82 protein-coding genes, 1 tRNA gene and 3 pseudogenes (1 of these 86 cut by a window edge) are annotated in these 92182 nt (G+C 72.2%); 41 read left to right on the plus strand and 45 right to left on the minus strand.

What is annotated here, in order from left to right; all coding sequences use genetic code 11:
- The 7 genes from KUM39_RS05065 to KUM39_RS05095 form a co-directional block, all read left to right on the plus strand.
- Window positions 1–84, plus strand: the 3' portion of a protein-coding gene (locus KUM39_RS05065; protein ID WP_217784152.1) for a hypothetical protein. The gene continues 378 nt to the left of window position 1, outside the view; the window shows 84 of its 462 coding nt (coding positions 379–462); its start codon lies off the left edge, out of view; it ends in the stop codon at window positions 82–84.
- Between the two features lie 423 nt (window positions 85–507).
- Window positions 508–1743 (plus strand): SCO2321 family membrane protein, encoded by a 1236-nt coding sequence (locus KUM39_RS05070; RefSeq protein WP_217784153.1) that lies wholly within the window; start codon window positions 508–510, stop codon window positions 1741–1743.
- A 122-nt stretch (window positions 1744–1865) separates the two neighbouring features.
- Window positions 1866–2537, plus strand: a complete 672-nt coding sequence (locus KUM39_RS05075) for an SCO2322 family protein (protein ID WP_217784154.1) — start codon at window positions 1866–1868, stop codon at window positions 2535–2537.
- Window positions 2530–3819 carry a CbiQ family ECF transporter T component gene (locus tag KUM39_RS05080; protein WP_504740060.1) on the plus strand — a complete coding sequence of 430 codons (1290 nt, stop codon included), beginning with the start codon at window positions 2530–2532 and terminating at the stop codon, window positions 3817–3819. The genes KUM39_RS05075 and KUM39_RS05080 overlap by 8 nt, the downstream gene beginning before the upstream one ends.
- Window positions 3820–3922: 103 nt before the next feature.
- Window positions 3923–5842: an ABC transporter ATP-binding protein gene (locus KUM39_RS05085; RefSeq protein WP_217784155.1), complete on the plus strand. Its 1920-nt coding sequence runs from the start codon at window positions 3923–3925 to the stop codon at window positions 5840–5842.
- A 140-nt stretch (window positions 5843–5982) separates the two neighbouring features.
- Complete coding sequence (locus KUM39_RS05090; protein ID WP_217784237.1) at window positions 5983–6942, plus strand: ECF transporter S component; 960 nt, start codon at window positions 5983–5985, stop codon at window positions 6940–6942.
- 342 nt (window positions 6943–7284) lie between these two features.
- Complete coding sequence (locus KUM39_RS05095) at window positions 7285–7698, plus strand: aggregation-promoting factor C-terminal-like domain-containing protein (protein WP_217784156.1); 414 nt, start codon at window positions 7285–7287, stop codon at window positions 7696–7698.
- A gap of 131 nt (window positions 7699–7829) precedes the next feature.
- On the opposite strand, the gene KUM39_RS05100 is transcribed toward KUM39_RS05095, so the two are convergent.
- On the minus strand, window positions 7830–9980 hold the full coding sequence (locus KUM39_RS05100) for a bifunctional glycosyltransferase 87/phosphatase PAP2 family protein (protein ID WP_217784157.1): 2151 nt from the start codon (window positions 9978–9980) through the stop codon (window positions 7830–7832).
- Window positions 9981–10480: 500 nt separating this feature from the next.
- On the opposite strand from KUM39_RS05100, the gene KUM39_RS05105 reads away from it, so the two are divergent.
- Complete coding sequence (locus KUM39_RS05105) at window positions 10481–11857, plus strand: MFS transporter (RefSeq protein ID WP_217784158.1); 1377 nt, start codon at window positions 10481–10483, stop codon at window positions 11855–11857.
- A 96-nt stretch (window positions 11858–11953) separates the two neighbouring features.
- On the opposite strand, the gene KUM39_RS05110 is transcribed toward KUM39_RS05105, so the two are convergent.
- Entirely contained in the window at window positions 11954–12577 is a 624-nt protein-coding gene (locus KUM39_RS05110) for a 3'-5' exonuclease (protein WP_217784159.1), read from the minus strand.
- Window positions 12578–12912: 335 nt separating this feature from the next.
- On the opposite strand from KUM39_RS05110, the gene KUM39_RS05115 reads away from it, so the two are divergent.
- Complete coding sequence (locus KUM39_RS05115) at window positions 12913–13584, plus strand: O-methyltransferase (RefSeq protein ID WP_217784160.1); 672 nt, start codon at window positions 12913–12915, stop codon at window positions 13582–13584.
- 83 nt (window positions 13585–13667) lie between these two features.
- Here the strand turns inward: KUM39_RS05115 and KUM39_RS05120 are convergent, their stop codons facing one another.
- Window positions 13668–14060: an FHA domain-containing protein gene (locus KUM39_RS05120; RefSeq protein ID WP_217784161.1), complete on the minus strand. Its 393-nt coding sequence runs from the start codon at window positions 14058–14060 to the stop codon at window positions 13668–13670.
- Window positions 14061–14178: 118 nt separating this feature from the next.
- On the opposite strand from KUM39_RS05120, the gene KUM39_RS05125 reads away from it, so the two are divergent.
- The gene (locus tag KUM39_RS05125; RefSeq protein ID WP_217784162.1) at window positions 14179–14625 is read left to right on the plus strand and encodes a DnaJ family domain-containing protein; all 447 of its coding nucleotides are present in this window, start codon (window positions 14179–14181) and stop codon (window positions 14623–14625) included.
- 135 nt (window positions 14626–14760) lie between these two features.
- Here KUM39_RS05125 and KUM39_RS28060 read toward each other — a convergent pair whose 3' ends face one another.
- Together KUM39_RS28060 and KUM39_RS05135 are read right to left on the minus strand one after the other, a co-directional pair.
- Window positions 14761–15798 carry a hypothetical protein gene (locus KUM39_RS28060; RefSeq protein ID WP_246619594.1) on the minus strand — a complete coding sequence of 346 codons (1038 nt, stop codon included), beginning with the start codon at window positions 15796–15798 and terminating at the stop codon, window positions 14761–14763.
- A 3-nt stretch (window positions 15799–15801) separates the two neighbouring features.
- Complete coding sequence (locus KUM39_RS05135) at window positions 15802–16500, minus strand: hypothetical protein (protein ID WP_217784163.1); 699 nt, start codon at window positions 16498–16500, stop codon at window positions 15802–15804.
- A gap of 156 nt (window positions 16501–16656) precedes the next feature.
- Here KUM39_RS05135 and KUM39_RS05140 point away from each other — a divergent pair, with 156 nt between their 5' ends.
- Entirely contained in the window at window positions 16657–17157 is a 501-nt protein-coding gene (locus tag KUM39_RS05140; protein WP_217784164.1) for a GNAT family N-acetyltransferase, read from the plus strand.
- Window positions 17158–17208: 51 nt separating this feature from the next.
- On the opposite strand, the gene KUM39_RS05145 is transcribed toward KUM39_RS05140, so the two are convergent.
- Window positions 17209–19254: an MDR family MFS transporter gene (locus tag KUM39_RS05145; protein ID WP_217784165.1), complete on the minus strand. Its 2046-nt coding sequence runs from the start codon at window positions 19252–19254 to the stop codon at window positions 17209–17211.
- Window positions 19255–19448: 194 nt separating this feature from the next.
- On the opposite strand from KUM39_RS05145, the gene KUM39_RS05150 reads away from it, so the two are divergent.
- Window positions 19449–20639, plus strand: a complete 1191-nt coding sequence (locus KUM39_RS05150; RefSeq protein WP_217784166.1) for a peptidoglycan-binding domain-containing protein — start codon at window positions 19449–19451, stop codon at window positions 20637–20639.
- 13 nt (window positions 20640–20652) lie between these two features.
- On the opposite strand, the gene KUM39_RS05155 is transcribed toward KUM39_RS05150, so the two are convergent.
- The 4 genes from KUM39_RS05155 to KUM39_RS05170 all read right to left on the minus strand — a co-directional run bounded on the left by KUM39_RS05155 (window position 20653) and on the right by KUM39_RS05170 (window position 23317).
- Window positions 20653–21051, minus strand: coding sequence for a VOC family protein (locus tag KUM39_RS05155; protein WP_217784167.1), 399 nt, complete (start codon window positions 21049–21051; stop codon window positions 20653–20655).
- Window positions 21048–21557 (minus strand): cupin domain-containing protein, encoded by a 510-nt coding sequence (locus KUM39_RS05160; protein ID WP_246619595.1) that lies wholly within the window; start codon window positions 21555–21557, stop codon window positions 21048–21050. Before KUM39_RS05160 ends, KUM39_RS05155 begins: the two co-directional genes overlap by 4 nt.
- 245 nt (window positions 21558–21802) lie before the next feature.
- Complete coding sequence (locus KUM39_RS05165; protein ID WP_217784169.1) at window positions 21803–22462, minus strand: HAD-IA family hydrolase; 660 nt, start codon at window positions 22460–22462, stop codon at window positions 21803–21805.
- A gap of 273 nt (window positions 22463–22735) precedes the next feature.
- Window positions 22736–23317 carry a TMEM165/GDT1 family protein gene (locus tag KUM39_RS05170; RefSeq protein WP_217784170.1) on the minus strand — a complete coding sequence of 194 codons (582 nt, stop codon included), beginning with the start codon at window positions 23315–23317 and terminating at the stop codon, window positions 22736–22738.
- Between the two features lie 436 nt (window positions 23318–23753).
- Here KUM39_RS05170 and KUM39_RS05175 point away from each other — a divergent pair, with 436 nt between their 5' ends.
- Entirely contained in the window at window positions 23754–24395 is a 642-nt protein-coding gene (locus KUM39_RS05175; RefSeq protein ID WP_217784171.1) for an HNH endonuclease family protein, read from the plus strand.
- Window positions 24396–24519: 124 nt separating this feature from the next.
- On the opposite strand, the gene KUM39_RS05180 is transcribed toward KUM39_RS05175, so the two are convergent.
- The 5 genes from KUM39_RS05180 to KUM39_RS05200 form a co-directional block, all read right to left on the minus strand.
- Window positions 24520–25140, minus strand: coding sequence for a DedA family protein (locus KUM39_RS05180; RefSeq protein ID WP_217784239.1), 621 nt, complete (start codon window positions 25138–25140; stop codon window positions 24520–24522).
- A gap of 339 nt (window positions 25141–25479) precedes the next feature.
- Complete coding sequence (locus KUM39_RS05185) at window positions 25480–25941, minus strand: DoxX family protein (protein ID WP_217784172.1); 462 nt, start codon at window positions 25939–25941, stop codon at window positions 25480–25482.
- 120 nt (window positions 25942–26061) lie between these two features.
- Entirely contained in the window at window positions 26062–27960 is a 1899-nt protein-coding gene (locus KUM39_RS05190) for an FAD/NAD(P)-binding protein (RefSeq protein WP_217784173.1), read from the minus strand.
- Between the two features lie 228 nt (window positions 27961–28188).
- Complete coding sequence (locus KUM39_RS05195; RefSeq protein ID WP_217784174.1) at window positions 28189–28431, minus strand: DUF2277 domain-containing protein; 243 nt, start codon at window positions 28429–28431, stop codon at window positions 28189–28191.
- A gap of 56 nt (window positions 28432–28487) precedes the next feature.
- Entirely contained in the window at window positions 28488–29213 is a 726-nt protein-coding gene (locus KUM39_RS05200) for a class I SAM-dependent methyltransferase (RefSeq protein ID WP_217784175.1), read from the minus strand.
- 196 nt (window positions 29214–29409) lie between these two features.
- On the opposite strand from KUM39_RS05200, the gene KUM39_RS05205 reads away from it, so the two are divergent.
- Entirely contained in the window at window positions 29410–29772 is a 363-nt protein-coding gene (locus KUM39_RS05205; RefSeq protein WP_217784176.1) for a DUF8825 domain-containing protein, read from the plus strand.
- A gap of 71 nt (window positions 29773–29843) precedes the next feature.
- Here the strand turns inward: KUM39_RS05205 and KUM39_RS05210 are convergent.
- Window positions 29844–29915: transfer RNA gene (locus KUM39_RS05210), tRNA-Val, on the minus strand.
- A 117-nt stretch (window positions 29916–30032) separates the two neighbouring features.
- Between KUM39_RS05210 and KUM39_RS05215 the strand changes: the two genes are divergently transcribed.
- Together KUM39_RS05215 and KUM39_RS05220 are read left to right on the plus strand one after the other, a co-directional pair.
- The gene (locus KUM39_RS05215) at window positions 30033–31454 is read left to right on the plus strand and encodes a hypothetical protein (RefSeq protein WP_246619596.1); all 1422 of its coding nucleotides are present in this window, start codon (window positions 30033–30035) and stop codon (window positions 31452–31454) included.
- Between the two features lie 129 nt (window positions 31455–31583).
- Window positions 31584–32189, plus strand: a complete 606-nt coding sequence (locus KUM39_RS05220; RefSeq protein ID WP_217784178.1) for a DUF4383 domain-containing protein — start codon at window positions 31584–31586, stop codon at window positions 32187–32189.
- Here KUM39_RS05220 and KUM39_RS05225 read toward each other — a convergent pair.
- The 3 genes from KUM39_RS05225 to KUM39_RS05235 all read right to left on the minus strand — a co-directional run bounded on the left by KUM39_RS05225 (window position 32177) and on the right by KUM39_RS05235 (window position 36876).
- Window positions 32177–33364 carry an amidase domain-containing protein gene (locus KUM39_RS05225; RefSeq protein ID WP_217784179.1) on the minus strand — a complete coding sequence of 396 codons (1188 nt, stop codon included), beginning with the start codon at window positions 33362–33364 and terminating at the stop codon, window positions 32177–32179. The genes KUM39_RS05220 and KUM39_RS05225 overlap by 13 nt on opposite strands.
- 108 nt (window positions 33365–33472) lie before the next feature.
- Window positions 33473–34741 carry a polysaccharide deacetylase family protein gene (locus KUM39_RS05230; RefSeq protein WP_217784180.1) on the minus strand — a complete coding sequence of 423 codons (1269 nt, stop codon included), beginning with the start codon at window positions 34739–34741 and terminating at the stop codon, window positions 33473–33475.
- 29 nt (window positions 34742–34770) lie between these two features.
- The gene (locus tag KUM39_RS05235) at window positions 34771–36876 is read right to left on the minus strand and encodes a transglycosylase domain-containing protein (protein ID WP_246619649.1); all 2106 of its coding nucleotides are present in this window, start codon (window positions 36874–36876) and stop codon (window positions 34771–34773) included.
- Window positions 36877–38034: 1158 nt separating this feature from the next.
- Between KUM39_RS05235 and KUM39_RS05240 the strand changes: the two genes are divergently transcribed.
- Entirely contained in the window at window positions 38035–38259 is a 225-nt protein-coding gene (locus tag KUM39_RS05240; protein WP_217784181.1) for an FmdB family zinc ribbon protein, read from the plus strand.
- Window positions 38260–38357: 98 nt separating this feature from the next.
- Here the strand turns inward: KUM39_RS05240 and KUM39_RS05245 are convergent, their stop codons facing one another.
- The 3 genes from KUM39_RS05245 to KUM39_RS05255 all read right to left on the minus strand — a co-directional run bounded on the left by KUM39_RS05245 (window position 38358) and on the right by KUM39_RS05255 (window position 43003).
- A complete protein-coding gene (locus KUM39_RS05245; protein ID WP_217784241.1) occupies window positions 38358–39197 on the minus strand; it encodes an HAD family hydrolase in 840 nt (279 codons plus the stop codon).
- A gap of 116 nt (window positions 39198–39313) precedes the next feature.
- A complete protein-coding gene (locus KUM39_RS05250; protein ID WP_217784182.1) occupies window positions 39314–41806 on the minus strand; it encodes a phosphoribosyltransferase in 2493 nt (830 codons plus the stop codon).
- Between the two features lie 30 nt (window positions 41807–41836).
- The gene (locus KUM39_RS05255; RefSeq protein ID WP_217784183.1) at window positions 41837–43003 is read right to left on the minus strand and encodes an HpcH/HpaI aldolase/citrate lyase family protein; all 1167 of its coding nucleotides are present in this window, start codon (window positions 43001–43003) and stop codon (window positions 41837–41839) included.
- 174 nt (window positions 43004–43177) lie between these two features.
- Between KUM39_RS05255 and KUM39_RS05260 the strand changes: the two genes are divergently transcribed.
- The gene (locus KUM39_RS05260) at window positions 43178–44011 is read left to right on the plus strand and encodes a TerD family protein (protein ID WP_217784184.1); all 834 of its coding nucleotides are present in this window, start codon (window positions 43178–43180) and stop codon (window positions 44009–44011) included.
- A 13-nt stretch (window positions 44012–44024) separates the two neighbouring features.
- Here KUM39_RS05260 and KUM39_RS05265 read toward each other — a convergent pair whose 3' ends face one another.
- From KUM39_RS05265 to KUM39_RS05290, 6 genes are all read right to left on the minus strand, one after another.
- Window positions 44025–44753 (minus strand): TerD family protein, encoded by a 729-nt coding sequence (locus KUM39_RS05265; protein WP_217784185.1) that lies wholly within the window; start codon window positions 44751–44753, stop codon window positions 44025–44027.
- Window positions 44754–44853: 100 nt separating this feature from the next.
- Window positions 44854–45993, minus strand: coding sequence for a DUF475 domain-containing protein (locus tag KUM39_RS05270; RefSeq protein ID WP_217784186.1), 1140 nt, complete (start codon window positions 45991–45993; stop codon window positions 44854–44856).
- A 105-nt stretch (window positions 45994–46098) separates the two neighbouring features.
- On the minus strand, window positions 46099–46677 hold the full coding sequence (locus KUM39_RS05275) for a TerD family protein (protein ID WP_217784187.1): 579 nt from the start codon (window positions 46675–46677) through the stop codon (window positions 46099–46101).
- Window positions 46678–46770: 93 nt separating this feature from the next.
- The gene (locus KUM39_RS05280) at window positions 46771–47346 is read right to left on the minus strand and encodes a TerD family protein (protein WP_217784188.1); all 576 of its coding nucleotides are present in this window, start codon (window positions 47344–47346) and stop codon (window positions 46771–46773) included.
- 140 nt (window positions 47347–47486) lie between these two features.
- A complete protein-coding gene (locus KUM39_RS05285) occupies window positions 47487–47945 on the minus strand; it encodes a peroxiredoxin (RefSeq protein WP_217784189.1) in 459 nt (152 codons plus the stop codon).
- Between the two features lie 193 nt (window positions 47946–48138).
- Window positions 48139–48582, minus strand: coding sequence for a DUF3052 domain-containing protein (locus KUM39_RS05290; RefSeq protein WP_217784190.1), 444 nt, complete (start codon window positions 48580–48582; stop codon window positions 48139–48141).
- A 446-nt stretch (window positions 48583–49028) separates the two neighbouring features.
- On the opposite strand from KUM39_RS05290, the gene aceE reads away from it, so the two are divergent.
- Window positions 49029–51776, plus strand: coding sequence for a pyruvate dehydrogenase (acetyl-transferring), homodimeric type (gene aceE / locus KUM39_RS05295; RefSeq protein ID WP_217784191.1), 2748 nt, complete (start codon window positions 49029–49031; stop codon window positions 51774–51776).
- Window positions 51777–51935: 159 nt separating this feature from the next.
- Here the strand turns inward: aceE and KUM39_RS05300 are convergent, their stop codons facing one another.
- Both KUM39_RS05300 and KUM39_RS05305 read right to left on the minus strand, forming a co-directional pair.
- On the minus strand, window positions 51936–52244 hold the full coding sequence (locus KUM39_RS05300) for a small hydrophobic protein (RefSeq protein WP_217784192.1): 309 nt from the start codon (window positions 52242–52244) through the stop codon (window positions 51936–51938).
- Window positions 52245–52344: 100 nt separating this feature from the next.
- Entirely contained in the window at window positions 52345–53832 is a 1488-nt protein-coding gene (locus KUM39_RS05305; protein WP_372455708.1) for an MFS transporter, read from the minus strand.
- A 240-nt stretch (window positions 53833–54072) separates the two neighbouring features.
- Between KUM39_RS05305 and KUM39_RS05310 the strand changes: the two genes are divergently transcribed.
- The 3 genes from KUM39_RS05310 to KUM39_RS05320 all read left to right on the plus strand — a co-directional run bounded on the left by KUM39_RS05310 (window position 54073) and on the right by KUM39_RS05320 (window position 57006).
- Window positions 54073–54729 (plus strand): TetR family transcriptional regulator, encoded by a 657-nt coding sequence (locus tag KUM39_RS05310; RefSeq protein WP_217784194.1) that lies wholly within the window; start codon window positions 54073–54075, stop codon window positions 54727–54729.
- Window positions 54730–54783: 54 nt separating this feature from the next.
- Entirely contained in the window at window positions 54784–56064 is a 1281-nt protein-coding gene (locus tag KUM39_RS05315; protein WP_217784195.1) for an alpha/beta hydrolase, read from the plus strand.
- A gap of 90 nt (window positions 56065–56154) precedes the next feature.
- Window positions 56155–57006: a DUF4429 domain-containing protein gene (locus tag KUM39_RS05320; protein ID WP_217784196.1), complete on the plus strand. Its 852-nt coding sequence runs from the start codon at window positions 56155–56157 to the stop codon at window positions 57004–57006.
- A gap of 42 nt (window positions 57007–57048) precedes the next feature.
- Here the strand turns inward: KUM39_RS05320 and KUM39_RS05325 are convergent, their stop codons facing one another.
- A complete protein-coding gene (locus KUM39_RS05325) occupies window positions 57049–57513 on the minus strand; it encodes a MerR family transcriptional regulator (protein ID WP_217784197.1) in 465 nt (154 codons plus the stop codon).
- Between the two features lie 97 nt (window positions 57514–57610).
- Here KUM39_RS05325 and KUM39_RS05330 point away from each other — a divergent pair, with 97 nt between their 5' ends.
- Together KUM39_RS05330 and KUM39_RS05335 are read left to right on the plus strand one after the other, a co-directional pair.
- Window positions 57611–58102 (plus strand): GNAT family N-acetyltransferase, encoded by a 492-nt coding sequence (locus tag KUM39_RS05330; protein WP_217784198.1) that lies wholly within the window; start codon window positions 57611–57613, stop codon window positions 58100–58102.
- Between the two features lie 72 nt (window positions 58103–58174).
- On the plus strand, window positions 58175–58996 hold the full coding sequence (locus KUM39_RS05335) for a serine hydrolase domain-containing protein (RefSeq protein ID WP_217784199.1): 822 nt from the start codon (window positions 58175–58177) through the stop codon (window positions 58994–58996).
- On the opposite strand, the gene KUM39_RS05340 is transcribed toward KUM39_RS05335, so the two are convergent.
- Window positions 58993–59640: a pirin family protein gene (locus KUM39_RS05340; RefSeq protein WP_217784242.1), complete on the minus strand. Its 648-nt coding sequence runs from the start codon at window positions 59638–59640 to the stop codon at window positions 58993–58995. The genes KUM39_RS05335 and KUM39_RS05340 overlap by 4 nt on opposite strands.
- A gap of 88 nt (window positions 59641–59728) precedes the next feature.
- Between KUM39_RS05340 and KUM39_RS05345 the strand changes: the two genes are divergently transcribed.
- From KUM39_RS05345 to fabF, 5 genes are all read left to right on the plus strand, one after another.
- On the plus strand, window positions 59729–60940 hold the full coding sequence (locus KUM39_RS05345) for a PucR family transcriptional regulator (RefSeq protein ID WP_217784200.1): 1212 nt from the start codon (window positions 59729–59731) through the stop codon (window positions 60938–60940).
- An 89-nt stretch (window positions 60941–61029) separates the two neighbouring features.
- Window positions 61030–61956, plus strand: coding sequence for an ACP S-malonyltransferase (locus tag KUM39_RS05350; RefSeq protein ID WP_217784243.1), 927 nt, complete (start codon window positions 61030–61032; stop codon window positions 61954–61956).
- 15 nt (window positions 61957–61971) lie between these two features.
- Window positions 61972–63003: a ketoacyl-ACP synthase III gene (locus KUM39_RS05355; RefSeq protein WP_217784201.1), complete on the plus strand. Its 1032-nt coding sequence runs from the start codon at window positions 61972–61974 to the stop codon at window positions 63001–63003.
- Between the two features lie 108 nt (window positions 63004–63111).
- Window positions 63112–63360, plus strand: a complete 249-nt coding sequence (locus KUM39_RS05360; protein ID WP_217784202.1) for an acyl carrier protein — start codon at window positions 63112–63114, stop codon at window positions 63358–63360.
- A gap of 91 nt (window positions 63361–63451) precedes the next feature.
- Complete coding sequence (fabF, locus tag KUM39_RS05365) at window positions 63452–64714, plus strand: beta-ketoacyl-ACP synthase II (protein WP_217784203.1); 1263 nt, start codon at window positions 63452–63454, stop codon at window positions 64712–64714.
- 323 nt (window positions 64715–65037) lie between these two features.
- On the opposite strand, the gene KUM39_RS05370 is transcribed toward fabF, so the two are convergent.
- Window positions 65038–65532: a DUF3145 domain-containing protein gene (locus KUM39_RS05370; RefSeq protein WP_217784204.1), complete on the minus strand. Its 495-nt coding sequence runs from the start codon at window positions 65530–65532 to the stop codon at window positions 65038–65040.
- A gap of 234 nt (window positions 65533–65766) precedes the next feature.
- Between KUM39_RS05370 and KUM39_RS05375 the strand changes: the two genes are divergently transcribed.
- The 3 genes from KUM39_RS05375 to KUM39_RS05385 all read left to right on the plus strand — a co-directional run bounded on the left by KUM39_RS05375 (window position 65767) and on the right by KUM39_RS05385 (window position 69217).
- The gene (locus KUM39_RS05375; RefSeq protein WP_217784205.1) at window positions 65767–66672 is read left to right on the plus strand and encodes an SGNH/GDSL hydrolase family protein; all 906 of its coding nucleotides are present in this window, start codon (window positions 65767–65769) and stop codon (window positions 66670–66672) included.
- A gap of 14 nt (window positions 66673–66686) precedes the next feature.
- Entirely contained in the window at window positions 66687–67652 is a 966-nt protein-coding gene (locus KUM39_RS05380) for an aldose epimerase family protein (RefSeq protein ID WP_217784206.1), read from the plus strand.
- Between the two features lie 287 nt (window positions 67653–67939).
- Window positions 67940–69217, plus strand: coding sequence for a pyroglutamyl-peptidase I (locus tag KUM39_RS05385; RefSeq protein WP_246619600.1), 1278 nt, complete (start codon window positions 67940–67942; stop codon window positions 69215–69217).
- Here KUM39_RS05385 and KUM39_RS05390 read toward each other — a convergent pair.
- Both KUM39_RS05390 and KUM39_RS05395 read right to left on the minus strand, forming a co-directional pair.
- Window positions 69159–69998, minus strand: coding sequence for an EI24 domain-containing protein (locus tag KUM39_RS05390; protein WP_217784208.1), 840 nt, complete (start codon window positions 69996–69998; stop codon window positions 69159–69161). The genes KUM39_RS05385 and KUM39_RS05390 overlap by 59 nt on opposite strands.
- 112 nt (window positions 69999–70110) lie before the next feature.
- Complete coding sequence (locus tag KUM39_RS05395) at window positions 70111–70545, minus strand: MarR family winged helix-turn-helix transcriptional regulator (protein ID WP_217784209.1); 435 nt, start codon at window positions 70543–70545, stop codon at window positions 70111–70113.
- Between the two features lie 104 nt (window positions 70546–70649).
- On the opposite strand from KUM39_RS05395, the gene KUM39_RS05400 reads away from it, so the two are divergent.
- Window positions 70650–71648, plus strand: coding sequence for an NADP-dependent oxidoreductase (locus KUM39_RS05400; protein ID WP_217784244.1), 999 nt, complete (start codon window positions 70650–70652; stop codon window positions 71646–71648).
- Between the two features lie 94 nt (window positions 71649–71742).
- Here the strand turns inward: KUM39_RS05400 and KUM39_RS05405 are convergent, their stop codons facing one another.
- The 3 genes from KUM39_RS05405 to KUM39_RS05415 all read right to left on the minus strand — a co-directional run bounded on the left by KUM39_RS05405 (window position 71743) and on the right by KUM39_RS05415 (window position 73725).
- The gene (locus KUM39_RS05405; protein WP_246619601.1) at window positions 71743–72135 is read right to left on the minus strand and encodes a hypothetical protein; all 393 of its coding nucleotides are present in this window, start codon (window positions 72133–72135) and stop codon (window positions 71743–71745) included.
- Window positions 72136–72305: 170 nt separating this feature from the next.
- Window positions 72306–72533: a hypothetical protein gene (locus tag KUM39_RS05410; RefSeq protein ID WP_217784210.1), complete on the minus strand. Its 228-nt coding sequence runs from the start codon at window positions 72531–72533 to the stop codon at window positions 72306–72308.
- 538 nt (window positions 72534–73071) lie between these two features.
- On the minus strand, window positions 73072–73725 hold the full coding sequence (locus tag KUM39_RS05415; protein WP_217784211.1) for an SCO2400 family protein: 654 nt from the start codon (window positions 73723–73725) through the stop codon (window positions 73072–73074).
- Window positions 73726–74008: 283 nt separating this feature from the next.
- Between KUM39_RS05415 and KUM39_RS05420 the strand changes: the two genes are divergently transcribed.
- Window positions 74009–75697: an aminotransferase class I/II-fold pyridoxal phosphate-dependent enzyme gene (locus KUM39_RS05420; RefSeq protein WP_217784212.1), complete on the plus strand. Its 1689-nt coding sequence runs from the start codon at window positions 74009–74011 to the stop codon at window positions 75695–75697.
- A 12-nt stretch (window positions 75698–75709) separates the two neighbouring features.
- Here the strand turns inward: KUM39_RS05420 and KUM39_RS05425 are convergent.
- Window positions 75710–76176 (minus strand): annotated as a pseudogene (locus tag KUM39_RS05425) (ATP-binding protein).
- 117 nt (window positions 76177–76293) lie between these two features.
- On the opposite strand from KUM39_RS05425, the pseudogene KUM39_RS05430 reads away from it, so the two are divergent.
- Window positions 76294–76923, plus strand: a pseudogene (locus tag KUM39_RS05430) (helix-turn-helix domain-containing protein); the annotation flags it as partial.
- 44 nt (window positions 76924–76967) lie between these two features.
- Window positions 76968–77378: pseudogene (locus tag KUM39_RS05435) on the plus strand (transposase family protein); the annotation flags it as partial.
- A gap of 126 nt (window positions 77379–77504) precedes the next feature.
- Here the strand turns inward: KUM39_RS05435 and KUM39_RS05440 are convergent.
- The gene (locus tag KUM39_RS05440) at window positions 77505–79541 is read right to left on the minus strand and encodes an RICIN domain-containing protein (RefSeq protein WP_217784214.1); all 2037 of its coding nucleotides are present in this window, start codon (window positions 79539–79541) and stop codon (window positions 77505–77507) included.
- A 378-nt stretch (window positions 79542–79919) separates the two neighbouring features.
- Here KUM39_RS05440 and KUM39_RS05445 point away from each other — a divergent pair, with 378 nt between their 5' ends.
- From KUM39_RS05445 to KUM39_RS05455, 3 genes are all read left to right on the plus strand, one after another.
- A complete protein-coding gene (locus tag KUM39_RS05445) occupies window positions 79920–80357 on the plus strand; it encodes a TetR/AcrR family transcriptional regulator (RefSeq protein WP_217784215.1) in 438 nt (145 codons plus the stop codon).
- Between the two features lie 389 nt (window positions 80358–80746).
- Entirely contained in the window at window positions 80747–83722 is a 2976-nt protein-coding gene (locus KUM39_RS05450) for a glycoside hydrolase family 35 protein (RefSeq protein ID WP_217784216.1), read from the plus strand.
- Between the two features lie 32 nt (window positions 83723–83754).
- Window positions 83755–84273, plus strand: coding sequence for a hypothetical protein (locus KUM39_RS05455; protein WP_308288041.1), 519 nt, complete (start codon window positions 83755–83757; stop codon window positions 84271–84273).
- A gap of 48 nt (window positions 84274–84321) precedes the next feature.
- Here the strand turns inward: KUM39_RS05455 and KUM39_RS05460 are convergent, their stop codons facing one another.
- Entirely contained in the window at window positions 84322–85743 is a 1422-nt protein-coding gene (locus KUM39_RS05460; RefSeq protein ID WP_246619602.1) for an aldehyde dehydrogenase family protein, read from the minus strand.
- A gap of 117 nt (window positions 85744–85860) precedes the next feature.
- Between KUM39_RS05460 and KUM39_RS05465 the strand changes: the two genes are divergently transcribed.
- The gene (locus KUM39_RS05465; protein WP_217784218.1) at window positions 85861–86415 is read left to right on the plus strand and encodes a CGNR zinc finger domain-containing protein; all 555 of its coding nucleotides are present in this window, start codon (window positions 85861–85863) and stop codon (window positions 86413–86415) included.
- Between the two features lie 50 nt (window positions 86416–86465).
- On the plus strand, window positions 86466–87278 hold the full coding sequence (locus KUM39_RS05470; protein WP_217784219.1) for an MBL fold metallo-hydrolase: 813 nt from the start codon (window positions 86466–86468) through the stop codon (window positions 87276–87278).
- A 121-nt stretch (window positions 87279–87399) separates the two neighbouring features.
- Here the strand turns inward: KUM39_RS05470 and nhaA are convergent, their stop codons facing one another.
- The 4 genes from nhaA to KUM39_RS05490 form a co-directional block, all read right to left on the minus strand.
- A complete protein-coding gene (gene nhaA / locus KUM39_RS05475; RefSeq protein WP_217784220.1) occupies window positions 87400–89253 on the minus strand; it encodes a Na+/H+ antiporter NhaA in 1854 nt (617 codons plus the stop codon).
- A 185-nt stretch (window positions 89254–89438) separates the two neighbouring features.
- On the minus strand, window positions 89439–90329 hold the full coding sequence (locus KUM39_RS05480; RefSeq protein WP_217784221.1) for an SDR family oxidoreductase: 891 nt from the start codon (window positions 90327–90329) through the stop codon (window positions 89439–89441).
- Between the two features lie 117 nt (window positions 90330–90446).
- Window positions 90447–91187 carry an SDR family oxidoreductase gene (locus KUM39_RS05485; protein WP_217784222.1) on the minus strand — a complete coding sequence of 247 codons (741 nt, stop codon included), beginning with the start codon at window positions 91185–91187 and terminating at the stop codon, window positions 90447–90449.
- A gap of 148 nt (window positions 91188–91335) precedes the next feature.
- Window positions 91336–92055 (minus strand): TetR/AcrR family transcriptional regulator, encoded by a 720-nt coding sequence (locus KUM39_RS05490; protein ID WP_217784223.1) that lies wholly within the window; start codon window positions 92053–92055, stop codon window positions 91336–91338.
- Window positions 92056–92182: the final 127 nt, after the last annotated feature.

Consider the following 92182-nt stretch of genomic DNA (forward strand, 5'->3'; position numbering starts at 1 on the left):
CTCGGCCCCACCGCCTACGAGGTCTACAAGGCCGTGGGCATCGACCGGACCAAGCCGGTGCGCGGCACCAGTTCCTGCGCGTGAACAACGGCGGGGATGCCCGTCCGGCTGCCACCGGAGGGCATCCCCGCACGTCCACGCCGTAGGGGCGGGGGCCCACGCGACCACCTCGTCCGGCACGGGAGGGCACCGGCCGGACGGGCATGACATTCGTCACCGGGAGGCTGTCGGCACGGCCACGCTCCGGGGCCGGTCGGGCGGCCGGTAAAGTGTGCGGGTCGTCATCACAGCCGTACGGGGGAAAGCCGGTGCAATTCCGGCGCTGACCCGCAACCGTGAGCCGTCCGGGAGGACGGTGAGCCGGAACGCCTCGTTCGGATGTTGCACGGCTCACGCGTGCGGCACCCCGCCGCGCGCGGCACCGTCGAGGTCTACGGAGCCGAGCCGCCCCGGAGATACCGGTGCGCGCGCAGGCCGGTTCCCCGCGAGGAGAGGCAGTCGCCCACCATGAACATACGCCGCAAGGCCACGGCTCTCGCCGCCATCGGCCTGCTGGGCGCGGCAGCTCCCGCCACCGCCGCCACCGGGTCGCCCGCACCCCGCACCCCGGCCGCGCTGTTCGGCACGGCGGACCCCACCTATGACGGGGTGTGGCGCCAGTCCCTCTCCCTGCTCGCCGAGCACACCCTCGGCCAGCGCCCGGCGGCGAGCGCGGTCACCTGGCTGACCGGCCAGCAGTGCGCGGACGGCGGCTTCGCGGCGTACCGCGCCGACACGGCCCGCCCCTGCGGCGGCAAGAGCGGCGCCCAGCCCGACACCAACAGCACGGCAGCCGCCGTACAGGCCCTCGCCACGCTCGGCGGGCACGCCGACGCGGTGCGCGGGGGCACCGCCTGGCTGGTGAAGGCGCAGAACAAGGACGGCGGCTGGGGCTTCACGCCCGGCAGCCCCAGTGACACCAACTCCACCTCCGTGGTCGTCGGCGCGCTCGTCGCGGCGAAGCAGACCCCGGACACGTACCGCAGCCCGTCCGGCAAGCTTCCGCAGGACCTGCTCGCCGCGATGGCCCTGCCCTGCGGCACCAAGCCCGCCGCCGACGCGGGCGCCCTCGCCTACCAGCCGGACAAGAAGGGCGGGCTCGTCGCCAACGCCGACGCCAGCGCGGCCGGTGTGCTCGGCGCGCTCGGCAAGGGCTTCGTCGTCGCGCCCGCCAAGGGCGACGGCTCCGGCAAGGCGCCCGCCTGCACCGGCGACCCGGCGCACCGCACGCCCGCGCAGACCGCCGACGGCGCCGCCGCCTACCTCGCCACCGCCGTCGCCCCCTCCGGCCACCTGATGTCCGCCATGCCCGGTGCCGAGAAGCAGCCCGACTTCGGCAACACCGCCGACACGGTCGTCGCCCTCGTCGCCGCCGGACACCCGGCCGAGGCGAAGAAGCCGTACGCCTGGCTGGAGAAGAACGCCACCGCGTGGGCGAAGCAGAGCGGCCCGGCCGCGTACGCGCAGCTCGTCCTCGCCGCGCACGCGGTGGGCGCCGACCCGCGTGCCTTCGGCGGTACGGACCTCGTACGGTCCCTCGACGCGCTCGGCCCCAAGCCCGCCGCGCAGGCCCCGGCCGCCGCCGAGCACCAGGAGACGAAGAAGTCCGGGCCCGCCGTGTGGTGGATCGTCGGCGTAGGCGCGGTGGCCGGTATCGGCATCGGCTTCCTGCTGAGCGGACGCCGGAAGCGGCAGCAGCCGTGAGCCGGGGCCGCCGCACGGCAGCCGCCGTGCGCCCGGCGGGCCGTGCGGGGGCGGGAACCGCTCAACGCCCGTCGCACCGCACGGGAGTTGTCGCCACCCCGGTCCGCCGTGCGGCGGCCGTCGTGCTCACCGCGCTCGCCGTCCTGGCGGGCGCCGCACCGGCGCACGCCACCGGGTACCGCTACTGGTCCTTCTGGGAGCGGACCGGAAGCCACTGGTCGTACGCGACCCAGGGTCCCTCGACCGCCCGCCCCGAGGACGGTGCGGTGGAGGGGTTCCGGTTCGCGGTGAGCGCCGACTCGGCGGACGCGGCCCGGCCGCGCGGGGCGGCGGACTTCGGCGCCGTCTGCGCAGGTACGCCCGCGAAACCGGGCACCAAACGGGTCGCGCTCGTCCTCGACTTCGGCACCCGCGCCGACGCCCCCTCCGGGGAAACCCCTCCGGGCCGTCGTACGGCGTGCGCGCGCGTCGCCCCCGACGCGACGGCCGCCGAGGCCCTGGCCGCCACCGCCAAGCCCCTGCGCTACGACACCAACGCGCTGCTCTGCGCCATCTCCGGGTATCCCCGTACGGGCTGCGGCGAGCAGGTCTCCGGGAGCAGCGCCGGGAACGGCAAGGTGGCCGGGGGCGGTACGGGGGTGAAGGGCGACGGGGGTGCCCAGGACACCGCGTCGGCCCGGCCGGGCGACGGCAACGGCAGCGGGCCCTCTCTCGGCCTGCCCCTCGGCATCGCCGCCGTCGTGCTGCTCGGCGGCGCGGCGGTGTGGCAGACCCGGCGGCGCAGGGATGCGTGAGCGTGGGGCCCCCAGGGGTGCGACGGCAACGACAACAGGGGGGACCACCGGGGCGGAGGCCGGGGCGTGTGTCGGGGGCACCCGTCCGCATCCCCCAGGGGTACGGCTCCCCCCAGGTGCAGGGCTTTCCCCTGGGGAAGGGATTCCCCAAGGGGGACGGCTTCCCGCGCCCCGTACGTCCACGACCGCGCCCTCCGCCCCCTTCCCCCCGCCCCGCTCCCGGCACTCCGCCCTGCACCCCGGTGCCTGGTGGCTGTGGTCGCTGGGGCTCGGGACGGCGGCGACCCGCACCACCAACCCGCTGCTGCTGACCCTCCTGATGGTGGTGGCCGGTTACGTCGTCGCCACCCACCGCACCGCCGCCCCCTGGGCGCGGACGTACGGCGCGTTCGTCCGGCTCGCAGTGGCCGTGCTGCTGATCCGCGTGGCGTTCACGGTGGTCCTCGGCTCCCCGGTGCCGGGGACGCACATCCTGGTGACGCTGCCCGAAGTACCGCTCCCGCACTGGGCGCAGGGCATCCGGCTGGGCGGCCCGGTCTCCGCAGAGGCGCTGTTGTTCGCCGCGTGCAACGGGCTGAAGCTGGCCGCGCTGCTGGTGTGCGTCGGCGCCGCCAACTCCCTCGCCAGTCCGGCCCGTCTGCTGAAGTCGCTGCCGGGCGCCCTGTACGAGGCGGGTGTCGCGGTGGTGGTCGCGCTGACCTTCGCCCCGCATCTGATCGCGGACGCGCGCCGGTTGCGCGCCGCCCGCCGGTTGCGGGGCCGTCCCGACCGGGGCGTACGGGGGCTGCTCCAGGTCGGACTGCCCGTGCTGGAGGGCGCGTTGGAACGTTCGGTCGCGCTGGCCGCCGCGATGGACGCGCGCGGATACGGCCGTACCGCCGAGGTTCCGGCACGGGTCCGCCGTACGACGGCCGCGCTGCCCCTCGGCGGACTGCTGGGCGTGTGCGCGGGCACGTACGGGCTTCTCACGGCCGAAGGTGCCGGGTACGGGCTGCCGTTGCTGGCGGCGGGAGTCCTCGCGGCTCTGGCGGGGCTGAAGTTGGGCGGTCGCCGGACCCCCCGCACCCGCTACCGCCCCGAACGCTGGGACGCCCGCGCCTGGTTGATCACCCTCTCCGGTGCCGGTGCGGCGGCCCTGCTCGCACTCACCGCGACGGCCGATCCCGGCGCGCTGAACCCCCCGGTCATCCCCCTGACCGCCCCGACGCTGCCTCTGTGGCCCGCTGCGGCCGTGCTGGTCGGCCTGCTGCCCGCGTTCGCGGTGCGCAAGGAGGGGCCGTGAGACGGGCGCGGGTTCAGGGCCGCCCCGCGCACGACCGCGCCCGCCGCCTCTCCGCCCCTCAACCTTCCGCCCGGCCGCGTCCCACCTCCGAGGAGCCCCCGTCGTGATCCGCTTCGAGAATGTGAGCGTCACGTACGAGGGCATGGTCCAACCCGTCCTCCAGGGGCTGGACTTCGAGGTGGCCGAGGGTGAACTCGCCCTGCTGGTCGGCCCGTCCGGGGTCGGCAAGTCCACCCTGCTGGGCGCGGTCGGCGGACTCGTACCGCACTTCACCGGCGGCACACTGCGGGGCCGGGTCACGGTCGCGGGCCGGGACACCCGTACGCACCAACCGCGTGAACTCGCGGACGTGGTCGGCACGGTGGGCCAAGACCCGCTGGCGCACTTCGTGACCGACACCGTCGAGGACGAACTCGCCTACGGCATGGAGTCGTTGGGCCTCGCCCCGGCCGTCATGCGACGCCGGGTGGAGGAGACCCTCGATCTGCTGGGCCTCGCCGATCTGCGGGACCGGCCCATCGCCACGCTGTCCGGCGGGCAGCGCCAGCGCGTGGCCATCGGCTCCGTCCTCACCCCGCACCCCCGGGTGCTGGTCCTGGACGAGCCGACCTCCGCGCTCGACCCGGCGGCGGCCGAGGAGGTCCTCGCGGTCCTCCAGCGCCTGGTGCACGACCTCGGTACGACGGTTCTGCTGGCCGAGCACCGGCTGGAACGGGTCGTGCAGTACGCCGACCGCGTCCTGCTGCTGCCCGCGCCCGGCGCCGCCCCGCTCTACGGCACCCCGGCCGAGGTGATGGCCGTCTCCCCCGTCTACCCGCCCGTGGTGGACCTCGGGCGACTGGCCGACTGGACCCCGCTCCCCCTGACGATCCGCGACGCGCGCCGCCGGGCGCAGGGGCTGCGGGAACGGCTGGAAGGTCGGGTGGGGCAAGCGGGGTGGGTGGGGCGTGCGGGAGCTGGTGGTACGGGGAGTGGCGGGACGGGGAGTGGCGGGGGCTCATATATGGGGAGCCCCCATGTGGCGGACGGACGTGTGGCGAGCGCATATGTGGGCGACGCACATGTGGCGAACACCCATGTGGCCAGCCCAGATGTGGGCGACGCACTTGTGGCCGACGCACATGTGGTGAGCGCACACACGCCTGCCCCGGACCCCCGCGCCCCCCTGTCCTCCCCTCTCTCCCCCCTCTCCTCCCTCCGCCGTCTCTTCCGCCGTGCCCCCACGGCCGCCCCGACTCCCACCCCCCGCACCTCCTCCCCCACCCCGCCCCCACCCGTCGCCGCCGTCCGCGCCCTCTCGGTGCGCCGGGACCGCGTCACCGCCCTGCGCCATGTGGACCTGACGGTGGCCCCCGGTGAGACGGTCGCGCTGATGGGCCGCAACGGCGCCGGTAAGTCCACGCTGCTGGGTTCGCTGGTCGGGCTGGTGGAGCCGGGGGCGGGCACGGTGGAGGTCGGGGGTGCCGTACCGCACCGTACGGCGCCGCCGGAACTGGTACGCCGGGTCGGGCTGGTGCCGCAGGAGCCGCGCGATCTGCTGTACGCGGACACGGTGGCGGCGGAGTGCGTCGCGGCGGACCGGGACGCGGGCGCCGACGCGGGGACCTGCCGGGCGCTGGTCTCCGGGCTGCTGCCCGGCATCCCGGACGGCACCCACCCGCGCGACCTCTCCGAGGGACAGCGGCTGGCGCTGGCCCTCGCGGTCGTCCTCACCGCCCGCCCGCCGCTGCTCCTGCTGGACGAGCCCACACGCGGCCTCGACTACGCGGCCAAGGCCCGCCTGGTCACCGTGCTGCGCGCACTGGCCGCCGAGGGCCACGCGATCGTCCTGGCGACGCACGACGTGGAACTCGCGGCGGAGATCGCGCACCGGGTGGTGCTGCTGGCGGACGGCGAGGTGATAGCGGACGGGCCGACGGCGGAGATCGTGGTGTCGTCGCCGTCCTTCGCCCCGCAGGTCACCAAGATCCTCGCCCCGCAGCCCTGGCTGACAGTGGCCGAAGTACGGGAGGCCCTGTCGTGACCGGCCGTACACCCCGCCTCCCCGAGACCCCGCACCGGCGCACACGCCCCCACCCCCACCCGGAACCGCACCCACATGGGCCCGGCCCCCACAAGGAAGGCGCCGAACACAGCGCCACCCCCTATAGGGGCACCCCACATATAGGGACCCCACATACAGGCACCCCCCGCCGGAACCGGGCGAACACCGGTGCCCCCACCCGCGTCCGCGCCGTCCGCCTCGGCCCCCGTTCCACCGCCACCCTTCTCCTGGTGAGCGCGGTCGGGGTGGCCGGGTTCTTCTGGCCGTTCCTCGCCCCGCCGGGGTCGAGCGTGTCCGCGCACGCGGAGGACGCCCCGTGGCTGTTCGCGGGGCTGCTGCTCCTGCTGGTGGCCGTGCTGGCGGCGGCGATCTCGGAGTCGGGTCTCGGCCCGAAGGCGGTCGCCATGCTCGGGGTGCTGGCCGCGACGGGGGCCGCGCTGCGTCCGGTGGGCGCGGGGACGGCGGGCATCGAGCCGATGTTCTTCCTGCTGGTGCTGAGCGGACGGGTGCTGGGGCCGGGCTTCGGGTTCGTGCTGGGTTCTCTGACCATGTTCGCGTCGGCGCTGCTGACCGGCGGGGTGGGGCCGTGGATGCCGTTCCAGATGCTGGCGATGGGCTGGTTCACGCTGGGCGCGGGGCTGCTGCCGGGCGCCACGCGGCTGCGCGGACGCGGTGAGGTGCTGCTGCTCGCGGTCTACGGCTTCGTCGCCGCGTTCGGCTACGGCACGGTCATGAATCTGGCGGGCTGGCCGTTCATGGGTGCGCTGACCTCGAACATCGCCTTCGACGCGCACGCGTCCACGGCAGCCAACCTGGCCCGGTTCGCCGCGTACTGCGCGGCGACCTCGCTGGGCTGGGACCTGGGGCGGGCGGTCTGCACGGTCGTACTGACCCTGGCGCTCGGTCCGGCGCTGCTGCGGGCGCTGCGCCGGGCCACCCGGCGGGCCGCGTTCGAGACCACGGTCGCCTTCGAGCCCACGGCCACCGCCGAGAGCACGGGCTCCGCCGAGAGCACACCCGGGGCCGAGGACACGCCCGCCGCTGAGACCGCCGTCACCCGCGAAGCGCCCGCTGAGTGAGGGAGTGACGCCGGAGGGTCAGGCCACCGGTGAAGCACCCCACATGACGCAGCTCACCTACGACTCCGCATCGTAGACATGAATGTCCGATATGTCCGGAGCTGCACCCCACCTGACCTGCCGTTTGAGCCCCAGGTCACACGTGGGACGTTCCCCCCGCATCCGGCCACAACTAGTAAAAGGGGTCATTGCGGACGGACCGCGAGCCTGTTTCTCTGGAGCACGTCGCCAGGCGCCACGGACCCGAACGGTTCGGGCGCCGACACATACGGCCCCCGTCCTGCTCCGCGCAGCGGACCGCCCGTACCGGCGATCCACCGTCCCCGAAGCAAGAGGTTTTCTGTGTCCGTCTCCTTCATCCGCCGCATCGCCACCCCGAAGAAGGCCATCACCGCCGCCGCCGTGGCAGCCGCCACCGCGGGTCTGGCCCTGTCCGCGGCGCCCGCCCAGGCTGCGCCCATGACGGCCTCCTCCGCGCAGACGATCGCGCACAAGATGATCCCGGACGCCGCTCAGTACCGAGCGTTCAGCAACATCGTGTCCCACGAGAGCGGCTGGAACCCCGCGGCCACCAACGGTTCCTCCGGCGCCTACGGCCTCGTCCAGGCCCTCCCCGGCAACAAGATGGCCTCCGCCGGTTCCGACTGGAAGACCAACCCGGCCACCCAGATCAAGTGGGGCCTCAACTACATGAACTCCCGCTACGGCAGCCCCGCCGCCGCCTGGTCCTTCTGGCAGACCCACCACTGGTACTGAGCAGCACCCCCCAGCACCACCGGCACCCCCGCACGCACCCGGTCCTCGAAGGACGCGGGTGCGTTCGCGCGTCCGAGCCGAGCGGAAGCGAACCGGCCCGCTCCCGCACCGGCACCGGCACCAGCACCCGCTCAGGCGGAGACAGCCGCGGCGCCCTCCCGCTGTCGTACCGAAACCGCCGCCCCCACCGCCGCCCGGGGCCCCTGGAGGGCGTACGACAGGCCGAAGCCCGCTGCCACGACCAGGGCGCCGCCCACCGCGTCGAGGAGCCAGTGGTTGCCGGTGGCGACGATGGCGCAGAGGGTGAGGAAGGGGTGGAGGAGGCCGAGGGCCTTGACCCGGCGGCGGCGGGCGATGACGGCGATGACGAGACCGGCCCAGAGGGACCAGCCGAAGTGCAGGGAGGGCATCGCCGCGTACTGGTTGGTGACGGCGGTGAGCGCGCCGTAGTCCGGCTTGGAGAAGTCCTGGACGCCGTGGACCGTGTCGATGATGCCGAGCGTCGGCATCAGGCGCGGCGGGGCGAGCGGGAACAGCCAGAAGCCGATCAGCGCGAGGAACGTGGTGAAGCCGAGGGAGGCACGGGCCCAGCGGTAGTCCACCGGGCGGCGCCGGTAGAGGACGGCGAGCACGGCGAACGGGACCACGAAGTGGAACGACTCGTAGTAGAAGTCGAAGAACGCGCGGGGCCAGCCGTACGCGGCCACCGTGTGATTGACCCAGTGCTCGACGTCGATGTGCAGCAGCTGCTCGGCGCGCAGGATGATCCGCCCGTGGTGCTCGGCGAGCGCCCGCCCGGCCGCGCCCCCGTCACCGGTCGCCGCGATACGTACCTGCTGGTAGGCGGCGTAGACGACCCGGATCAGCAGGAGTTCCAGCAGCAGGTTGGGACGGCTGAGGACCCGGCGCAGGAACGGCAGCAGGGGTACCCACCGGAAGCGGGCGGGCACCGGCGCCGCGTACTCGGTGGGGACGGGCGCCCGGTAGTACGGGGAGGTGGTGGCGAGGAAGGGCACGGCGACGGCCGCGGCCAGCGCGACCAGCAGGACGAGGTTGTCGCGCAGGGAGTACAGCGCGGGCACGTTCGGCAGCATCATCCGCGCGGGCAGCGTGGTGACCAGGACGACGGCGACCGGCCAGACGTACCGGTCCGATACCCGCTTCCCGGTACGGCCCACGACGGCGAGCAGCAGCCACAGCAGTTGGTGCTGCCAGGTCGTCGGGGAGACGGCGACGGCCGCGCAGCCGGTGACCGCGACGGCGAGCAGCAGTTGCCCGTCGCGCGCGTAGCGGACGGCGCGGCGCAGCGCGAGGAAGACGACAGCTGCCGCGAGGAGAGCGTAGAGGGCGACCTCGGCGGGGCCGGTGAGGCCGAGGCGGAGGAGCGCGCCGTGCAGGGACTGGTTGGCGAGGCCGTCGGCGGGCCCGCCGAGCCCGGCCCCGGCCAGGTGGTGCACCCAGTACGTCGTGGAGTCGTGCGGCATCGCGGCCCAGGCGAGCGCGGTGGACGCGGCGAAGGCACCCACGGCCGTACGGGCGGGCCCGCGGCGGCCGGTGAGCCACAGGAGGGGGACGAAGAGGAGGACGGCGGGCTGGAGTGCGGCGGCGAGGCCGACACAGAGGCCGCCCACCCGCTCGTCCCGCGCCCACGCGTCCCGCGCGCCCGCGCCACCCACGGCCGCACCGGCGCTCACGCCCGCGCCCGCTGCCTGCGCGCCCCGCGCCCCGTCCCCGGCGGCCGAACCCGCGCCCGCACCCCACGCGGCGACGCACCCGAGAAGGACGAGAAGCACCGGAATCACGCTCGTCTGCCCGAGCCACAGCGTGTTGCGGACCGGCAGGGAGAGCATCAGCAGGCTGATGGCGACCGGGGCGGCCAGCAGCGTGGTGCGGCGACTCACCGGCCGGGGCAGCGCGCGGGCGACGACCAGGCCCAGCGCGGCGACGAGCAGCAGTGTGCCGAAGGTCCAGCCCCAGCCGAGGGTCTGCTGGGCGGCGCGGGTGAGGGGTTTGAGCACGAGGCCCGCGAAGGGGGTGCCGGTGAACCGCGTGGAGTCGTACAGCGACCCCGTGACGTGCAGGACGCCGTGCGGTCCGACCCAGGTCTCCAGGTCGGTGAGGCGGTCGCCGCTCGGGCTGGTCAGGACGCTCGCCATCTCCCGGACGGCGAGCACCGCCGCCACCGCCCACAGCGCGAGGCGGGCCGCGCGCAGCCGCGCCTCGCCCGCCGTCGCCGTACCGAATGCGCCCGCCGGTCCCCCGCCGTGTTCCACGTTCGCCACGCCTCTTCGGCCTCCCGCCCCGTCCGTGCCGCGCCGCGCTGTGCGCCGACCGTCTCCGCCAATTCCCAGAGACTCGCAGACCACCCTGTGCGGGACGCGACCCCTGTGAGGAACGCGCCCCCCGGCGAAGGACACGACCCCCTGTGAAGGACGTGGGTCATGCCCGCTGCACCTGACGCCCTCCCGGATTTGTCCGGCTGACCTTAGCCGGGGGCGGCCCCGGTTGCCGCATCCGGGCGCGACAAGGGTCACACCGGACGGCTCGCGTGCGCGCTCCGGCCAGGGACGACGTCCCTGCGTACAGCACGTTTGGCCGCGCATCGCACCTGTACGGCCACGGGACGTAACGGGCAGGGCTGCGCCTATGGTCGCTTTTCGCCCCGCCCGTCCGCCGACGCCGCTGTTACTACTGCTGGCGCCGACACCGACGCCACCGCTGTCGTCGGCGCCGTACCGGGGGGCGTGTCCCCATCCCCGACGAAAGGCAGGCGAGCCCCGTTTTGGCGTCCGCTACCGCCGTCACCCGGCCTTCGAGCGCCGCGCGGACCGCACAGGTCCCCGCGGGCGCCACCGTCACCGATCCCGCCCTGGTGCGGCGCGCCGTACAGGCCGCCGCGGTCGGGAACGCGATGGAGTGGTTCGACTTCGGCGTCTACAGCTACATCGCGGTCACCCTGGGGAAGGTCTTCTTCCCCTCCGGCAACCCGACCGCGCAGTTGCTCTCGACGTTCGGGGCGTTCGCCGCCGCGTTCCTGGTACGCCCGCTGGGCGGGCTGGTGTTCGGCCCCCTGGGCGACCGGGTGGGGCGCCGCAAGGTGCTCGCCCTGACGATGATCATGATGGCGGCGGGCACCTTCGCCATCGGCCTGATCCCCTCCTACGCCTCGATCGGCGTCGGCGCTCCCCTGCTCCTGCTGGCGGCCCGGCTGGTACAGGGCTTCTCCACGGGCGGTGAGTACGCGGGTGCCACGACGTTCATCGCGGAGTACGCACCCGACAAGCGGCGCGGATTCCTCGGCAGCTGGCTGGAGTTCGGCACGCTGGCGGGGTACATCGGCGGTGCCGGTCTGGTCACCCTGCTGACCGCGCTGCTCTCCTCCGCCGACCTGCTCTCCTGGGGCTGGCGCGTACCGTTCATGATCGCGGGCCCGATGGGTCTGATCGGTCTCTATCTGCGGATGCGGCTGGAGGAAACCCCGGCGTTCGCGGCGGAGATGGAGAAGGCGGAGACGCGGCGGCCCAAGGTGCCGCTGCGCGAGATGGTCACCGGTCAGTGGCGCTCGCTGATCCTCTGCATGGGTCTGGTGCTGGTCTTCAACGTCACCGACTACATGCTGCTGTCGTACATGCCGAGCTACCTCACCAGCGAACTCAGGTACGGCGAGACGCACGGGCTGCTGGTCGTCCTGGGCGTCATGGCCGTGATGATGGTCGTACAGCCCTTCGCGGGCGCCCTGACCGACCGGGTGGGCCGCCGCCCGGTGATCGCGGCGGGCTGCGCGGGCTTCCTGCTGCTGTCGGTCCCGGCCCTGCTGCTGATCCGCCAGGGCAGTCTTCTCGCGGTGGCCCTCGGCATGGGCGCCCTCGGCCTGCTGCTGGTCTGCTTCACCGCCGCCATGCCCGCCGCCCTCCCCGCCCTCTTCCCCACCCGCGTCCGCTACGGCTCGCTCTCCATCGGCTTCAACGTCTCCGTCTCCCTCTTCGGCGGCACCACGCCCCTGGTGGTGACGGCCCTGATCGGCGCGACGGGGAACCTGATGATGCCCGCGTACTACATGATGGCGGCGGCCGTGATCGGCGGCTTCGCGGTCTGGCGCATGCGGGAGTCCGCGGGCAGGCCGCTGCCGGGCTCGGCCCCGGCGGTGGACCCGCGGTAGCGGGAGTACGGGCGCGGGGGCCGCGCGCCTTCCCCGAGGGCGCGGCCCTGGGGAGAGCGCGGCCCCGGGAGAGTGCGGCCCTGGGGAGGCGCGGCCTCAGCCGATCCCCCGGTCAACTCCGGGCCCCAGCAAGGCTTCCGGCAGAGCGGTCCCCCGCTCCCGCAGGTGCCGCAGAGCCGCCGCGAGCGAGTAGCAGTCGAAGAGGGCCGAGTGTTCGGCCCCCTCGGCGGCCGGGCGGGGAAGGCCGAGGGCCTGCCAGAGACGGCCGGAGTTGGCGGTGACCGTGGCCGGGGCGACGGCGTGCAGCCAGGGCCGGAGCGTAGAGAAATGGGCACCGAAACAAGAAGGGGTGACGGTCTCGCCCCGCGCGCGGGCCCACCCGATGTTCTCCCCGAGGACGACCATGTCGTTGCCGTACGAGAACGCCGAGCGCCCCTCGCAGAAACCCAGGAAGTCGCTCAGCGCCCGCGCGGGCGGGACCCCCTCCGCGTCCAGAACGCGCTGCTCGATACCGGTCAACTCCTCGAAGAACGGGGAGAGCCGGGGGTTCATCACCGGCCGGACCAGCACCTCGTACTCCGCCACCACCGACAAGTCCTCCCGCACCCGCAGCGCCCCGATCTGCACGATCTCCCGGAACTGCCCCTCCCCTCCCCAGTCCTGCGCCAACGCCCCTTCCCAGGAGGTGAATTCGAGGTCGTACAGCACGAACGTGCGCAACGCGGGCTTCCTTCCGGGCAGCGGCCTGACGGCCGGACGACCTCGTGGCCGGACGACCTGACGGCCGGATGGCCTGACGGCCGGATGGCCTGATGGCCGGGGTGATCCGCCCAGGATGCCCGCTCAGAGGGGCGAGGACCGCCGGGGCCCGCGCAAACGGTCGGCGGACGGCCGCCGGGTCCCCCGCTGCCCCACCACCTCCGTAGGGCTACCCCCCGCCTGGATCGGCCCGCTCGCCCCACCGCGCCGCGCGCCCCTCGTCTGGCAAGGTGGACACCGGGGCGGGCCGGGCCGTGACGGAGCGGTGGCGGCCCTTATGGAGAGGCGGCCCGGACATGAACGGCTCGGAGCACTGGGACACGGTGGACGCGTACTTCGGCGCGGCGCTGGCACGGGAGGACGAAGCGCTGGGGGCCGCGCTGCGGGAGAGCAAGGCGGCGGGGCTGCCGCCCATCGCGGTCTCCCCCACCCAGGGCAAGCTGCTGCGACTCCTCGCGGAGATCCAGGGCGCCCGGAACATCCTGGAGATCGGCACCCTCGGCGGCTACAGCACGATCTGGCTGGCCCGCGCGCTCCCGGAGGACGGCAGACTGATCAGCCTGGAGTACGACCCGGTCCACGCCGACGTCGCCGTACGCAACCTCGCCCGCGCCGGACTGGACCGGATCACGGAGGTGCGGGTCGGAGCCGCGCTGGACTCCCTGCCGAAACTGGCGGACGAGAACCCGCCCCCGTTCGACCTGACGTTCATCGACGCGGACAAGGTGAACAACCCGCGCTACGTGGAGTGGGCGCTGCGCCTGTCCCGCGCGGGCAGCCTGATCATCGTGGACAACGTCGTGCGCGAGGGCCGGGTCGCGGACCCTGCGGACACCGACCCGAGCGTCGTCGGCACCCGTGCGGCGATCGACCTGATCGCCACCCACCCGCGCCTGTCCGGCACCGCGGTGCAGACGGTCGGCAGCAAGGGGTACGACGGGTTCGCGCTGGCCCGCGTCCTGGCCTGAGATCCGGCGGGGCAGCCGGGCCGGGAGCCCCGCCCGCTCGCTCGCTCGCTCGCTCCGGTGCCGGGTCGCTCGGTGGGCTGCGCTCAACCCTCGTGGTAGAAGCCGACGTTGACGCTGCGGGGTGCCGTGCGGTCCTGTACGACGACCTCGCCGGAGCCGCCGCGCGGCAGCTGCACGGTCTGCCCGTAGCCGACGGTCTGCGCGTACTCCCCGACGATCAGCCGCACCTCGGACGACGGCTCGGCCTGCGAGCCGCGCAGCCAGGAGAGGTGCCAGCCGCCCTCCGGCCCGCACAGGAACTCCAGGTGCACCCGGGAGACGAACAGCCAGTCCTCGGGGCAGACAAGTCGGCACACGGACCCGTCCCGGCCGACCCGGAGCACGCTGCCCGGCTCACTGGGCGCCTCGGCCATCGACATACCCGCGGTGGCTCCCGCCTCGGCGCCGGTGACGGTGGCCATCGTCAGTTCGAGCACGTGCGTTCCCCCTGAGGAAGCTGCGACGTCCGGGACGTCCCGCGGGCGACGGTCCGCTGCTCGGGCCGCCGCCGAATGATAAAACGCCCGGCACGATCACGTCCGGCACAATGGGTTCATGACCGAGCGAAAGCCACCGGGTGTGCCGTTCGAGTCCTGGGTGGACAAGCAGATCCGCGACGCGCAGGGACGCGGGGAGTTCGACTCCCTGCCGGGTGCGGGCGAGCCACTGCCCGCCGATCTCTACTCCTCCTACGACGAGTTGTGGTGGGTCAAGCGGAAGATGGCCCGCGAGGGCCTCGCCGTGCTGCCGCCCGCACTGGCCCTCCGCAAGGAGGCGGAGGACGCCCTCGAAGCGGCATACGCGGCCCCCTCCGAACGCCTGGCCCGCAAGATCATCACCGAGGTCAACGTCAAGATCAGCGAGATGATGTTCAAACCCCCGCCCGGCCCGCCCCTCGGCAAGAAGCCGTACGACGTGGAGGAGGTCGCCCGCGAATGGCGCCGCCGCAGGGCGGAGACGACCGCAGCGGTGACGGAGCCACGGGCCGAAGCCGGACCCTGAACCGGGCCCGGAGCCACGTGCGCGTCGGCGGCCGGGGCGCCCTGACCGGCGGGGCGACGGGAGCGGCGTACGGCGGAGAGCCGGGGTCCTCCCGCGTACGGAGGGACCCCGGCTCGATGTGCCCGTGGGGACGGGTCAGAGGTGGAGCAGGCGACCGGCCAGTTCGCGGTAGTCGCGCAGCGCGAGACGGAGCTGTTCGGTGTCCGTCTCGTGGCCCGGCGTCTTCTCCTCGCCGGTCTGCCAGGACCGGCGCAGGGTGCTGCGGCGGCGGCTGACGGCCTCGCTCAGCCGGGAGGCGATCTCCTCCAGCTCACGGTCGGCCTCCTCCACGGCGGCTCGCGGTCCGTCCACGAACCCGGCGGTGGTCTGCCGCAGCCGCTGCTCCCACTGCTCGGCCTCCTCGTGGGGCAGCAGGGTCGGCTCACCGCCGTCGGCGGCGGTGTCCGCCGTGCGCGCCGAGTCGTGGCGGCCCGTGCGGTCGCCCTCGGACGGCATCCGGCGGTCGGCGTTGCCCACGCCACGCATGTCACTCGTGCCACGCGGGTCACCCATGCCACGGGCGTCATCCGTGCCGCGCGCGTCGCCGAAGCCGCGCGGGTCGTCCGTGCCACGGGCGTCGTCGTCCATACCGCGCGGGTCACGCGTGCCGCGCACACCGCTCGCGCCCTCGGTCCGACCCATGCCCTCGGCCATGCCGTCGGTCCCGCGGCCGGGCATGCCCTCGGTCCTGCCCGTGCCGCCGGGGGCCGTCGTGCCGAGCGTCTGCTCGCCGCGCGCGTCAGCAGTGCCGGAGGTGTCCCAGCCCGCGCCCCGCTGCGAGGCCGGGGTCCCGGCGGTGGCTTCGGTGTACGGCTCGGCGTCCTGGTGGGCGCCGGTCCGGCCGCTCGCGCCGGTGTCCGTCATGCCGCCCCTAGGGGTGTCCGGGTCGATGGCCGTGCCGCGCTGCTCCGGGGCCGGGGGCGCGGTCCAGTCGCCGTGGGCGGTGGAACCGGCGGGCCGCTGTCCGGCGGTCGGGTCGGAGCGGTTCCAGCGGTCCTCGCCCATGTCCCGGACGCGGGGGTCGTCGCCGGTGGCCGTCTCGCCGGTCCGGCCGCGCCGGAGTTCGTCGGTGTCGCTTCCGGTCGGGTTCTGGCGCCGTTCGGCGCCCAGCCCGGTGTCCCTGTCCTGCGCCATGTCTCAACTCTCCTTCGGGTGGCCCTTGTGGGAAGACCACGGCATGTGGGAGCGGGTCTGTGACGTACCGGCGCCGTGTCCCGTACCGGCGCCGACCGCGGTCCTGCCGTCGGCGGACGCGTCCGCGTCCGCCCCGTGACGGCCGTTCCGGCCGCCGTTGTCGTCGATCAGGTCGTCGAACAGCGCGCGGGCCTCCACGAGTGCCGTGCGCAGTTCCTCGGTGCCCCGGTTCTCGCCCGCGCCCACGGTGGCCATCCGGTGGACCCGGCGGTAGCCGTCGAGGTGGTGGGCGTGATGCACGGAGAGCGCGTCGAGCTGTTCGTCGCGGTGGCCGGCGTCCGGGTAGCCACGGGCTCCGGCGACCTCGGCGAGCAGGCCGTCCGCCTCGGCGACCGCCTCGCGCGGCGCCTGCACGAAGTGCTCCTGCACCGCCGCCCAGCGCACCGTGTACCGGTCGCGCTCGGCGGGCTCCAGCGGACGTTCGCGGAGCTTGCCGTGGCGTTCGACGCGCTCGGTCAGTTCCCGCTCGGCGGCCTTGGTGTCGCCGTCGTGCCGGGCCACCGTCCGCTCGTACTCGGGTCCGAAGCGCCGCTTGAGGTTGGGGCCGCCGTGCCCGCCGCGGGCACGCAGCGCGAGGCCGGCCGCGACGAGGACCACGACCGCCACGATCACGATCAGAACGATGATCATGCCTGTGGACATGGTTGCCTTCCGGATCTGACCGGCCCCGCTGGCCGGTACTCCATCCGGGTGACCCGTAGCCCGGTCGGCAAACGGTGTGTGTCACGGTGGTACGGGCGCGGGGGCAGCGCATAACCGGTTGCGGAGGGTGCGCGCCCGCGCCCGAGAATGGCCCGCATGACCTGGACGACCGCCCCGGAACCGTACGACTCGCCCGCCGCGACCGCCCTCTGGCGGGCGTACTACACCGAGGTCAGCGACCGCTGGTACCTCCTGCACGAGGGCCGCCGTACCGACCCGGCCGAGCTGGAGCGCGAGGTGGCCGCCCGGTCGGGTGCCGAACTGGCGCCGCCCACGGGCGAGTTGATCGTCGGCCGATACGACGGCACCCCGGCGGGCACGGCGGGCGTACGCCTCCTCGCCCCCGGCACCGCCGAGCTGACCCGCGTCTACATCCGCGAGGAGCTGCGCGGCCGGGGCGGCGCCGCCCTTCTGGTGGCGGCGGCCGAGGAGTCCGCCCGCGCTCTGGGCGCCGACCGCGTCGTCCTCGACACCCGCACCGACCTCACCGAGGCCCGCGCCCTCTACGCCCGCCTCGGCTACGAGGAGACGGCTCCCCACAACACGGACCCGTACGCGGGCCACTGGTTCCGCAAGGATCTGCGCGCGCGGTGCTGAGGGGGCCGGACCTCGTCCCGGCGAGCCGGAACGGCCCCGGGGGGCCGGGCCTCACCCCGGGGAAGCCGTACGCCCCTCCGCCCCCGGCCGCTCGCGTTCCGAGCCGCAGAGTTCGCCCGTGAGGTCCTTGACGAGCCGGGTGAGGTCGGTGGAGCGGGTGGGATCCCACCAGTCGCCGAGGAGTTCGGCGAGGGAGTCCTCGCGGGCGGCGGCGAGCCGTTCGGCGGTCTCGCGCCCGGCCGGGGTGAGGGTGAGGTCGAGCCCGGCGCGCCGCACCAGGTGCCGTTCCTCGACCTGCCGTTCGGCGTCGAGTATGGCCTGCATCGGGACGTCCGTCCGCTCGGCCAGCACCGACGGCTCCACGGACCCGTACTTGCGGATGCGCAGCAGCAGCCAGGACGCGGCGGGCAGCAGGTCGTATCCGGCGCGTTCGGTGATCCTCTGGTAGATCTCGCGCCGCCCGTCCCGGGTGCCCAGCACCGACAGCGCGCGGCACACCTCGTCGTAGGAGGAGCGCTGGACGGGGTTGGGCGGGATGGTCTCGGAGGCGTCCGGCGCGGTCACCGAGCCGCGCAGCCGGTCCTCCTTGAGGAACCAGGCGAGCAGGAAACCGACGGCGGCGACGGGGGCCGCGTAGAGGAACACGTCGGTGATGGACACGGCGAAGGCGTGCAGCGCGGGCGGGCGCAGACCGGGCGGGAGCAGGGCGATGCTCCGGGGGTCGGCCTCCAGCCGTCCGGGGGTGACACCGGCGGGCAGCGGCACGCCCCGGAACGCCTGGGCGAGCCGGTCGGCGAGGCTGCTGGAGAAGAGGGTGCCGAAGATGGCGACGCCGAAGGAGGCGCCGATGGAGCGGAAGAAGGTGGCGCCGGAGGTGGCGACGCCGAGGTCCTCGTAGGAGACGGCGTTCTGCACGATGAGGACGAGGACCTGGAGGACCAGGCCGAGTCCGAGGCCGAAGACGAAGAAGTAGACGCTCATCTCGGCGGTGGTGCTGAACTCGGTGAGCCGGTGCAGCAGGAGCAGGCCGATCGCGGTGACGGCGGTGCCCGCGACGGGGAAGACCTTCCAGCGGCCGGTGCGGCTGACGATCTGCCCGGAGATCGTGGAGGACAGCAGCAGGCCGACGACCATCGGCAGCATGTGCACACCGGACATGGTGGGCGAGACGCCGTGCACGATCTGGAGGAACGTCGGCAGGTAGGTCATCGCGCCGAACATGGCGAAGCCGACGATGAAGCTGATGACGGCGGCGAGGGTGAACGTCCGGACGCGGAACAGCTTGAGCGGCAGCACCGGTTCGGCCGCGCGCCGCTCGACGGCGACGAACGCGACGGCGAGGAGTACACCGACCACGGCGAGCCCGATGATCTGCGGCGAGCCCCACCCCCACGTCGTACCGCCGAGGGAGGCGACCAGGACCAGGCATGTGGCGACGGCGGCGATGAGCGCCGTGCCGAGGTAGTCGATGACATGGCGGGCGCTGCGGCGCGGAATGCGCAGCGCGGTGGCGATGACGACGAGCGCGACGATGCCGAGCGGAAGGTTGACGTAGAACACCCAGCGCCAGCTGAGGTGTTCGGTGAAGAGTCCGCCGAGCAGCGGGCCGAGGACGCTCGTCGCGCCGAAGACGGCGCCGAACAGGCCCTGGTAGCGCCCGCGTTCGCGGGGGGTGACGATGTCGCCGACGATGGCCATCGACAGCACGATCAACCCGCCGCCGCCCAGGCCCTGGAGAGCCCGGAAGCCGATCAACTCCGGCATGCTGCGGGCCATTCCGCAGAGTGCGGAGCCGATCAGGAAGATGACGATGGCCGCCTGGTACAGCTTCTTGCGGCCGTACTGGTCGCCGAGTTTGCCCCACAGCGGGGTCGCGGCGGTGGAGGCGAGCAGATAGGCGGTCACCACCCAGGACAGGTGCTCAAGGCCGCCCAGATCGCTGACGATGGTGGGCAGTGCGGTGGACACGATGGTCTGGTCGAGCGCGGCGAGCAGCAGTCCGAGCAGCAGCGCGCCGATCGACACGAGCACGTTGCCGGAGACGCCCTCGGCGGGTGTGAGGTCCCGCGCCGCCGTGTCGTCCGTGTCCAGGGTCATCAAAGCCTCCCGAGGCCGTTGGGCACACCCTCCATCGTGGGCGGTCTTGGCGGTTATGGCCTGTTGAGTCCCGCACGCCCCGGAACCGCGCTCTGTCCCCGGGGGCCACTTGTGGAGAAGATCTGCATAAACTCCGGACATCCCGAGGGGGTCGGGGTGTACCCGGATCGAGGGTTCGAGGGGTGGGGACGAGCGTGACGGAGACGAGCGGCCGACTGTGCCCGGTGTGCGGAGCGGCGCGTGCGGCGGACCACAGTCCGTCCTGCGACTGCGGCGCGAGGGCGTCCGACGCGCTCCGCGCCGCCCGCACCGCGGAGGCGGCAGCGGCGGAGGACTTCGATCCCCTACGGATACGCCCGTACGTGGGAACACCGGAGCGGGGCGCGGGCTCCGGCGCTGCGGGCGGCACCCCCTACGGCGGGACCGGCGGGACCGGCGGGACCCACGGGGACGGCGGGACCGGCGCACAGGTGATCCTGGGACGCGAGCGGACGCCGGGAACCCTTACGGGCGGCCCCCAGGGGCAGGGTCCCGCACCGACACCGACACCCACACCCACACCCACGGCGGGCGTACCCGCGCCCGAGCACCCGGCCGAGGTGACGACCCGCCTGCGCCCGGTCCGCGCCCCCGCCGGTGCGGACGTACGCCTCTTCGACCGGCTCCCGGCGGACGGCGCACCCCCGCACCCCCGGACCGACGGCCCGCCGCCGGGTGGCCGGGGCCGCCGCCGCAGGCCGCGCCGCCGCGCCCTGCTGAGCGCGGCGGGCGCGGGAGCGGCGGTCATGGCGGCGGCGGGCGTGGCGAGCGGCCTGTTCTCCTACCACACGCCGACCCGCGACCGAGCGGCCCAGGAGCTCCGGGAGAGCGTCCCGGACGCGGCGACCCCGGACACGGCGTCGGGGGCCACGGCGTCGGTGCCCGGTTCGGCGGGAGGTACCGGCACCGGCACCCGCACGGTCGCGGAACGCCCCCGCGCGACGGAGTCGGCCCCGACGGCCTCCCCCACCGCGACGGCGAGCGCGACCACCTCGCCGTCCCCCACGGTGTCCACGTCGGCCCCCGAGCGGACACCGCGCCCCCCGGCCGGGACGGCCACGGCGACGACCGACACGGTCACCGCCCCGGCCTCGCCCCCGAACCTCGCCCCGGACACGGCCACGGTCCTCTCGCGCGGCAGCCAGGGCGACCAGGTCAGCCAACTACAGGTCCGCCTGCGCCAGTTGTACGTGTACACCGGCCGCATCGACGGCTACTACTCCCGCTCCCTGGAGCGCGCCGTCCGCACCTACCAGTGGGCACGCGGCCTGACCACCGACCCCTACGGGGTGTACGGGCCGACGACCCGGCAGGCCCTGGAGGCGGAGACCACACTCCGCTGGTGAGCGGGACCCGGCGTCAGCCCCAGTCCCGTGAGCACAGCACCAGGCGGTAGCCGTCGGGATCGGCGACCGTCACCCCGTAGGTGTCCCAGTAGGGGTTGTGGGCCGGGACGCGGGTGCCACCGGCCGCGACGAGGCGGGCGACGAGGGCGTCCTCGACGGGCTCGCCCAGGTAGACGACGAACAGGTCGTCCACGGTGGGCGTGGGGTCGAGGGGCCGCTCGGGGTCGTGGGTCAGCTCGAAGTGCCAGCCGCCGCCCTTCGGGCCGACCATCAGCAGGTCGTGCTCACCGGGCACCCGCTCGGTGGTGCGCCACAGCACGTCCAGGCCGAGGCCGTCCACGTAGAAGCGTTCGGCGGCGGCGAGGTCGCGGGAGGGCCGGGCCACCCGGACATGGGTGCCGGGGCCGATCACGCCGACTCCTCAAGTGCCGCGCGCCATACGGGACTTTCGACGTAGTGGTTGTCGTAGCGCTCCGCCGACTCCGCGATCTCCTTCGGGTCGGCCTCGCCGCGCATGACCCGGCCGAGCAGCCGGAGATAGTCGAACCGGCCCATACCGGGGGTGAACACGAACAAGGCGTCCGCCTCGGAGCCCGGCGCGGCGGCGAACGCGTGCGGGGTGTACGGCGGTACGGCCAGGAAGTCACCGGCACCGAGCACCGTGATCTCCTCGTTCACGAGCACCCGGAGCGAGCCGCTGATCACGAAGAACAGCTCGCTGGCCTTGGTGTGGAAGTGCGCGGGCGCTCCGACGGCGCCCTCGGCGAAGGTGGACCGGTAGCAGGTGAAGCCGTCGGCCGTACCGTCCGAGTCGGCCAGCAGCCGCATCACGGAGCTGGGGTCGGCGCAGATCTCGGCCTCGGCGTGCCGGGTCAGCACCGGCGGGAAGGGCGCGGTGTTCTTGGAATCGTCAGGCATCCTCTGAGACATTCCGCGACCCTACAATCACGATCACCGCCTCAACACGCCTTTCCGGACGCGCCGTTGAGGACGATGCCGCACCGCCCGGCGGACCCCCGCCCCCCCGGCCCCGCACCGCCCGGCCGACCCCCGGCCTCCAGTCCCGCACCACCCGGCCGACCCCCGCCCCCCGGTCCCGCACCACCCGGCGGGCCCCGGCCCTCCGGTTCGGCGCACCGGCGGCGGCACCGCACGGGTGGGAGCTACTCCCCGCAGCGCACCCGCACCGTCCCGTCGGCGTCGCGCTCCACCCGGACCTCCCGGAGGTCGCGCACGACCACGTCGGGGCCGAACGCGGCGGCCCGCTCCCCGACCCCGACGACCCGCATCCCCGCCGCCCGCCCGGCCGCGATTCCGGCGCCGGAGTCCTCGAACACGACACAGTCCCCGGCGGCGATCCCAAGTTCGGCGGCGCCCTTGAGGAACCCCTCCGGGTCGGGCTTGCTGGCCCCCACGGACTCGGCGGAGACCCGCACGGCGGGCAGCGGCAGCCCGGCGGCGGCCATCCGCGCGGTGGAGAGGGGCACGTCGGCGGAGGTCACCAGCGCGTGCGGCACCTCCCGGAGCGAGGCCAGGAACCCGGCGGCACCGGGCACCTCGACCACGCCGTCCATGTCTGCGGTCTCCCGCGCGAGCATCTCCGCGTTGTCCGCGAGGTTCTCCTCGACCGGCCGCTCCGGCAGCAGCAGCGCCATCGACGCGTGCCCCTGCCGCCCGTGGACGACCTTCATCGTCTCCTCGGCGTCCAGCCCGTGCCGCGCGGCCCAGTCGCGCCAGATCCGTTCGACCACGGCGTCCGAATTGACGAGGGTGCCGTCCATGTCGAGCAGAAGGGCACGGGCGGTGAGGACGGTGGCCGACATCGGCAGCTCCAGAACGTGCGACGGGGGGGCGGGACGGCCCGTACGGCATGCCCCGCACGGAGTGACCCGTACGGGATGCCCCGCACGGAGTGGCCCGTACGGGATGCCCCGGGCGGGATGCCCCGTACGGGACAAGGTGGCCCCGCCCGCCGGTCAGGGAGTGCGGACGAGAACCACTTTGTTTCTCTACGGTACAAAAACCGACACAGATCCCGCCACCACCCGGAGCGGAGCCGACCCGGGACCGGGAGTCGGCCCCGCCCCCGGCGAGCCTCAGGCCGCCACAGCCTCGTAGAGGCTCCACACCCCCAGCCCCACCATCAGCAGCGCCGCGATCTGCGTGATCAGCCGCAGCGGAACCCGCTTCATCAGGGCCTTGCCGCCGACTATGCCGAGCCCGGCGACCGCCCACAGCCCGAGCGTCGCGCCGACGCCGACGGAGATCGGGTCGTTGTAGCGGGCGGCGAGGTTGGCGGTCATGATCTGGGTGAGGTCACCGAACTCCGCGACCAGGATGAGCATGAAGCCGGTGCCGGAGACCCGCCAGAAGGACTGGTCGGCGGGCTTGCGGATCTCCTCCTCGCCGTCGCTCTTCTTCATGAGCAGCACGGCCGCGCCGCCGAGGAAGAGGACGCCGGTGATGGCGTGCACGAGCTGCTGCGGGAGCAGGGTCAGGACGCTGCCCGCCGCGACGGCGAGCACGACATGGAGCAGGAAGGCGGCGGCGACGCCGACGAAGACGTACGAGGCGCGGTAGCGCGCGCCCAGAACGAGGCCGGCCAGGGCGGTCTTGTCGGGGAGTTCGGCGAGAAAGATCACGCCGAAGACAAGGGCCGTCACGGTGATGCTGAACAAGATTCCTCGATCGGTCGGGCTGCCCCGCCGAGAGTGCTGAACCTCACTTGAGACACCTCGGCACGGGCAGCGCACGGATGGCCCGGACCTGGCGGTACGGGTGTGCACTGCTCTGCCGAAGGTCTCGCTGGCGGTCCCCGACCCCGGACCCCTGAGGGGCTCTGGCCCCTGGGGGCCGTACGGGTCGTGCGGGATGCCGCCTCCGGGCGCCGGCTCAGGCTCGCTGAGCAGTATGTCGACGGTCCGGCGAAGAGCTACTCCCCTTCTGCGCCTCCCACCGTACAGGACGTGAAAGTTCCGCAGAGGTGCGTCCCACCCCTTGTTCTGTCATGCACGCGTCACTAATTTGTGACCGAGCGCTCATCTCACGGCAACGCGGCCACGCGAGCATTCCCGCGCTGTGCCCCAACACACCACCCCCACATAGGGAGTTCGCATGTCCAAGTTCTACGCGCGTCGAGCGAGCATAGTCGCGGCGCTCACCGGACTGGTAGCCTCCGTCGCCCTCTTCAACTCCGCGACCGCGTCGGCCGCCCTGCCCACCCCGGTCAGCGCCGCCACCGCGCGCACCTACCTCTCGAAGCTCACGGTCGCCACGGAAAACCGCACCGGTTACCAGCGCGACCTCTTCCCCACCTGGGACACGATCACGGGCACCTGCAACACCCGTGAGTACGTCCTCAAGCGCGACGGCTCGAACGTCGTCACCGACTCCGCCTGCGCATCCACCAGCGGCAGTTGGTACTCGCAGTACGACGGCGCCACCTGGACCGCCGCCTCCGACCTGGACATCGACCACATCGTGCCGCTGGCCGAGGCGTGGGACTCGGGCGCCAGCAAGTGGACGACCGCGCAGCGCGAGGCGTTCGCCAACGACGTCACCCGCCCGCAGCTCATCGCCGTCACGGACAACGTCAACCAGTCCAAGGGCGACCAGGACCCGGCCACCTGGGTCCCGCCGCGCGCCGCGTACGTCTGCACCTACGTCCGCGCCTGGGTCCAGGTCAAGTATTACTACAACCTCTCGGTGGACTCCGCCGAGAAGTCGGCCCTGACCAGCCGCCTCTCGGGCTGCTGAACCGGGCCGCCCCCGCCTGACCCGACTCCGGTCCCGGCCGACCCCACACGGCCGGGACCGGAGTCGTACCCGGACACGGCAGGCGACCGGCGGCACGGCCCGTGGCCTTCAACCCGCCGCGTTCTCAGACTGGTTGGCGCGTCGGCGCCGGGCGACGGCGCACCAGGAAGCCCGCTGCCGCACCGGCCGCGAAGAGGGCGGCGAGGGAGAGGGCCGGGGAGAGCCAGGTGAGACCCAGCCAGCGGGTGCCGTAGTAGCCGAGGGCGGCGCTGTAGGCGGCCCAGGCGAGCCCGGCGAGCGCGGACCAGGGAACGAAGTCGCGGGCGCGGCGATGGGCGGCACCGGCGCAGAAGGAGACGACCGAGCGACCGGCCGGAGCGAACCGGGCGAGCACGACCAGGGCGCCGCCGCCCCGGGCCAGGGCGTCGCCGAGCCGTTCCCGCGCCGCGGTCAGCCGCCGGGAGCGGGCAATGGCACGGTCCAGGCGGGCGCCGCCGCGCCAGGCGAGGCGGTAGGCGACGAGGTCACCGAGGACGGACGCGGTCGTGGCCAGCACCACCAGGGCGAGGATGTCGGGCACCCCGTGCGGGACGTGCCCGGAGGCCGCCGCCCCCGTACCGGCCGCCGCGGCGGTGGCCGCCGTGATCACCAGGACGCCGCTGGGCAGCACCGGCAGGAACACGTCGAGCAGCACCGACAGCGCGACCATGACGTAGATCCACGGCCCGGCCGTCAACGCCCCCATGCTCTCCCACACGACGCGACTCCCCCGCTCGTCTCCCGCCCCACGGCTCCCCCGAGGACAGCCATACAGCGTACGCGGCGAAAGGGGCACGGGGCTCGGGAGAGGCGGGAGTGACGGTCACGAAGCGATCACGCCCCGTACGGGGCATCCCGGCGGGGGCCGCCCGTACGGGGCATCCCGGTCGGGCGGCCCGTACGGGTCTTCCCCGACCGGGATACCCCTGCCGGGATGTCCCTGCCGGGATGCCCCTGCCGGGGACGACCCTGTGAGGGGTTCCCTGTGAGGGGTGACCCGTACGGGGCGTGTGGAAGCGGAGCGGGTTCTGGCGCGGACGAGGGCTCAGGCGGCGACGGGGGTGTTCTGCTGCTCGGCGGTCGCCGGGTCCAGCTGCTGGCCGCGCCGGGCGGCCACCACGCGGTCCAGGCCGTACGCGCCCGAGCCGGTGAAGACCAGCAGCAGGAAGGCCCAGCAGAACAGCACCGGCAGTTCACCGCCGTTCTGTATCGGCATCAGCGCGTTCTGCTGGTGGACCACGAAGTACGCGTACGCCATCGAGCCGGACGCGATGAGCGCGGCGCCGCGCGTGCCGAGTCCGAGCAGCACCAGGACACCGGCGACGAGCTGGATCACGGCCGCGTACCAGCCGGGCCAGGTGCCCGCGGGGATGGTGGCACCGCTGCCCTGGTTACCGCCGAGCACGCCGAACAGGGAGGCCGCTCCGTGCGCGGCGAACAGCAGTCCGGCGACGACCCGGTAGAACGCGATGGCGTACGGCTGGAGGGAGTTGAGGCGAGCGGACATGTAGGGGGAACTCCTCTTCGGGTACGGCCGGTTCGCCTCGCGGGCCCGGCCGTGGCCGCACGGAGGCGCCGGACCGGTCGTGGGGACGCGGTACCGATCGGACCCCCAGGTTAGGTGACCCTAATTACTACTTACAAGTTCAACATTTGGCCATGCTGCCGGTTCCGTTCTCGGTTCCGGATCGGCTCCGGCCGCACGTAGAACGGCCCGCGCGACCGCGTCCGCGTCCGAAAGCGTGACCGAATCCACTCCCGGACGCGCACCGGCGGCGGTCACCCAGTGCACCCCCTCGGTGGGCACACCAAAGGCGAACTGCCTCTCCTTCACCATCCCTTGACCATCAATCAGGCGATATGGGCGCCGGGTCACGTCCAGCCCGCCCGTCTCGTACCCGTCCACGCGGTGCGGACGGCAGCCCCCGGCGCGCAGCAGCGAGGCGAGCAGCGGATCGCCGGTACGTCGCAGATCCGGTTCCGGTAGCCGCGCCTCGACCAGCGTCGTCACCCGCACCGGGGCCGCCGGGACGAGCGGCGAGGACACCTCCCAGGCACCGGGCACGGGCCGTACCTCCACGCGCGGACCGAACACCTCCACCACCCCGGCCGCCACCAGCGCGGTCAGCTCCTCGATGCGGCGCCGGGGCGGACCGATGGACAGGAACGCGTTGAGCGGGGTGTACCAGCGGTCCAGATCGGTCCGCCGAGAGGCGCCGGTCAGCCCCGCGTGGTCCACCACGAGCCGTATCTCGTTGCGCAGATCGCGCAGTACGTCCAGGGCGGCCTTCAGCGGCCCGCCCACGTTCCCGAGCGCCGCCTGCGCCGCGTCCGCCCGCAGATGCTCCAGCAGCCACGCCCGCCACTGCTCCGCGTCCGCGAACTCCCGCTCCCCGTACGGCCGGGCGATCCGCTCCCAGCTCCAGCGGTCCGCCGCCGGTATCCCGAACTCGTCCAGTATCGAAGCCTCTTGTGGATCTCCGTGCGGTACGGCGAGGAAGCGGTCGGCGAAGTCGGGGCGGCCGGTGAGGGTGGCGTAGTAGACCGTCTCGACCTCCTTGGCCACCAACGGCCATATCTCCGTGCGGAATCGGGGCGCGTCACCGGAGTCGGCCCGCTTCCGGAAACCGGCGGCCACCTCGGCGGTGAGCACCTGCGGGAGATGCCGCCCGTAGGCGCCCTTGGCGTTGTCGCCGCGCGCCTGGTACGGCACGCCGCGCCGCGAACCGGCGTACAGACGGGGCTCGTTGCCGCTGGGGTGGTAGCGCAGAGCACCGCCCGGACCGGGCTCCCGTGTGAAGCGTCCGCCCCGGCCGGTGGTGAGGAGGGCCATGTGGTCGAAGAAGTTCAGCCCGAGACCGCGCAGCAGGACGGGCTCGCCGGGGAGTACGGCCGACAGGTCCACGTCGGCCGGGTTGGCGGGGGTGATGTGGCGCAGGCCGTGCCGGGCCGCGTGGGCACTCGTACACGCCAACTCCTCGCCCCCGGCCGCCGGAAGGTGCCCCTGGGCGAGCACGACGGCTGCCAGGCCGCTCAGTCGGCGTCCGTCGTCGAGGGTGAGGAGCTGCGTGCCGTCGGGGCTCTCGGCGAGGTGGACGGCGCGGGCACGGTGGACCTCGACCCGCACCGCGGGCGGGGCGTGCCGGACGGTGCGGGCGAACACCCACTCCAGGTAGCGGCCGTAGAGGGCGCGGCTCGGGTAGTCGTCGGGGCCGAGCGCGCCGTCCGCCCACGTGTGCAGGCTGGGGCCGGGGCGGACCGGGCCGGAGCAGTCCACGCTGTCGTCGGTGAACAGGGTGACCTGGCTCGCCACGGTGTTCATCAGCAGCTCGGGCGACTGCCCGGTACGCCAGACGCGGCCCGCTCCGGGGGCGGCCGGGTCGATCACGTGGACCGTCAACCGGGCGCCGGGCGCGAGGAGTTCGGGTGCGGAGGCGCACAGCCGCTCCAGCACGCTGGTCCCACGGGGACCGGCCCCGACCAGGGCGACGGAGGCCGTGTTGGTTTCCGGGGTCGGTGCGGACAAGGGTGAGACTCCCTGGGCGTGGGGGGCACGAGCGGACCGCCCGCTCGTGGGAAGCGGACGATCGGCCTCATCATGCCTGCCCCGAGCGGGCGGGGAAGGCCGTGGCCCGGCCAAGGGGATTTTCACTGGGGGGAGTTGTCGGTCATGGAATCAGAAACACGACAACTCACGTCCCGAGCGGCCCGAAATCCCGCCCCCGCGACCGCCCCGCACCCCCGCGTGCCCGCCCTACGACTCCGTACGCCGCCCGGCCCCGGCCTTCGCGCCCCGCACCTCCAGCCCCGCCAGCAACTCGGCGGTGGCGGCGGCCACGGCGTCCACGGCGGCGTCGAACACCTCCCGGTTGTGCGCGGCGGGCGCCCGGAACCCGGAGATCTTCCGCACATACTGGAGCGCGGCGGCCCGGATGTCGTCCTCGGTCGCCTCGTCGGGCAGCACGGGCGGACGCAACGTCTTGATACTGCGGCACATGCTCCCAGTCTGACGCGAACCACCGACAGCCGCGAGGCCCGGCGCCCCGCGGACCGTCACGGCCTGCGGGCCACGAACACGAACTCCTTGCCGGGCCGGTCCGGGGCGTCGCGGACGCCGTCCAGGGCGTAGCCCGCCGCGACGAGGTCCCGCTCGACCTCCGTACGCCCGCGGAAGCGCAGGGTCGATTCGGAGGTCAGCACCTCCCCGTCGGCGGGCAGGACGTACGTCCACCGGAAGGTGACCAGTGGCGGGCACACCTCGACCAGATCGACCCAGCTCTCCACCGGCCCGAACCCCGGCACCTCCGTCACGGCGTGGGAGCGTTCACGGTTCCACTCCTCCCAGGCCCGCCGCGCCGGGTCCCGCGTCTCGAACACCAGGCGCCCACCGGGACGCAGCGCGTCGTACGCACCCCGCAGCGTGCCGTGCCACGCCTCCGCGCCGACGATCGCCTGGGCGACGTTCGCCGTCATCGTGGCCAGGTCCACCCGGAGCGGCGGAAGCGCGGTCGCGTCGCCGTGGAGCCAGCGGACGCGTTCCGCGCCGGGTTTGCCGCGGGCGACCTCGACGGACGCGGCGGCGGGATCGACACCGACGACGTCGATACCCCGCGCGGCGAGCAGCAGGGCGAGGACCCCGGTGCCGCAGCCGATGTCGAGCACCCGGCGGGCGCCGAACTCCGCCGCCATCCGCACGTACGCGTCGAGATCGGGGCGGTCCGCTTCGAGCGGGTCGTAGAGCGCGGCGAGCGTCGGGTGCGTGAAGCATTCGTCGGCCATGCGGGGACGGTACGGGGCGGAGCGGGGGGCGGCCGGCGGATTTCGGGTGGGACGGCCGGTGGCCAGGGACGTTGCCACCGGCCACCGGCGCCGCACGAGGAGCCGTCGGCAACACGGACCCCGGCCGCACCCCCCGTTCGGGTGAACCTCGTCCTCGAACTCGCCCCTCGAAATCGAACAGGCGTACCATTGCCGTGTGGCACAGACCCCCGAATTCCCCAGTGATCTCCTGGCCGGTCAGGAGGAGCTGCATCAGATCAGGTCCGAGCTGGCGGCGCTGTTCAGACGGCTGCCCTGGTCGGTCGAGCCGATGACGGGGTTCACCGAGGACACCGGCTGGCGGAAGGTCGAGCGCCCGGCCTCCCCCGGCTGGACGGAGGACGAACAGGCCGAGGTCGAGAAGCTCCGCCGCCGCGAACACGAACTCGCGGTCTTCATCACCGGCCACCGCTTCTGGACCGAGATGGCACAGGCGGGCCGGGTGGACGCCCGGATGCGGCTGAAGCACGTACACACGAGCGAGGAGGAGAACGGCGGCCCGACACCGGAAGAGGCATGACCAGCCCCCACCATCACCCCCGGAACGACAAAGACCCCCCGCCGATCACGGCGGAGGGCCTCTGCACCAGGTGGGCGCGGACGGTTTCGAACCGCCGACATCCTGCTTGTAAGGCAGGCGCTCTACCACTGAGCTACGCACCCGTGAAGCGCTCGACAGACTACATGGCCGGGCGCCGGATACGGCAATCCCGTTTCGGTGCGGCAGGCCCGGAGACCGGCACCGACCACCCCGTGTCTTCCACCCCCCACGGTGGGAGAATGGCCGGACGTAGGGGTCAGGACGTACGGGAGAGGGATGTGACGGGGACAGCGGGGACGGCAGGGGGTCGGTCGTGCCCGTGGGGGGCGGGCGGGCGGGGGCTTCGGGATGTGACGGCGCTGGTGCTGTTGCCCGTGCTGGTGGCGCCCGCCGTCGTGGGCGCGTTCGCCGGGGGCGGGACGCGGCGGTGGTTCGGGGGGCGGGCGGAGGGGCAGCGGGCGGAGGCGCAGGCGGCGAAGGACGCGGCGGCCGCGGCGTTCTACGAGCTGGACACCGCGCAGCGGGATCTGCGGATCTCCATCGAGACGATCACCGCTGTGGACGACAGCCCCGCCGGGCGCCGGGTCGTCGCCGATTTCGCGGCGCTCGGCGCGCGGATCGACGAGGTCAGCGGGCGGTACATCACGGCCGTGGACGCGCATGATCTGGACCGGGACCAGCTGGAGGCGTCCGTGGCCGCGCGGGCGCGTACCGAGTTGACCGCCGCCAAGGACGAACTGGTCGCCGTGAAGCGGGACTTGGACCGGTTCGGGGAGTCGCTCGGGCCGCTCCTCGGCAAGGCCGAGACCCAGCTCGCCCGGCTGGCGCCCGCCGTGGAGCGTGCCCGGCAGGCGCTGCTGGGGGCGAGTGGCGCGCTGGACGCCGTACGGGAGAAGGGGCTCGCGGCGGACGATCTCGCGGCGCGGCTGGCCGCGTTGTCGCCGGAGCTGACCCGGCTGAACGAGGGCGCGGGGCGGCACGGGGTCGCGGCGACGGTGGAGCGGGCCGAGCGGGTGCAGCGGGAGGCCGCCGCGATCCGCGCCGAGGCCGAGCGGCTGCCGGAGCAGGCGGCGGAGATCGATCACCGGCTGGTGAGCCTGCGCACCCGGGCGCAGGCGCTGACCACCCGGGCCGGGCAGGTGGACCCGGTGCTGAGCGAGCTGCGGCGCAGGTTCGTCGCGGCGTGCTGGCAGGATCTCCAGCAGGTCCCGGCGCGGTCGGCGGAGAACGTGGCGCAGGCCGAGCGGAAGCTCGACGAGGCGAAGGCGGCGCGGAACGCGCAGCGGTGGGCGGACGCGACCGCGCTGCTGTCCACGGTGCGGGCGCTGCTGAACACCACGGACGAGGCGGTGTCGGCGGCCGGGGAGCGGCTGGCGCGGCTGAACGCGGTGCAGAAGGACCCGCAGGGGGAGATCGAGCGGACCCGGTTCGCGGTCCGGGACGCGCAGCGGCTGGCGATGACCGGGCGTGCGACACCCGATCCGCGCCACGCCCGCCCCTTGGACGACGCGGTGGGCCGCCTGGACCGTGCCGTGGGCACGCTGGAGGGCCGTAACCCGGATTACTGGCACTTCCTGACCGAGACGGACGCGGTGCGGCGGACCGTCGCGCGGGTGGTCGCCGAGATCCGCGAGGAGCGCGGCGGCGGTCCGGCGCACTGAGCGTTCCGGGCCGCGTGCCGGGACGTGGCGTCGGGCCCGGGCGCCCGCGGCTCTCGGTTGCCGCTCGTCCGCCCCCGGCGGACCATGAGACGGACGTATGTGTTCCGGTAGCCCCCGCGGGAGGCGGACATGGCCACACACTCCGTGCAGTCGAAGTCCACGAAGTCGAAAGGCATCAGCTTCGAGGACCATCTGCCGCTGGACCACCGGCTGAACCGGATCTACCGGATCGGCGCCGGTCTGATCGGCGTGTTCCTGCTGGTCTTCGGCATCCTGGGCGTGGTGGACCACATCGGGTTCTTCACCACCGGCGACAACACGGTGGCGGGTCTGAACACCAACGGCACGCTGAGCTGGCTGTCGATCGCCGCCGGGCTGCTGCTGCTGGTCGGGATGGTGATCGGCGGGAACTTCGCCTCGACGCTGAACATGGTGATGGGGCTGCTGTTCATCCTGAGCGGTTTCGTGAACCTGGCCCTGCTGGACACCCCGAACAACTTCCTGGCGTTCCGCATCCAGAACGTGCTGTTCACGTTCGTGGTGGGCGTGGTGCTGATGACGTTCGGGATGTACGGCAGGGTGAGTTCCACCCTGCCGTACGAGAACCCGTACTACCGCGCCCGGCACCCGGAGCCGTCACCGCAGGAGCGGGTGTCCGTCGAGCGCCGTGAACTGCACGAGTGGGACCGGCCCGAGCTGGGCGGCCCCGAGAGCGGTCACCGTCAGGTGCGGTAGGCGTAGAACGCCGCGTTCGGGTAGGACGCCACGAGGCTGGCCACCGACCGGTTGTACGTGTTGGTCGAGTGGTACGTCACGAAGGGGATGCCCTGCGCGTTGCGCGACGTGACGATCATGGAGTGGTCCTTGGACCCGTCCTTGTTGAAGTCCATCTGGATCACGTCGCCGAGGTCCGCCTGGAAGACGTTGGCGAGCGGCGTGACGCGCTTGGAGGACAGCGCGAACCAGGAGAACTCGTTGACCCCGATGAAGGAGTCGGACTGGATGTCGGCGGTGCCGAACCACTTGTGGAAGTCGTCCGTGTAGCCGGGGACGTGCTTCCAGCCGCCCGCCTTCAGGGACTGGCTGACGAAGTTGGTGCAGTCTCCGCCCGCGCCCTGCCCGTTGAAGTTCGGGTAGTCGGGGTTGTAGTTGCTCCAGTACTTCGTCGCGTACGCGACCATCGCCTTGTAGTCGTACGTGCCACCCGTGAGCTTCTTCGGGTTGGCGGGCGCCGGTCGGGTGGTGGCCGCGCGGGGCGCGTCCTGGGGGCCGTCGTCGGCGGCGGTGGCGGGCTTGGCGACCTGCGGGGCGGCGACCTGGTTGACGGCGAGGTAGCCGTCGTCGGTGTCGCGGACGCGGGTGAGCCGCCAGGTGCCGGCGCTGTCGGCGGTGAAGGTCAGCTCGTGGTGCGCCTGGAACCCGGTGGTCTTCGGCTGGTTGGGCTGAACCTTCTCGTAGGTCAGTGTCGTGTTCTCGGTGACATCGACCGTGGCGTGGCGGCCCTTGACCTGGGTGGCGTCCAGGGAGACCGTCGTGTTGCCCTTGCTGTACTTCTCGCCGAGCTGGGCGAGCTTGGACTTGCGGCCGCGGAGCTGGCTGAGGGCCGAGTCCTGCTGCTGGGTCTGGGTGCCGGACAGGCGCACCTTGCCGGAGAAGGCGGCGGTGCGCTGGTGGCGGGCGCCGTGGCGGCTCTGGGCGTTGTCCACCAGGGCCTCGGTGCGGTCGGTGAAGACCGCGTCGGCCAGCTTCTGGAAGGTGGCCTTGGTGGCGGCATCGACCGTGGGGTCGTCCTTGACGGCGGCACCGGCGCTCCAGTTGGGCACCAGCGCGACACCGGCGACGACCGACGCGGCAGCCGCGGAGATTATCGCGGTGCGGCTGCGCTTACGGCTCAGTCTTCTCGATTTCAATGATGTTCCCCTCTATACCGGTACACCTACCGGAGACGGCATCCTCGCATGCCCGGCGTGGCGCTTGTGAAGAGGGGACGCACAAGTGGAACCAACCGGATACGTACGTCACTTGACGACCGTGGACCAGTCCGGGGCCTGGGCGGGATCGAGGCTGCGGAGGCGTTCGAGGGTGGCGGGCTTCTGGACGTCGAGCCAGTCGGCGAGTTCGCGGAAGGACACGCACTTGACGCCGGGTTTGGTGCAGACGTCCTTGACGACCTGGTCGATGGCCTTCATGTAGATGCCGCCGTTCCAGTCCTCGAAGTGGTTGCCGATGAACAGCGGGGCGCGGCTGCCGTAGTAGACGCGGTTGAACCCGGCGACGTAGGAATCGACGGTGGTCTTCTGCCACTCGGGGTACTTGGCGGGGTCGCCGTGGGTCTCGCCGTCGGACTGGTTGTAGAGGAAGTTGAAGTCCATCGAGAGGCCCTGGTACTTGCCGTTCTCGTAGGGGAGCATCTGGAGCGGGAAGTCCCAGATGCCGTCCTTCCTGGCGGGCCAGATCTGGAAGTCGCCGGGGGAACTGGCGTCGTAGCGCCAGCCGTAGCTCTTGATGGCCTTCAGCAGGTTGGGCTGGCCCTCCAGGCAGGGGGCACGGCCGCCGGTGACCTCCTTCTTGAAGTCGAAGGGGAGCGGCTTGATGTCCTTGAAGCCGGTGTTGGTCTTCCAGTGCTCCACGAAGTCGTAGAACTGGTCGATCTCGCTCTTCCACTGCTGGACGCTCCAGTCGCCGCCGCCCTTGGGGCCGCAGAAGTGTCCGTTGAAGTGGGTGCCGATCTCGTTGCCGTCGTCGTAGGCCTGGCGGAGCTGTTCCAGGGTGGAGCGTATGTGGTCGTCGGTGGCGTAGTCGATGGCGGCGTCGCCGGGCGAGTGCATGGGGCCGTGGTACTGGGCCTTCTCGCTCTTGGGCAGCAGATAGATGCCGGTGAGGAAGAAGGTCATGTGGGCGTTGTACTCCTTGGCCATCTCCCGGTAGTGCGAGAAGAGATGGTCGCTGCCCTCCAGGGCGCCGTCCCAGGAGAAGACGACGAACTGGGGTGGTTTCTCACCGGGTTTGAGCGGTACGGGCTTCAACTCGCCCTGCTGCGGGCCGGTGTAGGAGGTGGAGCCGTCGCCGAGGACGTGGACCTTGCCGTCCCAGGTGGCCGTGGGTTTGGCGCCCTTGGTGCCGGACGCGGTGGGCGCGGTGCGGTCGGGCCGGGACAGCACCAGGTATCCGGCGACCAGGGAGGCCACGACGAGGAGCGCGGCCAGGGTCATGACCTGCGGGCGGGTGACGCGGCGGCGGGCGGGTGACCTGCGGCGGCGGCCGGTCGGTGCGGGTTTGCGGGACATGTCGCGGCTCAATCCGGTTGTCGGGCGGGTCACTTGGGCCGGGCGGCGGCCGACCAGATGGTGAACGGGACGCTGTCCGCAGGCGGTCCGTCGAGGCCCTCCAGCGGCAGGGGCTCCAGGGACTTGCCCAGGTCGATGCGGTAGAGGACGACGGAGGTGGTGACGGAGTCGGCGGTGCCGGTGTACCAGGAGGCGGTGTCGTTCTCGGTGGTGCCGTCCTTGCCGGAGACCTCGGAGCCGGGGGGCGCGACGGCGGGGTGGGTGGTGCGCACGGCGTCGGTCAGGGCCTGCTGGACCTGCTGGGCGACGGTCTCGGGGACGGCCCGGCGGGCGCCGGGCACGGGCAGCGGGACGCGGGAGCCGTTGCGGGTGATCCGGCTCACCGAGTACGGCTCGGTGTGGGTGCCACCGGCGGCGAAGGTGGCGTAGCCCCCGGCCATCCGGATGGCGCTCGGGGTGGCGTTGCCCAGCGACATGGCGGGGGTCTGCGGGCCCATGCTGGAGGAGAGCAGCCCGGAGGCGACGGCGGTGGCCCGGACGTTGTCCAGGCCGGTGTCCAGGCCGAGTTGCATGAAGGGGGTGTTGACGGACTTGGCCAGCGCCTGGCCGAGCGGGATCTGCCCGTAGGAGCGTTTGCCGTCGTTGTGGGCGGCGACCTTCTTGCCGCTGCGGTCCCAGTAGGGGCCCTCGGGGGTGCTGACGGGCACGCCGTCGTCGCCGTTGTAGGCGGTGTCCGGGGTGACGGGGGTGGCGGGTCCGCCGCGCGTCTTGTGGACGCCGTGTTCGAGTCCGGCGGCGTAGACGAACGGCAGGAACGCCGAACCGGCCTGCACGGTCGTCGCGTTGGACTCGTTGTAGCCCTGCTTGCGGTGGTCGGGGCCGCCGTAGACGGCGACGATCCTGCCGTCGGCGGTGACCGACGCGGCCCCGTAGTGGGCGTCCTTCGCGGCGTCGGGGTGTGTCTTGGCGGCCTCGGTGCGGGCCTTGGTGACGGCGCCGGTGAGCGCGGCCTCCCGCGTGCGGTCGAAGGTGGTGTAGATCTGGTAGCCGCCGAGGTCGAAGTCGCGGTCGGAGATGTGCGCGGTCTTCTTGGCGTAGCTCTGGGCGAGTTCGACCAGGTAGTCGCTCTGCTTGCCGGTGTCGTAGAGGCGGCCGGTCTTCAGCGGTTCGGGGAACGTCGTGTACCGCGCGCGCTGGGCCGGGGTGAGTTTGCCGATGTCCACCATCCGGTCCAGGATCCACGACCAGCGGGCCACGGCACGCCGGTGGTTGGCGGCGCTGAGGGTGGGGTCGTAGAGTCCGGCGCCCTTGAGCATGGAGGCGAGGACGGCGGCCTGGCTGGCGTTGAGCTTGCTGACGTCCTCGCCGTAGTACGCCTGGGAGGCGCGCTGGATGCCGTAGGTGCCGCGGCCGAACCAGCTGGTGTTGAGGTATCCCTCCAGGATCTGGTCCTTGCTCATCCGGTTGTCCAATTTGAGGGAGATCATCGCCTCGGTGAACTTGCGGCTGACCGTCTGGTTCTGGGTGAGGTAGACGTTCTTGACGTACTGCTGCGTGATGGTGGAGCCGCCCTCGGTGTCGCCCTCGCCGATGGTGCGCCACACGGCGCGGCTGATGCCCTTCACCGAGATGCCGGGGTCGGAGTAGAAGCTCGCGTTCTCGGCGGCGAGTACGGCCCAGCGGACCTGCTCGGGGATGTCCTTGAGCGGCATGTTCTGCCGCTGCACCCATCCCGTACGGGCCATCGGGGTGCCGTCGGACCAGAAGTAGACGTTGTCCTGCTGGGTGGCGAAGGAGTTGAGGTTGGTGGGGATGCCGGTCATCGCGTAGGCGGTGCCGAGGAACACCGCGAGCAGGCCGAACCCGGAGAGGGTGGCGCCGGTCCACTGGCGCCAGGAGGGTATCCAGCGGCGCCAGTCGGCGCGGCCGGGGCGCGGGTACGCGGGCTTGAGGCGGCGGGCGTAGGGAGCGAGCGGGGCGAGTCGCGGGCCGAGGGTGGCGCTGAGGGTGCTCCAGAGGCCGGTGGCGCCGGTGGTGAGGCGTTCGCGCGGGGTGGGGCGGGCGTTGCGCCGCCGTTCGGCGCGGCTGCCGCCGGGCGAGGGCTTCGGGGGCGGCGGGGGAACACGGAGCTGCATGGTGGCGTCGGCGGGGGGTGTCGCGGACGCCGGGGGTATCTCCGGGGTGGCTTCCGAGGCCCGCGGTATTCCGGCGGGGTCGGCCGGTGCGCCGGTCGCGGGTGCGGCTGTGGGCGCGGGGGCGGTGTCGCGTCCGGTGCCGGACATCCGGGCGCGCAGCGTCTCCACGTTGAGCCGCATGGTGGCGTCGGCCGGACGGCGGTCGGGCCGCGGCGGCTCGGGCGCGGTGGGCCGCGGGGCCGGGGACTCCGGGGCAGCGGTCTCCGGGGAGTCCGGGCGCGCCGGGGGCTTCGGACGGGGCGTGGACTCGCCGCGGGGCTCCGCCCGCCGGGTGGGGTCGGCGGAGCCGGGGGTGCCGGACGCGGCCGACTCGGTGCTCCGGGCGCGCTTCTGACGGGCGATGTCGGCGCGCAGGGCGTCCACCTTGAGCTGCATGGTGGAGTCGGCGGGGCGCCGGTCGGGGGTGGACGGCCGACCCTCGTCACCGGACGAACTCACGTCCCCGGAGGGTGAGTTGTCCGACGCGGACGGGCGTGGGGCCGGGGCCGACGGGCGTGGGGCCGGGGTGGACCGCTGGAAGGCGTCGAAGGCGTCGCCCGGCGAAGTCCGGCGCGTACGGCGGCCGGAGCCGGAGTCGGAGCCGAAGCCGGAAGCGGCACCCGCGTCGGCACCGGAACGTGCGTCGGCAACCGAGCCGGCGTCCCGACCCGTGCCGCTGGACGAACCCAGACCCTGGGGCGAACCCGAACCCTGGGGCGAACCCGTAGGGGTCTCGGCACCCACGTCCTTGCCCGCCGCGTCCGCGCGCAGCGCCTCGACGTTCAGGTGCAGGGTCTCGTCGGGAGCCGACGGCCTGTGCTTCTCGGGCCGTTCGGTGTCGTCGCCCTCGCGGCCGTCCGACCGCTTCCACGCGTCGGTCAAGGCTGCGTCTCCCCTCGCACTTGCTTTCCTGGCGCGCGTGGTGGGACTCAGCGGGTGGACACGGCCGCTTGGTCACAGCGGTGCGCGTCCCCCTCCTCCCCCGGTCTTACGGCTCCTCGCGGCTCGGTCAAGTTATCAGCGATCTTTTCTGAATCTCCCCACGAGTATCGTGCAGAAGCGAACACTCATGAAACTTTGAGGCGCTGTGAGCAGCAACACTCCGGCTAGTCTCGGTACATGCCTCGCTACGAGTACCGCTGCCGCACCTGCGGTGACACCTTCGAACTGAACCGTCCGATGGCCGAGTCGGGTTCTCCGGCCGACTGTCCGCAGGGCCACGGAGACACCGTCAAGCTGCTGTCCACGGTCGCCGTGGGCGGTCTGGCCGGTGCCGGGTCCGCCGCCCCCGCGCCCGGTGCGGGCGGCGGGGGCGGGTGTTGCGGCGGCGGCTGCTGCGCCTGACGCCCCCGGGGGACAACCCCGTAGGACCGGACCCCTTACGGGAGCAACCCCGTAGGACCGGGAACCCCTACGGGACCAGCCCTACGGGACCGGAACCCCTACGGGACCAGCCCTGGGGCGGAACCCCTACGGGCCGCGCCCAGGAACTCCCGCACGATGCGCTCCCCGGCGAGTACGCCACGCTCGGGGAGCGCCGTCACGTTCGGCGCCCGCCAGCCGTCGTCCGCGAGTTCGCCGTGGCCGGGCCGCCAGCCCCGGTCGGCCGCGCGCAGCAGGTCGGCGTCGAGCAGCGAGTCACCGGCGGCCAGGGTGAGCCGGGCGCCGGTGCGGCGGGCCACCTCGCGCAGGGCCGCGCTCTTGGTGAGCGGTTTCGGCACGGCGTAGATCTTGCGGCCCTGGAGCGAGACGGTCCAGCCGCGCGGCCCGGCCCAGGCGGCGAGTTCCTTCACCCACTCCTCGGGGAGCAGTTCGCGCTCCACGACGAGGTAGGCGAACAGGTCCTCGGCGGTGCGGTGTTTGCGTACCCACACGGGATCGGCGGTGGTGAGCAGATGCTCGCGGACCTCGTCGAGCGGGGCGCACTCCTCGGCCAGCCGGGCCTGGACGGACGCGTGCCAGTCCCGGTCGGTGACGCCGTCCACCAGCAGGTGCCCGCCATTGGCGCAGATCGCGTACGCGGGCTGGGGTCCGGGCAGGCTGATGCGCTGGTACTGCTTGCGGGTGCGGGTGGTGGCGGGGACGAACACGGCAGCGTCCGCGAGGTCGGTGAGCAGCCGGGCGGCGGTCTCCGTGAGGTACGACAGCGGGCGGCTCTCGTGCACCTCGACGCAGAGCAGCCGGGGTGCCCGCGCGTCCGGCATGGTCAGCGCGAGCGCGGCGGCGGAGTAGATGAGCGTGCGGTCGAGATCGCTGGCGACCAGGACGGGCCCGCCCGGCACGGGAACGCCGCTCACCGCACCGGAATCGGCGCCCGTCGCACCGTTCCTCCCCACCGGGGCACTCGCGCCTTCCCGACCCACCGGGGCACCCGTGCCCCCCTGACCCACAGCCCCGCTCATCCCCGCACCGCCCGTCCGTCGGCGCCGGTCGCGCCCCGTGTGTAGCGGGGGTGGATGATGCCGACGCAGGTGTACGGCAGTGCGTCCACCTCCTCGACGGGCACCCCCCGCTGTTCCGCGAGCAGCCGGACGTGGCCGAGGTCGGCGCCCGCGCCGGTGCGGGCGAGGATCTTCCACGGCACCCGGCGCAGCAGCACGCGGGTGGTCTCCCCGACGCCGGGCTTGACGAGGTTGACGTCGTGGATGCCGTACTCCTCGCTGATCCGCTCGACGGCCCGCCAGCCCTCCCAGGTGGGGGTGCGGTCGGTGTCGCGGAGTTCCTTGACGGAGCTGTCCACCGCGTCGTCCACCTCGGGGAAGCGGGCGGAGACGGCGTCCAGGAAGGCGCCGGAGACGTCCGAACCGGCCAGCTCCCGGTAGAACTTGGCGCCGTGGAAGTCGTCGGGACCGACCAGGTCGGCGCGCAGTACCGTACGTGAGATCAGCCCGGAGACCGTGGAGTTGAGGCAGGCGGAGGGGATGAGGAAGTCCTCCCGGGTGCCGTAGGTGCGCACGCAGGAACCGGGGTCGGCGAGGACGGCGATCTCCGGGTCGAAGCCGGTGACGCCCTCGCGCTCCTCGAACTCCCTCACCGCTTCGGCGAGTTCGCGGGTGATGGCACCCTTGCCGGTCCAGCCGTCCACGAACACCACGTCGTGCGGGTCGTGGTGGGCGGCGAGCCAGCGCAGCGCGGTGGCGTCGATGCCCCGGCCGCGCACGATCGACACGGCGTAGTGCGGGAGTCGGAGCCCGTGCCGGTGCTCGGCCCAGCGGCGCATCAGCACGCCGACCGGGGTGCCCGCGCGGGCCAGCGAGACCAGCACCGGGCGCGGGGAGCGCTCGGCGAGGACGGTCTCGGTGACCACGCCGACCGCGTGCGCGAGGCGGGCGGCGGAGGCGTCCAGGGCGGAGTGGAACAACTCCTGGTAGGCGGCGCTGGGTTGGTACTCGACGGGCAGCGACTCGGCGTAGTGGGCGCCGCCGTTCTGCACGGCCTCCTCGCGTTCCTCGGTCGGCGCCTCCAGGGCCACGTCGGAGAGGTCCTGGAGGAGCCAGCCGACCTCCTCGGGCGCGTAGGAGGAGAAGGCGGGGCCTCTCAGCGGCTCGGGCAGCATGACCGGCCTTCCGTTCGGAACACGGGCGGGTACGGGGGCGGATACGGGGGCGGGCGCACGGTCGGGCGCGGGGGCGTAGGAGGGCACGACCGCGAGCAGGACGTGCGGGGTGTGCGCGGCGAGTACGGCGAGCAGGCCGTCCGGGGCGTGCAGGGCGGGGGTGTCGGCGGTGGAGTCCACCACGGCGACGACGGCGTCGAAGCCGCCGCCCGCGACGTTGTGCGCGTACCGCTCGCCGGGTCCGTCGGCCGGGTCGTCGTGGGCGGGGAAGACCAGCCGGGTGCGTATCGCGTAGCCGGGGTCGTCCACCGCGAGGACGGGTGAGCGGGTGGTGGTGGAGAAGCGGACGTCGGCATGGCCGAGGACGCGCTCCAGTTCCCCGGCGATGCGCAGCGGGGCGTACATCAGCTCCTCGCAGCCGAGCACCAGCACCCGCCGGGCGCCCTCGGGCAGCGCGGCGGTGATCCGGGCGCCCATCGCGGGCAGCGCGGCGTCCAGGCGGGCGCGGTGGGCCGGGGTGAACCCGTGCCGTCCGCCGTCGGGAAGTCCGGCGGGCCAGCCCGGTTCGACGCGCGTGACGCTGCCGTGCGGCTGCTCGGGCCCGGCCGGTGCGCTCCCCTCGTACCGGGCGACCAGTTCCCGTCCCCGCTCCAGCACGTCGGCGGGGAGCCGTACCGTCCCGGAGGCGGCGGCGACGACGTCCACGCGGGTGCCGGTGTCGGCGGCGAAGCGGTCCAGGCGGGCGGTGTCGCCGGGGGCGCGCAGGTCCACCAGGGCGACCACCACGTACCGCGCGCGGGGGTGGCGGGCGTGCAGGTCGCGCAGGGTGTTGAGGACGGTGCTGCCGGTGGAGAACTCGTCGTCCACCAGGACCAGCGGGCCGGGTCCGGCGAGCAGTGCGGGGTCCTCGGGGAGCAGCAGGTGGGAGGTGGCGTGCGAGTGGGACTCCTCGAAGCCGCCCGCCGCTTCGACGCCGGGGACCGGGCGGCGGGTGGAGTGCAGGCAGGCGGCGGCGCCGAGGCCGTCGGCGACGGAGTGGCCGAGGGCGGTGGCGGTCTCCGCGTAGCCGAGGACGACGGCGCGCGCGGCCTCCTCGGGGCCGAGGAGGTCACGGACCCGGCGGCCGAGGCGGACGCCGTGGCCGTGCACGACGGACGGGGTCTGCGGGACGTGCTTGCCGAGGACGTGGGAGACGAGCAGGTGGGCGCGGCGGGGGTTGCGGCGCAGTGCCAGGCCGAGCAGGCCGGGCAGTTCCGGGTCTCCCTCCAGGGCGACACCGAGTCGTTCGGTGACCCAGGTGCCGGTCCAGGGGCGTTCATCGACCGCGTTGTTCATGCGTTCCTCGGGTGGCGGGGGTGTGCCGGGTCAGCCGGTTATACCGGCGGCGAGCAGGTCCACGAAGCCGGTGTCCTCGGCGGCGACGCCGAAGACCTCCGCGCGCAGCAGGGTGCGTTCGGCCCAGGCGCGGTGCGGCTTCACCTCGTTCATCTTGTTCGTGTACGCGGAGCGCAGTACGCCTCCGCCGCCGCGTTCGGGCCGCAGGATGTCCTGGGCGTCGCTGAACTCCTCGTGGCTGACGACGGAGAGGGCGTGCACGGGCAGGACGTGGGAGGGGTGGATGCAGGTCTTGCCGAGCAGCCCGTTGGCCTGGTCGAGGGAGATCTCGCGGAGCAGTCCGTCCAGGGCGTGTTCGATGAGCCGGGTGCGCAGTCCGGGGGCGCGGCCCTCCAGGAAGGGGCTCTGCCGCAGCTGGGGTTTGAACATGCGCTCGGCGGTGCGGAAGTACTCCCAGACGGGGCCGGTGACGGTGAATCCGGTGCCGTCGGCGCGGCCGAGCATGTTGACGACGTCGGCGATGACGGAGGCGACGATCTGGACGTCGTAGGCGGTCATGTCGGGGGCGCGGCGCAGGCCGTAGGAGGAGCAGAAGTCGGTGACGCCGAGGCGGAGGGCGAGGACGCGGTCGCGGTACTTGTCCACGGCGCGGGCGATGCCCTCCAGGGTGTCCACGCGGCTCTCGCGGTAGAGGAGTTCGGGGGATTCGAGGACGGGCATGGCGAAGAGGCGCCGTCCGGCGCGGTTCTCGGCGGCGGTGAGGGCCTCCAGGAAGGGGATGCCGCGTTCCTCGGTGAACTTGGGCAGCACGAACCCGGAGAGCAGGCGGACGGCGGGGCCGAGCCGGGCGACGAGGTCGGGGATCTGCTCGGGGGTGCGGACCCGGACGAACAGCAGGGGCGGTTCGGTGCCGGTGCGGTCCGCGAGGTCGGTGAGCTGGCGGACGAGGTTGGCCTCACCGGCCGGGACGTCGGCGTCGTCGATGGAGTCCTCCAGGCACAGCACCATCGAGACCACGCCGGTGGCGGCGAGTCTGACCACGTCGTCGGCGAGCCGGGGCCGGGTGGCGGGGCTGTAGAGGGTGGCGCCGAGCGCGGCGGAGAGCAGCCGGGCCGGGGAGTCGGCGGTGAAGGCGGCGGGTTCCCGGTGGAACAGGCGCTGCCGCACCTCGGGGGCGATGTACCCGAAATGACGCATGGGACTCCTCGGTGGACCGCCGCTGGTAAGGATTCGGCAAGGTGTGGCCGGTAATAGTACGTAGGTACCCGTGTTCGCAGTTCCCAGCGGACGTGAATTCCCGGTGACCCGGCCGTGTCGGGGCGTGTACCCCCCGCATTGTCGTGGCCAGGACCGAGAGGGCAGGATGACGGCATGACGCACGCGATGCTGAAGGGGTCCAACGTCCCGGTGGAGGCGGGCACGGTGCGTGCCGTGCTGCGCTGGACGCCGGGGCAGGGGGTGCCGGACGTGGACGCGTCGGCGCTGCTGCTGGGCTCGGACGGCCGGGTGCGCTCCGACGAGGACTTCGTCTTCTACAACCAGCCCCGGCATCCCTCGGGGACGGTGTGGCGGCTGGGCAAGAAGCGGGCCGGTGACGCGCTGACCGATGCCGTGCAGGCGGAGCTGACCGGGGTGGAACCGGCCGTGGGCCGGGTGCTGCTGGTCGCGTCGGCGGACGGAGTGCCCTTCGACCGGGTCCGTGACCTCTGCGTCCTGCTGTACGACGCCTCGGGCGACGGGGAGGCGCTGGCGAGCTTCGGGATCACCCCGGAGACGGGCGCGGAGACGGCGCTGATCTGCGGGGAGCTGTACCGGCGCGGGGACGCGTGGAAGTTCCGCGCGCTGGGCGAGGGGTACTCCAACGGGCTGAAGGGGCTCGCCACGGACTTCGGTATCTCGGTGGACGAGTCGGAGGCGGTGGAGGAGCCGCGCCGGGCCCCGGAGCAGACGGCGGCGCATCCGCTTCCCCCGGAGCGGCCCGCGTCGCTGCCCGCCCAGCCGTCCTACGGCTATCCGCAGCCGGCCTCCACCGCGGCGTACGGCTACCCGCAGCCGGACTCGGCGCCGCAGGCTCCCCCGGCCCCGGCGCCCCGGCCCGCGTACGGCTATCCGCAGCCCTCCTACGGTTATCCGCAGCCGGTGCCGCCGCCCCTGGACCCGGAGTTCCGGCTGCCTCCGCAGGGGCCGCAGTTCGTCCGGCGCTGAGGGCGCGGGCGGCTCACGCCTTGGTCTTGTAGCCGCGGCCCCAGGTCAGGCCCCAGCCGTAGAGGTGGTCCAGTTCGCCCTGGAAGCCGTAGACGAACTTGACCTCGCGGCGGACGATCAGTTCGTCCTTGACGTTCTCGATCATCACGACGGCGCAGGACCGGGCCTGCGGGTGCCGTTCGTCGAGGTGGACCTCGATGCGCGGGCCGTTGCTCGGGTACAGGATGACGCTGGCGTGGGTACGGTCGAAGGCGGGCGTCTGGTCGTAGATGTAGACGAAGACCAGCAGCCGCTTGATGGCCTCGCGGTGGTCGAGGTTGACGTACATGGTCTCGCCGGAGCCGGAGCCGAACCGGTCGTCGCCGCTGAGCTTGATGTACGGCGGGGAGTTGACGTCGCCGAGGAGGCCGCCGAGGGGCTGGACGACGCCCTTGGAGCCGTCGGTGAGTTCGTAGAGGCAGCCCAGGTCGAGGTCCACGTCCACCATGCTCTGCCCGTGGCCGAGGATCTCGGGGGGTTTGAGCGCCTTGAAGGGGTGGCGGAGCAGGCTCTCGCGGGCGGTGCCGCCGAAGTCGGAGGTGCGCATCCGCCAGGTCAGGTTGACGCGCAGGTTGCCGGTGGCGGCGCCCTGTTTGGTGAGGGACACCTCCTGGTGCCGCCGGTTCAGTTCGATCGCGTTGCTCGCGGCGCTGCCGGAGTCGAACTCGGCACGCCCGCCGCGCAGCCCGTCGAAGAAGCCCATCTCCCGCCCCCAGGTTCGTCGTGTGGCACAGCGGTCGGGGCGGCAGGGCCCGGGAGCCCGGCCGCCCCGTTGTCCGAAGCGTTCCTCACCGCACGGGGTGTCACACCCCCGAGGAGACCTCCGCCTTGGTGTCGGAGCCGTTCTCCTCGGCGGCGAGCGCCCGGTTGCGGCGCACCGAGGACCAGAACGACCAGGCGATCAGGACCACGCCGACCAGGCCGGTGATCACCTCGTTGATCTCGTACCGGATGGTGACCATGAGGATCACGGCCAGCGCGCCGATCGCGTAGTGGGCGCCGTGCTCCAGGTAGACGTAGTCGTCGAGGGTGCCCTGGCGGACCAGGTACACGGTCAGCGAACGGACGTACATCGCGCCGATGCCGAGGCCGAGCGCCATCAGGACGATGTCGTTGGTGATGGCGAAGGCACCGATCACACCGTCGAAGGAGAAGGAGGCGTCGAGGACCTCCAGGTAGAGGAACATGAAGAACGCGGCCTGTCCGGCCAGCAGCACCGCCGAGCGGGGTTTGCCGCTGCGGGCGGCCTCCTCCTCGGCCTCGCTCTCGCGTTCCTCCTCTTCCTCCAGCTTGTCCTCGAAGTAGCCGGAGAGCCCGCCGACGATCATGTACGTGATCAGACCGGCGATGCCCGCGATGAGGACGGTCTGCGCCTTGTCGGCGTGGCCGCCGCCGTGCTGGTGGGCGTGGGTGGCGACGGTGAAGGACGCCACCAGCAGGACGATCAGCGCGATGCAGACGGACAGCATGTCCACCTTGCCGAGCTTGGCGAGCGGGCGCTCGATCCAGCGCAGCCACTGGATGTCCCGGTCCTCGAAGATGAAGTCCAGGAAGATCATCAGCAGGAACATGCCACCGAAGGCGGCGATCGCCGGGTGGGCGTCGGTGACCAGCTCCTGGTAGCGGTCCTTGTTGTTCAGCGCGAGGTTGACCGCGTCGATCGGATTGAGCTTGGCGGTGACCGCGACGATGACGACGGGGAAGACCAGCCGCATGCCGAAGACCGCGATGAGCACGCCGACGGTGAGGAAGATCTTCTGCCAGAAGGCGTTCATCTTCTTCAGGATTCCGGCGTTGACCACGGCGTTGTCGAACGACAGCGAGATCTCCAGGATGGAGAGGATCGCCACGATGCCGAACGCCTGCCACCCCCCGTAGAAGACGGCCGCGACCAGGCCGATCGCGGTGACCGCGAACGACCAGCCGAACGTTTTCAGAAGCACTGGCTACCCCATCTGATGTGTACGGGACTCCCCCGCGCCGTACGCGGCTTTGCCTAACTTTGACCCCGAGTCTAGAGGGGCCGTCCGCGGCCGCCCGAGGGGGCTTCAGGAAACGTTGACGCCGAAGTCCAGGGCGATGCCCCGCAGGCCCGACGCGTACCCCTGGCCGACCGCGCGGAACTTCCACTCGCTCTGGTACCGGTACAGCTCGCCGAAGATCATCGCCGTCTCGGTGGAGGCGTCCTCGCTGAGGTCGTACCGCGCGAGTTCCTGGCCGTCGGCCTGGTTGACCACGCGGATGAAGGCGTTGGAGACCTGCCCGAAGGTCTGGCCGCGTTCGTCGGCCATGTGGATGGAGACGGGGAAGACGACCTTCTCCACCCGGTCCGGGACCCGTGAGAGGTCCACGAGGATCGACTCGTCGTCGCCCTCGCCCTCACCGGTGAGGTTGTCGCCGGTGTGCTCGACCGAGCCGTCGGGGCTGGTGAGCTGGTTGTAGAACACGAACCACTCGTCGCCGAGCACCCGGTTCCCGGCGCCGCACAGCAGGGCGCTGGCGTCCAGGTCGAAGGGGGCGCCGGTGGTGGACCGCGCGTCCCAGCCCAGGCCGATCATGACGTTGGTGAGGTTCGGTGCGGCCTTGGAAAGGGAGACGTTGCCTCCCTTGGCGAGCGTGACGCCCATGTGGTCCTCCCCTTGAGGTGCTTCCCTGTTGTCCTGCGCGTCCGGCGCCGCCCGTAAACGGTGCGGCGCCGGACATCGGGTGGTGCGGACGGGTCAGACGTTGACCCCGAAGTCCTGCGCGATGCCGCGCAGGCCCGAGGCGTACCCCTGCCCGATGGCGCGGAACTTCCACTCCGCGCCGTTGCGGTACAGCTCCCCGAAGACCATCGCGGTCTCGGTGGAGGCGTCCTCGCTGAGGTCGTACCGCGCGATCTCCTGCTGGTTGGCCTGGTTGACGACGCGGATGAACGCGTTGCGCACCTGGCCGAAGGACTGCTGGCGGTTCTCGGCGTCGTAGATCGACACCGGGAAGACGATCTTGTCCACCTCGGCCGGGACACCCGCGAGGTTGACCTTGATCGCCTCGTCGTCGCCCTCGCCCTCACCGGTGGTGTTGTCACCGGTGTGCTCGACCGAGCCGTCGGGGCTCTTGAGGTTGTTGAAGAAGACGAAGTTCTGGTCGCTGGTGACCTTGCCCGCGTTGTTCAGCAGGAGGGCGCTGGCGTCCAGGTCGAAGTCCGTGCCGGTCGTGGTGCGCACGTCCCATCCCAGGCCGACGATGACGGCGGTCAGGCCCGGAGCCTCCTTCGACAGCGATACGTTGCCGCCCTTGCTGAGGCTGACTCCCACGGGTCCTCCAGATGGTGTTCAGGGGCAGGGTGCCCCGTCGTGCTTCGGATACGGGATCAACGTGCCGATCGTAGTGACGGGTTCCCGCCCGCCGCGGACTCCGCGCCCGCGACATCCGCGGGCGCCGGTCCGGCGGGCGCTCACAGCGTGTCGAGCGCCTTCACGTACTCACCGAGGTCGCGCGCGTCGGGCAGGCCGTTGAGCACCGTCCAGCGCACCACGCCCTCCTTGTCGATGACGAAGGTGCCCCGCAGCGCGCAGCCCTTGTCCTCGTCGAAGACGCCGTAGGCGCGCGAGACGTCGCCGTGCGGCCAGAAGTCGGAGAGCAGCGGGTACTCCAGGCCCTCCTGCTCGCCGAAGACGCGCAGGGTGTGGATGGAGTCGTTGGAGACCGCGAGGAGCTGGGTGTCCCGGTCCGCGAACTGCGGCAGGTTGTCGCGCAGCTCGCACAGCTCGCCGGTGCACACGCCGGTGAAGGCGAAGGGGTAGAAGAGCAGGACCACGTTCTTCTCGCCGCGGAAGTCGGAGAGCTTCACGGTGCGGCCGTGGTTGTCCTTGAGCTCGAAGTCGGGCGCCTTGTCTCCGACCTGGATCGCCATCGTCGTGCTTCCCTTCGGTGGGCTGTCGGGGGGTGAGCGCGGCAGACGCTCGCACCCACCCTACGCAGCCGTCACCGCGCGGCCACCGCGGGATCACGGATCACGGACGGCCGGGGAGCACGGGGGGGGCCGGGGGTGCCGGACGGACCGGGTGACCGGTCCGTCCGGGTGCCGGGTCTTCGGCGGGTGCGGGCTACCGCTTGCCGCCCGACTTGGCGGCCTTCGGCGTCGCCAGACGCGAGCCGCTCCAGTCCTTGCCCACACTGACGCTCTTGGCCGCCGTCAGTCCTGCGGTCGTCGCGGCCTCCGAGATGTCACTCGGCTCCACGTACCCCGAGCGGCCGGTCTTCGGCGTGAGCAGCAGGATGGTGCCGCCCTCCTCGATGTACGTGGTGGCATCGACGAGCGAGTCGGTCAGGTCGCCGTCGTCGTCACGGAACCACAGCACGACTGCGTCGGCCACGTCGTCGTAGTCCTCGTCCATGAGGTCGCCCTCAACGGCTTCCTCGATGGCCTCGCGGAGTTCCTGATCGACGTCGTCGTCGTAGCCGATCTCCTGGACCACCTGTCCGGGCTGGAATCCCAGCCTGCCGGCCGGGTTAGTCCGCTCCTCCGCGTGGTCCGCGGTCGCGCTCACGGGTTGCCTCCTGATCATGTCTTGGTGAATGTCCCCGGCCTCGCGCGTGCGCGGGCCGTGGCCGTAGTCCACACGGGCGGGACGGATCGCGCAAGTACCCGGCGGTCCGGACCGCCGAAACGGTGACGATCCGGGCCGTGTCGCCCGAACTTCTGGCACGGTACCCCGTTTTCCCGAGGCCTACATTTCCCCGGTGTGCCCGCTTTGCGCGGTGGGGAATCATCCGGCGGACGCGCCTCGAACAAGTTTGCCAAGCCTGTCGCGGCGCGAGCGTATCGTTGCGTTTTGACCCGGCCCGTGCCTCGTCCGGTGGCTCGGACCGTGGTGCGGCCCCGTCGCGGCGGGGATGACGTGAGCCTTCCCGCGGTACACGATGAGGAACGCCCCGACGCGGGCGGAGAAGAAGACGAGAAGAGAAAACGGCCCTCCGAAAGGTAAGGAACACCGTGGCTTCCGGTTCCGATCGCAGTCCGATCATCATTGGCGGTCTTCCGAGTCAGGTCCCTGACTTCGACCCCGAGGAAACCCAGGAGTGGCTCGACTCGCTCGACGCCGCCGTGGACGAGCGCGGTCGGGAACGAGCCCGGTACCTGATGCTCCGGCTGATCGAACGGGCCCGCGAGCGGCGGGTGGCCGTGCCCGAGATGCGCAGCACGGACTACGTCAACACCATCCCGACCCGTGCCGAGCCGTTCTTCCCGGGCAACGAGGAGATCGAGCGCCGCATCCTCAACGCCACCCGCTGGAACGCGGCCGTGATGGTCTCCCGCGCCCAGCGCCCCGGCATCGGGGTCGGCGGCCACATCGCCACCTTCGCCTCCTCCGCCTCGCTGTACGACGTGGGCTTCAACCACTTCTTCCGGGGCAAGGACGACGGCGACGGCGGCGACCAGGTCTTCTTCCAGGGGCACGGCTCCCCCGGCATCTACGCCCGCGCCTATCTGCTGGACCGGCTCACCGAGCGCCAGCTCGACGGGTTCCGGCAGGAGAAGTCCAAGTACCCCGACGGGCTGTCCAGTTACCCGCACCCGCGCTCAATGCCGGACTTCTGGGAGTTCCCCACGGTGTCGATGGGGCTCGGCCCGCTCGGCGCGATCTTCCAGGCGCGGATGAACCGGTACATGGAGGCGCGCGGCATCGCGGACACCTCCCGTTCGCACGTGTGGGCGTTCCTCGGCGACGGCGAGATGGACGAGCCGGAGTCGCTGGGCCAGCTCTCCATCGCCGCCCGCGAGGGGCTGGACAACCTGACCTTCGTGGTCAACTGCAACCTCCAGCGCCTGGACGGCCCGGTGCGCGGCAACGGGAAGATCATCCAGGAGCTGGAGTCGGTCTTCCGGGGCGCCGGGTGGAACGTGATCAAGCTGGTCTGGGACCGCACCTGGGACCCGCTGCTCGCGCAGGACCGGGACGGGGTGCTGGTCAACCGGATGAACACCACCCCGGACGGCCAGTTCCAGACGTACGCCACCGAGTCCGGCGACTACATCCGGCGGCACTTCTTCGGCGACGACCACCGGCTGCGCGCGATGGTCGAGGGCATGAGCGACGACCAGATCCTGCACCTGGGGCGCGGCGGGCACGACCACCGCAAGATCTACGCGGCGTTCAAGGCGGCCACCGAGCACCGGGGGCAGCCGACGGTCATCCTGGCCAAGACGGTCAAGGGCTGGACGCTGGGCCCCAACTTCGAGGGCCGCAACGCCACCCACCAGATGAAGAAGCTGACGGTGGACGACCTGAAGCGCTTCCGGGACCGGCTGCACCTGCCGATCACCGACCGCGAGCTGGAGTCCGGCGCCCCGCCGTACTACCACCCCGGCCGGGACTCGGAGGAGATCCAGTACATGCACGACCGGCGCCGGAGCCTCGGCGGGTACGTGCCCACGCGGGTGCTGCGCGCGAAGCCGCTGGCGCTGCCGGACGACAAGACGTACGCGACCGTGAAGAAGGGCACCGGTCAGCAGTCGATCGCCACCACGATGGCGTTCGTCCGGCTGCTGAAGGACCTCATGCGGGACAAGGAGATCGGCCGCCGGTTCGTGCTGATCGCACCGGACGAGTACCGCACGTTCGGCATGGACTCGTTCTTCCCGAGTGCGAAGATCTACAACCCGCTGGGCCAGCAGTACGAGTCGGTGGACCGCGAACTCCTGCTCGCCTACAAGGAGTCCCCGACCGGGCAGATGCTGCACGACGGCATCTCCGAGGCGGGCTGCACGGCGTCCCTGATCGCGGCCGGCTCGGCCTACGCCACCCACGGCGAGCCGCTGATCCCGGTGTACGTCTTCTACTCGATGTTCGGTTTCCAGCGGACCGGCGACCAGTTCTGGCAGATGGCCGACCAGTTGGCGCGCGGTTTCGTCCTGGGCGCGACCGCCGGGCGCACGACCCTGACCGGTGAGGGACTCCAGCACGCCGACGGCCACTCCCAGCTGCTGGCCTCCACCAACCCCGGCTGTGTGGCGTACGACCCGGCGTACGGGTACGAGATCGCGCACATCGTGCGGGACGGCCTGCGCCGGATGTACGGCTCGGACGCCGAACACCCGCACGGCGAGGACGTCTTCTACTACCTGACGGTCTACAACGAGCCGATCCGGCACCCGGCGGAGCCGGAGGACGTGGACGTGGAGGGCATCCTCAGGGGCGTCCACCGGATCGCGGCGGGTACGGCGGGCTCGGTCCCGGCGCAGATCATGGCGTCCGGGGTGGCCGTGCCGTGGGCGCTGGAGGCGCAGCGGCTGCTGGCGGAGGACTGGGACGTGCGGGCCGACGTGTGGTCGGCGACCTCCTGGAACGAACTGCGCCGGGAGGCGGTGGAGGTGGAGCGGCACAACCTGCTGCACCCGGAGGAGGAGCAGCGGGTGCCGTACGTGACCCGCAAACTCTCCGGCGCCCAGGGGCCGTTCGTGGCGGTGTCGGACTGGATGCGGTCGGTGCCGGACCAGATCGCACGCTGGGTGCCGGGCACCTACCAGTCGCTGGGCGCGGACGGGTTCGGCTTCGCGGACACGCGGGGCGCGGCGCGGCGGTTCTTCCACATCGACGCGCAGTCGATCGTGGTCGCGGTGCTGACGGAGCTGGCGCGGGAGGGGAAGGTGGACCGCTCGGTGCTGAAGCAGGCCGTGGACCGCTACCAACTGCTCGACGTGGCCTCGGCCGACCCGGGTGCGGCGGGCGGGGACGCGTGACGGCCCCGCGCCGGGGCGTGAGGCGCTCCGGCGCGGGCCGGCGGGCATGAGGAAGGGGGCGGCCGGGCTGTACAGCCCGGCCGCCCCCTTTGTCTCCCGGCTTCCCTCGGCGGGGCGGACGGTGGGAACGTCCGTGCGCCGGGTGAGGTCGGCGGGCCGCTACAGCAGCCCGTTGCCCCAGGTCGCCGCCCCGGCCAGGGCGATGACGGCCAGCAGGGTGTCGATGGCGCCCAGCACCAGGGCGATCACGGCCGGGACGGAGTGGTTCGGCGACCACTTGCGGCCCATCGACTGCCATCCGCAGAACATCGCCACCGGACCGAGCACGATCCCCAGGGCGAAGAAGCCGGCCACGGCACAGACGGTGCCGATGATGCCCAGGGTCGCGCGGTCCGGCCCGGTCCGCTGCCACGTCCGGCCGCGTGAGCGGGGGTGTCCGCGCGTTCCGTTCCCGAAGCCCGTCATCATCAACTCCTCGTTCGTCGTGGACCGTTCGGCTCCACCGAGGAGACGGGTACCCCGGTTTTCCCGGAACACCGGGGGGCCCGTACGAGCGCGGGTGCCGAGGTCAGATGTGTCCGACGCCCGCGCCCGCCCCGGCGTTGACGCCCCGCTTGGTGAACAGCGCGACCAGCACGGCGACCACGGCCACGCCCGCCGCGACCAGCGAGGCGAGGCTCATCCCGGAGATGAAGGTGTCGTGCGCGACGGCGGTGACCTTCGGAATGATCGCGGCCGGCATCTCCTTGGAGACCGGCGCGACACCGATCTGGACGGCCTGGGACGCCTGGCCGAGCTGGGCCGGGGTCAGCGGGGGCAGGCCCGCGCGGGCCCAGTTCCCGGCGAGGTCGGCGTCCACCTTGGAGGCCATGACGGCGCCGAGCACGGCGGTGCCGAGGCTGCCGCCGATCTGCATGGCGGCCTGCTGGAGACCACCGGCGACACCGGACAGCTCCATCGGGGCGTTGCCGACGATGACCTCGGTGGCGCCGACCATGACCGGGGCGAGACCGAGGCCGAGCAGCCCGAACCAGATGGACATCACGCCGCTGCCGGTGTCCACCTTGAGGGTGGACATGCCGTACATGGCGACGGCGGTGGCGATCATGCCTCCGGCCAGCGGGATGCGCGGGCCGACCTTGGTGATCGCGGCACCGGCCAGCGGCGAGGCGACGATCATCATGCCGGTGAGCGGCAGCAGGTGCAGACCGGCGTCGATCGGGCTCATGCCGTGCACGTTCTGGAGGTAGAAGGTGACGAAGAACAGGCCGCCCATGAACGCGATGGCCATGAGGACCATCAGCACCACGCCCGCCGACAGCGGGACGGAGCGGAACAGGCCGAGCGGGATCAGCGGTTCGGCGGTCCGGGTCTCCCAGTAGGCGAACAGCGCGAAGAGGAGCACGGAGGCGACCAGGAAGCCCCAGGTGCGGCCGTCGCCCCAGCCCCAGGCGGGGGCCTTGATGAGCGCCCAGACCAGGCAGAACATCGCGCCGGACAGCAGGGCGATGCCGAGCAGGTCGAAGGAGCGCGGGGCCTTCTCGGCGCGGTGGTCCAGCAGGATCAGCAGACCGAGGACGAGCGCGAGGGCGCCGACCGGCACGTTGATGAAGAACACCGACTGCCAGTTGACGTGCTCGACGAGTACACCGCCGAGGACGGGACCGGCGGCGGTGGAGGCGCCGATGACCATGCCCCAGATGCCGATGGCCATGTTGAGCCGCTCGGCCGGGAAGGTCGCCCGCAGCAGTCCGAGCGCGGCCGGCATCAGCAGCGCGCCGAACAGACCCTGGAAGACCCGGAAGGTGACGACCGCGGCAAGGCTGTGGGACAGCCCGATGGCGCCGGACGCGGCGGCGAAGCCGGTCACGCCGATGAGGAACGTCTGGCGGTGGCCGAAGCGGTCACCGAGCTTGCCCGCGGTGATCAGGGAGACCGCGAGGGCGAGGAAGTAGGCGTTGGCGATCCACTGCACGTCCGAGATGCTCGCGTGCAGGTCCTTGGCGATGGCCGGGTTGGCGATCGCCACGATGGTGCCGTCCAGGGCCACCATCATGACGCCGACGGCGACGGTGATGAGGGTGAGCCACGGATGGCCGCGCAGTCCCGGGGCGGGGACCGGCTCCGCCGGGGCGTCGGGCGTCCGGTCCGCCGGGCCGTCGATGGTGGTCTGACTAGTCATACCGACGAGGCTAGTGTCAGCGACTGACAGTTGACAAACCAATTCACAAGCCGGTAACTGACACGACACCGGCACAATGGATTGAGCTGGAGGTTCGTACACCCGGGAGAGGCTTTGACGGAGACACTGCGGGAGCGCAAGAAGCGGCGCACCCGTGAATCGCTGCTGCGCGCGGCGCTGGAACTGTTCACCACCCAGGGGTACGACCGCACCACCGTGGACGAGATCGCCGCCGCGGTCGAGGTGTCGCAGCGCACCTTCTTCCGCTACTTCGCGGGCAAGGAGGACGTGGCCTTCGCGGCGCAGGACCTCACCGAGCGGCACTTCCTCGCCGCGCTGCGGGCCCGCCCGGCGCGGGAGACCCCGATGGAGGCGCTGCGCCAGGCCGTGCTGGAGGGCTGGGAGTCGATCCGGGAGCAGGTCGAGGAGGCCGTCCCGGTCGAGTTGTACCTGCGGATGTTCCGGGTGATCGAGGCCACGCCCGCGCTGCTCGCCGCCCATCTGTGGCGGTCGGCGGCGACCGAGGACACCATCGTGCGGGTGCTCGCGGAGCGTGAGGGCGTGGACGCGGACACCGATCCGCGCCCCCGGCTGGCGGTCGCGGTGTTCGGCGGGGTGATAAGAGTCACCGAACGCCAGTGGAGCACCGGCGAGGACGGCAGTCCGGAGGCGATGAAGACGCTGACCGCCGCCTACCTCGATCAGGTCGGTTCCGCGCTCACCGGGCACTGGGGCGAGTCGCACGCGAGGGCCTGCACCGGCGAAACGTGACACCGGTCACTCGGTTAACGCGAGACCGTCCCGTTCTCCTAGTGTGTCCTCCCAGTGACTTCCTTCGACACCTCCCCGCAACTCAACGTCGGCCGCATGCTGCTCGCGATGGCCGTGGTCTTCGTGATGCTGGCGACCACCGGCTGGACCGCGCTGCACAGCCACCGGGAGACCAGTGGCGTGCAGGCGTCGCTGGCCGACTGGCGGCACGGCCGGGTGCACGGGCACCCGCTGCCCGACCCGCAGGCCGCCCCCGCGAAGCTGGCCCGGTTCTTCGCCAGGCTGACCACCGGCGAACGCGACACGCTGGCCGACCGCTATCCCTTCGCGGTCGGCAACATGAACGGCGCCCCGGTGACCCTGCGCTACCGCGCCAACCGTGTCGCGCTCCGGCAGGCCCGCGTCACCGAGCGCGAACGCGTCCACGACAACCGGCTCAGCGAGGCCGGGCAGCAGGACGCCGCGGCGACCGTGGCCCGGTACGACGCGCTGCTCGCGCCGGGACGGCGGATTCTCTCCTTCGACCCCACCGGGGCGGGCCGGGTCGCGGAGGTGTTCGGCAGCCTGAACCGCGCCGAGCGGATCTCCCTGGTCGTGCCCGGTGTGGACACCAACCTGCTGACCTTCGAGCGCACCGGCGCCAAGCGGTACACCGCGCCGGTCGGCATGGCACAGGCGCTGTACGCGGCCGAGCGGAAGGCGAGCCCCCGCACCCGTACGGCCGTCATCGCGTGGGCCGACTACACCGCGCCGGACGGGCTCGGGGTGGACGCGGCGACCGCGATGCGCGCCGACGAGGGCGCCGTACGGCTGAACGGGCTGCTGCGGGCGCTGCCCGGCCGGGCGCCGGTGGCGCTGTTCTGCCACAGCTACGGCTCGGTGCTGTGCGGGGTGGCCGCGCACGCGCTGCCGCACCGGGTGACCGATGTGGCGGTGGCCGCGAGTCCCGGGATGCGGGTCGCGGAGGCGTCCCATCTGCGCACCCCGGCCCATGTGTGGGCGATGCGCGACCCCACGGACTGGATTCGGGACGTGCCCTATCTGGAACTGGGCGGGCTCGGCCACGGCGCCGACCCGGTCTCCCCCGCGTTCGGCGCGCGGGTGCTGTCGGCCGCCGGGGCGCGCGGGCACGCGGGCTATTTCCAGCCGGGCACCGACAGCCTGCGCAACTTCGCGGACGTCGGCGTCGGTGACTACGCGAAGGTGACGTGCGCCGGGGACGGCCACGCCTGCCGGGACGGCCTGCCGGACACCGCCGCGAAGGACACGGCGAAGGACACGGCGAGGGGCACGGCCCACAGCACAGTGGACGGCGCACGGGCGGGACGCGCGTAGAGGCGGCCGGGCAAACGGATCGGGAAACAGCAGGAATTGCGGTCCGCGAGGGTGGCGACGGAGAAGGACGTGCCGCATACGATGAGCCGCATGGGTGACGTACTGGCGGGTTTTCATGCCGTCTGGGAGTTCGGGTCCGACTCCGTGCTCATCCGCTACGAACGGGGAATCCGGACACCGAAGCTGTTCCAGGCGCTGGGTGAGCGGCGGGTGCCGTTCGCCGCGATCGAGCGGGTCTCCCTGGGCCCGGCCCGGCGGGGTGCCGTGGCGCTGCGCATGGTGCCGCGTGCCGGTGCCGACCCGTTGGCGGAGGCGGCGGCCGGACAGCTCGGTGAGGGCACCGACCCGTACCGTCTGGTGCTCCCGGCCGAGCGTGCCGTACCGGCCGAGGAGTCCGCCGGGAGGCTGAGCGGGCTGCTCGGCCCGCCGGGGCCCGCCGACGGCTTCCTGGTCGCCGCGCCGGAACCGCCGCTCGCCTTCAAGGCGTACGACGGGAAGGCGTCGTTCGACGGGACGACCGTGCGGTTCCGCTGGTCGTGGACGGGCGCGTCGTCGGAGAAGTGGAAGGCGGGCGACCGGAGTTTCGCGGTCGCGGACCTCGGCGGGGTGGAATGGCGCGCGTCGCAGGCCCGGGAGGGGCATCTGCGGCTGCTGTCGCGCGGCGAGGACCCCGACGCGCCGCACGCGCCACCGGACCGGAACCCGGCGGCGATCGTCTTCGGGCTCGGCTACGGGCAGGTGCACGAGTCGCTGCCGTTCGCGGCGGCCGTCCTGGAGGCGGTCCGCAGGCGGGCGCCGAAGGCAGCCGTCCCCCGGCAGGCCCGCCGCGACCCGGCGGACATCGCGGAGCGCATCCGCCACCTCGGGGAGCTGCACCGGTCGGGACTGGTGACGGACGAGGAGTTCTCCTCGAAGAAGGCGGAGCTGCTCGCGGAGCTGTAGGGAGCCCGCCCGGGGCGCTCGGTGTCCGGTCGGGCCGGGCCCTCAGTGGGCGGCGGCGCCCTGCTCGTAGAAGCCGATCTTCTTGTCGAGGACGGCGAGGGTGCCGCGCAGTTCCGCGATCCGGCCGAGGACGTCCCGGCGGGTGGACTCCAGCAGGGCCTGGCGTTCGCCGTAGGTGCTCTCGCCCTCGCGGACCAGCTCGGCGTAGCGGACCATGTCCGCCACCGGCATCCCGGTCAGCCGCAGCTTGGTCACGAAGTCCAGCCAGTCCAGGTCCCGGTTGGTGTAGCGGCGCTGGCCGGTGTGCGAGCGGTCCACGTGCGGCATCAGGCCGATGCGCTCGTACCAGCGCAGGGTGTGGGCGGTCAGCCCGGTGAAGGCGACGACCTCGCTGATCGTGTAGTGGTCCTTGCCGTCCGGGCGGGGGTGCTGCCGGGGCGGTGGGGCGCAGTGGTCGAGGGGGGTGGTCCGCTCGGTGCCGGCAGGCGTGGTGTGCATCACCGTCATGGCCTCCACGCTATGGCCTTGGAGTGCACTCCAGGCAAGCGGGACCCGGTAAGAAAACCGGCGGCGGGCGGCGGCCCGGTCCTCATACCGTGACGGCATGAGTCTCGTACGACGGGCAGGGCCCGAGGACGCCGCCGAAGTGCTGCGGCTGCGGCAGGTGATGCTCGACTCGGTACGGCCGGACGACCCGCCCGGTACGACCGCCTGGCACACCGCGTCGCTCCCCCTGCTGCGCGCCCGCCTGGCCGACTCCGGCGACTTCGCGGCCTTCGTGGTGGACCACCCGGAGCGTTCCGGCGGTCCGGGCGGTCCGGGTGCGCTGGCGGCGCTCGCGGTGGGCAGCGTGGAGTACCGCATCGGCCGGGCCGACAACCCCGGGGGCCGGGTGGGCCACGTCTTCAGCGTGGCCACCGACCCGGACGCCCGCCGTCGCGGCTACGCCCGCGCCTGCGTCACGGAGCTGCTGGCCTGGCTCCGGGCGTCCGGCGCGTCCCACGTGGACCTGAACGCCTCGGCGGAGGCGGAACCGCTGTACGCGTCCCTGGGCTTCGTCCGGAAACCCGACCCGGCGATGCGGCTGAGGTTCTGAGGGGCGCGGGGAGGTGCGTCCGGGGGGAGGCTGCGGGGCGGGAGTGCTCGGGCAGGCCCTAGGCTCGCGGGCATGTCGTTGCAGAGTCTGGCGCTGATCGAGAAGTGGCCCGTCCCCACCGCCGCCGCGGGTGTCGTACGGGCGGACGGGACCGTGCTCGGGACCCACGGGCCGGGCGGGCACCGTTTCCCGCTGGCGTCGGTGACCAAGCCGCTGGCGGCGTACGCGGTGCTGGTCGCCTACGAGGAGGGGGCGGTCGAGCTGGACGAACCGGCGGGCCCGCCCGGCTCCACGGTCCGGCACCTGCTCGCGCACACCTCGGGCCTGGCGTTCGACGAGCACCGGACGACCGCGCCGCCCGGTGAGCGGCGGCTGTACTCCAACGCGGGCTTCGAGCAGTTGGGCGAGCACGTCGCGGCGGCGGCGGACATCCCCTTCGCGGAGTACCTGCGGCAGGCGGTGCTGGAGCCGCTGGGCATGACGGCCACCTCGCTGGAGGGCTCGCCCGCGAAGGACGGCGTGTCCACGGTGGACGACCTGCTGCGCTTCGCCGCGGAACTCCAGGCGCCCCGGCTGCTGGACCCGCGCACGGTCGCGGCGGCGATGAGCGTGCAGTACCCCGGCCTGAAGGGCGTCCTCCCCGGCTACGGCCACCAGAACCCCAACGACTGGGGTCTCGGCTTCGAGATCCGCGACTCCAAGTCCCCCCACTGGACGGGGAGTTCGTCCTCCCCGCGCACCTTCGGCCACTTCGGCCAGTCCGGTACGTTCCTGTGGACCGACCCCGAGGCGGGCGCGGCCTGCGTCACCCTGACCGACCGCCCCTTCGGCCCCTGGGCGGTCGAGGCATGGCCGGAGTTCACCAACGCGGTACTGGCGGAGCTGCGGGGTTAGCGGGTCAGCTCCCAGACGAGGAGTTCGGCGGGGGTGAGGGCGCGTGCCACGAGGGCTCGCGCGTCGGTGACGCGGGCGGCGTCGCCGGGGGTGAGGCGCTCCCCGTCGATCTCCGTCTCCCCGCGCACGGCGTGCACGTAGAGGTACGGCGCGTCGGGCAGCGCGGTCCGGTCGCCGGGGGCGAGACGGCGGACGTGCAGCAGGGCACCGGCGGCGGGCACGGCGTACGGGGTGGCGTCCGCGAGACCCCGTACGACGGTGTACGCGGGGGTGCCGCCGGGCTCACCGGGCGCGAGCCACATCTGCACGAACACCAGCTCCTCGCCGGTGTCGTTGCACTCCTCGTGCCGGACGCCTCCGGCGGAGCGCAGATGCTGCACGTCACCGGGCCGCACCCGGCTCACGTTCCCCTCCGAGTCCCGGTGCGTCAGCTCCCCCCGCACCACCCACGTCACGATCTCGGTATGGCTGTGCGGGTGCTCGTCGAACCCCGTACGGGGTGCCAGCACCTCCTCGTTGACGGCGATCAGCGCGCCGAAGCGGAGGTTGTCGGGGTCGTAGTGCGCACCGAAGGACAGCGCGTGCAGGGACGTGATGCCCTCCGCACCGTCCCGGTACCGCGCCCCGCCGGGCCACACCTCCATCACACCCCCAACCTAGTGCTGCCACCCCCCGGGGCCCCGCGGCACCCTCCGGCACACGCCGCCCACCCGATAAGGCACCCTTGTCCCCGTGCCCGAACCCGAATCCCACCCCGCCGATCCCCACCGGACCCCGCACAGGAACCACCCCCACGCAGCGACACTCCACCGCCTGGAGCACTCCTCAGGCCACCTCTCCGCCCAGGCGATCGCACGGATGGACGAGACCCTGCCGTGGTACCGGGCCATGCCCCCGGAGAACCGCTCCTGGATCGGCCTGGTGGCCCAGGCGGGCATCGCGGCGTTCACGGAGTGGTTCCGGCACCCGGACACCCCCCAGGCGATCTCCACGGACGTGTTCGGCACGGCCCCCCGCGAACTCACCCGTGCCATCACCCTGCGGCAGACCGTGGAGATGGTCCGCACCACCATCGAGGTGATGGAGAGCGCCATCGACGAGGTCGCCGCCCCCGGCGACGAGTCGGTGCTCCGCGAGGCACTCCTCGTCTACGCCCGCGAGATCGCGTTCGCCACCGCACAGGTGTACGCGCAGGCGGCGGAGGCGCGCGGCGCCTGGGACGCCCGCCTGGAGTCCCTGGTGGTGAACGCGGTGCTCAGCGGCGAGGCGGACGAGGGCGCGGTGAACCGCGCGGCGGCACTCGGCTGGAACTCCCCCGAGCACGTGTGCGTGGTGCTGGGCACCGCCCCGGACGGGGACAGCGAGCTGACGGTGGAGGCGATCCGCCGGGCCTCCCGGCACGCCAAGCTCCAGGTGCTCACCGGGGTCCTCGGGGACCGCCTGGTGGTGATCGCGGGCGGCAGTTCCAACCCGCTGGCCGTGGCACGGTCGCTGATCGGCCCGTTCGCCGCCGGTCCGGTCGTCGCGGGTCCGGTCGTGCCCGACCTGCTGGCCGCCACCCGGTCCGCGCAGGCCGCGGCGGCGGGCCTGAAGGCGTGTTCGGCCTGGCAGGACGCCCCGCGCCCGGTGCTGGCGGACGATCTGCTGCCGGAGCGGGCGATGGCGGGTGATCCGGGGGCCCGCGAGCAGTTGGTGGAGGAGATCTACAGACCGCTGGAGGAGGCGGGCTCCGCGCTGCTGGAGACGCTGAGTGTGTATCTGGAGCAGGCGAGCAGCCTGGAGGGCGCCGCCCGCATGCTGTTCGTTCACCCGAACACCGTGCGCTACCGGCTCCGACGTGTGACGGACGTCACCGGCTGGTCGCCATCGGATGTACGATCCGCGTTCACGCTGCGGATCGCGCTGATCCTCGGGCGTCTGGCCGATGGAGACGCCCAAATCTAGGTTTTTGTGGGCTGCCCACAAAAGCCCCCCGTGTTCTTCGTCCCTGTCCCCACGGGCGGCCGTGGCCGTCCCCAAGAGAGAGTGTGAGAGTGCTCGTACTCGTCGCTCCCGGCCAGGGCGCCCAGACGCCCGGCTTCCTGACCCCCTGGCTCGAACTCCCCGGCGCCGCCGACCGTGTCGCCGCGTGGTCGGACGCCATCGGACTGGACCTCCTCCACTACGGCACCCAGGCCGACGCGGACGGGATCCGCGACACCTCGGTGGCGCAGCCGCTGCTGGTCGCGGCCGGGCTGCTGTCCGCCGAGGCGCTCGGCGGGGTCGCCGCCGTCGCGCCGGGCGCGGTGGCCGGTCACAGCGTCGGCGAGATCACCGCCGCCGCGTTCGCGGGCGTCCTGGACGACAGCGCCGCGCTGCGCCTCGTCCGCAGGCGCGGGCTGGCGATGGCCGAGGCCGCCGCCGTCACGGAGACCGGTATGTCGGCGCTGCTCGGTGGCGACCCGGAGACCTCGGTGGCGCACCTGGAGAAGCTGGGCCTCACCCCGGCGAACATCAACGGCGCCGGTCAGATCGTCGCCGCGGGCACGCTGGAACAGCTCGCCGCGCTGGCCGAGGAGAAGCCCGAGGGTGTCCGCAAGGTGATCCCGCTGAAGGTCGCGGGCGCGTTCCACACCCGGCACATGGCCCCGGCGGTCGAGGTGCTGGCGAAGGCGGCGGCCGGTCTGGAGCCGCGCGACCCGAAGGTCACGTACGTCTCCAACAAGGACGGCGCGGCCGTCACCGGTGGCGCCGAGGTGCTGGAGCGGCTGGTCGGCCAGGTGGCCAACCCGGTCCGCTGGGACCTGTGCATGGAGACCTTCAAGGCACTGGGTGCCACCGCGCTGATCGAGGTGTGCCCGGGCGGCACCCTCACCGGCCTCGCCAAGCGCGCGCTGCCCGGTGTCCGCACCCTCGCCCTGAAGACCCCCGACGACCTCGAAGCGGCCCGCGAGCTGGTCTCCGAGTACGCCAACGACTGAGGAGCCGTACCGATCATGGCGAAGATCAAGCCCAGCAAGGGTGCCCCGTACGCGCGCATCCTCGGGGTCGGCGGCTACCGCCCGACCCGCGTGGTGCCCAACGAGGTGATCCTGGAGCACATCGAATCCTCCGACGAGTGGATTCGGTCGCGCTCCGGCATCGAGACCCGGCACTGGGCGGGCCCCGAGGAGACGGTGGCCGCGATGTCGGTCGAGGCGGCCGGGAAGGCCATCGCGGACGCGGGCATCGACGCGGAGCAGATCGGCGCCGTGGTCGTCTCCACCGTGTCCCACTTCAGCCAGACCCCGGCCGTGGCCACCGAGATCGCGGACCGGCTGGGCACCGCCAAGGCCGCCGCGTTCGACATCTCGGCAGGCTGCGCGGGCTTCGGCTACGGCCTGACGCTCGCCAAGAGCCTGGTCGTGGAGGGGTCCGCCGGACACGTCCTGGTGATCGGCGTGGAGCGGCTGAGCGACCTGACCGACCTGGAGGACCGCGCGACGGCGTTCCTGTTCGGCGACGGCGCGGGCGCGGTCGTGGTCGGCCCCTCCGAGGAACCGGCGATCGGTCCGACGGTGTGGGGTTCCGAGGGCGACAAGTCGAACACCATCAAGCAGACGGTCCCGTGGGACCGTTTCCGGAGCGGTGACCTCTCCGGGCTTCCCCTCGACAGCGAGGGGAACATCAAGTTCCCTGCGATCACGCAGGAGGGCCAGGCGGTGTTCCGCTGGGCCGTGTTCGAGATGGCGAAGGTCGCCCAGCAGGCGCTGGACGCGGCCGGGATCACCCCGGACGAGCTGGACGTCTTCATCCCGCACCAGGCCAATGTGCGGATCATCGACTCGATGGTGAAGACGCTGAAGCTGCCGGAGCACGTCACGGTCGCCCGTGACATCCGCACCACCGGCAACACCTCGGCCGCCTCGATCCCGCTCGCGATGGAGCGGCTCCTGGCGACCGGGGAGGCGAAGAGCGGTGACACCGCGCTGGTCATCGGATTCGGGGCGGGTCTCGTCTACGCCGCCACGGTCGTTACTCTCCCCTAGGCACTCCGTGCCGGATCATGTGATCCGGCACGGGACACCAACTGCCGCACCACCCCAGTCCGCAGTACGTCCGCAGTACGTCTGCCCCAAGAAGAAGGAGCGCCCGACATGGCCGCCACCCAGGAAGAGATCCTCGCCGGTCTCGCGGAGATCGTGAACGAGATCGCCGGTATCCCCACCGAGGACGTCCAGCTGGACAAGTCCTTCACCGACGACCTGGACGTCGATTCGCTGTCGATGGTCGAGGTGGTCGTCGCCGCCGAGGAGCGCTTCGACGTGAAGATCCCCGACGAGGACGTCAAGAACCTCAAGACGGTCGGCGACGCCGCCGACTACATCCTCAAGCACCAGGCCTGAGTCACCTTCGGGCCGTGTGCCCGTCGGCCCCGCCACCCGGCGGTGGCGCCGTATGAATCCCGCATCCGCATCCGTTGGAGAAAGAATTCCCGTGAGCCCGACCAATCGCACCGTGGTCGTCACCGGTATCGGCGCAACCACACCGCTGGGTGGCGATGTGGCCTCCTTCTGGGAGGCCCTTCTCGCCGGTAAGTCCGGCGTCGGCCCGCTGACCCAGGAGTGGGCGGAGCAGCTGCCGGTGCGCATCGCCGCGCAGATCGCCGTGGAGCCGGGCGAGATCATCCCCCGGCCGCAGGCCCGGAAGCTGGACCGGTCGGCGCAGTTCGCGCTGATCGCGGCTCAGGAGGCCTGGAAGGACGCCGGGTTCACCGCGCGGGCCGGTGAGGACTCGTCCGTGAACCCCGACCGCCTCGGCGCGGTCATCGCCTCCGGCATCGGCGGCGTCACCACCCTGCTCGACCAGTACGACGTGCTCAAGGAGAAGGGCGTACGCCGTGTCTCCCCGCACACCGTGCCGATGCTGATGCCCAACTCCCCGGCGGCGAACGTCGGTATCGAGCTGGGCGCGCGCGCCGGTGTGCACACCCCGGTGTCGGCCTGCGCCTCGGGCGCGGAGGCCATCGGGTACGCCATCGAGATGATCCGCACCGGGCGTGCGGACGTGGTCGTCGCGGGCGGTACGGAGGCGGCGGTCCACCCGCTGCCCATCGCCGCGTTCGGCAACATGATGGCGATGTCCAAGAACAACGACGACCCCGAGGGCGCGTCGCGTCCCTACGACGCGGGCCGTGACGGATTCGTCCTCGGTGAGGGCGCGGGCGTCATCGTGCTGGAGTCCGAGGAGCACGCGAAGGCGCGCGGGGCGCGGATCTACGTGGAGGCGGTGGGCCAGGGCATCTCGGCCGACGCCCACCACATCACCCAGCCGGAGCCCTCCGGCAACGGCATCGCGCACGCCCTGCAGAACCTGCTCGACGGCACCGACCTCAACCCGGCGGAGATCGCGCACGTCAACGCGCACGCGACGTCCACTCCGCAGGGTGACGTGGCCGAGATCAAGGCACTCCGCAAGGTCTTCGGCGACGACGTGGACCACATGGCCATCTCCGCCACGAAGTCCATGACCGGCCATCTCCTCGGCGGTGCCGGTGGCATCGAGTCCGTGGCGTCGATCCTTGCCCTGGTCAACCGTGTGGCCCCGCCGACGATCAACCTGACCTCGCTCGACCCCGAGGTCAACGCCGACATCGTCACCGGTGCCCCCCGTCCCCTCCCCGAGGGCCCCCTCACCGCCCTCAACGACTCCTTCGGCTTCGGCGGTCACAACGTGGTCCTGGCCTTCCGCACGGTCTGACCCCGTCGCCCCAGCAAGCGAAAACGGCCCGGTCCCCCTGGGGGACCGGGCCGTTGCCAATCCCACCCAGCCGCGGGCAGGCGTGCCGCTAGGGGCGGCACGGGTGGGCGCGGCGGCGCCTCCCAGCGAGCGGCGCCCATTGCTCCGCCCGGCCCGCTGCAACGCCGTTCGCGTGCACGTCGTACGTGGCTGGTCGCGCAGTTCCCCGCGCCCCTGAGGGAGTGCACACCAGCCTCGTCACGAGTAACCGTCGGCGCGCACCGGGCGCGTAATCCCCGCGCCCCTCAAGGGAGTCGCAGCGAACCCCCGCCGAAGAGGAGCCCTCAGACCACCTGGTGGAGCCAGCGGACCGGTGCACCCTCGCCCGCGTAGCGGAAGGGCTCGAGCTCGTCGTCCCAGGGCTTGCCCAGCAGCTTGGCGAGGTCGGCCTCAAGATCGCTCTCGCCCGCCCGACTCCGCTGCATGGCGGCCCGAAGCCGGTCCTCGGGAATGAGGATGTCCCCGTGCATACCGGTGACGGCATGGAAGATGCCGAGGTCAGGGGTACAGCTGTACCGCTCCCCCTCGGCGGTGGCACACGGCTCGGCGGTGACTTCGAACCGCAGCAGATGCCAGCCCCGCAGCGCGGAGGCGAGCTTGGACCCGGTCCCGGCCTCCCCCTGCCAGGAGAACTCCGACCGCCAGGTGCCGGGCGCGGCGGGCTGCCGGATCCAGTCGAGGCTGACCCGCGTACCGAGCACCCCGGCGACAGCCCACTCGACGTGCGGGCACAGCGCGCGCGGCGCGGAGTGCACGTACAGAACTCCACGTGTCGTCACCGGAACCTCCGGGCAGAACAGGACATCTTGCGGACGGGCGGGGCGGCAGTGGCAGGACGGCCGCTACGACGCCGAGGCTACCGTGCGGCGGCGCGCGGAGTGTGACGTACCGTCGGTCGGACGGTACGGAAACCCCGGCCATTCACCCAGGGGGACGCCTGTACGGGGGTGCACCGTTCCCGTGGTGGAAGCGGTGCGGACGAAACGCCCGACGACATGACGAGAGGCGCGGACATGCGAGAGCGGGGCACCCGGCCACGAGCCCGCCTGCTGTGGGCCACGGCCGCGACGGCGCTGCTGACGCTCACGGCCGCCACGGGCTGCGACACGTCCGGCGGCGCCCCCGGCGCGAAACACACCGCCGCGAGCCCCTCCCCCACCCGTTCCGCGCCCCTGTGGAACCCGCACCCGGAATCCATCGCGGCGGTGGGCGATTCGGTGACCCGGGGCTTCGACGCCTGCGCGGTCCTGTCCGACTGCCCCGAGGCGTCGTGGGCGACGGGCAGCGACCCCCGCGTACGGAGTCTGGCCGTACGCCTGCTGGGCCCGCGCGCGGCGGCCGAGCGCGGCTGGAACCACGCGGTGACGGGCGCCCGCGTGGCGGACCTCCCGGCGCAGATCGGCCGGGCGGCGGTCCACTCCCCGGAGCTGGTCACGGTGATGATCGGCGCGAACGACGCGTGCCGTGCGACGGCGTCCTCGATGACGTCGGTCTCCGCGTTCCGCAAGCGCTTCCAGAAGGCGATGACCGTCCTGCGTACGGCCCTGCCGAGGACGCAGGTGTACGTGTCGAGCGTGCCGGACCTGCTGCGGCTCTGGTCGCAGGGGCGGGCGGACCCGCTGGGCAAGGAGGTGTGGAAGCTCGGCATCTGCCCGTCGATGCTGCGGGACGCGGACGACCTGACCGCGTCGGCCGAGGCGCGCCGCGGCCGGGTGGAGAAGCGGGTGGAGGCGTACAACACGGTGCTGCGCGAGGTGTGCGCCCGCGACCGGCGCTGCCGGTTCGACGGGAACGCGGTGTTCGACTACCGCTTCGGCACCGGCCAGCTCAGCCAGTGGGACTGGTTCCACCCCAGCGTTGACGGCCAGTCCCGCCTCGCCGAGATCGCGTACCGCACTGTCACGGCGGACAGCCCGTGACCTAGGGTTCGCACATGAGCGAACTTTTCGGCACACTTTCCGACGGCTCGAAAGTGCACCGCTGGACGCTGGAGCGCGCGGGTGTCCGGGTCCGTGTGCTCACGTACGGCGGGATCGTGCAGTCGCTCGAAGCACCCGACCGGGACGGCCGGGTCGCGGACGTGGTGCTGGGCTTTCCGGAGCTGGACGGCTACGTGCGCCATCCCGAGCCGTATCTCGGCGCTCTGGTCGGCCGGTACGCGAACCGCGTCGCGGGCGGCCGTTTCCCGCTGGTCGACCGGGTGTACGCGCTCGCGCGCAACGCGGGCCCCAACTCCCTGCACGGCGGCGAACGCGGCTTCGACAAGCGGGTGTGGGACGCCGAACCCGTCGAGCACGGCGTCCGCCTCCACCGTGTCAGCCCGCACGGCGAGGAGGGCTTCCCCGGCCGTCTGGACGTCACCGCGACCTACACGCTGCTGGAGTCCGGCGCCCTGCGCGTCGCCTACGCGGCGACGACCGACGCGCCGACGGTCGTGAACCTCACCAACCACTCGTACTGGAACCTCGCGGGCACGGGGACGACCGCCGCCCACCGTCTGCGCCTGTCCGCCTCCCGCTACACCCCGGTGGACGCGAACCTGATCCCGCTCGGCGGCCTGGAGGACGTGACGGGCACGGGGTTCGACTTCCGCGCGGCCCGCGAGCTGGGTACGACGCCCTACGACCACAACTACGTACTGGACGGGGGTGCGGCTCCGGCCGCCGAGCTGTACGACCCCGCCTCGGGCAGGACCCTGACCGTCACCACGTCCGAACCGGGGCTCCAGCTCTACACCGGCGACCACCTGGCCCCGCCGCACGCCCCGCGTTCCGGCGTGGCCCTGGAGACCCAGCACTTCCCGGACTCCCCGAACCACCCGGCGTTCCCGACGACGGAGCTGCGCCCGGGCGAGCGGTACGCGTCCTGGACGACGTACGCCCCGGGGTGGAGAAACTGAGCCCCGGCCCAGCCGTCAGGTCCCGACCGGGGCATCCACCCCGACGCTAACCTCCCCACCCCCATTCCCCACTCCCCCCTACGAACCTTTCACAACACCCGCCCGCCCACCGACCTGGGCGGGGCTGTCCCTCGGATCTCCCCCGCGCCCCCGGGAGCCGCCGTCCGTCACGCCTGGCGGGCAGCAGTACGCCCCGTGGCGTTCCTCTCGCGGTGAGGGGATACTTCCCGCGGCTCGACCCCCCGGTACCCCACGGCGATGGAGGACTCAGGATGGCGACGGCGCGGATGAGGACGGCGGTAGCGGTGGCGGGGACGGTGCTGATGGGCGGAGTGGTGGGTCAGGGCGGGACGGCGAGTGCGGAGCCGGGGCCGGCGGCTGCCGTGGGCACGGTGGAGGAGCAGCGGCTGGAGCAGGCGGCGCCGCAGGAGATCCTGAGGCGCTCGGGGTTCGACGGGGTCGCGGGGGACTTCGCGGCAGCGCTCGGCGGGACGCGCTCGTACGCCCAGGCACAGCGCGTGGTGAGCCGGGAGGGAACCGCACTCTGGCGCCGTGCGGTGGACAGGGTGCAGGGACGCGGCCCGGCGGGCGGCGACCTGAGCCGGGACGACGACCGGCCGTTGTACTGGGCGCGGCTGGGGATGACGAGGGAAGTGCGCACCTGGGAGGCCGAGTTCGCGCTCAGTGAGGATCAACGGAGCGAGCTGCTGGCCCAGTTGGATCGGACCTCACGCGGCCAGGCAGACCTCACCTGGCCGACCGCCCACCACGAGGGCCGCATTCTCCTGACCGGCTTCGACCCCTTCACCCTGGACAGGGACATCCGCATCTCGAACCCGTCGGGGGCGAGCGCGCTGGCCCTGGACGGCACGGTGGTCCAGACCCCGCACGGTCCGGCCCGGATAGAGACGGCCGTCTTCCCGGTCCGCTGGGCGGACTTCGCGGAGGGGGTCGTGGAGCGGGCCCTGCGGCCGCACCTGCCGAAGCTGGACCTGTTCACGACCGTCAGCCAGGGCAGGATCGGCAGGTTCGACATCGAGCGGACGAACGGCGCGTGGCGTGGCGGCTTCGGGGACAACGACAACGCGTCGTCCACGGGGACGGTACCGGTGACGGACCCGGCGTCGCAGCCGCAGTGGACATCGAGCACGTTGCCGTACAAGGAGATCGTGGCGGCGGGCACCGGCCGCTTCCCGGTGTTCGACCACACGGAGGTGACGGAGATCCCGGCGGGCGGGACCGCGCCGGTGGTGCGGCCGGACGGCCCGACGGCCGGTTCGCGGGCGCGCGCGGGCGGCGGGGGTGACTATCTCTCCAACGAGATCGCGTACCGGGCGACCCTGCTGCGCGACCGTCTCGGCCTGCACGACACCCTGCCCGGTGGGCATGTGCACACGCCGGTGCTGCAGTTCGGCGCGGACAACGCGAACCCGGCGACGGGTACGGTCACCGACCCGGACTTCGTGCGCAACCGGCTGGACATCGTGGCCCAGGTCCGGGCGGTCGTCACGGTCGCGGCGGGAGAGGCGCTGAAGGGGCCGACGGATCGGCGGGAGCGGCGCTGAGCGTCGGGGCCTCCTCCCGGGCCCGGCCCGACTCGCTCTCCTCGCCCAGCAGTTCACGGGCGAGGAGGGTCGCGCCCGCGACCGCGCCCGGCATCAGGAACACCGCGACGAAGGGGACGAGGAAGGCGAGGCCGAGGGGGACGCCGTAGCCCCAGACCAGCAGCTTGCGGGAGCGCAACAGGCGCAGCCGGTCGCGGAGTTGGATACCCCGGCGCTGGAGGGCGACGGCGGCGAGTTCCTCGGTGAGGAAGAAGCCGGTGACGAAGAAGCCGAGGACGGGTACGACGGTCTGACCGACGACGGGGAGGAACCCGGCGGCGAAGAGGAGGATGCCCCAGAGGGCGGCGCGGACCAGGATGCGCAGGCTGTCGCGGGCGGAGATCCAGAGGTCGCGCCAGAACGGCAGACCGGATTCGGGGGCGGTGCCCTCGGGCGAGACGTCGGCGTCCACCTTCTCGGAGAGCGCCTCGTAGAAGGGCTGGCCGACGAGGAGGGTGACGGCGGTGAAGGTGAGGACGGCCAGCAGCAGGCCGAGCGCGAAGAGCAGGGCGGTGAGCAGGCCCCGGAAGAGGCCCTGCCAGGGGGAGGACCAGTCGTCGGCGAACGGGGTGGCCCAGGAGATCGCGTCCGTGCCCCATATCGCCAGCGCGGTCAGCGCCGCCGCGTAGAGGACGAGGGTGATCAGGCCGGGCAGCAGGCCGAAGCCGTACTGCTTGCCGTGCCGGGCCACCCAGCGCTGGCCGTTGAGGAGATGACCGAAACCCGCCCCGAGATCACGCATGGCCAAGACTTTACCGGCGGTTCACGACGGTCCGGCCCGTGCGCGCACCGACCCGTACGGCACCCTCACGCGTCCGGCACACGCACGCCCGCGCGTCCGGCGCGCGCCGGGCTCACGCGTCCAGCATCCGCCGCAGCAGGTCCCGCAGGGTGCGCCGCTCGTCCGCCGAGAGTCCCGCGAGGGGTTCGCGGGCGAAGCGGAGGCCGTCGCGGAGGTCTCCGGCGACCCGGCCGCCCTCCTCCGTGACGGCGGCGAGCTTGACCCGCCGGTCGTCGGGGTCCGGGCGGCGCTCGACCAGGCCGCGCGTCTCCAGCCGGTCCACGATGCCGGTCACGTTCGACGGTTCGCAGCGCAGCCGCTGTGCCAGCTTCCGCATCGGGAGCGGTTCGAGGGACAGCAGGCCGAGCAGGCGGGCCTGGGCACCGGTGAGGGTGTGCGCGGCGGCGGCCTCCTCGTAGTCCGCGTGGTACCGGGCCACCACCTCGGCGATCAGCTGGACGACATCGAGGGTCAGCTCGTCCGGACGGGGGTTCTGGGGCGTGGCCATGCCGACAGCGTACCCCGATTACTTGACAGCATGAAATATTCAGGTGCACGGTTGTTTAAGGAAGTGAAGTAACTGAAGTGACCGAAGCACACGAGAGGCGCGTCATGATCAACCGCGAGTGGCACCTGCTGAGCCGTCCGGTCGGCTGGCCGAAGCCGGAGGACTTCGCCCTGGTGGAGACGGAGGTTCCGGCGCCGGGGCCGGGGCAGGTGCTGGTCCGCAACAAGTACCTCTCCGTGGACCCGTACATGCGCGGCCGGATGAGCGCGGCGAAGTCGTACGCGGCGCCGTTCGAGCTGGGGAAGGTCATGCAGGGGGGTGCGGTGGGCGAGGTCGTCGCCTCCGAGGCGGAGGGGATCTCCGTCGGGGACCACGTCCTGCACTTCCTCGGCTGGCGGGAGTACGGCGTCCTCGACGCGGAGCAGGCCGTGAAGGTGGACGCGGACGCGGCTCCCCTCTCGACCTACCTCGGTGTCCTCGGTATGACCGGCCTCACCGCCTACGCCGGGCTGCTGCGGACCGCGTCCCTCAAGGAGGGGGACGTCGTCTTCGTCTCCGGCGCGGCCGGGGCGGTCGGCAGTCAGGTCGGGCAGCTCGCCCGGCTCAAGGGTGCCTCCCGCGTGATCGGCTCCGCCGGGTCGGCCGAGAAGGTGCGGCTGCTGGTGGAGGAGTACGGGTTCGACGCGGCCTTCAATTACAAGGACGGGCCGGTGAGCCAGCAGCTGCGTGCCGCCGCGCCGGACGGGATCGACGTCTACTTCGACAATGTCGGCGGTGATCACCTCGAAGCCGCGATCGGGTCCCTGAACCTCCACGGCCGGATCGCCGTCTGCGGCATGATCTCCGTCTACAACAACACCGAGCCCGCTCCCGGTCCGCGCAACCTCGCCCGGCTCATCCAGACGCGCGGCCGCATCGAGGGCTTCCTCGTCGGCGACCACTACGACCTTCAGCCCCAGTTCGTCGCCGAAGTGGCCCCCTGGGTCGCCTCGGGTGCCCTCAAGTACCGGGAAACCTTCGAGGACGGCATCGAAAACACGGTCCCCGCCTTCCTGGGCGTCCTCCAGGGCGCGAACACGGGCAAGATGCTGGTCCGCCTCTAGCTTTGGAGTCCGTCGGGGCTGGCGGCGCAGGTGGACTTTGCCCCAGCGGGCGGTGCCGGGAGGCCCTTCCACCGGAAGGGCCTCCCGGCGTGTTTCAGTGTGTTCCCTTCATCCGGCCGAACCACGAGGGATCGTCCATCCGCCCCTCGTCCTCGTGCCACTGCGGGGGCCCGGAGACGACGAAGCTTCTCAGTCCGTCACCCAGGACATGGAGGCGGCCCGGAAGGACCTCAAGGCCGTAATCGAGGGCGACTTTCATGCATTCCTCGTCGTCAGCCCGACGAATTACCAAACCCTCGTAATAGGGGCGCAGGACCATGAGGCCGACGTTGCCGAAGTGGATGTCGATACGCGTCTCTGGCGGCATGTCCCTGCTACTGCGGAGCAGAAGCCGGCGGTGCCCCACGGTGTACTGCCACACCTTGAAGTACCTGTCCGAACGGAACACCTCGGAACCGGCCGAGCCCGGAATCACTTCAGCTCCCACTGTTCAGAGCACCCCAATCGGGCTCAGGGATGTGCACTACCTTGCCCTCTTTGCTGTAGAACGTAATGTTGCGCCACTCGAAATTCTCCAACTGGGTCTGAAATCCAATCTGCCCCATTTCCCATTGAGTGGCCGCCCAGTCGCCTGAGCGCCAAGCCCTGTAAGCGAGCTCATACTGTTCGGCCGGGGTTTCCCAGTTCGTGCAGCTTCCCGGAAGGCTGGTTGAGGGCGTTCTGTGCGAAGGTGTACATGCCCGGGCCGCCCAGCCTGAGCGCGTCGGCCATCAGGCACTGGTCGAAGCGGAGTTGCTCGTCCGCGGTGTCCTCGTACCAGTCGTCCGGCCGCTCGCTCGCGTGAGCCCCGGCCAGGCGCGTGGCGAGTTCGGGCGGAACGGCCAACGTGGCTACCGCTGCCAGAACAGCGGCGAGCGGAACGAAGACGCCGAACCGTCTGCGTCTGCCAGGCCCTGATCTTGAGAACATGGATGATCTGGAACGCAAGGGTCCCCCTCGGTCACATGACGACCGGCCGAGGCAGGCCCCCGCTCACGGATACAGCAATGCGGCCGGCCGCTCTCGCGGCGCGGCGGCAGAACCCCTCCCCCGTGAACGGCCACGCTCCCCCGGCCGCTGAAAGATGCGCGCTCGCACGGCGGGACTGGTCATGGTCCCGAGGAGCGCCGGGCGATCGTACGTGAACCGAACATGCTTCCGTAGATCCATTTGCCGCGCGCGGCGAGCACGTTGGCGGGAACGCGACGATCGGCGAAACGGCTCGTCAGACGGACGAAGCCCAACCGGCAAGTTTTTTCTGTGCACTTGCTGTGTGCGTGCTCTGCGCATGCCTCTGCGGGTGACGCAGCGCCGGTTCCACTATGGCTTGATCACGACCCCGGGAGCTTTCCTGGTCAAAACGGTCGGACCCGGTCTCGACCGCTCACGTGCACCACCACAGCACCTGGGTGCAGCTCTTCGTGGGAGTTGGCCTGGTGGGAGGTGGGGACGGTGGGGCGGAGCTGGGGGGCGGTGGAGGGGGTGTGGTGGAGGGGCCGCCCGCGGGCGGGGGCGGGGCCTGGTCCCGGGTGGGGGTGGAGCCGGTCACGGGGGTGGACGGAGTGGCCGTGTCCGAGGGGGAGTCGGAGGCGGAGGGGGAGGTCGAGACCGAGGGGGACGCGGACTTGGAGGGCGTGACGGAGGGACCGCCGGAGGCGGGCGCGTCGGCCGGAGTCACCGTCGCCGGGTCCGTCACCCCGCCGGAGTCCACCGGCGCCTGCGAGGCGGTGGCCGGTTTCTGGTCGGAGAACAGCGGCGCGTCCGTGCCGAGTTCGGCGAGACTCAGCCCACCCCCGGCAAGGACGAACGCACCGGCCACGAGGAGGACCCGCCGACGACGACGCCGGTGCGCGGCGGCCTTGCGGTCGCGCCGCCCGTCACCGGCGTCCTCGGACATCTCGTCCTGAGGATCGTCGGGAACGGCAGCCGCCACCTCCGCGGCCTCTTCGGGCGCGGTGGGCGGATGGGCCGGGGCGCCGCAGCCGGGACAGGCCAGGGCGCCGTTGAGGTGCCGTTGGCACGGGTGGCAGAAGTCCATGACGCCGGAAGAGTAGATTCCCGGCGCGCCCGCTTCCTAGGCGCACATGTGAAGATTCGGTGCGGGAGTGAGTGAGTACCGGAACGCGGTGGCGGAACTGTCACCGCTTCACCCCATTGGTACCCCCACCAGCACGGCACCGGACCCATACATGCCCCACCCCTCCCCCACGCACACGTGAACCACCTCACACAGCACACGAGTTGAACACCACCGCGTGCGCCCGCGTACACAAGGGCGGCCCGTGCTCCCCCCGCACGGGCCCCCTTACCGGAGGTCCCCTTTGCCTGACAACGTCACCTCGTTGTTCCGCGGCACCGCGACGCACAGCCCCTCGATGGCGGCGCTGGCGCGGGAGAGCGACGGGTCGGGCCCGCTGGACTTCTGCATCCCCTGCAACCCGTACTTCCCGACCCCGGCCATGTTCGCGGACATGGCGGCGCGGCTGCCCGAGATCCTGACGTACTACCCGAGCAGCGCCGACACGGTCACCGCCGAGCTGTGCTCGCTGCTCCAACTCCCGCCGCAGTGCGTGGCGATGGGCAACGGCTCGACCGAACTCATCACCTGGATCGACCACTTGCTGGTCCGCGAGTCCCTCGCTGTCCCCGTCCCCACCTTCGGCCGCTGGACCGACCAGCCGATGGAGACCGGCAAGCGGGTGGACATGTTCCCGCTCCAGGAGGCGAACGACTTCGCCCTGGACCTGGGCAGATACGCCGAGTTCATCCGGGCGCGCGGCACCCGCGCCGCCGTGCTGTGCAACCCGAACAACCCCGATGGGGGCTACCTCCCCAAGCAGGCCGTCCTCGCGTTCCTGGACGAGATGACCGACCTGGACCTGATCGTGGTGGACGAGTCGTTCCTGGAGTTCGCGGACGCGGAGGCCGATCCGAGCGTGGCCCAGGAGGCGATCCTGCGGCCCAACGTGATCGTGCTGCGCAGCCTCGGCAAGAACTTCGGTCTGCACGGCATCCGCTTCGGCTACCTCGTCGCCAACCCCGCACTGGCGGGCCGCGTCCGCTCGATGCTGCCGAAGTGGAACCTCAACTCCTTTGCCGAGCATGTGGTGTTCATGCTCCGCGACCACGGTACGGAGTATGTGCAGAGCCTGCTCCACGTGCGCCGCGACCGGCTGGAGATGGCGGGCCGCCTCGCCATGCTGCCCGGCCTCACGGTCTACCCCTCCCAGGGCAACTTCCTCTTCGTACGGCTGCCCGTAGGCGCCGAGGGCACCGTCGTCCGTGACCGCATGCTCACCGAACACCGTGTCCTGGTCCGCGAGTGCGGCAACAAGATCGGCTCCTCCAGCCGTTTCCTGAGACTCGTGGTCCGCCCCAGGGCGGACGTGGACCGCCTGGTGTCCGGCATGGAACAGGTCCTCTACGGCACCGGCCAACAGCCTGCCGCCATACCCGAGTTGAGCGCAGGAACCGCCTACAGCGCGGGTACGGCCGCCATCGACCGGCTGATGAACACCACGACCAACGGAGCGGGCATGCGGCAGGCCGCCGCCGCTGCCGGCTCCGTACCGGGGCTCCCCACGGCCCCGGCCGCCGGTATCGGCATGCCACTCCCCGCCGCCGCACCCCCACAAGGCGGCGGCATGCCGATGCCGGCGACCGCTCCCACCCCGCAACCCCTCGCCCCGGCCGCCACGCACGAACCGGCGCCCGTTCCCCCGGCCCCCATGCCCGCCGCGACGCCACCCCAGGTTCCGGCCCAAGTCCCCGTCCAGGCACCCCCGTTGGTTCCCCAGCAGGTCCCGGCCGCCGCCGTGCCGAGCGGGCTCACCCCGCCCGGCGTCCCCGCGCGCGGCGGCCTCACGGCGGCCCAGGTACGCGGGATGACCGCCCCCGCGCCCCCGGCCGCCCCCGCCGCCACCCCCGGCCAGCCGTCCGGTCTGACCCCCGCCCCCGCCACCGGCTGGCCCAACGCGCAGAGCTGGCCCAACGCGGCCGGTACGGCGTAACAGCGGCTGCTTCTAGGCCAGTTCGGGCTTCCGGTGCGCCCGGGTCACCCACGACGGCACGTCCACCTCGGCGCGTACCGTCTTCCCCGGCGACTCCCGGTCCACGACCTCCCACCGGTCCGCCATCGCGTCCACCAGCAGCAGCCCGCGCCCCTTGTCCGCGAGCACCCCCGGCTCCTTCAACTCGTCCGGTCCGGGCGGCCGTTCGGCACACGTGTCACTCACTTCCACGCGTACGGCACCGGGCAGGTACGTCAGCCGTAAGGCGAAGTCCCGGCCGGGACCCGCCCGTGGGTCACCGCGTTGGCGGCCAGTTCCGCGACGATCAGCGCGACCGCCTCGGCGGGCCCACTCGTATACGGAATGCCCCAACTCTCCATCTGGGCCACGGCAAGGCGCCGTGCGAGCCGCGCACCGCGCGGGGTGGAACTGAGCCGCTGGGTGATCGTACGCACGGTCACCGGTGAAGGTGCTGTCATGCGGGCCACTCTGAGGGGCGCACGGAGGAGCGCGCCATACTCGCCCCGTGTACACCGCGGCGGCGTACACAGTCACACACTGGACAGTACGCGTCACCCGGCGTGACCATGTCCCGCATGGGCAGTGGAACCGGCGAGCCGGAATCTTCGGACAGCATGCGGACGTTCGGCGCTGTACTGCAAGCGCTGCGCCAGCATTTCGGATACTCGCGGGACGAGTTCGCCGGTCTCGTCGGCTTCTCCGTCCACACGATCGTCTCGATCGAACTGGGCCGCAGGATGCCCGACAAGGACTTCGTCCTGGCCGCAGATCGAGTCCTGGGCAACATGGGCGTACTCAAGCAGGCGACGATTCACCTGCGGCGGCTTCCGGGGCTGGCTTCGTGGTTTCGCATCTGGGCAGAGCTGGAGCGCGGGGCGATCACGCTCTACACGTACGAGTGCCGGATGATTCCGGGGCTCCTCCAGACAGAGGCGTACGCGCGAACGCTGTTCACAGAGCAACTGCCGCCCCTGGACGACGGCCAGATCGAGGCACAGTGGGAGGCGCGGGCCGACCGTCAGCAACTGCTCCGGGACCAGCCCAACACGGCCTTCGGGTTCATCCTGGAGGAACACCTTCTCCGTCGGCAGACCGGCGGACCCGAGGTGACGCGCGAGCTGATCGACCACATCCTGGAACTCAGCGAACTGCGCCATGTGGAAGTCCAAATCATGGCCACCAAGCAGGAGTCGCACGCCGGACTAAGGGTTGTCCCGTAACTGCTGGTCACGAGTGAGATGATCTTGATGTGGCTGGTGTGATCACGACGTCCGAGCCGTCCTGGATAGGTCCGTTCACTGGGCTGAGCCCTCGGTGCTTCGGCAAGTTGGTGACCGCGGTCCGGCGCGAGCATGCGGCCGATGCGCATCGCGGACGACCGTGGGGCCTCCCGCTGGAGGACCGTCTGTTGCTGGTCGCGGCGTACTGGCGCACGAACTTGACAATGCGCCAGCTTGCACCGCTCTTCGGGGTCTCCAAGTCGGCCGCCGACCGGATCATCGACCATCTCGGGCCGATGCTCGCCCTGCAGCCGCGCAAACGGTTCCGCAAGGACGCCGTGCTCACCGTCGACGGCACGCTGGTCCCCACCCGGGACCACACGGTGGCCGAGCAGTCGAAGAATTACCGCTACTCCACGGCCCATCAGGTCGTCAAGGATTGTTTGCGCAGGTCAGAAGCTTTGTCCATGAGTTCCGCGACATCTGACACGACGAAGCCGCCCGCCGTCCGGCACCCACGGGGGCCGGACGCCGGGCGGCGCCGATGCGGTCTACTGAGATGCGGTCTACTGAGGGGTGAGGGTGAAGGACTGGGCGGTGCCGCCGGAGCATGTCCATTGCTGGAGGCGGGCGCCGTCGGCGGTGGAGACGTCGGTGACGTCCAGGCACTGGGCGGGGTTGCTGCGGGGTGTCAGGGTGTACGTGCCGCCCGCGCCGGGAACCGGCTTCCACTGCTGGTTGGTGCCGCCGCCGTAGGACCAGAGCTGGATCTTCGCTCCGTTGCCCGCGCCTGCGCCGCCGGTGATGTCCCAGGCGGCGTTGGCCGCGTTGCGGCTGACGACCTTGTAGTAGCCGCTGTCGGTGGGCTGGAACTGCCACTGCTGGTTGGTGCTGCCCGGCACGCAGGACCACTGCTGCACAGCGGCGCCGTTGGCGGTCGAACCAGCCGCGTCGTCGACGCACTTGCCGCTGTTGGCATTGGTGACCGTGTACCACTTCGCCGGGTCGACAGGCCCGGTGCTACCGCCGCCTCCGCCTCCGCCCGTGCCGGCGTCCGGCCAGATGTACGTGCCCACCGTCTTGGCGGGCAGCGTGCTGCTGACCTGCTGGCCGGCGGCCCGCAGCGTGAAGGGCTGGTCGGAGCCCGTCTGGTTGACCACGACGGTCACCAGGCTGCCGTCGGGGTTGAGGAAGGCGACGTTGGTGACATTGCCGCTGTTGCCGTTGTTCGTCTGGACCCGGGTGGCACCGCGTGCGATGAACTTCGAGAACTGGCCGACGATGTAGTACTCGGGCAGCGCCCAGTACGTGTCCGGGTTGCTCGGCGACTGGATGAACATGGTCGGGTCGGGGGCGCCGGACCACTGCTCGGGGCTGCGGTTCTGGTCGAGCATGGTGACCCAGTCCTGGTACATGATCGACTGGTTGCGGAAGTACTGCACGATCCGGTCCGCGCCCGCGGTGCCCCACACGGCGCGCTCGGTCATGGCCACGTCCTTGGACGGGTAGCTCGACTTGACCTGTCCCATGGAGGACGGATCGCCGCCGTAGTCGTGGAAGGCGATGCCGTCGACCGAGTTGAACGCGCTGCTGGGCGAGCCGGGGTTGCCGAGGACACCCGCGGTGTAGGACGGGCCGTCGCCGAAGTTGTGGTCGAAGGCCCAGATCTTGGTCGCCGAGGCGCCGTTGCCGTTCAGCTCGGTGCGCAGCGCGGTGGCGATCCTGCGCTCCTGGTCGGCGGTGAGCGTCATGCCCGGGTAGTCCGGCGGCGAGAACAGCGGTTCGTTCTGCATCGTGACGGCGTACAACGGCAGTCCCTGGCCGGCGTAGGCGGTGACGGCCTTGCGCAGGTACGTGGCGAGCACGGGGATGTTCGAGTCGGGGAGCGAGCCGCCGATCAGGCTGTTGTTGTTCTTCATCCAGGCCGGGGGGCTCCAGACGCTGCCGAACAACAGCAGGTTCGGGTTGATCGCCTTCGCTTCCTTGAGGACCGAGATGATGTTGTAGTCGATGTCCTTCTGGATGGAGAAGCGCGACAGGCTCGGGTCGGCGGCACCGTCGTCGTAGGTGTAGAACTGCCGCGAGGTGAAGTCACTCGAACCCAGCGGGATACGGGCGATGTTGAACCCGGCGCCGTTGACCGGGTCGACGAGCTTGCGCAGTGCCGCGGTACGCGCGGAGGCGCTCATCCGGGACAGGTTGTAGACCGTGGACTCCTCCAGCGAGGAACCGACGCCCAGGACCGACTGGAAACGGGTGGAGGTGTCAGCGGTGATGGTGGCCGTGCCCGAGGCCGTGACCGCGGTGAGGTCGGACTGCCGCGACAACTGGTACCGGGTCGAGGCGAGTCCCGCCGCCGGGTTGGTGAACCAGTTCGCGTTGGACGGGCCGAACCCCGAGGCGGTCGACTCCGAACTGAAGTACACCTGAACGGGAGCGCCGACCGCCTGCGCCGACGGTGCGTTCACTGTGGCCAGGGCAACGGGCGCGAGCAGCGCGCCGACCGCCGTCGCGGTCAGCGCGAGCGTGGCCCGACGGCTGCGCACCACGGGAGCGGCGGTCCGGGAGCGCGGTCGCCGCCAGTGGGGGTGTCTCAGAGGCACGGAAACTCCTGATCGGGTGTGGGATGCCGTCTGCCGCTCGGCGTGAGCCGGTGGTACTCGCCCGTCCGACGCCGGGCGTGCGGTGCGGGCGGTGGATCGAGCAGGGGGTTCCGAAGGCGGGGGGCTGATGCGGCTGCGGTGGACGGTCAGGGGGATGACACATGGGTTTCACAGCTTTTTACAAGCCGTGAATTTAAAGGGGCACTGAGGCACCGTCAACCCTTCTGTCCAGGCGGGCACATCGGGTGTGGTGTCCCTGGGCGGGCCGACGCGCCGTCCCGGGTACGCGTACGTCGGCCAGTCGGCCATCCACGCCCGCACCGCCGACGGATCATCAGCGCCGCCATCGCCGCGGCCCTGGACGCTCCGGAACCAAGCATGGAGTCGATCGCCGAACGCGCGGGGCTGGGGGCTTCGACGGTCTACCGGCACTTCCCCTCCCGCGACGACCTGATGGAGGCGGTCCTGTCGGAACTGATCTCCGCGGTGCGGGAGAACGCGGCACGCGCCGACGACATGGACGACGCAGCCGAAGCGTTCCGATTCGTCTTCGCACAGAGCTGCGTCATGCCCGAGTCGCACGTGCGCGCCTTCGCCGACATCGCCGCAAGCAGCCCCCGGCTCGGCGCCCACGCCCAGCACCTCATCGAGGAGACAGTCAGGCCGGTCACGGAGCGCGCGCTTGAGATCAACCGACTGCGTGATGGCCTGAGCGTCGCGGACGTCGCGGCGCTCGTGCGACTCGTGGACGCCACAGACACGCCGCAACGTCGCCGCCTCGCCACCGATCTCCTCCTCGAAGGGATGCTCCGCTGACGGCTCGCCCCCGATCAGCGTGACGGCTGAAATCCCTGTCGCTCCACAGCACGGAGCACATCCGAGACGAGGGGGCGCATCCGCGCGGCCAATGCCCGGGGTGACGGCAGGAGGACCGCGTCCATCAGATTGAGCGGCGGGGATCGTTTGTCATCGTCATGACTCCGTGCGAGACATCGATCGTCAGAGCGGGAAGATCCTCGTAGCTCATGAGATGGTTTCCTGTCGCGTCTGGTCCGAGGTCGAACTGGGCCTCGAACCAGGCCGCTCACCCGGGCGTTCGCTGGCGCTGGAGCCTGGCGCGGCGCGCCCTCCGGGACGCGCCGCGCCCTCCGGGACAATGTCCGCACCCGCGCCCCCGCATCGGACCGGACCCGGAGGTTCTCCCCTTGGCGCTCACCCGACGTACCTTCAGCGCGCTCGCCGGTTCGGCCGCGCTCGGCCTCGCCCTGGGCGGGAGTGCCGGGCCGGGAGCGTTCTCCGCGTTCGCGGCACATGTCGTACCGACCGGTCCGGCGCCCGCGCCGCCGCGCCGGGACGGGAAGCGGCACACCATCGGGTACGACCGGAACTCGCTGATCGTGGACGGGCGGCGGATGGTCGTCTGGTCGGGCGAGATGCACCCGTTCCGGCTGCCGTCGCCGTCGCTGTGGCGGGACGTCCTCCAGAAGATGCGGGCGCACGGCTACAACACGGTCAGCATCTACGTGGCGTGGAACTACCACTCCCCCGCGCCCGGCCAGTACGACTTCTCCGGCATCCGGGACCTGGACCTGTTCCTGCGGATGGCGACCGAGACCGGGATCTACGTGATCCTGCGGCCGGGGCCGTACATCAACGCGGAGGTGGACGGCGGCGGCTTCCCCGGCTGGCTGACCGCGACGAAGGGCACCGCGCGCAGCTCGGACCCGACCTATCTGTCCCACGTGGACGAGTGGCTGACGCAGGTCAACCGGATCGTCCGGCGCCACCTCTTCACCCAGGGGCTGGGCACCGTACTGCTCTACCAGATCGAGAACGAGTACGACTCGTTCGTGCGGGAGGCGCGGGGGCGGGACTACATGTCCCACCTGTACAAGAAGGTGCGCGCGGACGGCATCGACGTACCGCTGTTCCACAACGACAAGGGGCGCAACGGGTACTGGACGCCCGGGTCGTTCGACATGGGCGGCGAGGAGGGCGGCTGGCTGTACGGGTTCGACGGGTATCCCTCGCCGTCCCAAGTACCGCCGGACTGGGGGACGTTCGGCAAGGGCGGGGCGACCGGGGGGACGACGGCCTCGCCCGACACCCCTGGTTTCGTACCGGAGTTCGGGGGCGGCTGGTTCGACCCGTGGGGCGGGTCGTGGTTCGACGGCGAGGGGTACGCGGGGTCGCGGCGCACCCGTGACGCGGCGTACGAGCGGCGGTTCTACCTGACCAACCTCGCCAACGGCATCACCCTGCACAACGTCTACATGACGTTCGGCGGCACCTCGTGGGGCTGGCTGCCCGCGCCGGTGGTGTACACGTCGTACGACTACGGGGCGGCCATCGACGAGGGCCGCAACGTCGATCCGGCGAAGATGGCCGCCATGCACCAGATCGGTCATCTGCTCCAGCGCGTGCCGGACTTCGCGCGGCTGGACCGGGCGGCGGACGTGCAGGTGAAGGGGCTGAAGGTCTACCACCTGGTCAACCCGGACACCGGCGCGCATGTGTACGTGGCCCGCAACGACGGGTCGGAGCCGGTGACGGCCGAGGTGCCGACGGAGGGCGGCAAGCTGCGGGTGACCGTGCCCGCGCGGGACGCCCGGCTGCTGACCAGCCACCTCGCCGTGGGCCGCCGCACCCTGAAGTCGGCCACCGCCGCGCCGATGCTGCGGCTGGCCACCGGGCGGCTGGAGATCGCGGCGTTCGCCGGACGGTCCGGGGACATGGCGGAACTGGTGCTGAACTGCCCGGTCGAGCCGAACGTGTGGCGGCTCGACCCGGAGGCGGCGTGGGCGTACGACCGCAACGAGGCGCGGATCAGCGCGCCGCTCGGGCAGGGCGGGCTCTCGCGGGTGCTGGTCCAGGGCGGCGAGACGGACATGCCCCTGCTGCTCCTGCTCGCGGACGACGCGACCTCCCTGCGCCTCTTCCCGTTCGACACCCCGACCGGGTCGGTGCTGGTGTACGGGCCGAAACTGGTGCGGCACGCCGAGGTGCGGGGGTCGGAGGTGCGGCTGACCGGTGACCTCACGGACGCGTCCGAGATCGAGGTGTGGGCGCCGCGCGGGGTGACCGCGCTGGTGTGGAACGGGCAGCGGCAGCAGACCCGGATCACCACCTCGGGCAGTGTCATGACCACCGGGCAGGTCCCGGGCGCGCCGGAGGTTGCGCTGCCCGCGCTGGGCGGGTGGCGGACGCGGACCGAGAACCCGGAGGCGGGGCCCGGCTTCGACGACTCCGGCTGGCGGCGGGCCGACCGGACGACGACGTACAGCACGACCGCCGTCCCCGAAGGCCGTCCGGTGCTCTTCGCGGACGACTACGGGTTCCACTACGGCGATGTCTGGTACCGGGGTTCCTTCGCGGACGCGTCCGGGCTGACCGAGGTCACGCTGCCCTACTCGACGGGTACGCAGGGGCTGCTGATGGCCTGGCTGGACGGGGAGCCGCTGGGCACGCACCGGATGCCGGTGCCCGACAAGGACGTGACCATCCGCAAGGGGAGCTGGGATGCTTCCCCGGCGTTCGGCGTGCCGGAGCGGCTGCGGACGCCGGGGCGGCATGTGCTGTCCGTGCTGGTCCGGCGGATGCAGCACGACCAGGACGGGAAGGCGCTGGACACGCACAAGGTCGCGCGCGGGCTGACGGATGTGCGGTTCGCGGGTGCGGCCGGGGGCGGGCCCTCGGTGGCCTGGCGTATCCAGGGCGCCGCCGGGGCGGACCCGGAGCGGGGGCCCATGAACACGGGGGGCCTCTTCGGTGAGCGCTCCGGCTGGCACCTGCCCGACTTCCGGGACGGCGACTGGGAGCGGGTGTCCTTCCCGCGCTCGGACCGACGCCAGGGCGTCACCTGGTACCGGACCGGCTTCCGCCTCTCCATCCCCTCCGACATCGACGCCTCGGTGGGGCTCCGTCTGACGGACGACCCGTACCGCGCCTACCGCGTCCAGATCTTCCTGAACGGCTGGAACATGGGCCAGTACATCAACAACGTGGGCCCCCAGCACACCTTCGTCCTCCCGAACGGGGTGCTCCGGACCCGTGGCGAGAACACACTCGCGCTGGCCGTGCTGTCGGAGTTCACGTCGGAGTCGGGTCCCGGGGATGTCCAACTGGTGCTGCTGGGGCGGGCGTTGGGTGGAGTGGGGGCGGTGCCGGGCGGCACGCGGTGAGTCTGGACCTCCAGTTGGTGCTGCTGCGGCGCATGGCGGATCACAACCCCGAACTGGTGGACGCCGCCCGCCGCACCCTGGGCGCCTCCGTCGCGGAGATGCGGGAGACGAACCGGCGCTGGCAGGCGATGGTGCGCTCTCCCCGGTCCCGGTCGGCCGCCGCACGGTACCGCTCGGTGCTGGGTGAGCCGGAGTCGGTGCTGCGGCGGCGGCTGGGGGACGTCGAGTGCGAGGCGCGCCGGTGGGCCCTGCCCCTCTGGCCCGGCCTGCGCTTCGAGATCCTGGTGTCGCCCGAGGGTGCCGTCTGGAACGAATGGCTGGTGCGGGCACCGGGAGCGGATGTCCCGGTGCTGCGCACGCTGGAGGACCTGACGCCGTGGTCCTGCACGGTGGAGGAGGCGGCGGCCTTCCCGCCCGCCCGCCCGCTGGAGGGCACCGCCCCCACCCGCTGGGGCCTGGCCTTCACGGCACCCGGCGTGGACGGCGTCCGCCGGGAGGTGGCCGCGGAGTTCACCTGGGGGCTGCTGCAACGGGTGGGGGTCCGGGCGTAGGTCCTTTCGGGGGCGTGCTCAGAGCTTCGCGCGCTTTCGGGGGCGTGCTCAGAGCTTCGCGCGGTAGGCGAGCTGGACGGCGCTGAAGCTCTCCAGGCCCCAGTGGCCGCCCTCGATGCCGACGCCACTGGACTTCCAGCCGGCGAAGGGCTGGTGCGGGGCGAGGGCGACATGGGTGTTGACCCAAGTGTTGCCCGCTTCCAGGCGCCGCGCGACCTCGGCGGCACGGTCGGTGTCGGTGCCCCAGACGGAGGCGCCGAGCCCGTAGGCGGAATTGTTGGCGCGCGCCACGGCCTCGTCCACGCCGTCGAAGCTCATGACGGGCAGCGCCGGTCCGAACTGCTCCTCGTCCACGAGCCGGACGCCGTCGGACACGCCGGTGACGATGGTGGGCTCGTAGAAGAAGCCGCCGCCGGGCACGGCACGGCCGCCGGTGACCGCCGTACCGCCGGACGCGAGGGCCTCGGCGACCAGGTCGGCGACCCGGTCGCGCTGGGCGGCGTTGTTGAGCGGGCCGAGCTCGGAGGCGGGGTCGAAACCGTCCCCGACCTTGGCCGCGCGGGCCCGCTCCGCGAGGGCGTCCACGAGCGCGCCGTGCACCCGCCGGTCGGCGTAGACGCGCTTGGGCGCCACGCACGCCTGCCCGTTGTTGTCGAACGCGGCGGCGAAGAGGCGTTCGGCGGTCCACTCGATGTCCGCGTCCGCCAGCACGACGGCCGCGTCGTTGCCGCCCATCTCCAGCGTCAGCGGGGTGAAGCGGGGCGCGGCGGCCTGCGCGATGGCCCGGCCCGTCGCCGTGGAACCGGTGAAGGTGATCTTGCGGACCAGGGGGTGGCCGGTCACCAGCGGTCCGAGGTGGTCCCGGCCCGTCACGACGTTCAGCACACCGGCCGGGAGCACTCCGGCGAGGATCTCGCCCGCGAGCAGCGTGGACAGCGGGGTGTAGGGGGACGGCTTGAGGACGACCGTGTTGCCCGCCCGGAGGGCCATCGCCAGCTTGGCGACACCGATGTAGACGGGGAAGTTCCACGGGGTGATCGCGGTGACCACGCCGAGCGGGCGCAGTACGGCCTCGGCGTACGCCCGGTCGTCGTCCTGGAGGGTGGTGCGGGGCAGGTCGAGGCCCGCGTAGTAGTCGAGCCACATCCCGGCGCCGAGGACCTCGCCGTGCGCGAGGCGCAGCGGCTTGCCCTGTTCGGAGGTGAGCACGGGGGCGATCCGCTCCGCGGCGGCGGAGAGGGCGGCGGCGGCCTCGCGCAGCGCCGTCCGGCGCGCGGCCTCGTCGGCGGCCCACGCGGGGAACGCGTCGGCCGCCGCGCGGAACGCGAGGTCGATCTGCGCCTCGGACGCCTCGGGCGCGAGGGCAAGGGTCTCGCCGGTCGCGGGGTTGGTCACGGGGAAGCCGCCCGCTCCTTCGTGGGCCTCGCCCCCGATGGTCATCCGGGTGCCGAAGGTGTCGATGGTCGTCATGACGCCGAACCGCCTTTCGTAAGATTCTTCGATCTAAAGACGCTTACACGGTACAGGCGGCCCGGGGTGAATGTATAGGTCTTCAGAATTTAGACTCTTTCACGTACGGTGGACTGCATGGAAGCAACGTCGTCAGCCGCGCCGCCGGTCCCCCCGAGCGCGCACGTGCTCGTGGAGATCGCGAACAGCCGCGCACTGTCGGTCCGTCCCGATCTGCTGGCCACCCCCGCCGAGGCGGTCGCCCTGCTGCGGACCCTCGCGCTCCTGCCGGAGGGCGGCACACCGACGGAAGCCGACCTCGACGAGATCCGGGAGTTCCGGAGCGTGCTCAACCGGCTCCTGGCCGGTGGCGAGGACACCGAGGTCCGGACGACGCTGAACACGCTGGCCCGACGGGTCGCCCTGAACGCGGACTTCACCTCCGAGGAGGCCACGCTGACGGCCGCACCCGGTACCGACCGCCCGCTGGCCCGACTGGTGATCCACCTGTTCCGGACCGTCAGCGACAACACCTGGCCCCGCGTGCGGCTGTGCGCCAACGAGGAGTGCGCCGCCGCCTTCTACGACACGACGCGCAGCCGGACCCAGCGCTGGCACTCGTACACCGACTGCGGCAACAAGAGCAATGTCGCGGCCCACCGCGCCCGCGCACGCGCCGCGAAGACCGGCTGACCCGGCGCTCCCGCGCGCCCCCGTTCCCCTTGAGCCGAGAGGCGATCCCCGTGTCCTCCCTCCCCCCGGAATCCGGCCGGATCGCGGTCCGCGCCTTCGGCGGACCCACCGCGCTGTTCACGTACGGCGGCCTGCGGTTCCTGACCGACCCGACCTTCGACGGCCCCGGCGACCACGGCGGGCCGGGCCGTCCCGTCCTGACCAAGACCACCCCCTCCACCGTCGATCCCGCCACGCTCGGCGCCATCGACGTCGTCCTGCTCTCGCACGACGAGCACGCCGACAACCTCGACACCTCCGGCCGTGCGCTGCTCGGCGAGGTCCCGCTCACCCTCACCACCCCCGACGCCGCCGGGCGGCTGGGCGGACGGCTCGGCGACGCGGTGCGCGGGCTGGCGGACGGGGAGTCCGTCCGGCTCGACCGGCCGGACGGGGGCGCGGTCACCGTGACCGGCGTATCCGCCGTGCACGGTCCCGGCGAGCGGGCCGAGGTCGAGCCGCTCACCGGGCAGGTCGTCGGATTCGTCCTCACCGGCGACGGCCTGCCCACGGTCTACGTCAGCGGCGACAACGCGTCCCTCGACGCGGTACGCGACATCGCCGGGCGGTTCGCGCCCATCGACACCGCGCTGATCTTCGCCGGTGCTCCCCGGTTCCCCGTGCTCTTCGGCAACCGGCCGCTCGTGCTGGACAGCGCCGAGGCCGCCGAGGCGGCACGGGTGCTCGACGCCCGGCGGGTGGTCCCCGTCCACTACGACGGCTGGGCCCACTTCACCGAAGGGCGCGACGACCTCGAACGCGCCTTCACCGCGGCCGGTCTCGCGGACCGCCTGGAGTGGGCGCGCGAGTCCCCCGGAGACTGAGCCGCGCCGCCCGGAGACTGAGCCGCGCCGCCGGGGGGGGGCGGGGCGACAGCCGGGGGCGGGGCGGCAGCCGGGGGCGGGGCGGCTCGTCGTCCCGCTCCCCCGGCCTACGGCCGACGGCTCAGGCCGACGAGGGGAGCAGTGCGCGCAGCCGGGCGTGGGAGACCGCCTCCGTCAGGGAGGCGATGTCGTAGGCGCCGTGGTGGCGGCGGCCGTTGATGAAGAAGGTGGGGGTGCCGGAGACGGTACTGAGGTCGGCGGAGTCGATGTCTTCCGAGATGCGGCGGGCGCCTTCGCGGCGGGTGAGGCTCTGCTTGAACTCCTCGGCATTCAGGCCCAGTTGGTCCGCGTAGGCGATCAGGTCCCTCACGGTCAGGGCGTGCTGGTTGGCGAGGAGCACGTCGTGCATCTCCCAGAACCTGCCCTGCCGGGCCGCCGCTTCGGAGGCTTCGGCGGCGAGCTGGGCGTTGGGGTGGACGTCGGTCAGGGGGGGGTGGCGCCAGACGTAACGGACGTCCGTCTCGTCGCCCAGGAGCTCGCGGACTGCCGGTTCGGCGAGGCCGCAGTAGGGGCACTCGAAGTCGCCGTACTCCACGACCGTGACCAGGGCGTCCGCCGGGCCGCGCACCCGGTCGTGGCGGGGGTCCACCGGGACGGCCAGGTCGGTGAGGGGTTCGGCACCGCCGAGGAGCGCGCGGGCGCGGCGGGCCGGGGGCAGGAGGCGGAGCAGGACGGTGCTGGTCCAGCTGAGGAGGAAGGCGCCCGGAATGGTCGCCAGAATGCCGATGCGGGCGCGGTCGAGGTCGGCGCCCCGGAACGCGATGGACGCGATCAGCAGGGAGACCGTGAAGGCGGCGCCCGCGATCGCGCCGCCCGCCGTGACCGCGCCCCAGCCGACGTTCGGCCGCAGGCGCCCGCCGGACAGTCCGCGTGCCGCCGCCATCGAGACCACGATGCCGATCACCTTGCCCAGCAGACACCCCGCGAGGATGCCGAGGGTGAGGGGTGAGGTGAAGGCGTCCGCGAGGGTCGCGCCGCTCAGTTCGATGCCCGCGTTGGCGAGGGCGAAGACGGGGACGAAGACGTAGCTGACCCAGGGCAGGAACTTCTGCTCCAGGCGTTCGTTCGGGGAGATCGTCTGCGCCAGCCCCTGGATCGCGGTGCGCTGGAGCTCGGGGGTCGGCTGCTCGCGGAAGAGGCGGAACAGTCGGCTCGCCCGCTCCAGGTCCTCGCGCGGGGCGGGGTAGGCGATCATCAGCGCGCCCACCGCGAGCCCGGTCACCACCGGGTCCACCCCGGCCTCGTGCAGGGCGACCCACGCCACCACGGCGGGCACCGCGCACAGCACTCCGCGCCGGACGCCCGCCAGCCGCATCAGCACGATGGCGAGCAGCGCGCCCACCGCGACCAGCAGCGCGGGGACGTGGATCGTGCCGCTGTAGAACACGGCGATCACCACGAGGGAGACGAGGTCGTCCACGACGGAGATCGACAGCATGAACGCCCGCAGCGAGGCGGGCAGCCGCCGCCCCAGCACCGCCAGGATGCCCAGCGCGAACGCGGTGTCGGTGGACATCGCCACACCCCACCCGTGCGCCGCCGCACCCCCCGCGCCCGCCGTGAACGCCAGATAGATCAGCGCCGGGACGACCATGCTGCCCAGTCCGGCGATCACACTGAGCAGCACCCAGCGCCGGTCCCGCAGCTCCCCCATGTCGAACTCGCGGCGCGCCTCCAGCCCGACCACGAAGAAGAACAGGCTCATCAGGCCCGCGTTGATCCACTCGTGGAGTTCGAGGGAGAGCTCGTACGAGCCGAGTCCGACCGTGAACCGGGTCGCCCACACCGTCTCGTAGGAACGCGCGTCCAGGTTCGCCCACAGCAGGGCCGCCGCCACCGCGACGAGCAGCAGGGCGGCGCTGCCGGTCTCGGTCTGGAGGAAGCTCCGCCAGCGCGCCGTGCTCTGCGCGGACAACGCCGCGTCCCGCGCGGACCGCGCGGCACGCCGCGGGGACGGCCCCGCACCGGTGTCACCCGTCCCGCCCGTCCCGTCACCGTTCACCCGGCCGATTATCCGACCGCCGTCCCCACCCGGCACGGCGTGCGCCCACCGGAGCCGGTGCTCCGGTGGGCGCACGCCGTACGTACCTCCCGTACCGCCTACTTGCCGACCGTCAGCAGATCCGCCAGCTCGACACGGGTCAGGAACTCGCGGCGGATGCGGTCCGCCACGTCCGAGACCTCCTCCGAGCCGTCGTTCGCCGGGTCGATGTGCACCCGGTAGGGGCGCTCGCCGTCGGGGAGACCGACGATCCGGGCGATCTCGTCGGAGACCAGGGAGGCGTCGGCACCCTCCGGCGCGAGGGCCGCCAGCTTCTCGGAGACCTGCTCGATGAGGCCCGCGTACCGGGTCTCGTACTCGGCGACGGTCTTCTCGTCCTCCGGGTGCCCGGAGTGCGCGAAGTGGTTGGTGCCACTGGTGAAGGAACCCGGCACCACGATCGACGTCTCCACGCCCCAGCGGGCCAGCTCCGCCGCGTAGCTCACCGCGAGGGAGTCCATCGCGGCCTTGGCGGCGAAGTACGGGGCGAGGTAGGGCGGGGTGCCGCCCTTGACGCTGGTGCTGGAGACCCAGATGACCAGGCCCTTTCCGGCGGCGCGCAGGTGCGGGAGGGCCGCGCGGTTCACCCGCTGGGTGGAGAGGACGTTCACGTCGTACAGCGCGGCGAGCTGTTCGGGGGTGAACGCCTCGGCCGGACCGGTCACCATGTGGCCCGCGTTGTGGATCAGCACGTCGATCCGGCCCTGCTCGGCCAGCACCCGGTCCACCGCCGCGTCCACGGACTGCTGCGAGTTGACGTCCAGCTCCACGGCCCGCAGCTCGACGCCGTGCTCCTGGGCGTACGCCTCGGCCGCCTCGACCTGCGGGGCGTTGCGGGTGTCGGTGTGACGCATACCGGCGTAGACGGTGTTCCCGGCGTCCGCGAGGGCGCGGGCGGTGAGGGCGCCGAATCCGCTGGAGGCTCCGGTGATGACGACGATCTTGCTCATGGCTGAGTCCCGGTCTGTGAGCGTTTCAGAGGGGTGGAGGTGGAGGGAGTGGGGTGCGGGTGCGAGCCCGAGTGCGGGCGCGAGCCCGAGTGCGGGCGCGCGGGGCGGGGCCTGTGATCAGGCGAGGCCACCGTTGGGGAAGACGACCTGGCCGTTGACCCAGCGGCCCGGACCGGCGAGGAAGGCGACGACCTCGGCGATGTCGTCCGGGAGGCCGAGACGCTCCAGCGGGGCGGCCTTGGAGAGCTTCTCGATGGTGGCGTCGTCCTTGCCGTTGAGGAACAGCGGCGTGGCGGTCGGGCCGGGGGCGACGGCGTTGACGGTGATGTCCTTGCCGCGCAGCTCGCGGGCGAGCACCGGGGTCAGCGCCTCGACGGCACCCTTGCTCGCCACGTAGGCGCCGTAGGTCGGGAAGAGCAGCTTGGTCACCGAGGTGGAGAAGTTGATGATCGCGCCGCCGCCGCGCACCCGGCGGGCCGCCTGCTGGGAGACCACGAAGGTGCCGCGCACGTTGGTGCGGAAGACGCGGTCCAGTTCGTCCAGGTCGAGGGTGGCGATCGGGGACAGCGGCATGACGCCCGCCGTGTTCACCACGATGTCCAGGCCGCCGAACTCGCGCTCCACCGCGTCGAACGCCTCCGCCATCGCGTGCTCGTCGGCCACGTCGCCGCCGACGGCTATCGCCCGGCCGCCCGCCGCGCGCACGGCCTCGACGGTCTCCTCGGCACGCGCCTTGTTGCCCGCGTAGTGGACGCCCACGGCCACGCCGTCCTTGGCCAACCGCTCGACGACGGCGCGGCCGATACCGCCGGAACCGCCGGTGACGAGGGCGACACGGGGGGTGTTGGTGCTGGTCATGCTGGTCTCCTAGGGGTGTTGTGCAGAGGTGTTGTGCGAGGGATGTCGTGCGGGGGTGTCGTGCGAGGGGCGCGATGTCTTGAGTTCTGGGGCCCGGGTTCGGAGTCCGGGTTCGGAGTCCGGGTTCGGGTCCGGGTTCGGGGTCCGGCTACTCGCCGGGCTCCGGTTCTCCCGAGTGCGGGATCTGCGTGAGCCACTGGTCCAGCAGGGCCGCCTCGACCGGGGTGAACGGCTCCGGGGTCAGCTCCCCGAGGCTCGCCCGCAGGGTCGTCACGGCCGAGGTGCGGGCATCCCGTACCGCCGAACCGCCGGATTCCGCGCCGGGGGCCTCCACCAGGATCGCCCGGTGGATCGCATCCCGCACCAGGGTGGACACGCCCTGGTCCGGATAGAGCGTGGGGCGGGTGACCAGAGCGAGGGCGATTCCGGTGTTCGCGGCCATCACCATCTGGGTCGCGGGCTGCGGCGGAACCCGCAGCCTCCCCTCGGCCGCGAGGCGGTTCAGCACGTCCCGCAGGATGCGGATCGCCTCCTCCACCGCCTGGGGCACGGTGCGCAGACCCGGCGCGAACATCAGTTTGTACGCGTTGGGATGGGTCAGCGCGAACGCCGTGTGGCTGTCCCAGCCGGACCGGAGGTCCACCACCGGGTCGGCCGACTTCTCCGCCTGCCGCTTGCTCTCCAGGTACTGGTCCCAGATGTGGTCCACGGTCGAGGAGAGCAGGCCCTCCTTGTCACCGAACAGTCGGTACAGCACCGGCTGCTGTATCCCGGCCGCTTCGCACACGGCGCGAGTGGACACGTCGCCGGTCGCGGATTCGTCGAGAAGCCGTGCGGCGACTGAGATTACCGTCGCTCTTGCGTTCATGTAATCGACGATAACAGCATCGGATCGCCGATTACAAGTGCTTGTTAGCGACGATATTTATCGGCGCTACGAGCGGCGGCGTGAGCGGCGGGACGGAGCGGGGACGGACCCGGTGGTTCCGGCACGC

Source organism: Streptomyces corallincola, from assembly GCF_019104725.1.
GTDB classification, from domain to species: Bacteria; Actinomycetota; Actinomycetes; order Streptomycetales; family Streptomycetaceae; genus Streptomyces; species Streptomyces corallincola.

Excerpts from the sequence above, each read along its gene's own strand:
- KUM39_RS05380 (WP_217784206.1), top strand. The coding sequence starts at position 66,687 with ATGAGCGAACTTTTCGGCACACTTTCCGACGGCTCGAAAGTGCACCGC.
- KUM39_RS05275 (WP_217784187.1), bottom strand. The coding sequence starts at position 46,677 with ATGGGCGTCACGCTCGCCAAGGGAGGCAACGTCTCCCTTTCCAAGGCC.
- KUM39_RS05115 (WP_217784160.1), top strand. The coding sequence starts at position 12,913 with ATGAACGGCTCGGAGCACTGGGACACGGTGGACGCGTACTTCGGCGCG.
- KUM39_RS05330 (WP_217784198.1), top strand. The coding sequence starts at position 57,611 with ATGAGTCTCGTACGACGGGCAGGGCCCGAGGACGCCGCCGAAGTGCTG.
- KUM39_RS05260 (WP_217784184.1), top strand. The coding sequence starts at position 43,178 with ATGACGCACGCGATGCTGAAGGGGTCCAACGTCCCGGTGGAGGCGGGC.
- KUM39_RS05340 (WP_217784242.1), bottom strand. The coding sequence starts at position 59,640 with ATGGAGGTGTGGCCCGGCGGGGCGCGGTACCGGGACGGTGCGGAGGGC.
- KUM39_RS05165 (WP_217784169.1), bottom strand. The coding sequence starts at position 22,462 with ATGTCGGCCACCGTCCTCACCGCCCGTGCCCTTCTGCTCGACATGGAC.
- KUM39_RS05385 (WP_246619600.1), top strand. The coding sequence starts at position 67,940 with ATGAGGACGGCGGTAGCGGTGGCGGGGACGGTGCTGATGGGCGGAGTG.
- KUM39_RS28060 (WP_246619594.1), bottom strand. The coding sequence starts at position 15,798 with ATGGCGCAGGACAGGGACACCGGGCTGGGCGCCGAACGGCGCCAGAAC.
- KUM39_RS05445 (WP_217784215.1), top strand. The coding sequence starts at position 79,920 with ATGGAGTCGATCGCCGAACGCGCGGGGCTGGGGGCTTCGACGGTCTAC.
- KUM39_RS05220 (WP_217784178.1), top strand. The coding sequence starts at position 31,584 with ATGGCCACACACTCCGTGCAGTCGAAGTCCACGAAGTCGAAAGGCATC.
- KUM39_RS05195 (WP_217784174.1), bottom strand. The coding sequence starts at position 28,431 with ATGTGCCGCAGTATCAAGACGTTGCGTCCGCCCGTGCTGCCCGACGAG.
- KUM39_RS05300 (WP_217784192.1), bottom strand. The coding sequence starts at position 52,244 with ATGATGACGGGCTTCGGGAACGGAACGCGCGGACACCCCCGCTCACGC.
- KUM39_RS05480 (WP_217784221.1), bottom strand. The coding sequence starts at position 90,329 with ATGAGCAAGATCGTCGTCATCACCGGAGCCTCCAGCGGATTCGGCGCC.
- KUM39_RS05080 (WP_504740060.1), top strand. The coding sequence starts at position 2,530 with ATGCGTGAGCGTGGGGCCCCCAGGGGTGCGACGGCAACGACAACAGGG.
- KUM39_RS05250 (WP_217784182.1), bottom strand. The coding sequence starts at position 41,806 with ATGAACAACGCGGTCGATGAACGCCCCTGGACCGGCACCTGGGTCACC.
- KUM39_RS05360 (WP_217784202.1), top strand. The coding sequence starts at position 63,112 with ATGGCCGCCACCCAGGAAGAGATCCTCGCCGGTCTCGCGGAGATCGTG.
- KUM39_RS05415 (WP_217784211.1), bottom strand. The coding sequence starts at position 73,725 with ATGGACTTCTGCCACCCGTGCCAACGGCACCTCAACGGCGCCCTGGCC.
- KUM39_RS05145 (WP_217784165.1), bottom strand. The coding sequence starts at position 19,254 with ATGACCCTGGACACGGACGACACGGCGGCGCGGGACCTCACACCCGCC.
- KUM39_RS05125 (WP_217784162.1), top strand. The coding sequence starts at position 14,179 with ATGACCGAGCGAAAGCCACCGGGTGTGCCGTTCGAGTCCTGGGTGGAC.
- KUM39_RS05235 (WP_246619649.1), bottom strand. The coding sequence starts at position 36,876 with ATGCAGCTCCGTGTTCCCCCGCCGCCCCCGAAGCCCTCGCCCGGCGGC.
- KUM39_RS05400 (WP_217784244.1), top strand. The coding sequence starts at position 70,650 with ATGATCAACCGCGAGTGGCACCTGCTGAGCCGTCCGGTCGGCTGGCCG.
- KUM39_RS05325 (WP_217784197.1), bottom strand. The coding sequence starts at position 57,513 with ATGACGGTGATGCACACCACGCCTGCCGGCACCGAGCGGACCACCCCC.
- KUM39_RS05070 (WP_217784153.1), top strand. The coding sequence starts at position 508 with ATGAACATACGCCGCAAGGCCACGGCTCTCGCCGCCATCGGCCTGCTG.
- KUM39_RS05135 (WP_217784163.1), bottom strand. The coding sequence starts at position 16,500 with ATGTCCACAGGCATGATCATCGTTCTGATCGTGATCGTGGCGGTCGTG.
- KUM39_RS05200 (WP_217784175.1), bottom strand. The coding sequence starts at position 29,213 with ATGGCCGACGAATGCTTCACGCACCCGACGCTCGCCGCGCTCTACGAC.
- KUM39_RS05490 (WP_217784223.1), bottom strand. The coding sequence starts at position 92,055 with ATGAACGCAAGAGCGACGGTAATCTCAGTCGCCGCACGGCTTCTCGAC.
- KUM39_RS05355 (WP_217784201.1), top strand. The coding sequence starts at position 61,972 with ATGGCGAAGATCAAGCCCAGCAAGGGTGCCCCGTACGCGCGCATCCTC.
- KUM39_RS05180 (WP_217784239.1), bottom strand. The coding sequence starts at position 25,140 with ATGGGGGCGTTGACGGCCGGGCCGTGGATCTACGTCATGGTCGCGCTG.
- KUM39_RS05485 (WP_217784222.1), bottom strand. The coding sequence starts at position 91,187 with ATGACCAGCACCAACACCCCCCGTGTCGCCCTCGTCACCGGCGGTTCC.
- KUM39_RS05465 (WP_217784218.1), top strand. The coding sequence starts at position 85,861 with ATGGAAGCAACGTCGTCAGCCGCGCCGCCGGTCCCCCCGAGCGCGCAC.
- KUM39_RS05160 (WP_246619595.1), bottom strand. The coding sequence starts at position 21,557 with ATGCCTGACGATTCCAAGAACACCGCGCCCTTCCCGCCGGTGCTGACC.
- KUM39_RS05455 (WP_308288041.1), top strand. The coding sequence starts at position 83,755 with ATGGCGGATCACAACCCCGAACTGGTGGACGCCGCCCGCCGCACCCTG.
- KUM39_RS05230 (WP_217784180.1), bottom strand. The coding sequence starts at position 34,741 with ATGTCCCGCAAACCCGCACCGACCGGCCGCCGCCGCAGGTCACCCGCC.
- KUM39_RS05335 (WP_217784199.1), top strand. The coding sequence starts at position 58,175 with ATGTCGTTGCAGAGTCTGGCGCTGATCGAGAAGTGGCCCGTCCCCACC.
- KUM39_RS05320 (WP_217784196.1), top strand. The coding sequence starts at position 56,155 with ATGGGTGACGTACTGGCGGGTTTTCATGCCGTCTGGGAGTTCGGGTCC.
- KUM39_RS05460 (WP_246619602.1), bottom strand. The coding sequence starts at position 85,743 with ATGACGACCATCGACACCTTCGGCACCCGGATGACCATCGGGGGCGAG.
- KUM39_RS05390 (WP_217784208.1), bottom strand. The coding sequence starts at position 69,998 with ATGCGTGATCTCGGGGCGGGTTTCGGTCATCTCCTCAACGGCCAGCGC.
- KUM39_RS05240 (WP_217784181.1), top strand. The coding sequence starts at position 38,035 with ATGCCTCGCTACGAGTACCGCTGCCGCACCTGCGGTGACACCTTCGAA.
- KUM39_RS05140 (WP_217784164.1), top strand. The coding sequence starts at position 16,657 with ATGACCTGGACGACCGCCCCGGAACCGTACGACTCGCCCGCCGCGACC.
- KUM39_RS05255 (WP_217784183.1), bottom strand. The coding sequence starts at position 43,003 with ATGCGTCATTTCGGGTACATCGCCCCCGAGGTGCGGCAGCGCCTGTTC.
- KUM39_RS05285 (WP_217784189.1), bottom strand. The coding sequence starts at position 47,945 with ATGGCGATCCAGGTCGGAGACAAGGCGCCCGACTTCGAGCTCAAGGAC.
- KUM39_RS05375 (WP_217784205.1), top strand. The coding sequence starts at position 65,767 with ATGCGAGAGCGGGGCACCCGGCCACGAGCCCGCCTGCTGTGGGCCACG.
- KUM39_RS05395 (WP_217784209.1), bottom strand. The coding sequence starts at position 70,545 with ATGGCCACGCCCCAGAACCCCCGTCCGGACGAGCTGACCCTCGATGTC.
- KUM39_RS05215 (WP_246619596.1), top strand. The coding sequence starts at position 30,033 with ATGGCCGGACGTAGGGGTCAGGACGTACGGGAGAGGGATGTGACGGGG.
- KUM39_RS05185 (WP_217784172.1), bottom strand. The coding sequence starts at position 25,941 with ATGTCCGCTCGCCTCAACTCCCTCCAGCCGTACGCCATCGCGTTCTAC.
- KUM39_RS05305 (WP_372455708.1), bottom strand. The coding sequence starts at position 53,832 with ATGATGGTGGCCCTGGACGGCACCATCGTGGCGATCGCCAACCCGGCC.
- KUM39_RS05265 (WP_217784185.1), bottom strand. The coding sequence starts at position 44,753 with ATGGGCTTCTTCGACGGGCTGCGCGGCGGGCGTGCCGAGTTCGACTCC.
- KUM39_RS05175 (WP_217784171.1), top strand. The coding sequence starts at position 23,754 with ATGTCCAAGTTCTACGCGCGTCGAGCGAGCATAGTCGCGGCGCTCACC.